This window comes from Leclercia sp. S52, assembly GCF_039727615.1.
Taxonomy (GTDB): Bacteria; Pseudomonadota; Gammaproteobacteria; order Enterobacterales; family Enterobacteriaceae; genus Enterobacter; species Enterobacter adecarboxylatus_B.
The window spans coordinates 2,415,199-2,529,512 of record NZ_CP152474.1 but is presented as its reverse complement, the minus strand read 5'-3'; the positions used below and the strand labels follow the sequence as shown (position 1 = coordinate 2,529,512).

General features: G+C 57.4%; 98 protein-coding genes and 16 pseudogenes (1 of these 114 running past the window's edge). 71 read left to right on the top strand and 43 right to left on the bottom strand.

The annotated features are described in order from the left end of the window. The first annotated feature begins 175 nt into the window (after positions 1–175). Both AAHB66_RS12135 and AAHB66_RS12130 read left to right on the top strand, forming a co-directional pair. Complete coding sequence (locus AAHB66_RS12135) at positions 176–667, top strand: DinB family protein (RefSeq protein ID WP_347113049.1); 492 nt, start codon at positions 176–178, stop codon at positions 665–667. 94 nt (positions 668–761) lie between these two features. Next, on the top strand, positions 762–1,286 hold the full coding sequence (locus tag AAHB66_RS12130; protein WP_347113048.1) for a GNAT family N-acetyltransferase: 525 nt from the start codon (positions 762–764) through the stop codon (positions 1,284–1,286). 33 nt (positions 1,287–1,319) lie between these two features. Here AAHB66_RS12130 and AAHB66_RS12125 read toward each other — a convergent pair whose 3' ends face one another. Beyond that, complete coding sequence (locus tag AAHB66_RS12125) at positions 1,320–1,718, bottom strand: helix-turn-helix domain-containing protein (RefSeq protein WP_347116469.1); 399 nt, start codon at positions 1,716–1,718, stop codon at positions 1,320–1,322. Between the two features lie 80 nt (positions 1,719–1,798). Between AAHB66_RS12125 and AAHB66_RS12120 the strand changes: the two genes are divergently transcribed. Further along, complete coding sequence (locus tag AAHB66_RS12120) at positions 1,799–2,278, top strand: DUF2938 family protein (RefSeq protein WP_347113047.1); 480 nt, start codon at positions 1,799–1,801, stop codon at positions 2,276–2,278. A 223-nt stretch (positions 2,279–2,501) separates the two neighbouring features. On the opposite strand, the gene AAHB66_RS12115 is transcribed toward AAHB66_RS12120, so the two are convergent. The 8 genes and pseudogenes from AAHB66_RS12115 to AAHB66_RS12080 all read right to left on the bottom strand — a co-directional run bounded on the left by AAHB66_RS12115 (position 2,502) and on the right by AAHB66_RS12080 (position 9,071). Continuing rightward, entirely contained in the window at positions 2,502–3,710 is a 1,209-nt protein-coding gene (locus AAHB66_RS12115; protein ID WP_347113046.1) for a sugar efflux transporter, read from the bottom strand. 302 nt (positions 3,711–4,012) lie between these two features. Further along, a complete protein-coding gene (locus AAHB66_RS12110; protein ID WP_225758702.1) occupies positions 4,013–4,486 on the bottom strand; it encodes a hypothetical protein in 474 nt (157 codons plus the stop codon). 221 nt (positions 4,487–4,707) lie between these two features. Beyond that, a complete protein-coding gene (locus tag AAHB66_RS12105) occupies positions 4,708–5,280 on the bottom strand; it encodes a DUF1349 domain-containing protein (RefSeq protein WP_347113045.1) in 573 nt (190 codons plus the stop codon). A gap of 204 nt (positions 5,281–5,484) precedes the next feature. Beyond that, entirely contained in the window at positions 5,485–5,676 is a 192-nt protein-coding gene (locus AAHB66_RS12100) for a DapH/DapD/GlmU-related protein (RefSeq protein WP_347116468.1), read from the bottom strand. A 228-nt stretch (positions 5,677–5,904) separates the two neighbouring features. After that, a pseudogene (locus tag AAHB66_RS12095) lies at positions 5,905–6,928 on the bottom strand (methionine synthase). A gap of 27 nt (positions 6,929–6,955) precedes the next feature. Then, complete coding sequence (locus AAHB66_RS12090) at positions 6,956–7,939, bottom strand: DUF1852 domain-containing protein (RefSeq protein ID WP_347116467.1); 984 nt, start codon at positions 7,937–7,939, stop codon at positions 6,956–6,958. 162 nt (positions 7,940–8,101) lie between these two features. Next, complete coding sequence (locus AAHB66_RS12085; RefSeq protein WP_347113043.1) at positions 8,102–8,872, bottom strand: hypothetical protein; 771 nt, start codon at positions 8,870–8,872, stop codon at positions 8,102–8,104. A 1-nt stretch (position 8,873) separates the two neighbouring features. Then, positions 8,874–9,071: a hypothetical protein gene (locus tag AAHB66_RS12080; protein ID WP_142489601.1), complete on the bottom strand. Its 198-nt coding sequence runs from the start codon at positions 9,069–9,071 to the stop codon at positions 8,874–8,876. A 253-nt stretch (positions 9,072–9,324) separates the two neighbouring features. Here AAHB66_RS12080 and AAHB66_RS12075 point away from each other — a divergent pair, with 253 nt between their 5' ends. From AAHB66_RS12075 to AAHB66_RS12035, 9 genes are all read left to right on the top strand, one after another. Beyond that, positions 9,325–10,290 (top strand): FAD-dependent oxidoreductase, encoded by a 966-nt coding sequence (locus tag AAHB66_RS12075; protein ID WP_347113041.1) that lies wholly within the window; start codon positions 9,325–9,327, stop codon positions 10,288–10,290. Positions 10,291–10,342: 52 nt separating this feature from the next. Then, positions 10,343–10,621: a BBE domain-containing protein gene (locus tag AAHB66_RS12070; protein ID WP_347116466.1), complete on the top strand. Its 279-nt coding sequence runs from the start codon at positions 10,343–10,345 to the stop codon at positions 10,619–10,621. A gap of 265 nt (positions 10,622–10,886) precedes the next feature. After that, entirely contained in the window at positions 10,887–11,126 is a 240-nt protein-coding gene (gene ycgZ, locus AAHB66_RS12065; protein ID WP_347113040.1) for a regulatory protein YcgZ, read from the top strand. 44 nt (positions 11,127–11,170) lie between these two features. After that, positions 11,171–11,470, top strand: a complete 300-nt coding sequence (locus tag AAHB66_RS12060) for a hypothetical protein (protein WP_347113039.1) — start codon at positions 11,171–11,173, stop codon at positions 11,468–11,470. 16 nt (positions 11,471–11,486) lie between these two features. Continuing rightward, complete coding sequence (locus tag AAHB66_RS12055) at positions 11,487–11,765, top strand: biofilm development regulator YmgB/AriR family protein (protein ID WP_347113037.1); 279 nt, start codon at positions 11,487–11,489, stop codon at positions 11,763–11,765. Positions 11,766–11,923: 158 nt separating this feature from the next. After that, positions 11,924–12,199 (top strand): metal/formaldehyde-sensitive transcriptional repressor, encoded by a 276-nt coding sequence (locus tag AAHB66_RS12050; RefSeq protein ID WP_032610935.1) that lies wholly within the window; start codon positions 11,924–11,926, stop codon positions 12,197–12,199. A gap of 29 nt (positions 12,200–12,228) precedes the next feature. Beyond that, a complete protein-coding gene (locus AAHB66_RS12045) occupies positions 12,229–13,347 on the top strand; it encodes an S-(hydroxymethyl)glutathione dehydrogenase/class III alcohol dehydrogenase (protein ID WP_347113036.1) in 1,119 nt (372 codons plus the stop codon). A gap of 175 nt (positions 13,348–13,522) precedes the next feature. After that, positions 13,523–15,217 (top strand): methyl-accepting chemotaxis protein, encoded by a 1,695-nt coding sequence (locus AAHB66_RS12040; RefSeq protein ID WP_347113035.1) that lies wholly within the window; start codon positions 13,523–13,525, stop codon positions 15,215–15,217. Between the two features lie 154 nt (positions 15,218–15,371). Continuing rightward, positions 15,372–15,824: an energy transducer TonB gene (locus AAHB66_RS12035; RefSeq protein ID WP_347113033.1), complete on the top strand. Its 453-nt coding sequence runs from the start codon at positions 15,372–15,374 to the stop codon at positions 15,822–15,824. Between the two features lie 42 nt (positions 15,825–15,866). On the opposite strand, the gene AAHB66_RS12030 is transcribed toward AAHB66_RS12035, so the two are convergent. Together AAHB66_RS12030 and AAHB66_RS12025 are read right to left on the bottom strand one after the other, a co-directional pair. After that, positions 15,867–18,245, bottom strand: coding sequence for a glucose/quinate/shikimate family membrane-bound PQQ-dependent dehydrogenase (locus AAHB66_RS12030; RefSeq protein WP_347113032.1), 2,379 nt, complete (start codon positions 18,243–18,245; stop codon positions 15,867–15,869). Between the two features lie 281 nt (positions 18,246–18,526). After that, positions 18,527–19,450, bottom strand: a complete 924-nt coding sequence (locus AAHB66_RS12025) for a LysR substrate-binding domain-containing protein (protein WP_347113030.1) — start codon at positions 19,448–19,450, stop codon at positions 18,527–18,529. Positions 19,451–19,724: 274 nt separating this feature from the next. On the opposite strand from AAHB66_RS12025, the gene AAHB66_RS12020 reads away from it, so the two are divergent. Together AAHB66_RS12020 and AAHB66_RS12015 are read left to right on the top strand one after the other, a co-directional pair. Then, positions 19,725–21,068: a VOC family protein gene (locus AAHB66_RS12020; protein WP_347113029.1), complete on the top strand. Its 1,344-nt coding sequence runs from the start codon at positions 19,725–19,727 to the stop codon at positions 21,066–21,068. 42 nt (positions 21,069–21,110) lie between these two features. Next, the gene (locus tag AAHB66_RS12015) at positions 21,111–22,619 is read left to right on the top strand and encodes a carboxylesterase/lipase family protein (RefSeq protein ID WP_347113028.1); all 1,509 of its coding nucleotides are present in this window, start codon (positions 21,111–21,113) and stop codon (positions 22,617–22,619) included. Here AAHB66_RS12015 and AAHB66_RS12010 read toward each other — a convergent pair. Beyond that, a complete protein-coding gene (locus tag AAHB66_RS12010) occupies positions 22,606–23,448 on the bottom strand; it encodes a LysR family transcriptional regulator (RefSeq protein ID WP_347113027.1) in 843 nt (280 codons plus the stop codon). The two genes, AAHB66_RS12015 and AAHB66_RS12010, sit on opposite strands and share 14 nt — an antisense overlap. 109 nt (positions 23,449–23,557) lie before the next feature. Here AAHB66_RS12010 and AAHB66_RS12005 point away from each other — a divergent pair, with 109 nt between their 5' ends. The 4 genes and pseudogenes from AAHB66_RS12005 to rimL all read left to right on the top strand — a co-directional run bounded on the left by AAHB66_RS12005 (position 23,558) and on the right by rimL (position 28,128). Further along, complete coding sequence (locus AAHB66_RS12005; RefSeq protein ID WP_347113026.1) at positions 23,558–24,727, top strand: pyridoxal phosphate-dependent aminotransferase; 1,170 nt, start codon at positions 23,558–23,560, stop codon at positions 24,725–24,727. 11 nt (positions 24,728–24,738) lie between these two features. Next, positions 24,739–25,512 carry an ABC transporter substrate-binding protein gene (locus AAHB66_RS12000; protein WP_347113024.1) on the top strand — a complete coding sequence of 258 codons (774 nt, stop codon included), beginning with the start codon at positions 24,739–24,741 and terminating at the stop codon, positions 25,510–25,512. Positions 25,513–25,764: 252 nt separating this feature from the next. Continuing rightward, positions 25,765–27,421 (top strand): annotated as a pseudogene (locus tag AAHB66_RS11995) (glucan biosynthesis protein). A gap of 155 nt (positions 27,422–27,576) precedes the next feature. Then, positions 27,577–28,128, top strand: coding sequence for a 50S ribosomal protein L7/L12-serine acetyltransferase (gene rimL / locus AAHB66_RS11990; protein ID WP_347113023.1), 552 nt, complete (start codon positions 27,577–27,579; stop codon positions 28,126–28,128). Here rimL and ydcK read toward each other — a convergent pair. After that, positions 28,123–29,103, bottom strand: a complete 981-nt coding sequence (gene ydcK / locus AAHB66_RS11985) for a YdcK family protein (protein WP_347116465.1) — start codon at positions 29,101–29,103, stop codon at positions 28,123–28,125. The genes rimL and ydcK overlap by 6 nt on opposite strands. A gap of 122 nt (positions 29,104–29,225) precedes the next feature. On the opposite strand from ydcK, the gene tehA reads away from it, so the two are divergent. The 5 genes and pseudogenes from tehA to AAHB66_RS11960 all read left to right on the top strand — a co-directional run bounded on the left by tehA (position 29,226) and on the right by AAHB66_RS11960 (position 32,212). After that, positions 29,226–30,230, top strand: coding sequence for a dicarboxylate transporter/tellurite-resistance protein TehA (gene tehA / locus AAHB66_RS11980; RefSeq protein WP_347113022.1), 1,005 nt, complete (start codon positions 29,226–29,228; stop codon positions 30,228–30,230). Beyond that, on the top strand, positions 30,227–30,823 hold the full coding sequence (tehB, locus tag AAHB66_RS11975) for a tellurite resistance methyltransferase TehB (RefSeq protein ID WP_347113021.1): 597 nt from the start codon (positions 30,227–30,229) through the stop codon (positions 30,821–30,823). The genes tehA and tehB overlap by 4 nt, the downstream gene beginning before the upstream one ends. Before the next feature lie 356 nt (positions 30,824–31,179). Next, positions 31,180–31,383, top strand: a pseudogene (locus AAHB66_RS11970) (type VI secretion system tube protein Hcp); the annotation flags it as partial. Between the two features lie 41 nt (positions 31,384–31,424). After that, the gene (locus AAHB66_RS11965; protein ID WP_347113020.1) at positions 31,425–31,781 is read left to right on the top strand and encodes a tlde1 domain-containing protein; all 357 of its coding nucleotides are present in this window, start codon (positions 31,425–31,427) and stop codon (positions 31,779–31,781) included. Then, positions 31,778–32,212 (top strand): hypothetical protein, encoded by a 435-nt coding sequence (locus AAHB66_RS11960; RefSeq protein WP_347113019.1) that lies wholly within the window; start codon positions 31,778–31,780, stop codon positions 32,210–32,212. Before AAHB66_RS11965 ends, AAHB66_RS11960 begins: the two co-directional genes overlap by 4 nt. A 40-nt stretch (positions 32,213–32,252) precedes the next feature. Here AAHB66_RS11960 and pepT read toward each other — a convergent pair whose 3' ends face one another. Beyond that, entirely contained in the window at positions 32,253–33,482 is a 1,230-nt protein-coding gene (gene pepT / locus AAHB66_RS11955) for a peptidase T (RefSeq protein WP_347113018.1), read from the bottom strand. A gap of 114 nt (positions 33,483–33,596) precedes the next feature. On the opposite strand from pepT, the gene AAHB66_RS11950 reads away from it, so the two are divergent. Next, positions 33,597–35,189 (top strand): ABC transporter substrate-binding protein, encoded by a 1,593-nt coding sequence (locus AAHB66_RS11950; protein ID WP_347113017.1) that lies wholly within the window; start codon positions 33,597–33,599, stop codon positions 35,187–35,189. A gap of 140 nt (positions 35,190–35,329) precedes the next feature. Then, on the top strand, positions 35,330–36,001 hold the full coding sequence (locus AAHB66_RS11945) for a DUF3313 domain-containing protein (protein ID WP_347113016.1): 672 nt from the start codon (positions 35,330–35,332) through the stop codon (positions 35,999–36,001). Positions 36,002–36,037: 36 nt separating this feature from the next. Here AAHB66_RS11945 and AAHB66_RS11940 read toward each other — a convergent pair whose 3' ends face one another. Further along, the gene (locus AAHB66_RS11940) at positions 36,038–36,934 is read right to left on the bottom strand and encodes a DMT family transporter (RefSeq protein ID WP_347113014.1); all 897 of its coding nucleotides are present in this window, start codon (positions 36,932–36,934) and stop codon (positions 36,038–36,040) included. 186 nt (positions 36,935–37,120) lie between these two features. Between AAHB66_RS11940 and AAHB66_RS11935 the strand changes: the two genes are divergently transcribed. Next, the gene (locus AAHB66_RS11935) at positions 37,121–37,993 is read left to right on the top strand and encodes an AraC family transcriptional regulator (protein ID WP_347113013.1); all 873 of its coding nucleotides are present in this window, start codon (positions 37,121–37,123) and stop codon (positions 37,991–37,993) included. On the opposite strand, the gene AAHB66_RS11930 is transcribed toward AAHB66_RS11935, so the two are convergent. Continuing rightward, entirely contained in the window at positions 37,973–39,139 is a 1,167-nt protein-coding gene (locus AAHB66_RS11930; protein WP_347113012.1) for a benzoate/H(+) symporter BenE family transporter, read from the bottom strand. The two genes, AAHB66_RS11935 and AAHB66_RS11930, sit on opposite strands and share 21 nt — an antisense overlap. Positions 39,140–39,228: 89 nt before the next feature. Between AAHB66_RS11930 and AAHB66_RS11925 the strand changes: the two genes are divergently transcribed. Together AAHB66_RS11925 and AAHB66_RS11920 are read left to right on the top strand one after the other, a co-directional pair. Beyond that, entirely contained in the window at positions 39,229–39,756 is a 528-nt protein-coding gene (locus AAHB66_RS11925) for an XRE family transcriptional regulator (protein ID WP_347113010.1), read from the top strand. Between the two features lie 80 nt (positions 39,757–39,836). After that, on the top strand, positions 39,837–41,801 hold the full coding sequence (locus tag AAHB66_RS11920) for a U32 family peptidase (RefSeq protein ID WP_347113008.1): 1,965 nt from the start codon (positions 39,837–39,839) through the stop codon (positions 41,799–41,801). On the opposite strand, the gene AAHB66_RS11915 is transcribed toward AAHB66_RS11920, so the two are convergent. The 4 genes from AAHB66_RS11915 to AAHB66_RS11900 form a co-directional block, all read right to left on the bottom strand. Further along, the gene (locus AAHB66_RS11915; RefSeq protein ID WP_347113006.1) at positions 41,802–42,032 is read right to left on the bottom strand and encodes a DUF2554 family protein; all 231 of its coding nucleotides are present in this window, start codon (positions 42,030–42,032) and stop codon (positions 41,802–41,804) included. Between the two features lie 504 nt (positions 42,033–42,536). Then, positions 42,537–42,665 (bottom strand): DUF2474 domain-containing protein, encoded by a 129-nt coding sequence (locus AAHB66_RS11910; protein ID WP_032610877.1) that lies wholly within the window; start codon positions 42,663–42,665, stop codon positions 42,537–42,539. Next, entirely contained in the window at positions 42,665–43,675 is a 1,011-nt protein-coding gene (cydB, locus tag AAHB66_RS11905) for a cytochrome d ubiquinol oxidase subunit II (protein ID WP_347113004.1), read from the bottom strand. Before cydB ends, AAHB66_RS11910 begins: the two co-directional genes overlap by 1 nt. Further along, positions 43,675–45,081 (bottom strand): cytochrome ubiquinol oxidase subunit I, encoded by a 1,407-nt coding sequence (locus AAHB66_RS11900; RefSeq protein ID WP_347113002.1) that lies wholly within the window; start codon positions 45,079–45,081, stop codon positions 43,675–43,677. The genes cydB and AAHB66_RS11900 overlap by 1 nt, the downstream gene beginning before the upstream one ends. A gap of 340 nt (positions 45,082–45,421) precedes the next feature. Between AAHB66_RS11900 and AAHB66_RS11895 the strand changes: the two are divergent. From AAHB66_RS11895 to AAHB66_RS11885, 3 genes and pseudogenes are all read left to right on the top strand, one after another. Continuing rightward, positions 45,422–46,439, top strand: a pseudogene (locus AAHB66_RS11895) (iron ABC transporter substrate-binding protein). A 22-nt stretch (positions 46,440–46,461) separates the two neighbouring features. Then, the gene (locus tag AAHB66_RS11890; RefSeq protein WP_347113000.1) at positions 46,462–48,036 is read left to right on the top strand and encodes an iron ABC transporter permease; all 1,575 of its coding nucleotides are present in this window, start codon (positions 46,462–46,464) and stop codon (positions 48,034–48,036) included. A gap of 1 nt (position 48,037) precedes the next feature. Then, positions 48,038–49,076: pseudogene (locus AAHB66_RS11885) on the top strand (ABC transporter ATP-binding protein). Here AAHB66_RS11885 and AAHB66_RS11880 read toward each other — a convergent pair. Both AAHB66_RS11880 and AAHB66_RS11875 read right to left on the bottom strand, forming a co-directional pair. Next, on the bottom strand, positions 49,073–50,188 hold the full coding sequence (locus AAHB66_RS11880) for an MBL fold metallo-hydrolase (protein WP_347112998.1): 1,116 nt from the start codon (positions 50,186–50,188) through the stop codon (positions 49,073–49,075). The pseudogene AAHB66_RS11885 and the gene AAHB66_RS11880 overlap by 4 nt on opposite strands. 232 nt (positions 50,189–50,420) lie before the next feature. After that, positions 50,421–51,449 carry an LLM class flavin-dependent oxidoreductase gene (locus tag AAHB66_RS11875; RefSeq protein ID WP_347112996.1) on the bottom strand — a complete coding sequence of 343 codons (1,029 nt, stop codon included), beginning with the start codon at positions 51,447–51,449 and terminating at the stop codon, positions 50,421–50,423. 378 nt (positions 51,450–51,827) lie between these two features. On the opposite strand from AAHB66_RS11875, the gene AAHB66_RS11870 reads away from it, so the two are divergent. The 8 genes and pseudogenes from AAHB66_RS11870 (at position 51,828) to AAHB66_RS11835 (ending at position 60,863) form a co-directional block, all read left to right on the top strand. Further along, on the top strand, positions 51,828–52,016 hold the full coding sequence (locus AAHB66_RS11870; protein WP_347112995.1) for a cold-shock protein: 189 nt from the start codon (positions 51,828–51,830) through the stop codon (positions 52,014–52,016). Positions 52,017–52,128: 112 nt separating this feature from the next. After that, on the top strand, positions 52,129–53,547 hold the full coding sequence (locus AAHB66_RS11865; protein ID WP_347112993.1) for a PLP-dependent aminotransferase family protein: 1,419 nt from the start codon (positions 52,129–52,131) through the stop codon (positions 53,545–53,547). Between the two features lie 294 nt (positions 53,548–53,841). Further along, the gene (gene ydcS / locus AAHB66_RS11860) at positions 53,842–54,987 is read left to right on the top strand and encodes a putative ABC transporter substrate-binding protein YdcS (RefSeq protein WP_347112992.1); all 1,146 of its coding nucleotides are present in this window, start codon (positions 53,842–53,844) and stop codon (positions 54,985–54,987) included. A 17-nt stretch (positions 54,988–55,004) separates the two neighbouring features. Beyond that, positions 55,005–56,019, top strand: a pseudogene (locus AAHB66_RS11855) (ABC transporter ATP-binding protein). A 1-nt stretch (position 56,020) separates the two neighbouring features. After that, positions 56,021–56,965, top strand: a complete 945-nt coding sequence (locus tag AAHB66_RS11850) for an ABC transporter permease (RefSeq protein WP_347112990.1) — start codon at positions 56,021–56,023, stop codon at positions 56,963–56,965. Next, positions 56,955–57,762, top strand: a pseudogene (locus AAHB66_RS11845) (ABC transporter permease). Before AAHB66_RS11850 ends, AAHB66_RS11845 begins: the two are co-directional and overlap by 11 nt. A 24-nt stretch (positions 57,763–57,786) precedes the next feature. Then, positions 57,787–59,213: pseudogene (gene patD, locus AAHB66_RS11840) on the top strand (aminobutyraldehyde dehydrogenase). Between the two features lie 201 nt (positions 59,214–59,414). Next, complete coding sequence (locus tag AAHB66_RS11835; RefSeq protein WP_347112988.1) at positions 59,415–60,863, top strand: flagellin; 1,449 nt, start codon at positions 59,415–59,417, stop codon at positions 60,861–60,863. Between the two features lie 10 nt (positions 60,864–60,873). Here the strand turns inward: AAHB66_RS11835 and AAHB66_RS11830 are convergent, their stop codons facing one another. Further along, positions 60,874–61,056 (bottom strand): DUF1869 domain-containing protein, encoded by a 183-nt coding sequence (locus AAHB66_RS11830; RefSeq protein WP_347112986.1) that lies wholly within the window; start codon positions 61,054–61,056, stop codon positions 60,874–60,876. A 15-nt stretch (positions 61,057–61,071) separates the two neighbouring features. Then, the gene (locus AAHB66_RS11825) at positions 61,072–61,401 is read right to left on the bottom strand and encodes a DUF1971 domain-containing protein (protein ID WP_347112985.1); all 330 of its coding nucleotides are present in this window, start codon (positions 61,399–61,401) and stop codon (positions 61,072–61,074) included. Between the two features lie 388 nt (positions 61,402–61,789). Here AAHB66_RS11825 and AAHB66_RS11820 point away from each other — a divergent pair, with 388 nt between their 5' ends. The 3 genes from AAHB66_RS11820 (at position 61,790) to AAHB66_RS11810 (ending at position 62,860) form a co-directional block, all read left to right on the top strand. Next, entirely contained in the window at positions 61,790–61,963 is a 174-nt protein-coding gene (locus tag AAHB66_RS11820; RefSeq protein WP_032610845.1) for a GhoT/OrtT family toxin, read from the top strand. A gap of 124 nt (positions 61,964–62,087) precedes the next feature. Continuing rightward, on the top strand, positions 62,088–62,693 hold the full coding sequence (locus AAHB66_RS11815; RefSeq protein WP_347112983.1) for an alpha/beta hydrolase: 606 nt from the start codon (positions 62,088–62,090) through the stop codon (positions 62,691–62,693). A 41-nt stretch (positions 62,694–62,734) separates the two neighbouring features. Beyond that, positions 62,735–62,860, top strand: a complete 126-nt coding sequence (locus AAHB66_RS11810; RefSeq protein WP_347112981.1) for a hypothetical protein — start codon at positions 62,735–62,737, stop codon at positions 62,858–62,860. 89 nt (positions 62,861–62,949) lie between these two features. Here the strand turns inward: AAHB66_RS11810 and AAHB66_RS11805 are convergent. The 3 genes and pseudogenes from AAHB66_RS11805 to AAHB66_RS11795 all read right to left on the bottom strand — a co-directional run bounded on the left by AAHB66_RS11805 (position 62,950) and on the right by AAHB66_RS11795 (position 69,436). Next, a pseudogene (locus AAHB66_RS11805) lies at positions 62,950–65,113 on the bottom strand (virulence factor SrfC family protein). After that, entirely contained in the window at positions 65,110–68,091 is a 2,982-nt protein-coding gene (locus AAHB66_RS11800; protein WP_347116464.1) for a virulence factor SrfB, read from the bottom strand. Before AAHB66_RS11800 ends, AAHB66_RS11805 begins: the two are co-directional and overlap by 4 nt. A gap of 4 nt (positions 68,092–68,095) precedes the next feature. Then, positions 68,096–69,436 (bottom strand): SrfA family protein, encoded by a 1,341-nt coding sequence (locus AAHB66_RS11795; protein ID WP_347116400.1) that lies wholly within the window; start codon positions 69,434–69,436, stop codon positions 68,096–68,098. Positions 69,437–69,717: 281 nt separating this feature from the next. On the opposite strand from AAHB66_RS11795, the gene AAHB66_RS11790 reads away from it, so the two are divergent. Both AAHB66_RS11790 and AAHB66_RS11785 read left to right on the top strand, forming a co-directional pair. Then, complete coding sequence (locus AAHB66_RS11790; RefSeq protein ID WP_347116399.1) at positions 69,718–71,316, top strand: ABC transporter substrate-binding protein; 1,599 nt, start codon at positions 69,718–69,720, stop codon at positions 71,314–71,316. A gap of 108 nt (positions 71,317–71,424) precedes the next feature. Next, positions 71,425–71,658 carry a YdcY family protein gene (locus AAHB66_RS11785; RefSeq protein WP_347116398.1) on the top strand — a complete coding sequence of 78 codons (234 nt, stop codon included), beginning with the start codon at positions 71,425–71,427 and terminating at the stop codon, positions 71,656–71,658. A 2-nt stretch (positions 71,659–71,660) separates the two neighbouring features. Here AAHB66_RS11785 and AAHB66_RS11780 read toward each other — a convergent pair whose 3' ends face one another. Both AAHB66_RS11780 and mddA read right to left on the bottom strand, forming a co-directional pair. After that, the gene (locus AAHB66_RS11780; RefSeq protein ID WP_325929650.1) at positions 71,661–72,110 is read right to left on the bottom strand and encodes a DMT family transporter; all 450 of its coding nucleotides are present in this window, start codon (positions 72,108–72,110) and stop codon (positions 71,661–71,663) included. Continuing rightward, the gene (gene mddA / locus AAHB66_RS11775; protein ID WP_347116397.1) at positions 72,107–72,625 is read right to left on the bottom strand and encodes an L-methionine sulfoximine/L-methionine sulfone acetyltransferase; all 519 of its coding nucleotides are present in this window, start codon (positions 72,623–72,625) and stop codon (positions 72,107–72,109) included. The genes AAHB66_RS11780 and mddA overlap by 4 nt, the downstream gene beginning before the upstream one ends. 152 nt (positions 72,626–72,777) lie before the next feature. On the opposite strand from mddA, the gene AAHB66_RS11770 reads away from it, so the two are divergent. From AAHB66_RS11770 to AAHB66_RS11755, 4 genes and pseudogenes are all read left to right on the top strand, one after another. After that, positions 72,778–73,353 (top strand): helix-turn-helix domain-containing protein, encoded by a 576-nt coding sequence (locus tag AAHB66_RS11770; protein WP_347116396.1) that lies wholly within the window; start codon positions 72,778–72,780, stop codon positions 73,351–73,353. A gap of 65 nt (positions 73,354–73,418) precedes the next feature. Beyond that, entirely contained in the window at positions 73,419–74,459 is a 1,041-nt protein-coding gene (locus AAHB66_RS11765) for an NADP-dependent oxidoreductase (protein ID WP_347116395.1), read from the top strand. A gap of 253 nt (positions 74,460–74,712) precedes the next feature. Continuing rightward, the gene (locus AAHB66_RS11760) at positions 74,713–75,381 is read left to right on the top strand and encodes a GntR family transcriptional regulator (protein ID WP_347116394.1); all 669 of its coding nucleotides are present in this window, start codon (positions 74,713–74,715) and stop codon (positions 75,379–75,381) included. Positions 75,382–75,560: 179 nt separating this feature from the next. Further along, a pseudogene (locus AAHB66_RS11755) lies at positions 75,561–77,100 on the top strand (methyl-accepting chemotaxis protein). A 34-nt stretch (positions 77,101–77,134) separates the two neighbouring features. Here AAHB66_RS11755 and pqqU read toward each other — a convergent pair. Beyond that, positions 77,135–79,249 (bottom strand): TonB-dependent receptor PqqU, encoded by a 2,115-nt coding sequence (gene pqqU / locus AAHB66_RS11750; RefSeq protein ID WP_347116393.1) that lies wholly within the window; start codon positions 79,247–79,249, stop codon positions 77,135–77,137. Positions 79,250–79,512: 263 nt separating this feature from the next. Here pqqU and AAHB66_RS11745 point away from each other — a divergent pair, with 263 nt between their 5' ends. Then, positions 79,513–80,574, top strand: a complete 1,062-nt coding sequence (locus AAHB66_RS11745; protein ID WP_347116392.1) for a YncE family protein — start codon at positions 79,513–79,515, stop codon at positions 80,572–80,574. An 89-nt stretch (positions 80,575–80,663) separates the two neighbouring features. Here the strand turns inward: AAHB66_RS11745 and AAHB66_RS11740 are convergent. Further along, a pseudogene (locus AAHB66_RS11740) lies at positions 80,664–81,261 on the bottom strand (TetR/AcrR family transcriptional regulator). Between the two features lie 115 nt (positions 81,262–81,376). Between AAHB66_RS11740 and AAHB66_RS11735 the strand changes: the two are divergent. After that, positions 81,377–81,769, top strand: a complete 393-nt coding sequence (locus AAHB66_RS11735; protein WP_347116391.1) for a RidA family protein — start codon at positions 81,377–81,379, stop codon at positions 81,767–81,769. A gap of 186 nt (positions 81,770–81,955) precedes the next feature. On the opposite strand, the gene ansP is transcribed toward AAHB66_RS11735, so the two are convergent. The 3 genes from ansP to AAHB66_RS11720 all read right to left on the bottom strand — a co-directional run bounded on the left by ansP (position 81,956) and on the right by AAHB66_RS11720 (position 86,432). Then, positions 81,956–83,452 (bottom strand): L-asparagine permease, encoded by a 1,497-nt coding sequence (ansP, locus tag AAHB66_RS11730; protein WP_347116390.1) that lies wholly within the window; start codon positions 83,450–83,452, stop codon positions 81,956–81,958. Between the two features lie 422 nt (positions 83,453–83,874). After that, on the bottom strand, positions 83,875–85,182 hold the full coding sequence (locus AAHB66_RS11725; protein WP_347116389.1) for an MFS transporter: 1,308 nt from the start codon (positions 85,180–85,182) through the stop codon (positions 83,875–83,877). A gap of 2 nt (positions 85,183–85,184) precedes the next feature. After that, a complete protein-coding gene (locus AAHB66_RS11720) occupies positions 85,185–86,432 on the bottom strand; it encodes an MASE1 domain-containing protein (RefSeq protein WP_347116388.1) in 1,248 nt (415 codons plus the stop codon). Between the two features lie 255 nt (positions 86,433–86,687). On the opposite strand from AAHB66_RS11720, the pseudogene AAHB66_RS11715 reads away from it, so the two are divergent. Next, positions 86,688–86,873 (top strand): annotated as a pseudogene (locus tag AAHB66_RS11715) (cell filamentation protein Fic); the annotation flags it as partial. Here the strand turns inward: AAHB66_RS11715 and AAHB66_RS11710 are convergent. Both AAHB66_RS11710 and AAHB66_RS11705 read right to left on the bottom strand, forming a co-directional pair. After that, positions 86,870–87,016: a hypothetical protein gene (locus AAHB66_RS11710; protein WP_347116567.1), complete on the bottom strand. Its 147-nt coding sequence runs from the start codon at positions 87,014–87,016 to the stop codon at positions 86,870–86,872. The pseudogene AAHB66_RS11715 and the gene AAHB66_RS11710 sit on opposite strands and share 4 nt — an antisense overlap. Before the next feature lie 116 nt (positions 87,017–87,132). Continuing rightward, positions 87,133–88,669, bottom strand: a pseudogene (locus AAHB66_RS11705) (methyl-accepting chemotaxis protein). A gap of 349 nt (positions 88,670–89,018) precedes the next feature. Between AAHB66_RS11705 and AAHB66_RS11700 the strand changes: the two are divergent. From AAHB66_RS11700 to pptA, 10 genes and pseudogenes are all read left to right on the top strand, one after another. Beyond that, entirely contained in the window at positions 89,019–89,558 is a 540-nt protein-coding gene (locus AAHB66_RS11700) for an AAA family ATPase (RefSeq protein ID WP_307762779.1), read from the top strand. A gap of 110 nt (positions 89,559–89,668) precedes the next feature. After that, a complete protein-coding gene (locus AAHB66_RS11695; RefSeq protein WP_347116387.1) occupies positions 89,669–90,664 on the top strand; it encodes an LLM class flavin-dependent oxidoreductase in 996 nt (331 codons plus the stop codon). Next, positions 90,661–91,782 carry a M20 peptidase aminoacylase family protein gene (locus tag AAHB66_RS11690; RefSeq protein WP_347116386.1) on the top strand — a complete coding sequence of 374 codons (1,122 nt, stop codon included), beginning with the start codon at positions 90,661–90,663 and terminating at the stop codon, positions 91,780–91,782. Before AAHB66_RS11695 ends, AAHB66_RS11690 begins: the two co-directional genes overlap by 4 nt. Before the next feature lie 15 nt (positions 91,783–91,797). Continuing rightward, positions 91,798–94,074: pseudogene (locus tag AAHB66_RS11685) on the top strand (NtaA/DmoA family FMN-dependent monooxygenase). A gap of 9 nt (positions 94,075–94,083) precedes the next feature. After that, complete coding sequence (locus tag AAHB66_RS11680) at positions 94,084–94,593, top strand: GNAT family N-acetyltransferase (RefSeq protein ID WP_347116385.1); 510 nt, start codon at positions 94,084–94,086, stop codon at positions 94,591–94,593. 9 nt (positions 94,594–94,602) lie between these two features. After that, positions 94,603–95,526: an amino acid ABC transporter permease gene (locus tag AAHB66_RS11675; protein ID WP_347116384.1), complete on the top strand. Its 924-nt coding sequence runs from the start codon at positions 94,603–94,605 to the stop codon at positions 95,524–95,526. Then, on the top strand, positions 95,510–96,283 hold the full coding sequence (locus AAHB66_RS11670) for an amino acid ABC transporter ATP-binding protein (protein WP_262661036.1): 774 nt from the start codon (positions 95,510–95,512) through the stop codon (positions 96,281–96,283). Before AAHB66_RS11675 ends, AAHB66_RS11670 begins: the two co-directional genes overlap by 17 nt. A 9-nt stretch (positions 96,284–96,292) precedes the next feature. Continuing rightward, positions 96,293–97,180, top strand: a complete 888-nt coding sequence (locus tag AAHB66_RS11665; RefSeq protein WP_347116383.1) for a transporter substrate-binding domain-containing protein — start codon at positions 96,293–96,295, stop codon at positions 97,178–97,180. A 39-nt stretch (positions 97,181–97,219) separates the two neighbouring features. Then, positions 97,220–97,840, top strand: coding sequence for a glutathione S-transferase family protein (locus AAHB66_RS11660; protein WP_347116382.1), 621 nt, complete (start codon positions 97,220–97,222; stop codon positions 97,838–97,840). 32 nt (positions 97,841–97,872) lie between these two features. Beyond that, on the top strand, positions 97,873–98,103 hold the full coding sequence (gene pptA / locus AAHB66_RS11655) for a tautomerase PptA (RefSeq protein WP_142489529.1): 231 nt from the start codon (positions 97,873–97,875) through the stop codon (positions 98,101–98,103). Between the two features lie 46 nt (positions 98,104–98,149). Here the strand turns inward: pptA and AAHB66_RS11650 are convergent, their stop codons facing one another. Then, positions 98,150–99,043: an ABC transporter six-transmembrane domain-containing protein gene (locus AAHB66_RS11650; RefSeq protein ID WP_347116381.1), complete on the bottom strand. Its 894-nt coding sequence runs from the start codon at positions 99,041–99,043 to the stop codon at positions 98,150–98,152. A gap of 92 nt (positions 99,044–99,135) precedes the next feature. Between AAHB66_RS11650 and AAHB66_RS11645 the strand changes: the two genes are divergently transcribed. Further along, positions 99,136–99,717, top strand: coding sequence for a TetR/AcrR family transcriptional regulator (locus AAHB66_RS11645; RefSeq protein WP_347116380.1), 582 nt, complete (start codon positions 99,136–99,138; stop codon positions 99,715–99,717). A gap of 107 nt (positions 99,718–99,824) precedes the next feature. Here the strand turns inward: AAHB66_RS11645 and AAHB66_RS11640 are convergent, their stop codons facing one another. Beyond that, a complete protein-coding gene (locus AAHB66_RS11640; RefSeq protein ID WP_347116379.1) occupies positions 99,825–100,721 on the bottom strand; it encodes a LysR family transcriptional regulator in 897 nt (298 codons plus the stop codon). A gap of 129 nt (positions 100,722–100,850) precedes the next feature. On the opposite strand from AAHB66_RS11640, the gene AAHB66_RS11635 reads away from it, so the two are divergent. Genes AAHB66_RS11635 through AAHB66_RS11625 form a run of 3 tightly spaced genes read left to right on the top strand, consistent with a single transcriptional unit; the run spans position 100,851 to position 104,507 of the window. Continuing rightward, positions 100,851–102,158, top strand: a complete 1,308-nt coding sequence (locus AAHB66_RS11635) for an MFS transporter (protein ID WP_347116378.1) — start codon at positions 100,851–100,853, stop codon at positions 102,156–102,158. A gap of 15 nt (positions 102,159–102,173) precedes the next feature. Beyond that, a complete protein-coding gene (locus AAHB66_RS11630) occupies positions 102,174–103,241 on the top strand; it encodes a tartrate dehydrogenase (protein WP_347116377.1) in 1,068 nt (355 codons plus the stop codon). A 54-nt stretch (positions 103,242–103,295) separates the two neighbouring features. Next, positions 103,296–104,507: a glycerate kinase gene (locus AAHB66_RS11625; RefSeq protein ID WP_347116463.1), complete on the top strand. Its 1,212-nt coding sequence runs from the start codon at positions 103,296–103,298 to the stop codon at positions 104,505–104,507. 95 nt (positions 104,508–104,602) lie between these two features. On the opposite strand, the gene arsC is transcribed toward AAHB66_RS11625, so the two are convergent. From arsC to AAHB66_RS11610, 3 genes are read right to left on the bottom strand one after another with little or no spacing between them, the layout of a single operon-like run. Then, positions 104,603–105,028, bottom strand: coding sequence for a glutaredoxin-dependent arsenate reductase (gene arsC / locus AAHB66_RS11620; RefSeq protein ID WP_347116376.1), 426 nt, complete (start codon positions 105,026–105,028; stop codon positions 104,603–104,605). Between the two features lie 12 nt (positions 105,029–105,040). Next, positions 105,041–106,330, bottom strand: a complete 1,290-nt coding sequence (locus AAHB66_RS11615) for an arsenic transporter (protein WP_347116375.1) — start codon at positions 106,328–106,330, stop codon at positions 105,041–105,043. 43 nt (positions 106,331–106,373) lie between these two features. Beyond that, positions 106,374–106,694 (bottom strand): transcriptional regulator, encoded by a 321-nt coding sequence (locus AAHB66_RS11610; RefSeq protein WP_347116374.1) that lies wholly within the window; start codon positions 106,692–106,694, stop codon positions 106,374–106,376. 343 nt (positions 106,695–107,037) lie between these two features. Here AAHB66_RS11610 and fusA point away from each other — a divergent pair. The 4 genes and pseudogenes from fusA to AAHB66_RS11590 all read left to right on the top strand — a co-directional run bounded on the left by fusA (position 107,038) and on the right by AAHB66_RS11590 (position 111,330). Next, a pseudogene (gene fusA, locus AAHB66_RS11605) lies at positions 107,038–109,141 on the top strand (elongation factor G). Positions 109,142–109,155: 14 nt separating this feature from the next. After that, complete coding sequence (locus AAHB66_RS11600; protein ID WP_347116373.1) at positions 109,156–109,773, top strand: hypothetical protein; 618 nt, start codon at positions 109,156–109,158, stop codon at positions 109,771–109,773. Between the two features lie 278 nt (positions 109,774–110,051). Further along, positions 110,052–110,777, top strand: a complete 726-nt coding sequence (locus AAHB66_RS11595) for a hypothetical protein (protein ID WP_347116372.1) — start codon at positions 110,052–110,054, stop codon at positions 110,775–110,777. Further along, the gene (locus AAHB66_RS11590) at positions 110,752–111,330 is read left to right on the top strand and encodes a colicin-like pore-forming protein (RefSeq protein WP_347116371.1); all 579 of its coding nucleotides are present in this window, start codon (positions 110,752–110,754) and stop codon (positions 111,328–111,330) included. The genes AAHB66_RS11595 and AAHB66_RS11590 overlap by 26 nt, the downstream gene beginning before the upstream one ends. A 17-nt stretch (positions 111,331–111,347) precedes the next feature. Here AAHB66_RS11590 and cui read toward each other — a convergent pair whose 3' ends face one another. Beyond that, entirely contained in the window at positions 111,348–111,881 is a 534-nt protein-coding gene (gene cui, locus AAHB66_RS11585) for a colicin immunity protein Cui (RefSeq protein WP_347116370.1), read from the bottom strand. Between the two features lie 241 nt (positions 111,882–112,122). Further along, complete coding sequence (locus tag AAHB66_RS11580; RefSeq protein ID WP_347116369.1) at positions 112,123–112,695, bottom strand: flavin reductase family protein; 573 nt, start codon at positions 112,693–112,695, stop codon at positions 112,123–112,125. Positions 112,696–112,831: 136 nt separating this feature from the next. On the opposite strand from AAHB66_RS11580, the pseudogene AAHB66_RS11575 reads away from it, so the two are divergent. Both AAHB66_RS11575 and AAHB66_RS11570 read left to right on the top strand, forming a co-directional pair. Continuing rightward, positions 112,832–113,525: pseudogene (locus AAHB66_RS11575) on the top strand (ABC transporter ATP-binding protein). A 39-nt stretch (positions 113,526–113,564) separates the two neighbouring features. Beyond that, positions 113,565–114,314, top strand: partial view of an ABC transporter substrate-binding protein gene (locus AAHB66_RS11570; RefSeq protein ID WP_347116368.1) — the 5' portion only. Its footprint extends 177 nt past the window's final position; the window shows 750 of its 927 coding nt (coding positions 1–750); its start codon is at positions 113,565–113,567; its stop codon lies off the right edge, out of view.

Here is a 114,314-nt window from a genome sequence, read left to right as displayed (position 1 = left end):
AAATACAACTGCAATGGTCAGTATAGTGGATGGGCGGGTTGCGGCAGCAGATTAAGCTATTATCCTGGAGGAAGGGTGGCAGGAAATGATGCAGGTGAAGAGCCGGAAGCAAAAGTGAGTGGAGTACCCTGGTATGTTGCTGATATGATAGAAAAATGTATAGAAGAGGTGGCGTATGAGCACAGACAAGATAGCTACGTTGTTTAGATATAAGCGCTGGATAGACAGTGAAACTTTACAAGCGATTAAAAGAGTTGATGTTTCTGCTAATGCAGAAAAGCGCCATCTGACGCTCAGATTGATGAATCACATCTATGTCGTTGATATGATTTTTCGGGCTAACATTACCGGTCAGAAGCACGACTACACTGCCCTGAATACGCCAGAAACCCCCTCTCCAGATGAACTTTTGACAAAGATGACTGAATGCACAGAGTGGTACATTCAACATGTCGATTCAATGACCCCCGCTGACCTTGTAGAAGCCATAAAATTCCAGTTCGTCGATGGCGGACAGGGAGAAATGAAAGCTGTCGATATGCTCAATCATGTGCTGTTTCATGGAGCATATCATCGGGGCGCGGTGGGCTGGCTGCTTTCAGAAAGTGGCATCACCCCACCTAAGGATGTACTGACCGTTTTTCTCAGAGATCATAACCACGATTAAAGGAGACGTTAAGTATCGCTTTGTCATCGATATGCAGGCTACGTGCGAGTAGCGGACAGGCATAATTTTGTCTTACTGAGTGGGGGAGGAACAGATGGAAAACCCAGGCCCGGACATCACTATCAGCCCTGCGCGGCCGGAACACTTTGCTGCATTACGCGCCATTGAATTAGCGGCTTTTGAGACACTGCGCGAAGCAGGGGCGGTAACGGGGCAGGCTGTCGCAAATAGCCTGAAAGATTTTGCTGATTTCAGCCGCGACGGTTTGCTGCTCGCCGCGTTTACTCCAGATGGTACTCCCGTAGGATTTGTCGCAGGCGTATTCGAGAACAGATGGCTGCATATTGCCGAAATTGATGTGCATCCACACTGGCAGCGCCGTGGGATCGGCAGATTATTAATGCAGGCACTGCTCTCTATCGGGCAACAACGCAGCCTGGCCGGTGCCACATTGACAACAGATAACATAGCCGCCTTTAATGCAAATTTTTACGCCACGCTGGGTTTTGAGATAGTGGAAGGCGAATCGTGTCCGCTTCACCTGAGAAGCCAGAAAGAAGAGGAAGTTGAAATAGGTTTCGATCCGGCGCGGCGCGTAGGGATGCGGTTGGACTTTTAAGATTGCGGGATAACCTTAGGGTATGAAATGGATTTATCCAACCAGCCGTAGCCCTTTCGCAACTACTCTTTTAAATTCTTCGCAATCGGTATGCTCTGGCTGGGTACAGTGCGCAACATGCTTTAGTCCTCGACTTAACAGCTGAAGTTTGCGAATGGTCGCGTCAATCTCCCTCGAACGTTGAGTAAGTCGATCGCGATCCAACGCTATCTTACCTTCCGTCCCGAACATCGACGCAATTTCATCCAGCGTAAATCCCGCCGCCTGTCCCAACGCAATCAGTTGCAGTTTACTGAGCACATTTTCATGGTACTGCCGTCTCAGACCATTACGGCCAACGGGTTTGATTAACCCTTTCTTTTCGTAATACCGCAACGCTGAGGGGCTAACCCCGGACAGATCCGCAATTGCTCCGATATCCAGTTCTTTCATCATTGACTTAAACCGCGCTTTAAGTTGCACACTGGCAAACAGCTTATCATTTCACTAAAAAAAGGGATCAGGTATTGGACATGATGATTGTTTTTAAAACTGTCATAACGGGCATTGGCGCAACGCTGGTGATGGACTTGTGGTCATGGTGTCAAAAACATGTCCTTAAGGTTCCGCCACTGAACTATGCCCTGGTGGGGCGCTGGATATTAAGCTTGCCCGGGGGAACGTTTTACCATCATACGATTGCCTCATCGCCGCGAATGCCGGGGGAGTTATTTGCTGGCTGCGTATTCCACTATCTGACCGGGATACTTTTTGCTTTTATACCGCTTTTGCTGAACGGCCCTGTCTGGCTCAGTGAGCCCTCTTTTTCAGCAGGCCTGCTGGCGGGTCTGTTAACGTTATTTGCACCTTTCATCATCCTGCAGCCGGCGTTTGGTTTTGGCATCGCCGCGTCACGGACACCCCACCCGTGGCGGGCTCGCCTGCTGAGTCTGTTCACGCATATGGCGTATGGATTCGGGCTTTATGTCGCGGCCCTTGCGATCGCGGGCTGACTTTTTGGGGGGGAAAAGCCGGGGGCGCTTCGCTTGCCCGGCCTACGCTCGAACTACACCTTATAGCTCTCTGCAAATCATCGCCGCTCCGGTGCTTAACGCATTGAGCCTGTCGTTAGCAACCTGGCGGGATAACGGCGCCATTCCGCAGTTGGTCGGCGGGCGGCAGTAAATGACGGAAGGCACCGGTTAATCGGGTTTGTACGTATATTGATGAGCAGTGTCAGCCCATTGGTGAACTGTGTTTTATAGCGTGATTTCTCTTTATGCAAAGCATTAGCAAAGCAGCACAAGACACTGATAACAATGGAACAAGCAGCGTCATTTTAAACCCTGCTACTTGCGCCATCAGACCGGCAATACCATTGCCAGTCATCATGCCTGTGCGCATGGCATTGGAGTGAAATGCTGATGCGAAGCCGCTACGTTCAGGCAACGCATCCTGAATAAGAGAAATGCCTAAGCCGACAAAAATACCAAAGAATAATCCGTTAAAAAGTTGCAGCACAATCAGTTCGGTCATGTTAGTGGCCAGCTGAAGCAGGCTGTAATAGACGGCAGCAAAGAGAAATCCGACCATAATCAGTGGCTCTTTCCCTGTTTTCTCTGCCAGATGAGCTGCGGCAAGCATAACGGGAATCTCCATTATCGCGGTGGCACTCAGCAGAAAGCCCGGAAACGAAGCGGGTAAATTAAGCTCGTGTACCAGGTAGAGCGGCATAATGGTCAGGTACATGTTATTGGATAAATTTGCCAGCATCATTACTGCGCCCAGGGCCCAAATCATACCCGTAACAGGAGCTTTACTGGCTTGAGTTGTTTCTGTTCTGCCTGTATTGACAGTTTTTTTATCCTGCGAAAGCAGAAACTGGCTTGCAAGTAAGGTTATGGCCGCAAGCAGGGATGAGGCCAGAAAATTAAAGGTGAAGCCAAATCGGTCGGCGAAGACAAATGCCAGAGCCGGTCCGGCAATCCATACGATTGACACGCCTGAACGCATTTGCGTATTGAGTCGCGTAGCGTTAAGCCCTGCCGTTAGTGAATGCTTTCGGATCATCGACAGGAGTAACGGGATAGACGCATTGCCTGGCCCCATCAAGAAAATGCCGATGGCCAGAGCCTCGACAGGTTCACGACAGAAACTGAAGGCTAAACCCGCCAGAAAAAGCGACGTAACAGAAATCATGAAAAGTTGCCTGACTGAATGTCCCTTATCTGCAAGAGATCCCATCAGCTGGCTGAAAAACAATCCTGACAGGGCAAACCCCAGGCTGTAGAAAGTGATAAAAATCGGGCTAGCATGTAACCCGTTTATTAAAAAAAGACTCATTACAGGCAATATGAAGGCGTATGAAATGGCGGTCATTACGTTTATGAGGAACAGCCGCCCAGTGATTCCGGAAAAAAAAGCCATAAATAACAATATCTCCATGTAAGGTAATCTTCTTTTTAACACGGAAACGTCTCAGGATAGTGCACTATTTCACTTCATATGAGATGTGATGATTTTGGGCTCTTAGAGCTTCGTCAGAAGATTTGTGTCCAGCTCCTGAGATAAGCTGACTGAACGTCCGCTTCTCGCTCACAGCGGACATTCATGGTTTCTCATACGCAAAAATGGCTGTTGTCAGCTTATAAAATCTCAAATTCCAGAACATTCCAACCCTAATTCATTACATAAGGTTATTTCAGACTTTGCGAGGGCCCTTTCAGAAAATCCATGCCAGGAGGCATTTAATTCCGGTCTGAGCGCGTTGCCAGGAAGACCACCGCTGCCCCAAGGGCGACGATAAGCGTGTCTTCAATCAGGCCACTTCGGGTCTGGCCTATCTGTGCCATGGCTTTTTTACGTGCCGCAAGCGTTGCATAGGCCATTGGCACCGCGGCAGAGATGGCGATAGCGGCCCCGATTTTTTCTTCTCCTCTGGGTGCCAGCGCAGCACCCGCAATCCCTGCGCTGGCCACGCGTGCGGACAAACCCAAAAAGACGGTGCGGTCTGGCGCTGACTTCATCTTGTCGCCAAACAGCTCACCTGCACCCATCGCTAATGCGCCAAATTTGAATAGCGGACGGTCCAGCAGCAAGAGCTTGCCCGAGGTGTCGCGCCCACTAAGGCGTGCTGCAGCAATGGCCGCCATCGGCGTCATGGAACGGCAGCTGGCGACAAGGCCAATCAGGGCGGAATAAACAAAATCGGTCATTTTCATCAGTTATCTCCCGGATAAATAAAGTTTTTGTATTCAAACGGCAGTCTGCGCGGGCGCATGATGGCGGGTTATCAGGACCAGGGCAGCTGGCTGGACCGGTTACGCCGTCGAGTCGCGTAAGATATTCGACGAGTTAATACCTGACCTGCTCCCCGTTGATTCATACATCTTTATGAAGCAGACAGGCGACGTACTCTCCTTTTATTGATGGCTTTGTGACATTAGCTCAAATCATGCAGTGCCTTATCCAGCGGCGGCGTTAAAAGGATGTCCTGAAACACGACATCCAGACCAGCCCGCTCCGGACTACAACACATTGTACCGATCTTGACCGGACCCGGCGGAAAATAGCTCAGGCGTATTAAAGGCCACGTCTGTCCCTCTGTTGAATACTGTAGTCTCAGGCTGTCTCCTTTACGCGTGAGCCTCAGCCAGAACGCTCGCGCATCGCCGGGAAAAATGCCTGTAGCCCAGTCGGAATGGCCGAGTGTCAGCACGCTGCCAATCGCGGGCGCGCCGTCGTTATATTCAATCCCCGCTTTTAACCAGTGCTGTTCATCACATATCATCATCAGTCCGGCTTGATCATACAGCGTGGTAAAGTCTGCGCAGATCTTGAGCTGGAAAGTAAAATCTCCCTCAACCTCAGTGGCAAAAACATGACCGGAAAAGCGTTCAAACCCGTACCAGGTTTCGCGCCAGAAATCCGTTTTGTCATCGGTGGTGACCTGTAGAGTGCCTTTCTGGCATTGCCACTTTGCAGGCTCATTTATCCAGGCGAACGATTTAAACATAACGGTTCCAAAAATGGTTATGGCTGACCGCAACGAATGCGGCTCAGAATTAAATCAGTATAGCTGTTAAGCAGTTTAACGGATTCAACAGTTTACCTGACTCCCCATGCCCCGCAGCGCTCTCCGTCCCGGCTTGATAATATCTACCGTAACCGGTTCCCTGAGTGCCAAAATTATTATGGAAGATTAAATATGTTTTAACGCTCAGGCGGGTACCCCACCGGCTATAACCCTGTCAGGAATATCACCGGTCACGACGCTACCTGCGGCAATAACAACATCATTGCCAATCTTTACTCCCGGAAGAATTACCGATTTACCTCCAACCCAGACGCGGTCGCCGAGGGTAACCAGAGGTTGTACGCTTATGCTTGCTGATCGTTTTTCTGATGACATGGTTTCCTCTGAGAGTTCCGTTCTGATGAAGAAAGTCGGACAGACGGCATGAGAATAGAACTTCAAGGGTAGACCTGAGAAGCGCATCGAACAATTGTCTGTTCAGGTAATACAGTCAGTCGTGACGAAATGGAATGTAAGGATGGGATAAGATGGCAGGAGTGACGGCGGCACAGAAAGGAAAAGCCGGGCGCGCTTCGCTTGCCCGGCCTACGCTCGAACTAAACCTTACAGCTCTCTACGAATAATCTCCGCTCCGGCGCTTAAGGCATTGAGCTTGCCGTTGGCAACCTGACGGGATAATGGTGCCATCCCACAGTTGGTCGAAGGGTAGAGCTTGTCGGCATCAACGAACTGCAGCGCTTTGCGTAAGGTATTGGCCACTTCTTCCGGCGTCTCGATGGCGTTGGTTGCCACGTCGATGGCGCCTACCATCACTTTTTTACCGCGGATCAGCTCCAGCAGATCCATCGGCACGCGGGAGTTATGGCACTCCAGCGAGATGATATCGATATTCGAGGTCTGCAGTTTAGGGAACGCCTCTTCATATTGCCGCCACTCCGAGCCCAGCGTTTTTTTCCAGTCGGTATTGGCTTTGATGCCATAGCCGTAGCAGATATGCACCGCCGTTTCGCATTTCAGCCCTTCGATGGCGCGCTCTAAGGCGGCAATGCCCCAGTCATTCACCTCATCGAAGAACACGTTAAAGGCAGGTTCATCAAACTGGATAATATCCACACCCGCCGCCTCTAACTCTCTGGCTTCCTGGTTGAGGATTTTGGCGAACTCCCAGGCCAGCTTTTCGCGGCTCTTATAGTGGTTGTCATAGAGGGTGTCGATCATCGTCATCGGGCCCGGCAGCGCCCATTTGATCGGCTGGGTGGTGAGCTGACGGAGATATTTAGCATCATCTACAAACACCGGCTTCTGGCGGGCAACGGCGCCCACCACGGTCGGCACGCTGGCATCATAGCGATTACGGATTTTAACGACTTCGCGTTTCTCAAAATCGACGCCGCTGAGGTGCTCGATAAAGGTGGTGACGAAATGCTGACGCGTTTGCTCACCATCGCTGACGATATCAATGCCCGCCCGCAGCTGATCGTCGAGGGATAAACGCAGCGCATCCTGCTTACCGGCAAGTAATTCCTCATTTTCCAGCTTCCAGGGGGGACCACAGGGTCTCAGGTTGCGCGAGCCAGGACGGTTTAGGCAAGCTGCCGGCCGTGGAGGTGGGGAGCAATGTTTTCATAACAGGTGACCTTATATTTTTAATTAATCAACGCGCGTACTGAGCAGACCATTGCTCAAGAATATTCTTGTACGGTTTGATGAAGTGTTTCTCAGTAAACTTTCCCTGCTCAATCGCTAACTGGCTACGTTCTTCGCGATCGTAAACAATTTTGGTCAGGGAGTGATCCTGGTTGGTCAGGCTGGGTTGATACTGCTGCCCGGCGACCGAATTCGCGTTGTAAATCTCGGGACGATAAATTTTCTGGAACGTCTCCATCGTACTGATGGTGCCGATCAGCTCAATAAAGCTGTAGTCGCTCAGTAAATCGCCGATGAAAAAGAACGCCAGCGGCGCGGCGCTGTTTGGCGGCATAAAGTAGCGAACCTGCAGCCCCATTTTTTTGAAGTAGGTTTCGGTCAGCGACGAACCCTGCTGCTGGTATTCGATGCCTAATACCGGATGTTCATTCCCGATGCGCTGATAGACATTTTTATTGGAGACGCTGAGGCAGATCACCGGCGGCTTGCTGAAGTTCTGCTGGTACTCTTCAGAGTTCACAAAATGTTTGAAGATATTGCCGTGTAACGCGCCAAAATCCTGCGGAATGCTGAACTCCGCCTGATGTTTATTGTGATCCGGCAGCAATACGCTGAAATCATAATCCCGCACGTAAGAAGAGAAGTTATTCCCGACAATACCTTCAATGCGCTCGTTGGTATGTTTATCAATAATGTTGGTTTTCAATATTTCAATGGCCGGGAAGGTGAAGCGGCTATCTTCCGCATCAATATTCATCTCGACAGAGATAATATCCAGCTGAACGGTATAACGATCGCCTTTGGGGTTATCCCAGTGGGCTAAGGCGTTGAATCGGTTGTCGATCATGACTAACGTATTACGCAGGTTCTGCTGGCGATTATCGCCGCGGGCCAGATTGGCAAAGTTAGTGGTAATACGCGTGTTTTCCGAAGGGTTATAATTCTCATCGAAACGACTGCGTTTGATCGTAAAGGTGAAGTCTTTATTCATCGTCATCTCACTTCCTGAGCTCTGGCATAAAAACTGAAACTCGTTAATTTCAGTTTTTATGTTGCTGATACGTTAATGCATCTTTTATGCCAGAGCCCCTGAGCGAGTGAAAGCGACTAAATTTCACTACAACATGAGCCATCTTCATGATCGGCGAACCGATCAGCCAATTTTCTCCGCACGCTGCTCCAGATCCAGCGCGCTGGCGCTGGCCGGATCGAAGAGTGAAAGACTTTCAATTTGATCCAGCATAATCACTTTTCGAAAGGCCATCGCGCTTCTCGGCTGCGAATCGAGAGTGATGTCATGGTCGGCATACCACTTGCTGTAGTTATGCTCAATGCACAGGTTGAGCGTCGTACCGTCGCGATAGCCGCTGAGCATCGGGATCAGCACGATATTGGCGGTCTTTTCATATTCGAGGGTCGCAGTATGGATCATGCCGACGTAAATACGTCGCGACTTAAGCGTCACCAGCGCCAGCTCGCCTTCCTCCATACACTGATACAGCAGCTGTTCAATACCGCTGGATTGCGACAGGCGCTTATAAAGCTGTTTCCGGCCTTCACCGTCCAGCCGGGCGCTGCCCGCCCAGTTAGAGCGATAGAGGCAAAACAGGATCGCAAAGGCCAGCATCACCACCACCGGTGCCTGGATGCCCAGAAAGCTCCAGTTCATAAAATCCACTTGCCAGTTGGCATTGTCCTGGGCGGTTAAGTGGAACGTATTGGCCGCATAAGAGCACCCGAGCAGCACCAGCCAGAGCAGGCCGGTGGCGATCACGCCCTGCAGTACGAAGATACAGCCGTACAGCGCCACCAGAAAATAGACATCCCAGCCGAAGGAGCGCTTAATTTTAAACCGGGTGGAGAGGTCGCGGCTGGTGTACCAGTATCCGCTCACCATCAGCACCATAAATATCGCCGTTCCCATATCAGGCCCTCTTCAGCGCGTTAACATGGCGCAGAAAGTCCTGTCGCACCTCTTTGCTTTTGTAATTGACCGAAGCGTTACCATCCTGATCGATAATAATGCGGTCCCCGTCCTCGACGGCTTCAATAATTTCTTGCTGGCTCATCACCTGCAGCAACGACTCCGGGCTGGAGAAGATCGACATAACCAGACGTCTCATCGCATGGCATCCTTATAAACAAAAAGGTTAAGTCTGGCCGATCCGCGCAGGTGCTGCCTTAAGGTTATGCTGAAAATGTTTCGCTTAGGGGCACACAGAGGAGGGCGAATTAACCTGCTACGGCGCGCAAAACCCACCATAATTAGTAGGGTTAAACAACGCCAGGTGACAATCATGAAGGTCAATATCGACGAATTTAAAACGCACTTCCAGGGGGGAAGTGCTTCTTCCGGACGATGCCGGATACGACGAGGTGCGCCAAATCTGGAACGCCATGATCGACCGCAAACCCGCGTTAATCGCACGCTGCACGTCCACGGAAGATGTTATTCGCGCCATCCAGTTTGGCCGCACGCAAAATCTCCTTATATCGATCCGCGGGGGCGGGCATAACATCGCCGGCAACGCCGTCTGCGACGACGGTCTGATGATCGACCTCTCCCTGATGAAAGACGTGCAGGTGGATCTGACTACCCGCACGGCCAGCGTCGGGCCCGGCTGTACGCTGGGCGACTTTGATCAGGTGGTGCAGGCTCATGGCCTCGCCACGCCGCTGGGCATCAATTCAACCACCGGGGTGGCGGGCCTGACGCTCGGCGGCGGGTTCGGCTGGCTGAGTCGTAAATACGGCATGACCATCGACAATCTGCTCTCTGCCGAAGTTATTACCGCAGACGGCCAGCAGCTGAACGCCAGTGAATCGGAAAACGCGGACCTCTTCTGGGGGCTGCGGGGCGGCGGCGGCAATTTTGGGGTGGTGACGCGCTTTGACTTCCAGCTCCATCCCGTCGGGCCGAACGTGCTGAGCGGGCTCATCGTCTTCCCGTTTGAGCAGGCCAAATCGGTGATCTCGCAGTTTGCCCGCTTCACCGAGACCATGCCGGAGGAGCTCAACGTCTGGATGGTGACGCGCAAGGCGCCGCCGCTGCCGTTCCTGCCCGCAGAGGTTCACGGCAGAGAGATGATCGCGCTGGCTCTGTGCTATGTGGGCGACCCGGAAGAGGGGGGAAAGGCTTATCGCGCCGCTACGCGAGTTCGGCACGGTGCTGGGCGAGCACGTCGGCGTGCAACCTTATACGGCCTGGCAGCAGGCCTTCGATCCGCTGCTGGCGAAAGGGGCGCGCAACTACTGGAAGTCGCACAACTTTGCGCAAATCAGCGACGGCGTGATCGAAGCCATCATCGAATACGCGGCCAGGCTGCCGTCCCCGCACTGTGAAATATTCATCGGGACGATTGGCGGCCAGACGACCCGCGTCGCGCCCGAGGCCATGGCCTACTCCAGCCGGGATGCGAATTACGTGATGAACGTGCACGGCCGCTGGGAAACCGCCGCCGAGGATGAGCGCTGCATCGCCTGGGCGCGGGAGTTCTTCGCCAGATCACAGCCCTTTGCCAGCAGCGGGGCCTATATCAACTTCCTCACCCAGGAGGAGACCGACCGCATCGCCTTCGCGTATGGGGCGACCTGGAACCGGCTGGTGGAGCTGAAGAGCAAGTACGACCCGACAAATCTGTTCCGGATGAATCAGAATATTAAGCCGGTATAAGGCTCGGGGTTGCGCCTGATAACAGTATGTCGTTACAGACTGCGGCGGCTAAACGTCAGGCGCAATTCGGCAAGAGTTTTCTACTCTGGCATGACCCGAAAATATATTTTCATTTCAAGTCTCTGTTAAAAAACGTTATTTTTAGGAATTACTTAGCCGGGCGTTTAAAAATCCATAAACCTGTACAATCAGAGTGTACAACTATCACATATTAGTATATTTTTTTAGCATCTGTTTAACCCCTTAATATCAACACGGAGCACCCATGCGAGGGAACAGTTCGCGCCAAAGTTCAGCTCAGGCAATTACCGCCTACTTTAATAAAGCTAGTATGCGTAGCCAGCAGGAGACGCTGGGTTTAATTGTGGGTGAGATACTGAGTGAAGGACGTCATCTGAGCCGACTGGCTATCTGTACAAAGTTATTACGGCGGGTGGAACAGACGGAAGATGAAGCAGAAATAGCGCACTATAACGAGCTAATAAGCCTTTTTTTTGAACGATAACAAATCACGCGCTGCTTTAGCTCAACAGCAATGTGAGAAAAGTTATGCATAGAACGAGATGTGAAAAGCTAAAAGACGATCTTATTGGTGAGGCTGTTTTATTAATTTTGAAAGACAACGGTCCAATAAATTTTAAGTCTCTTGCCGTTAAACTGAAAATTATGGCCAGTACAGAACGTGATGTTGAAAGACGAAGCGCGCTGTCGTCGGCGGTCGCAGAGGTTGAGCAAAAGGTTAAATCCAGCGGAGGCATGCATTCAGACGTCAGAAAAAATTGTCATATCAACAGCATGCACCATCTTATGGTGAACACGACGCAGCATAAATACGATAAAAAACATTAATCTTTGAGTGAATGATATGAAACCCAATATCTCTCAGTACACACAGCATTTCAATGCACTCCAGGATCAGGCGCTGGCGACGTACTTCCGTTCTGCAGGAGGTAACTTGAGTGTTGAGTCGGCCATATTAGGCTCAGCAATAAGATGTATTATGCTCAGTGGCGATAATTTAAGTAATAAACAAATTATTCTGCAGTTAATTTATGCGCTTGAACAAACATCGGATCAAGAGGCTGCCGATGTGATAAGAAATACGCTAGAAATTGTTGTTGGTTTTACGCGGGATGATATTTAAGTATTAATGTTCGCGCAAACTGCCCTTAACAAGGGCAGTGACCTGTCCTGAAGTGTCATCAAACCTCCCTCCAGTAACAACCCCATAAACATTGTCGTTTACAGGCCTCTGTAAAATAAAATAGTATACCCCCCCTACAGTATCAAGAGGCCTCTCCCATGCCACATTCACCTGAAGATAAAAAACGTGTCCTGACGCGCGTGCGCCGCATTCGCGGGCAGGTCGATGCCCTGGAGCGGGCGCTCGAATCCGGCGAACCCTGTCTCGCCATCCTGCAGCAGATCGCCGCGGTGCGCGGGGCGGCTAACGGGCTGATGGGCGAGATGGTTGAGATTCACCTCAAAGATGAGCTGGTGACGGGCGAGACCACCGCCGATCAGCGGGCCGTGAGAATGGCAGAAGTCGGTCATTTGCTGCGCTCTTATCTAAAATAAAAACCTGACATCACTAAAAGGAAAGCAAGATGAAATCACGTGCTGCTGTTGCATTTGGCCCAGGCCAGCCGCTGAAAATTGTTGAAATTGATGTGGCACCGCCAAAGAAAGGTGAAGTGCTGGTCAAAATCACCCATACCGGCGTGTGCCACACCGATGCATTCACCCTGTCGGGTGACGATCCGGAAGGCGTTTTCCCGGCGGTGCTCGGCCATGAAGGCGGCGGCGTGGTGGTGGAAGTCGGTGAGGGCGTGACCAGCCTGCAGCCGGGCGATCACGTCATCCCGCTGTACACCGCAGAGTGCCGCGAGTGTAAGTTCTGTAAATCCGGCAAAACCAACCTCTGCCAGGCGGTTCGCGCCACGCAGGGCAAAGGCCTGATGCCGGACGGCACCACCCGTTTTTCCTACAACGGCGAGCCGATCTATCACTACATGGGCACCAGCACCTTCAGCGAATACACCGTTTGCGCCGAAATCTCACTGGCGAAAGTCAACCCACAGGCCCCGCTGGATAAGGTCTGTCTGCTGGGCTGTGGCGTCACCACCGGGATTGGCGCAGTACACAACACCGCCAAAGTGAAAGAGGGCGATACCGTAGCGGTGTTCGGTCTGGGCGGGATCGGTCTGGCGGTGATCCAAGGTGCGGTGCAGGCGAAAGCCGGACGCATTCTGGCGGTGGACACCAACCCGGAAAAATTCAAACTGGCCGGTGAGATGGGCGCGACCGATTTCATCAACCCGAACGACTACGACAAGCCGGTGCAGGACGTGATTGTTGAACTCACCGACGGCGGCGTGGACTTCAGCTTCGAATGTATTGGTAACGTCAACGTGATGCGCGCGGCGCTGGAGTGCTGCCACAAGGGCTGGGGCGAAAGCGTCATCATCGGCGTAGCCGGGGCCGGGCAGGAGATCAAAACCCGTCCGTTCCAGCTGGTCACCGGTCGCGTCTGGCGTGGTTCCGCCTTTGGCGGCGTCAAAGGCCGTACCCAGCTGCCGGGCATGGTAGAAGATGCGATGGCGGGCAAAATTCAGCTCGATCCGTTCATCACTCACCGCCTGCCGCTGGAGCAGATCAATGACGCCTTCGATCTGATGCACGAAGGGAAATCCATCCGCACCGTTATCCATTTCGGCGATAACTAACAGACCCTCTCTCTCCCGCTGCGCCTTTATGGGCAGCGGGACGCCATTTCGTTGAAAATCATTACGAAAGTGTGACCAGTGTTGCGATTTTAGCCGTAATCAAATCCAGTGTAGTGCCGATGACTATTTTACAGGCGTGTTTCCACGCATCTTACCTATGAGAGAGTCAACGGCTATGGACAAAACAACAACAGTTCGGGCGCAACATAAGCTGGGCTTCCTGCATCACATCAGGCTGCTCCCGCTTATCTCCTCGATTTTGGGTGGTATTATTTTGCTGTTTGCCCTGAGCGCCGGGCTGGCAGGCTATTTTCTGTTGCAGGCGGATACAGATCTGCAGGATGTGACCGCTGAAATTCAGGTGCGTACCGGGTTATCAAACAGTTCCAACCACCTGCGCACGGCGCGTATCAACATGATCCACGCGGGTGCCGCCAGCCGTATTGCCGAGATGGACGCGATGAAAAAGAACATCGCGGAAGCCGAACAGCGGATCAAACAGTCGCAGGACAGCTTCGCCATTTATATGAACCGTAACGTTCGTACTCCGGCGGATGAAGCGCTGGATGGCGAGCTGAAATCCAGCTACCAGGCCTACATTGATGGCATGAAGCCGATGCTGAAATATGCCAAAAACGGCATGTTCGAAGCCATCATCAACCACGAAAATGAAAACGCGCGTCCGCTGGATGACGCCTACAACGAAGTATTGCTGAAGGCGATCAAGATCCGTACCGACCGCGCCAATATGCTCACCGAGCAGGCGCATACCCGCACCCAGATGGGGCTGATGTTTATGATCGGTGCCTTTGGTCTGGCGCTGGTCCTGACGGTCATCACCTTTATCGTGCTGCGTCGCACGGTGATTAACCCGCTGCAGCGCGCGGCGAATCGTATCGCCCATATCGCCAAAGGCGACCTGACTCTGGCCGAAGACCTGACCGGGCGCAGCGAAATTGGCCGTCTGACCCACGATCTGCAAACTATGCAGCGTTCGCTGGTGGGTACCGTTGGCACCGTGCGCCAGGGCGTGGAAGAGATCTATCGCGGCACCAGCGAAATCTCCGCCGGTAACACCGACCTCTCATCACGTACCGAACAGCAGGCTGCCGCCATTGAGCAGACGGCTGCCAGCATGGAACAGCTGACCGCCACCGTGAAGCAGAACGCCGATAACGCCCATCACGCCAGCAAACTGGCGGAAGACGCCTCCGGTAAAGCCAGCCGTGGCGGCCAGATGGTCTCCGGCGTAGTGAAAACCATGGGTAATATCTCCAGCAGCTCGAAGAAAATTTCTGAGATCACCGCGGTGATCAACAGCATCGCCTTCCAGACCAACATCCTGGCGCTGAACGCCGCGGTGGAAGCCGCCCGTGCCGGTGAGCAGGGCCGTGGATTTGCCGTGGTCGCCAGCGAAGTCCGTACCCTGGCCAGCCGCAGCGCCAACGCCGCGAAAGAAATCGAAGGGCTGATCAACGAATCTGTGTCGCTCATTGACCAGGGCTCCGGCGAAGTGGTTGCGGCCGGTAATACCATGAGCGAGATCGTGGAAGCGGTGAAACGCGTTACCGACATCATGCTGGAGATCGCCGCCGCCTCCGACGAGCAAAGCCGTGGCATTGTGCAGGTGAGCCAGGCGATCTCGGAGATGGATAAAGTGACCCAGCAGAACGCCTCGCTGGTGGAAGAAGCCTCCGCGGCGGCGGCCTCGCTGGAAGATCAGGCTGCCCGTCTGACCGAAGCGGTCGGCACCTTCCGTCTGCACGGTATGACCCAGACGCGCAGCAGCAGCAACAAAGCTGCCCCGACCGCGCCTGCCGCACCGCTGCGTCCGGCGGTTGTTGATGGTGATAACTGGGAAACCTTCTGATTTCCCTGCCGGGTGGCGCTGCGCTTACCCGGCCTACAAAACCGTAGGCCCGTGCAAGCAAAGCGCCGCCGGGCAATAAGGGTTCATGTTTCGACATGAACCCTTTTTTTATTCCCCGCTATGCTGGTTGTAAGGGCTGAAGAGGAACAGGGTCATGAAACAATTGATGCAGGTGGTATGCGCCGCAGGGTTACTGGCTGGCTGTGCTTCCGGCGGCAGCGTGGGGGTCGGCGGTGTGGGCATAGGCGGGGGCGGTGGCAGCGGCGGCGTGGGGGTCGGCTTGTCGTTTCCGGTCGGCGGCAGCACGTCGACCGCGGAGAGCGGGCAGGCAGACTGCGAAGGCGACGTTTACCGCGTACAGCCGCGTTATCCCGAGCAGGCGGCGGCGCAGAATTACTCCGGCAGGGTGACGGTCTCGTTTAACGTCAAGCTCAACGGGCGGGCGGCGGACTACGAGGCGGCAGGGGATAAACCTTTCTTCGAAGAGACGAAACGAGCGGTAATGCGCAGCTGTTGGCCAGCCGGCGTCAGGCAGAGTTGGGTAATCAATTACCAGGGCGGTAAAACGGCGACCTGGATGCAGAATTCCTTGTCAGGCACGCCATAAAGATAAAAAAAAACCGGCCACACGAGGTGGCCGGCTGGAGCATTACTTCTTATCAGGCAAGGCGTACGCGATGATGTAATCCCCGCGATCCGGTGACTGACGTGCGCCACCCGCATTGATGATGATGTACTGCTTCCCGGTTTTCGGTGACACGTAGGTCATCGGCCCGGACTGGCTGCCCACCGGCAGACGGTCTTTCCAGATCTCTTTCCCGTTGGCGGTATCGAACGCGCGCAGGTAGAAGTCCTGAGTACCGGCGAAGAACAGCAGGCCGGACTGGGTGGAGAGCGACGCGCCCAGGGTCGGCATGCCGATTGGGATTGGCATATGCATGCGGATCCCCAGCGGGCCGGTATCTTCCACGGTGCCCACAGGTACCTGCCACACCAGTTTGCCGGATTTCAGATCCACGGCAGACATGGTGCCGAACGGCGGTTTCTGGCAGGGAATACCCAGCGGCGACAGGAAACGCTCGCGCATCGCGCCGAACGGCGTACCGTCCATCGGCACGATCCCCATCTCAATCCCGCTGGCGTTTTTAGCCACATTGGCGCGCGGCACCATATAGTTCGCCAGTCCCAGACGCATATCGTTAACGAACATCAGGCTGTTGTTCGGGTCAACCGAGACGCTGCCCCAGTTCATCCCACCCAGCGCGCCCGGGAACTGCAGGGAGCGATCCAGACCCGGCGGGGTAAAGACGCCCTGGTGGCGCATCTCTTTAAACTGAATGCGGCACAGCAGCAGGTCAACCGGTGTCGCGCCCCACATGTCCGATTCGGTCAGGGTCTGGTTGCCAATCATCGGCATACCGACCGAGTAAGGCTGGGTAGGAGAGTAACGCTCGCCTTCGACATTCCCGGCAGGCACCGGACGCTCTTCCACTTTCGCGACCGGCTCGCCGGTTTCGCGGTTGAGCATAAAGATCATGCCCTGCTTGCTGGTCTGCACCAGTACCGGAGTGGTACCGCCTTTATCATCCGGCAGATCGTACAGCAGCGGCTGAGAAGGCAGGTCGAAGTCCCACAGATCGTGGTGGGTGGTCTGGTAATGCCAGCGTACCTGACCGGTCGCGGCATCCACCGCCACAATCGAGGAGCTGTATTTATCGTCCAGTTCGGTACGTTCACCGGCCCAGAAGTCCGGGGTGGCGTTACCGGTCGGGAGGTAGATCAGGTTCAGCTTCGCGTCATAGGACATCGCTGACCAGACGTTCGGCGTCCCGCGGGTGTAGGTCTGGCCTTCCGGCGGCAGGCCGGTCAGGTTCGGGTTGCCCGGATCCCAGGCCCAGGCCAGTTTCCCGGTGCGTACGTCATAGGCACGTACCACGCCCGGCGGTTCACCGGTGGAGAAGTTATCTGCCACGCGACCGCCTACCACGACGACGTTACCTGCCACCAGCGGGGTGGAGGTCTGCTGATAGTAGCCAGGTTTCACTTCGCCCATGCCGACGCTCAGGTCAACCACGCCGTGGTCGCCAAAGTCTTCGCACAGCTTGCCGTTATCGGCGTTAAGGGCGATCAGACGAGCGTCAGTGGTCGGCAGGAACAGACGGCGCGCGCAGGCGGCAGGCTGTGTTTCTGTCGGTGACGTTGTCACATTGTTAGTGTCTTCGAAGTAGCCCAGACCGCGGCAGCGCTGCCAGTTTGGCGCAGTGGCTTTCGAATCATAACGCCACTTCTCTTTCCCGGAGTCCACGTCCAGCGCCAGCACCTTGCTGTACGGAGTGCAGACATACAGCGTGTCGCCAATCTGCAGCGGAGTGTTCTGATCTTCCGCGCCGGAGCCGTTGCTCTGCGGAATATCGCCGGTATGGGCAACCCAGGCCACCTTCAGATCGTTCACGTTCTGCTTGTTAATCTGATCGAGAGCGGCAAAACGGTCGCCGTGGGTGGTGTTACCCCAGTGCTCCCAGTTCTTCTGCTGCTGGCCTTCGGCGACCGGTTTAACCGGGACGGATTCGTTAGCGGCAACCAGCGTTTGCGGCTTAAACATCCAGCCGACGCTCACCAGCATCACCACCGCCAGGACGGCGGCAATACCAAACGCCGGGGCTTTGTTAACCGGCTGACCCGCACCGCGCAGGAACGGCCACACGATGGCGGCGAGGAATGCCAGCACCGCAAAGGTGAACAGGCGTGAGAACAGCGGCCAGAAATCCCAGCCCGCATCGCTCACGGCCCAGATCGCCGAGGCGATAAACGCCACCGCGTAGAGGATGATGCCGCTGGTGCGGTGACGCGCAATGAGGAACGCGGAGATGAGCATCACCACGCCCATGATCAGGAAGTACCAGCTTCCCCCTACGGTGGCGAGCTTAAAGCCCAGCCCACCGACGGCCAGCCCGATGAGCGTCATCAGACCAACCAGCAGCCACAGCAGGATCCGGGGGAACCCACGTAGCGAATTACCTATAGCCATTTCTGTCTCCTGAAATAATCTTGTCTTCACTGGACAGGCAGAGTCAGGCCTGAACCAAATGGGTAACAGAAGAAAAGATCCTTGATGAAAAAGTCGGAAATGACGCCGTTATAGCGCCAGAGAATTCACCGCTGCGTTATTCGAATGAACCATTTGGTGAATTCGGCGGGTATGATAAATCTGTTAAATTGTTTAGCGCAATTGTTAATGAATGATTTCGCATTATTTGAGTAACGGAAACAAAAAAGCCCGTCATCAAGACGGGCATAGAGGAAGTGTGATCACACCGGCATGGATTTACGGATCGCGCTGAGCAGTGTCTGGGTGGCGGTGGAGAGCGGGGCTTCAACGCGGGTTAATACCCCAATCGGTTCGCCGGGGCTGGAGGTCGTCACCGGCAGTGCCACCAGCGAGCCCTGACGCAGGTCTTCTTTCACCGCACCGGAGGGGACAAACCAGACATAGTCATAATCCACCGTCAGCTGGCGCGACAGGGAAGCCGACAGGGTTTCGATACAGCCCGACGGCAGTTTGCACCCCTGGGTTTGCAGCAGCGTTTCCGCCGTCTGGCGCGGAACGGTGCCTTTCGGTGAGACCACCACCGGCCACTCCATCACCCGACTGAGGGTCACGGTATCATTCAGGATCGGATGACGCGGGCGCACCACCAGCTTCAGGGATTCGAGGAACAGCAGCTCATAGTTGAGGCCGCTCATCAGCTCCGGGTCCGACATTCTGCCGATCCCAATATCCAGCTCCCCGGACTTCAGCCCCGCCAGCAACATGGTGTTATTCATGGTGGCGACCTGCAGGGTGATGTTGCGCTGCTGCTTGTGGAACTGGCCAATGACCGCAGGCAGAATGCCCAGCGCCGCGGTAGGAAGCGCACCAATGCGGACCACATCGCCCGGCACGTCGTTGCGCCGCGTCAGGGACTGGCCCGCGGTATTAAGCGCATCGAGAACTTTGACCGCGTGGGTCAGGAATTGCTCGCCCACCAGGGTGAGTTGTGCACCCAGTCGTCCACGGTCGAACAGGCGGGTACCGGTCAGCTGCTCCAGCTCGTTTAGCGTTTTTGAGAGCGCAGGCTGGCTCAGATTGAGAGTTTCAGCCGCGCGCCCCAGCGTTCCCTGTTGAGCGACGGCCACAAAAGTGTGCAGATGGCGCAGACGAATGCGCTGACTAAACAAACCATTTTTTTCCATAGGCGATGTTAAAAACAGAGATAGCGAAGTGACAAGTAAAGTTGTTTAATTTTGATAACCTGCTAGCAAATTATTATTAACATTCAATCTAATTGAGTAACAAGCATTTTTTGGATCTGCCCGAAAAGTGTTGTGCAGGTGCCTGAATCGCTTTAATTCGCCGCTAGTCAGGAAATGAGCACCTCTCCACCTGGATCACAATTCGTAAATTCTTCCAGACGGCCTCAATGGCCTTCTCTACACTCCAGGTAATATTCACTGGAGGCATTACATCATGGCGAACAACATCACGGCTGATGATATTCGGGAGCAGTTTTCACAGGCGATGTCGGCAATGTATCAGCAGGAAGTTCCGCAATACGGGACGCTGCTGGAGCTGGTCGCGGATGTGAATCTGGCGGTACTGGAAAATAACCCGAAGCTGCATGAACAACTGGCCAACGCGGATGAACTGGCTCGCCTTAACCTCGAACGCCATGGGGCGATCCGTGTCGGCACGGCCCTGGAACTGGCTACCCTGCGGCGGATGTTCGCCATTATGGGGATGTTCCCGGTCAGCTATTACGACCTCTCCCAGGCCGGGGTGCCGGTCCACTCCACCGCGTTTCGCCCGGTTGACGATGCCGCCCTGTGCCGCAACCCGTTTCGCATCTTCACCTCGCTGCTGCGCCTGGATCTGATTGATAACGTTCCCCTGCGGGAAAAGGCGGCGGCGATCCTTGCCCGGCGTAATATCTTCACCCCCCGCTGTCTGGAGCTGATCGCTCTGCACGAAGCGGAAGGGGCGTTCACCCCGGCGCAGGCCGAGGAGTTTGTCCGGGAGGCGCTGGAGACCTTCCGCTGGCATCGCCATGCCACGGTCGATCATGAGACCTACCAGGCGCTGCACAACGAACACCGGCTGATTGCCGACGTGGTCTGCTTCCCGGGTTGTCACATCAACCACCTGACGCCGCGCACCCTGGATATCGACCGGGTGCAGTCCCTGATGCCGGAGTACGGCATTGAGCCGAAGATGGTGATTGAAGGGCCGCCGCGTCGGGAGATGCCGCTCCTGCTGCGCCAGACCAGCTTCAAAGCGCTGGAAGAGCCGGTTCTGTTTGCGGGCGAGCAGCGCGGCACCCACACCGCACGCTTCGGCGAGATCGAGCAGCGCGGGGTGGCATTAACGCCGAAAGGGCGCGAGCTTTACGATCGCCTGCTTAATGAAGCCGGAACGGGTAAGGACAACCTGACTCACCAGCTGCACCTGCAGGAGGTGTTCCAGGCGTTTCCCGACAGCGACATCTTCCTGCGCCGTCAGGGGCTGGCGTGGTTCCGCTACCGCCTGACCCCGGCCGGGGAGTCACACCGTCACTCCTTTGGCCCTGGCGACGATCCGCAGCCGCTGATTGAGCGCGGCTGGGTGGTGGCCCAGCCCATCACCTATGAAGATTTTCTCCCGGTGAGCGCTGCCGGGATCTTCCAGTCGAACCTCGGCAACGAGACCCAGGCCCGCACCCACGGCAACGCCAGCCGCGATGCCTTTGAAGCGGCGCTGGGCTGTCCGGTGCTGGATGAGTTCACCCTCTACCGGGAGGCGGAAGAGCGCAGCAAGCGGCGTTGCGGTTTGCTCTGAAAACGGTACTCTGCGGGGATGTGATTGCAACTGAAGGTCAGTATGGATAACGACGCATTCCCGATAATAACGACGCGCCAGGGAGCACTGTCCGGCATCACGGATGGCGATGTGCAGGTCTGGCGCGCCATTCCCTACGCCGCGCCGCCGGTGGGCCCGCTGCGCTGGCGTTCACCGCAGCCGGTTGAGCGCTGGCAGGGCGTGCGGCAGGCCAATGCCTTTTCGCCGTCGAGCTGGCAGAGCAGCGAGTACTGCCAGCAGCTGGGTGGGGGCGATCCGGGGCGTTTTTCGGAAGATTGCCTCTACCTCAACGTCTGGTCTCCGGTTCAGCGCCCGACGCCGCTGCCGGTGATGGTCTGGCTGCACGGCGGCGGCTTTACCATCGGCGCAGGCGGGTTGCCGCCCTATGACGGAAAGGCGCTGGCACAGCGCGGGGCGATCCTGGTGACGCTGAACTACCGGCTGGGCCATCTGGGCTTTTTTGCCCATCCGGCGCTGGCAGGAGAAGAAGAGCGGGTCGTGCATAACTTTGCTCTGCTCGATCAGATCGCCGCCCTGGAGTGGGTGCGTGACAATATCGCGCAGGTTGGCGGCGACCCGAACAATATCACCCTGTTTGGTGAATCTGCCGGGGCGCGCAGCGTACTGTCACTGCTGGCCTCGCCGCTGGCAAAGGGGCTGTTTCATAAGGCGATTATCCAGAGCGGGTACACTCTGCCGGATACGCCCCGGGAGCAGGCGCTTAAAAAAGGCGAGGCGCTGGCGGCCCACTTTGGGCTGCAGGACGCCACCGCGGAGCAGCTGCGGGCGATCCCGCCCGAGGCACTCTGGCCGCTGACGGCCCCGCTGAACGTCGCCCCCGCGCCGATCAATGGGGATTGCGTCCTGCCGGAGCCGATGCTGGAGGTCTTTTTCGCCGCCCGCCACCATCCGGTGCCGATCATGGTGGGCTCCAACAGCGACGAAGCCAGCGTGATGGCGGTGTTTGGTATCGATCTCGCGGGGCAGATCCAGAAGCTACGTCGGGAGCGGAGGCTGGGGCTGGGGTTAATCAAGCTGCTCTATCCCGGCATCAAAGACGATGCCGAGTTAGGGCGCCAGGTGTGCCGGGATATGGCCTTCACCACCCTGGGGTTTGTGGTGATGCAGGCCCAGCGGCGGGTAGGGCAGCCGTGCTGGCGCTACTGGTTCGACTACGTGGCCGAAGCCGAGCACGCCACCTACGTTAACGGGGCCTGGCATGGCAACGAGGTGCCGTACGTGTTTGATACGCTCACTCTGGCCGAGCCCGCCCGGCGCTACGTGAATGATAACGACCTGGCCTTCTCCGCCCAGGTTGCCGATTACTGGGTCAACTTCGCCCGCCATGCCAGCCGGCAGTGCGACATCCTTGATGGCCCGACGCGCTGGCCTGCCTGTCACCACGGGCGGGACGTACTGTTACGCATTGGAGTGAATAAACATGCGGGATTTAAGCTTGAAAACCGCTTTATGCGCGCCCGCATGGCGCTGTTTAAACGGGTGATGAAGCATCACGTCAGCCTGGATTGAGCAGACATTCGCGAAAGGCGGCCAGCCCGGCCGCTTTGCCGCGCGACTCCCGCAGCACCAGTCGGTAGCTGGCGCCGGTCCTGACGCTGCTGGCATAAGGCCGCACCAGCCGCCCGGCGCGGATATCTTCCGCCACCAGCGTCTCGTCGGCAATGGCCACCCCGAGCCCCTGAATGGCGGCGGTGATCGCAAGATCCATGGTGTCGAAGTGTTGATTTTTGTGCATGACAGGCGGCTGCGCGGTCTGTTTTTCCAGCCACAGCGACCAGTCGGTCTTATCCCGGGTCGGGTGCAGGAAGGTAAGCGACTCCACCGCAGAACCTTCGCGCAGGGGACTCAGCACCGGGGTTAACGCCTCCTCGAACAGCAGATCCCCGGCGCTGAGCTGGGTGCCAAACACGATAGCGGCGTCATAGGATTCGGTTTTGAAATTGACGCTGTGCTCGTTGGTGGCGGTCAGGGCAATCTGCAGCTCGGGCTGTTCCCGCTCCACCTGCAGCAGCCTCGGCACCAGCCAGCGCATGGCGCAGGTAGGAACTTTAAGGCGCACCACGGTTTGCTGGGCGCGGGCCTGATCTGCCACCGTCAGAAAGTGTTCCCATGAGGCGCGCAGATCCGGCAGCAGGGCGCTGCCCTGGGAGGAGAGCCGGAGCCCGCGGGCGTGGCGTTCAAACAGCGGAAAGCCGAACCAGCTTTCGAGGGCGGCGATCTTGCGGCTCACCGCCCCCTGGGTCAGGCACAGCTCTCTGGCGGCATGGGTCAGGTTCAGATGCCGCGCGGTGACGATAAAGGCCTCAACGGCGGTAAGCGGGAATGAACGACGCGACACGGAACCTCCAGGTATGATTTTTTGTCATGGCTATTATGACAACAATTCGATTGTCGCCACAATAGCGTTCGGGTTGAATAGTTATGCATCTCTACCAGAGGATTTTCCGATGACGCTGCGTACTCCGATACAACCCCGTTCCAAACTGCCGGACGTTGGCACCACCATTTTTACCGTTATCGGCCAGCTCTCCGCTGAACACAATGCCATCAACCTTTCTCAGGGCGCGCCGAACTTCGGCTGCGATCCGGCGCTGATTGCCGGCGTACACCGGGCGATGCAGGCGGGTCACAACCAGTACGCGTCGATGACCGGGCTGGCACCGCTGAAAGAACGTATCGCCGATAAAATCGCCTCGCTGTATGGCACCCAATACGATCCCGCCAGCGAAGTGCTGATCACCGCCAGCGCCAGCGAAGGGCTCTATTCGGCCATCAGCGGGCTGGTGCATCCTGGCGATGAGGTGATCTACTTTGAACCCTCGTTCGACAGCTATGCGCCTATTGTGCGTCTGCAGGGCGCGACGCCGGTGGCCATCAAGCTGACGGTACCGGATTTCGCGGTGAACTGGGATGAAGTTCGCGCTGCCATTAGCTCGCGCACGCGGATGATCATCATCAACACGCCGCATAACCCGAGCGGGCAGGTCTTCTCTGCCGACGATCTGGAGCAGCTGGCGGCCATTACCCGCAACACCGATATCATTATTCTCTCTGACGAAGTGTACGAACACGTGGTGTTTGACGACGTGCCGCATCACGGCATGGCGACCCATCCCGGGCTGGCGGAGCGCAGCGTAATCGTCTCGTCATTTGGCAAAACCTACCACGTCACCGGCTGGCGCGTCGGCTACTGCGTGGCCCCGGCGGAATTGATGGACGAGATCTGCAAGATCCATCAGTTTTTAATGTTTTCTGCCGATACTCCTATGCAGTACGCTTTTGCCGAGCACATGGCCGATCCGCAAACCTGGCTGTCGCTGGCGGCGTTTTACCAGCGCAAACGCGATCTGCTGGTCAACCTGCTGGCAGAGTCGCCGTTCCGCCTGCTGCCGAGTGCAGGCTCGTTCTTCCTGCTGGCCGATTACAGCCACCTCAGCGACGAGCGCGACAGCGAGATGGTGAAACGGCTGATCGTTGACTACGGCGTTGCCACCATCCCGCTTTCGGCGTTTTATACAGACGGGACAGATAACAAATTAATCCGTCTCTCTTTTGCGAAAGATGAGGCAACATTACGGGCAGGTGCGCAGGCCCTGTGTCGGGTAACACCACGCTAAGGAGTTCAGTCATGAAATTAAAAGCCTTCGTTGTCGGCCTGGGATTGCTGTGTTCGTTTTCGTCCTTGGCGGCAACAGAATTACGTTACGGCGTTGAAGCCGAGTACCCGCCATTTGAGAGCCGCAACGCCTCGGGTGAGCTGGAAGGGTTTGATATTGAGCTCGGCAACGCAATTTGCGCCGCCGCCGCGCTGAAATGCAGCTGGGTTGAAACCTCGTTTGACGCGCTGATCCCGGGGCTGGTGGCGAAGAAATTCGACGCCATCAACTCGGCGATGAACATCACCGACCAGCGTCGTCAGAGCATTGACTTTACCCAGCCGATCTACCGTATTCCGTCCCAGCTGGTGGGCAAAACCGGCAGCGCGGTAGACGCCACGCCGGAAGGACTGAAAGGCAAGACCATTGGCGTGTTGCAGGGCTCCATCCAGGAGACCTACGCCAAGGAGCACTGGGAAAAACAGGGCGTCACCGTGGTGTCGTACAAAGATCAGAACATGGCCTGGGGCGATCTGCTGAATGGCCGTATCGACGCCTCGCTGGTAATGTCTGCCGCCGGGCAGGCTGGCTTCCTCAGCAAGCCGCAGGGGAAAGGCTTTGGCTTTATCGGCAAGCCGGTGTCGGATGACACGATCCTCGGCAGCGGGATCGGCTATGGCCTGCGTAAAGGCGATGAGGCCACCAAAAAGCAGCTTGATGCCGCCATTGATAAAGTCCGCGCTGATGGCACTATCGATAAGCTGGCGAAGAAGTACTTCCCGGGTATCGATGTCAGCGTAAAATAACAACAATCTAACCTTTTAGCCCTTGCCGCTGATGTCCGGCAGGGGCTTTTTTATACTTTTCTTTACCTGCCTTTAGGGCAATTCTCCTCGACATAAAAATCTTTCTCCCTTTGCGCATATTCTCGCCTGTCAATAATTGGATTCTTAACCGTTTTTGTTTAGGCTGTGCCCTCTTAATGATGTTCTTTCTTGCCGTTGTTTCGCCCTGAGCGAAACCCTCCTCCCCACGACCATAAGGACGTTTTTCCAGGCATGAATCGCAGACGTTTTTTAAAAGGCTCCCTGGCCGTTGCCGCACTGAGCGGGACTTCCGGACTCGCCGCGCTTTTTTTCCCGGGCGGCCAGTGCGGCTGAATCGGATATTGCGGACGGTACGAGCCGTCGTTTCGACTTTTCTGTGCTGCAGTCCATGGCGCACGACCTGGCGCAAACACCGTGGGGCGGGGCGCCGCGTCCGCTGCCGGATACTCTGGCAACGCTGACGCCGCAGGCCTATAACAGCATCCAGTACGATGCGAAGCAGTCGCTGTGGAACAACATCGAAAACCGCCAGCTCGACGTGCAGTTCTTCCACGTCGGGATGGGCTTTCGCCGCCGGGTGCGCATGTTCTCGCTGGACAGCCAGACCTCCCAGGCGCGTGAAATTCACTTCCGCCCGGAGCTGTTCAACTACCACGACGCGGGCGTTGATACGAAACAGCTGGAAGGGCAGAGCGATTTAGGCTTTGCCGGTTTCCGCGCCTTTAAATCCCCGGAGCTGGCGCGTCGCGATATCGTCTCCTTCCTCGGCGCGAGCTACTTCCGCGCGGTGGATGACACCTACCAGTACGGGCTCTCCGCCCGCGGTCTGGCGCTGAATACCTACGCCGACAGCAAAGAGGAGTTCCCGGACTTTACCTCCTTCTGGTTTGAAACGGTTAAACCGGGCGCGACCACCTTTACGGTCTACACCCTGCTCGATAGCCCGAGCATTACCGGCGCCTATAAGTTCGTGATCCACTGCGAGAAGACCCAGGTGATCATGGACGTCGAAAACCACCTGTATGCCCGCAAGGAGATCCAGCAGCTGGGGATCGCCCCGATGACCAGCATGTTCGCCTGCGGCAACAACGAGCGCCGCATGTGCGACACCATTCACCCGCAGATCCACGACTCCGATCGTCTGGCGATGTGGCGCGGCAACGGCGAGTGGGTCTGCCGTCCGCTGAATAACCCACAGAAGCTGCAGTTCAACGCCTATACCGACAAGAACCCGAAAGGCTTTGGTCTGCTGCAGCTCGATCGCGATTTCTCGCACTATCAGGACATCATGGGCTGGTACAACAAACGTCCAAGCCTGTGGGTCGAGCCGCGTAACCAGTGGGGCAAAGGCACCGTAGGGCTGATGGAGATCCCGACCACCGGCGAAACCCTGGATAATGTGGTCTGCTTCTGGCAGCCGGAAAAACCGGTGAAGGCGGGCGATAAGCTGGACTTCCAGTACCGTCTTTACTGGAGCGCGAAGCCGCCGGTCCGTTCTCCGCTGGCGAACGTGCTGGCCACCCGCACCGGGATGGGCGGTTTCCCGGAAGGCTGGGCTCCAGGCGAGAACTACCCGAACGTGTGGTCGCGCCGTTTCGCGGTTGATTTTGTGGGCGGCGATCTGAAAGCGGCTGCGCCAAAAGGGATCGAGCCGGTGATCACCCTCTCCAGCGGCGAAGCGAAGCAGATTGAGATCCTCTACGTGGAGCCGTTCGACGGGTATCGCATCCTGTTTGACTGGTATCCGACCAGCGACTCCACCGATACGGTAGATATGCGTATGTTCCTGCGCTGCCAGGGCGAGGCGATCAGCGAAACCTGGCTGTATCACTACTTCCCACCGGCACCGGATAAACGCCAGTATGTCGATGACCGCGTAATGCGTTAAGCCTGTGCCGGGTGGCGGCTGCGCCTAACCCGGCCTACGAACTGCACCGAATCGTAGGCCGGGCAAGCGCATGCGCCGCCCGGCATTGCAGACCGCAGAGCCCATGCTCACGCCGGGTGGCGGCTACGCCTTACCCGGCCTACAAAGGCTGACTGATGAACACCATTACCGAAGAAGAAATTATCCCCGTCAATGCGCATCTCGAACTGCGCGCCACCGACGAACGTTACACCACCGAGCTGCACAATCTGGTAGTCAAAAACCGGGCGTATCTGCAGGACTACCTCAACTGGCCGCAGTTTGTTGGCACCGAAGACGATACCCGCCAGAACATCCAGAGCAACCAGATGCTGCATCAGCGCGGTTACGCCAAAATGTTCCTGATTTTCAGTGATAACGTTCTGGTTGGCGTGCTGTCGTTCAATTCTATCGAACCGTTGAATAAAACCGGCTACATCGGCTACTGGCTGGATGAAGCGCATCAGGGGCAGGGGATTTTATCCCGGGCGCTGGAGGCCTTTATCCGCTACTACGCCGGGCGCGGGGAAATCCGCCGCTTCGTGATCAAGTGCCGCGTCGACAACGCCGCCAGTAACCAGGTGGCGCTGCGTAACGGCTTCCTCCTGGAAGGGTGCCTGAAAGAGGCCGAGTTCCTCAATGGGGGCTATGACGACCAGAATATCTACGCCCGGATCTGCACCTCATAATGCCCCGAGCAGCGGCGTGCGGGTAATGTGCTGCGCGCCGTTAATCATCTTCTCGCCGCGCAGGTGAATTACTTCGCCCTCTGACGCCTCAATCACCGCGTCATCGGTAATTTCAATATGATGCTCGATCAGCACTTCACCGCGAATGCGCGCCCGGCCCTGGATCACCACTTTGTCGTCGATCAGGATCGGCCCGCCGCGCAGCCAGGCGTCGCCGCCAATCAGGACGTGATGTTTAATCACGCAGTTACCTTCCACCAGCGCATTTTCCGCCACCTGGGAGCTGTAGCGCAGGGTAGGGATGGCATCCTCTTCCAGCCCGGCGAGCAGGCGGGCGTTGCCGTATACTTTGGCGCAGTCGCACACCCAGACGTTATTCACCTCGTTGCCTTCGAGCAGCGCATTCTCAAACACTTCGGCGCGATGCTCGACAAAAGCGTAGCTGACGATGGCGTTGCCATAGATCTGCGCCTGATGCACCACCCGCGACTGGCTCACCGTGGCCTCGCCAAAAATGCGCAGGATTTGCTCGTGGTCCGGGGTTAAACCTTTGGCGGCGATCACCATGCTGTTGTGCAGAACGCGGGCGTTGTCGAACAGATGGCACTCGCCGCGTACCACCGAGGATTGCACCGTGACGTTATTGCTCAGTCGCGCCCCGTGGCTGATTTGCGCCCCGTCGACCCAGACGTTATCACTCACAGACGCCTGATGGCTGATGACGCAGGGCCGGGTGATCCGCGCATTGCCGCTGACCCGCGCGCCTTCGAACACCACGCTGTTTTCATCGTAGATCCAGCAGTCGTACTCCTGCGACAGCGCCGATTCGTCGTCGATCCAGCCGCCCCGTGTACCGCTCTTCACATCACTGAAATCTCGCGCGGCGATAATCTGGCGCACCTTAACCGCTGTTTTCGTCTCGCCGTCCTGCCAGTGGTGCAGACGGCTCTCATCGCTAAGTCGATATTTTTTCATCATTGTGCCCGCAGTTATCCTCTCCACTAAACGTAGCAAACTTTAGCTTGATCGAAACAGTGGCATCCGCAAATGAAACTCCTTAAACTAGTATTTCAAATATAATTTATAGATTAAAAATTATGTATAAAACGCAACCGACTGAACGCGTTCTTAATTTGCCCGCGGGCTACTACGGCATGGTGCTGGGAACCATTGGTATGGGCTTTGCCTGGCGTTACGCCAGCACCCTCTGGCCGGTAACCCGCTGGCCGGGGGAAATCCTGGTGACGCTGGCGATGGCGATCTGGGGATTACTGACCGTGGCGTTTATCATCCGCGCGGTGCGTTTCCCGCGCAGCGTGCTGGCGGAGATGCGCCATCCGGTGATGAGCAGCTTCGTCAGCCTGTTTCCGGCCACCACGCTGCTGGTGGCGATTGGTTTTGTCCCCTGGTATCGTCCGCTGGCGCTGGTCCTGTTCGCCTTCGGCGTGGTGGTGCAGCTGAGCTATGCGGCATGGCAGTCTGCCGGACTGTGGCGCGGAAAACACCCGGAGGAGGCAACCACCCCCGGCCTCTATCTGCCGACGGTGGCGAATAACTTTATCAGCGCCATGGCCTGCGGTGCGCTCGGGTTTCACGATGCCGGGCTGGTATTTCTCGGCGCGGGCGTTTTCTCCTGGCTGAGCCTGGAGCCGGTGATTTTGCAGCGTCTGCGCAGCGCGGGCGAACTGCCTGCGGCGATGCGCACCTCGCTCGGGATCCAGCTGGCGCCTGCACTGGTGGCCTGTAGCGCCTGGTTCAGCGTCAACGGCGGCGAGGCCGATACCTTCGCCAAAATGCTGTTCGGCTACGGCCTGCTGCAGCTGCTATTCACCCTGCGCCTGATGCCCTGGTATCTGTCGCAGCCGTTTAATGCGTCGTTCTGGAGTTTTTCGTTCGGCGTCTCGGCGCTGGCCACCACCGGTCTGCATCTGGGGCAGAGTAGCCCGTCCGGTTTTTTCCACGCGATCGCCATCCCGCTGTTTATTTTTACCAACGCCATCATTGCGCTATTACTGGTGCGCACGTTTATCCTGCTGATGCAGGGAAAACTGTTGGTCCGTACAGACAAAGCAACGCTTATGCAAGCTGAGGAAAGAGAATGACTGTGTTTGATGAGAACTACTTTACCGAAAAATATGGCATGACCCGCACCCACTCCGAAGTGGTGTACAGCGCAGGGATTGTTAAACCGGGCAAAACCCTGGATCTCGGCTGCGGCAACGGGCGCAACAGCCTCTACCTGGCGGCCAACGGCTTTGATGTCACCGCATGGGATAAGAATGCCAACAGCATCGATAATATTGAGAGCATCAAGGCGAAAGAGGGGATCGCTAACCTGCAGACCGCCATTAAGGATCTCAACACCCTGCGCTTTGACGGTGAATACGATTTTATCCTGTCGACCGTGGTGCTGATGTTCCTGCAGGCGGAGACCATTCCGGGCCTGATCGACAATATGCAGCGCTGCACCAAACCGGGCGGCTATAACCTGATCGTCGCGGCGATGGATACCGAAGACTATCCGTGCAACGTCGGCTTCCCGTTTGCGTTTAAAACCGGGGAGCTGAGCGGCTACTATGCGGGCTGGGAACAGCTGAAATACAACGAGGACGTCGGCGAGTTACACCGCACCGACGCCCAGGGGAATCGCATCAAGCTGCGTTTTGCCACGCTGCTGGCGCGTAAACCGGCTTAACCCTGTTTGCTCCCTCTCCCTTTGGGAGAGGGTTGGGGTGAGGGCATCATACCGCACCGATTCCTCTGCGGTGTGATTGCCCGGCGGCGCTTCGCTTGCACGGGCCTACAAGGTCACTACGTAGGCCGGGTAAGGCGAAGCCGCCACCCGGCATAAATGCGGGCGCAAGGTTTATACAGGTTCGTTATCAGACTCAGGCCGGATATTCCCGGCCTTTTTTATTTACATCAATGAAATTGCAGATTGTTTTTTATCCACGTAGTTAAGACATTGACGGGTTGTTTTTTGGTCTATAGCTTGAGGTTGCACGTAAGTGCTTAACATATCAGGATTTTCTTAAATGGAGTTTAACCAAAATGGCAATCCCCACATATTTATGGCTTAAAGACCATGGTGGTGCGGATATAAAAGGCTCAGTCGATGTCCGTGGGCGCGAGGGCAGCATTGAGATCATCGGCCTTAACCATGGCGTAATGCAACCTACCGACAAGCACAAAGGCAAGGCAACCAGCCTGCGTGTACATTCCCCTTATTCATTCGATAAAGAGATCGATGCCTCCAGACAGCTGGAACGACCGTAAAACGGCATAAGGAGAGCGTTATGGGATGGAAGTATGAGCAGTCGACCGGCAAAATGTATAAAGACGGCAAGCTAATAGAATCCGGCTATTCCGGCGCACTCACTAATAAAAATAACCCGGACCGCCAGCATGTAAAAGGACTGGGTCCTCTACCAAGAGGGACCTATAAAATCGCGGGACATTCGAATTCTAAGGGGCCTGTGACCATTATTCTTGAGCAGACCATCGGCGAAACTTTTGGTCGTTCAGCGTTTCGTATACATGGCGAGCGCATAGAAGGTCCCGCAGGGTTCGCATCTGCAGGCTGTATTATTCTTTCGCTGTCGACCCGTCGGCAGATACTCCGCGATGGCGGCGATCTGGAGGTGGTGCGATGAAGTGCCTGACCGTTTTGCTGCTGTCTGCTGCCTCATTTTCGGCAACGGCTGGAGGAACAGATTGGCCTGCTGCTCTGCGTGGCGTGGCTGCTGGCGAGGCTCAGTGGATTGAACAGACCCCGACGCTGGCTGCTATTGCCGACGTTAGGCAGGCGCAGCAACTGGAAGACGCGATGGCCTCAGCTCTGTCAACCAACACCGTCGCTACTCTCAGAGCGTTACGAGCTATTGACGCAGGAAAATGGCCGCATATGATTGGCAGCGATATTGTCTGTACCCCACCGAGCGAGACATCACCGACCGAGGTCGAGGCGTTCTACCAACGTACTCGCAAAGCGTTGTTAGCGACAATCGATGGTGCTCAGTGTCTGTGGATACTTGAAGCATCCTGGGAAGAACTGAACGCCGATAAATCGCGTCAGGTTAAGTAAGATAAATAACCCGGTCATTCTATGACCGGGTTATTTCCAGTTATCGTGCCGCCAGCAAACAGAGCTGCAGCGCCGTGTTATACGAGGCCTCGAACGATTTCAGCGGTAAAAACTCAAACTTCGAGTGGAAGTTGTGGGCACCGGTGAAGAAGTTCGGGGTCAACAGCCCTTTTGCCGAGAGTGCCGCGCCGTCGGTGCCGCCGCGCATTGGCGTCGGTTTCGGTGTGATGCCTAAGCTTTCCATCGCCTCGAACATCAGGTCGATCGCGCGACGATCTTCTCCCACTGCGTTACTGATGTTGCTGTAGGTATCTTCGATATGCCAGCTCACCTTCGCGGTAGGGTGCTGCGCGGCGATCTTCTCTGCGACGTCGCCAATTTGCGCCTTACGCGCGGCAAAACTGTCGCGATCGAAATCGCGAATATTGGCTTTCAGCACCGCCTCGTTTTGCCCGGCCTGGATGCCGTTAAACCAGATATAGCCTTCGCGGCCTTCGGTGTGCTCAGGGGTTTGCAGACGATCGAAGTGGCTGATGTAATCGGTGGCCATCAGCAGCGGGTTTACCAGTACGCCTTTCGCCGACATCGGATGCGCCGTCACGCCGGTGAAGCGAATTTCCGCCGCCGCCGCGTTGAAGTTCTCATAAACAATCTCTCCCAGTTCGCAGCAGTCGATGGTCCAGGCAAAATCGACGTCAAAGCGGGCCAGATCCAGCGCTTTCGCCCCACACAGGCCAATCTCTTCATCCGGCACGAAGGCCACCACGATATCGCCATGCTGATGATCATCAGTGAGGTTCTCCAGCAGGGTCATTACCACGGTCACCGCCGACTTGTTGTCAGCACCCAGCACGCTGGTGCCATCGCTGAAGATGATCTCTTCATTGGGGTAGGCCAGAATTTCCGGGTGTTCGCTGACCCGCAGCCAGATATCTTTTTCAGCGTTAAGACAGAGATCATCTCCGGTATATGTGAGGATCTGCGGATAAATATCCGGTGACAATCCGACGTCGACGGTATCGATATGGGTGATAAAACCGATCCGCGGCGCGCCGGGGACATTGCCCTTTTTGACGGCGGTGACGGTGGCAAATTCGTCGATCACAATATCGTCCAGACCCAGCGTTTGTAGCTCCATCGCCAGCGCCCGCGCCATCTCGTGCTGGCCGGGAGTGGAGGGCAAGGTTTTTACCTTCGGATCGCTCTGGCTGGTGATGGCCAGGTAGCGGAAGAAGCGTTGGGTTAATTGTCTGGCGAGCGCTGAAGCCATGGTGGATCCTTCTTTATTTGAGTTATCAGGTGTTTGCAAAATCACTTTAGTGTTATTTATGGTTTGGCACGACAAAAATTCATTAGCCGTCAAATTAAAAGACAGGAAAACGCGATGAAAAGCAACCTCACAACGTTGGCTCTGACCGTAGCCGCGCTGACGGTCAGTTCCACCGTTGCCGCTAAAACGCTGGTCTATTGTTCGGAAGGATCGCCGGAGAACTTTAACCCGCAACTTTATACCTCGGGCACCAGCGTGGATGCCAGCGCCGTACCGGTGTATAACCGGCTGGTGGATTTTACCCCGGGCACCACCCATCTGGTGCCGAGCCTGGCCGAAAGCTGGGACGTCAGCGAGGATGGCAAGGTCTATACTTTCCATCTGCGCAAAGGGGTGAAGTTCCAGAGCAACAAGCTGTTCACGCCGACGCGAGACTTTAATGCCGATGATGTGATCTTCTCGTTTATGCGTCAGAAAGACGCTAACCATCCCTATCACAACGTCTCCAACGGCAACTATTCCAACTTCGAGAGCCTGGAGTTCGGCAAGCTGATCACCGCCATCGATAAAGTGGACGACCATACGGTGCGCTTCACCCTCGCTCACCCGGAAGCGCCATTCGTGGCTGACCTCGCCTGGTACTTCGCCTCCATCCTCTCCGCCGAATATGCCGACGCAATGCTGAAAGCCGGCACCCCGGAGAAGGTGGACATGGAGCCGATCGGCACCGGGCCGTTCAAGCTGGCGAAGTACCAGAAGGACTCGCGCATCCTGTTTACCGCGTTCCCGGAGTACTGGCAGGGCAAAGCCAAACTGGATCGCCTGGTGTTCACCATCGTTCCGGATGCCTCGGTGCGCTTCGCCAAGCTGGAGAAAAACGAGTGCCAGGTGATGCCGTTCCCGAACCCCGCCGATCTGCCGCGGATGAAGGCCAACAACGATCTCAACCTGATGAGCAAGGCGGGTCTTAATACCGGTTTCCTGTCGTTCAACACGCAAAAACCGCCGCTGGATAACGTCAAGGTACGCCAGGCGCTGGCGATGGCGATCAACAAACCGGCGATTATTGAGGCGGTCTTCCAGGGTACCGGCACCGCCGCGAAAAACCTGCTGCCACCAGGCGTCTGGAGCGCCGACAGTGAGTTGAAAGACTACGATTACGATCCGGAAAAAGCCAAAGCCCTGCTGAAAGAGGCCGGTTTTGCCAACGGGATGACTATCGACCTGTGGGCCATGCCGGTGCAGCGCCCCTATAACCCTAATGCCAAACGGATGGCCGAGATGATCCAGGCCGACTGGGCGAAAGTCGGCGTGCAGACCAAAGTCGTCACCTACGAGTGGGGGGAATACCTCAAGCGGGTGAAGGGCGGCGAGCATCAGGCGGCGCTGATGGGCTGGACCACGGCAACGGGCGACCCGGATAATTTCTTTGGCCCGCTCTTTACCTGCACCTCGGCCAACGGAGGGTCTAATTCCGCGAAATGGTGTTATCCGCCATTTGATAAAATTATTGCTGAGGCGAAATCAATTACCGATCAGAATAAAAGGATTGCGTTATATAAACAGGCGCAGCAAATGATGCACGATCAAATGCCGGCTGTAATGATTGCGCACTCAACTATTTTTGAGCCCGTACGCAAGGAAGTAACAGGTTACGAAATTGACCCGTTCGGTAAACATTTATTCTGGCAAGTGGATATAAAATAAACGCTTAACGCTGCCCGTCATAATGGCGGGCAGTTTTTTTTCAATTTGTGCTGTCTTCATCATTTTTTGTCACTTTTCTTTCAGCCAACATTTGCTATAACTTCAATTGCATATTTGCACTTAACAGGGACACACCCATTATGCGTACTAATACTTTATTTAAAGTTGCCGCGCTCTCCGGCCTGTTGCTTCTCGCTGGCTGTGCATCAAAAGTGGCTGCGCCTGATCAATATTCAGGCTTTTTAAAAGACTACTCTGGGCTCCAGCAAACCACCTCTGCATCGGGTAAACCGACGCTGCGCTGGGTTGATCCGTCTTATAACGAAGCAAACTACGACAGCATTATCTGGAACAATATCACCTATTATCCGGCACCAAAGCCAACCACCCAGATCGGTCAACGCACGCTGGATGAACTGTTAAACTACACCAACACCAAAATGAAAACCGCTATCGGTCAGCGTAAACCGATTGTGACGACGCCTGGTTCACGCAGCCTGATCTTCCGTGGCGCTATCACCGGTGTGAGCTCGCAGAAAGAAGGCCTGCAGTTCTATGAAGTGGTCCCTGTTGCGCTGGTCGTTGCCGGTACCCAGATGGCAACCGGTCACCGTACTATGGATACCCACCTTTACTTTGAAGGCGAGCTGATTGACTCCAAAACCAATAAGCCGGTCATCAAAGTGGTTCGTAAGGGTGAAGGTAAAGAGCTGAATAACGAAAGTACGCCAATGACCTTCGCGACCCTGAAGCAGGTTGTTGATGACATGGCGACCGATGCCACCATGTTTGATGTGAATAAAACCAAATAACACCATACCGGCCTGCATCACGCAGGCCGGTTTTTTTTACGCCGTTCTCAGCCGTTTAAACCAGTTCTCCGGTCGGGCAAACATCACCAGATTCCCTGTTAAAATCAGCAGCAACCCTGTAATCCCATTGCTGTGCCAGACATACCCCTCGTACACCGTCGAGAATGAGAGCGCCACCAGCGGAAACAGCAGGGTGCTGTACGCCGCTTTGCCCGCGCCAATCCGCCCAACCAGCGTGAAGTAAGCACCAAACGCAATCACCGAGCCAAACAGCGCCAGATAGAGCAGGGCACCCATATAGCTCACCGACCAGACCGGGGTAAAGTCATCCCCGCGGATCAGCGCAATCGCCCCCATCACCAGCGTGCCGTACAGCATCGCCCAGGCGTTGGTGGTCATGGTCTCCAGGCCGTTGCGCTGGTGGCGCAGGCTGATCATATTGCCGAGTGAGAAGCCGTAGGTCCCCAGCGCCGACAGGGCAATGCCGAACAGCAGACCGGCGCTCCAGCCGCTGGCTAACAGGTCGTTCCAGAACAGGGTGATAATGCCGAGCAGCCCCAGCGCCGCCGCCAGCCAGAAGCGTGTCGGCGGGCGCTGGCCAAAGAACAGGAAGCTGTTCAGGGCGTTATACAGCACCGCCATCGAAAAAATCACCGATTCGAGGCCGGTATTGATATACGCCGCTGCCGTGTAAAAGCACCAGAAATTGAAGCAGAAGACGCAGCAGCCCTGCAGGCCGCAAAACAGGTGGTCGCGCAAGGCCAGCGGACGCAGGCGGCGCAGGAGCAGCAGCACCGTCATAATGGTGGCGGTGGCAACGGCAAAGCGCCAGAAAATCGAGACCGGGGCAGGCACAGGCCCCTGTTGTAAGAAGATGGCAATCCAGGTCGTTCCCCAGATAACAACTACCAGCGCGTACAATAATGCATTCATCGTTATTTCTCTTATCAGCAAAGTCTGGTCCCAGTATGGCGGCAGGAAGAAGGGCCTTCTTTCACAGACTTGCGCCGGACTTGCATATTCTTGCGCTTTTTTCCACACGCAGAGTGAAGAGGACTGGCACTGAATGGCAGATCTTTTTAGACTTGTTGATTCTTATTCATCAATGTGTGAGTGGTTATGGCTGAGATGTACGGTGCCTTTGAAAATCTGCGCAGACATAAAGCGGTATTGCACAATGCCGTGGCGCTGAATTCAGGGATCCAGCTGGCGGCCTGGTCAAATAAACGCGACACCATTACACAATATTGCGATCACCACACCCTGAGCCTCTATATTGCCGACGGCTACGAGAGCTATCACAAAACCAGCGCGGGCTGGAAAAACGGCGGCGGCCCGGACCGTTTCTGCCTGATGCCGAAAGAGAGTGAGTCCAGTTGGGATATTCGCGACGATCTGTCGTTTATCCACCTTTACTGTACCGACGATCACCTGCGCAAGGTCGGCGAGCAGATCTGGGACAAAAGCCCCTACAGCCTGACCCTCGACGAAAATCTGTTTGGCGACGACGCCAGCATAACCGCCCTGTATCGCCATTTTATCCTCGGCTGCGACTGGCAGCAGTCGGCCAATCAGCTCACCCTGAGTACCGCCTCCACGCTGCTCCTGACCCATCTGGTGCAGCATTACAGCAACGTGCAGTGGGCGCTGCCGACGGTCACGGGCGGCCTGTCGCCGTTCGTGCTGCGCAACCTGCTGGGCTTTATCGAAGAGAATCTGGCGCAGCCGCTGACCTTAGCGGATCTGGCCGCGCAGGCGAGCTTAAGCGAGTTTCATTTTGCCCGCATGTTCCGTCAGTCGATGCAGATGGCGCCGCACCAGTATGTGATGCAGCGGCGGATGGAGAAGGCCAAAACCCTGGTGCGACATACGCGTCAGCCGCTAACCGAGATCGCCCTGGCCTGCGGGTTCAGCTCCGCCAGCCACTTCAGCAATCGCTTTCGCGCCGCCACCGGGCTGACCCCGTCCCAGCTACGCGCGTCGGGTGCGTAACAGCAGGGCGTAGCAGACGCCGCCCGCCACTAATCCCCAGAACGCCGAGCCGATCCCGGCCAGGGTCGCGCCGCTGGCGGTAAGCAGAAAGGTCACGACAGCAGCATCGCGTTCGGCCTCATTGTGCAGCGCCTGATGCAGACTGCCGCCGATGGTGCCCAGCAGCGCCAGTCCTGCCAGGGTCTGGATCCAGCTTAGCGGCAGGGCCGCCATCAGCCCGCTAATCGAGCCGCCGAAAATCCCCGCCAGCAGATAAAAAACACCCGCTGCCGCGGCGGCCAGCCAGCGCTTATCGGCATCCGGGTGCGCATCCGGGCTCTGGCAAATGGCGGCGGTGATCGCCGCGATGCAGATTGAATACACCCCGAACGGCGACAGCAGCAGCGCCAGCCCGCCGGTAAAGACGATCAGCGGCGAGACGGCCACCGGATAGCCGGAGGCTTTAAGCGTGGCGAATCCCGGCGCATTCTGCGAGGCCATGGTCACCAGGAAGAAGGGCAGACCGATGCTTATCAGCGTGGTCAGATTAAAGGTCGGGGCGATAAATTCCGGCATGACGATCGCGAAGCTTAATTTATCTGTGACAACGTCACCTTTCAGCATCGCCACCGCGCTGCCCACCAGCAGGGTCGCCACGATGGCATAGCGCGGGGCAAAGGCTTTGGTCAGCAGCCAGGCTAGCAGCATACTCCCGCACAGCAGCAGATGCCCCTCCAGGTTGCTGAAGGCCTGCAGGCCAAAGCGCAGCAGGACGCCTGCAAGCATCGCCGCTGCCAACGAATGAGGGATAATTTTCATCAACCGGGCGAACAGGCCGCTAACCCCGCAAATCAGGATCAGGGCATTGGCAAAGATAAAGATGCCGATGGTCTCTGACAGCGTTACCCCCTGCAGGCTGGTCGCCAGCAGGGCGGCACCGGGCGTGGACCAGGCGGTGAGCACCGGGGCTTTATACCACCACGACAGCGCCAGGGTGCTGATCCCCATGCCGATCCCCAGCGACGTCATCCAGCCGGCGATCTGCGGTGCCGTCGCGCCTGCCGCCGCAGCGGCCTGCCAGATGATGGCGGCAGAGCTGGCGTAACCCACCAGCACGGCAACAAAACCCGCTAACAGGGTGGGAAAGGTGAGCGAAGATGGGCGCATGGGAACTCCGTTGTGCGTTATAACAGCCGCAAATGTATCACTGTGCGTTATAGCATACAAGTGCTACACTCGCGGCAACGGGAGGGACCATGGACATCACACAACATCTTGCCATCACACTGAAAACGCTGCGTCAGGCGCGCGGCTGGAGCCTGTCGAAGCTGGCGGAAGAGACCGGGGTGTCGAAAGCGATGCTCGGCCAGGTGGAGCGCAACGAATCCAGCCCGACGGTCTCCACGCTGTGGAAAATTGCTACCGGGCTGAACGTGCCGTTCTCGACCTTTATTACGCCCGAAGCGGAGAACCCGCCGGTGTTCGACCCACAGCAGCAGGCGATGGTGGTCAAACCGCTGTTCCCCTGGGACGAGACGCTGAAGTATGACCACTTCTCCATCACCCTCGCGCCGGGCGCGATCAGCGAATCCACGCCGCACGAAGCCGGGGTGATTGAGCACGTGGTGGTGATCAGCGGGGAACTGGAGATGCAGATCGACGGCGTCTGGCAGACGCTGCTCCCCGATACCGGCCTGCGTTTTGCCGGGGATAAACCGCACGCCTACCGCAACAGCAGCGGCCAGACGGTGCACTTTCACTCGCTGATCCATTATCCCCGCTAAAGGCACGCAAAACTGTTTCACTGGCCCATACTTCTGACTACAATAGCCGCCATTTTGACCATAACGGATAACGACGAAGTATGCGCCTGCCATCCCATCATCTTGAACTCTTAAGCCCGGCTCGTGACGCCGCCATTGCCCGAGAAGCGATCCTTCACGGTGCCGATGCGGTCTATATCGGCGGCCCTGGATTTGGCGCCCGCCATAATGCCAGCAACAGCCTGCGTGATATCGCCGACCTGGTGCCGTTCGCCCACCGTTTCGGGGCGAAGGTGTTCGTGACCCTGAACACTATTCTTCATGATGATGAACTGGAGCCGGCGCAGCGTCTGATCACCGACCTGTACCAGACCGGCGTCGACGCGCTTATTGTCCAGGACATGGGTGTCCTCGAGATGGATATCCCGCCGATTGAGCTGCACGCCAGTACCCAGTGCGACATCCGCAGCGTGGAGAAAGCGAAGTTTCTCTCCGATGCCGGTTTCACCCAGATCGTGCTGGCGCGCGAGCTGAACCTCAATCAGATCCGCGATATCCGCCAGGCGACCGACGCCACCATCGAGTTCTTTATTCACGGCGCCCTGTGCGTGGCCTATTCCGGCCAGTGCAACATCTCTCACGCCCAGACCGGGCGCAGCGCCAACCGCGGCGACTGCTCTCAGGCCTGCCGACTGCCGTATACCCTGAAAGACGATCAGGGCCGCGTGGTGGCCTTTGAAAAACACCTTCTGTCGATGAAAGACAACGACCAGACCGCCAACCTGGGCGCGCTGATCGACGCGGGCGTGCAATCCTTCAAGATTGAAGGGCGCTACAAAGACATGAGCTACGTGAAGAACATCACCGCCCATTATCGTCAGATGCTCGATGCCATCATTGAGGATCGCGGAGGCCTGGCGCGCAGCTCCGCCGGGCGCACCGAGCACTTCTTTATTCCGTCTACCGACAAGACCTTCCACCGCGGCAGCACCGACTACTTCGTGAATGCGCGTAAAGACGACATCGGGGCCTTCGATTCACCGAAATTTATCGGCCTGCCGGTGGGTGAAGTGCTCAAGGTGGCGAAAGAGTATCTTGACGTAGAAGTGACCGAACCGCTGGCGAACGGCGATGGCCTGAACGTGATGATCAAACGTGAAGTTGTGGGTTTCCGCGCCAACACGGTTGAGAAAACCGCTGAAAACCGCTACCGCGTCTGGCCGAACGAGATGCCCGCCGACCTGTATAAGGCACGTCCGCATGCGGCCCTGAACCGCAACCTCGACCACAACTGGCAGCAGGCGCTGCTGAAAACCTCCAGCGAACGTCGCATTGCGGTGGATATCGAGCTTGGCGGCTGGGAAGAGCAGCTGATCCTCACCATGACCTGTGAAGATGGCATCAGCGTGACTCATACCCTCGACGGGATGTTTGAGGTAGCCAATAACGCCGAAAAAGCGCTGAACAGTCTGAAGGACGGCGTGGCAAAACTTGGTCAGACGATCTATTACGCCCGCGATATTCAGGTCAATCTGGCGGATGCGCTGTTCATTCCGAACAGCCTGTTGAATCAGTTCCGTCGTGAAACGGCAGAGATGCTGGACGCGGTCCGTCTGGCGAATTACCCGCGCGGCAGCCGCAAAGCGGTGTCAGTGCCGCCGCCGGTTTACCCGGATACGCATCTGAGCTTCCTGGCGAACGTCTACAACCACAAGGCGCGGGCGTTCTATCAGCGCTACGGCGTTGAGCTGATCGATGCTGCCTATGAAGCGCACGAAGAGAAGGGCGACGTACCGGTGATGATCACCAAGCACTGTCTGCGCTTCGCCTTTAACCTCTGTCCGAAGCAGGCGAAAGGCAGCATCAAGAGCTGGAAGGCAACCCCGATGCAGCTGGTGAACGGCGATGAGGTGTTAACCCTGAAGTTCGACTGCCGTCCGTGTGAGATGCACGTCATCGGTAAGATGAAAAACCACATCTTCAAAATGCCGCAGCCGGGCAGCATTGTGGCCTCCGTCAGCCCCGACGATCTGCTGAAAACGCTGCCGAAGCGTAAAGGCAGTTAATCAAAGAAAGTGAGTATCCGGTTTGCGCGACTTCTGCCAGTGGTGGTGTTCGCGCAAGCCTTCTGCTGACTCCTCCGCTGCGGCGCGAAGCTCATCGCTGTCGGCTTCGTGGCGCAGCTGCTGATCGACATTTTTCACCCAAAAAAACGCATGCCCTTTATGTCCTGCCATCAGCTGACCGGAAAATAACGCACAGGTCAGTAACACTATCGATAACGCTTTCGTAAACATTCTGCCACCACCCGGTTACGTTGAGCGGCCATCATGCCGATAGTTACGTGGAGTTATTATTCGCTTTTTCAAAGGCAGGAAAGGTTTTGTCAGATTGTGTTGATGAGTGGGGCACCGGACTGTTCCCTCTCCTCTATGGGGAGAGGGTTAGGGTGAGGGGAAACATGCGGCTGTAGAGGTGGTTCCGTTCACCTTACGTTCCTTGCTTCTATGAATCACCGGAACCTGTGAACGTGCCAGGGGGGGCTCGCCGCCTCCCCCCCTGGCGACCCCGGCTCCCGGCAAAGAAAATCGCCGCTTCGCGGTGCCTTCGGCTTATTCCCTTCGGCTATCGGGTCGGGCGTGATCCTACATCCCTGTAGGTCACGCCCTCTCGGCGCATCCATGCGCCTCGCCCCGGCCTGCGGTCAACGCCTCAGCGATTTTCAGCCGGACCAGGGAGCCGCTGTAAGTTATTTATTATCCTTGAATTTCTCTATTGCTTTATAGGCAAGTAACTCATGATTAGTGCGACTTAAACCCCGCTGCGGTCATCAGCACCCGGAAGAACATCCCCACCAGCGCCAGCGCCAGTACGCTGCCGCCCCAGATAATCACCATCCACATCAGACGTTTCCAGACAGGTTGATTCATCAGTGATAGCCCTCCCCAGGCTGGACTTTGCCGCGAAACACGTAATAGCTCCAGAAAGTGTAGACAAGGATGATCGGGATAATGAATAACGCTCCCACCAACATAAAGCCCTGACTCTGCGCAGGCGCAGCGGCCTGCCATAAGGTAATCGATGGCGGAATGATATGTGGCCAGATGCTAATCCCCAGCCCGCTAAAGCCGAGGAAGATTAAACCGAGGGTCAACACGAACGGCAGATGGTGGCTGTGCGGGTTATTGAGGCTGCGCCACTGCCACAGGCCCAACACCACCACCAGCACTGGGACCGGCAGCAGGAAGAACAGGTTCGGCAGGCTGAACCAGCGGTCGGCGATGGCGGGCTGGGAGAGCGGCGTCCAGATGCTGATAACCGCAATAATCCCCAGCAGCGCCAGCAGCAGACGCTTTGATACCTGACGCATCCGCCCCTGCAGCGGGTTCTCACTTTTCATCACCAGCCAGGTGGCGCCTAAAAAGGCATAGGCCACCACCAGCCCCAGGCCGCAGAACAGGTTGAACGGGGTGAACCAGTCGAACGGACCACCGGCAAAGGCGCGACCGCTGACCGCAAAGCCGTTGATCACCGCACCCACCACCATGCCCTGGGTAAAGGTGGCCAGCACCGAGCCGCCGATAAAGGCCTTATCCCAGAAGGGACGGTGCGCGGGCGTCGCCTTGAAGCGAAACTCAAACGCCACGCCGCGAAAAATCAGGCCGATCAGCATCAGGGTCAGCGGGATGGTCAGGGCATCGATGATCACCGCGTAGGCCAGCGGAAAGGCACCGAACAGCGCGGCACCGCCCAGCACCAGCCAGGTTTCGTTCCCGTCCCACACCGGGGCGACGCTGTTGACCATCACATCCCGGTCGTCGGGGTCCTGAATGGCGGGAAAAAGAATGCCAATCCCCAGATCAAACCCGTCCATCACGATATACATCAGGGTGGCGAAGACAATAATCACAAACCAGATCAGGGAGAGATCGATACCCATTATGGTGTCTCCTTGGTAGTAAATTCAGTGCCTGCGGCCGAGAGCGGGCGCGCCGGGCGGCCATCGTTTTCAGTCGGGAAGGACTCGGCTTCCTGCGGCCCCTTTTTAATCAGGCGCACCATGTAGCTGTAGCCGACGCCAAACACCGAGGTGTAGACCACAATGAAAGCCAGCAGGCTGACGCTCATATGCAGATCGCCATGGGCCGATACCGCATCTTTGGTACGTTGCAGACCGTAGACGACCCACGGCTGACGGCCCACTTCGGTGGTCACCCATCCGGCGAGAATGGCAATTAATCCCGATGGTCCCATCAGCAGGGCAAACCACAGGAACGGCCGGGAGTGGTAAAGCCGCTGCTTATAGCGCAGCCACAGGGCGACGGTGCCCAGCAACAGCATCAGCATCCCCAGCCCGGCCATAATGCGAAACGACCAGAAGACAATGGTGGAGTTAGGTCGATCCTCTTTCGGAAACTCCTTCAGCGCAGGCACCTGCTTATCCAGACTGTGGGTGAGGATCAGGCTGCCGAGCGCGGGAATTTCGAGACCGTAGCGGGTGCGTTCCTGCTCCATATCGGGCCAGCCAAACAGCAGCAGCGGGGTCGGCTTGCCGGGCGGGTTCTCCCAGTGGCCTTCAATGGCGGCAATTTTGGCCGGTTGATGCTTCAGGGTGTTCAGCCCATGCATATCCCCGACCATCGCCTGAATGGGGGCAACGATCAGGGTCATCCACAAGGCCATAGAAAACATGCGGCGAATGGCGGGAGTATTGTTGCCGCGCAGCAGGTGCCATGCCGCCGAGGCTGCGACAAAAAGCGCGCTGCTGAGAAACGCGGCAATCGACATATGCAGCAGGCGATACGGGAACGAAGGGTTAAACACCACCGCAAACCAGTCTACAGGCACCACCTGGCCGTTGACGATCTCAAAGCCCTGCGGGGTCTGCATCCAGCTGTTGGAGGCGAGGATCCAGAAGGTGGAGATGATGGTGCCCAGCGCCACCATGCAGGTGGCAAAGAAGTGCAGTCCCGGCCCGACTTTGTTCCAGCCGAACAGCATCACGCCGAGAAAACCGGCTTCGAGGAAGAAGGCAGTCAGCACTTCATAGGTCAGCAGCGGGCCGGTAATGCTGCCGGCAAACTGCGAGAAACCGCTCCAGTTAGTGCCAAACTGGTAGGCCATCACCAGCCCGGAGACCACACCCATGCCAAAGTTGACGGCGAAGATCTTCGACCAGAAATGGTACAGCGAGCGCCAGACGGGGTTTTTGCTTTTCAGCCATAGCCCCTCCAGCACCGCCAGATAGCTGGCGAGGCCAATGGTGATCGCCGGGAAAATAATATGGAAGGAGACAGTAAAGGCAAACTGGATCCTCGCCAGATGAAACGCATCTAAGCCAAACATGCATAACCTCAAGATGAATCGGTGTGGCTGTTATGGTAATGAGGTGGGAAGCTGAGTATCAGAGACAGAAAAGGGGGAATTTATCTATAACAGTTCAATGAAATAAGATGAAATCATTATCCTGTTATAGTTCCGAAATCCGCCTTAAGGCTTTCTTAATCTTCCTGTGACCTATGGTTTCGATTCAGGATTTTTATGGAAGTAAAGTCGCAATCGACCACATTTCTTACCATTATTTAAAAACGGTAATCATATTCATTATCATTTCCATGCCGTTGTGATTTAATCCGCCCGCTGTTCACTCTGGTGTTATGTGCTCATTTCTGTGAAGGATTAACGTATGAAATATGGCTTATCGTCTTTTTGCACCCTTGCTGTGATGATTTCCTCTGTTTTGCTCACACCCATCGCCGGTGCGGCGGAGAACAATAACGGGATCGTGGTGTACAACGCTCAGCATGAAAACCTGGTCAAATCATGGGTTGACGGTTTCACTAAAGAGACCGGCATCAAAGTGACGCTGCGTAACGGCGGCGACAGCGAACTGGGCAACGCCCTGGTACAGGAGGGCAGCGCCTCACCGGCCGACGTCTTCCTGACCGAAAACTCCCCGGCCATGGTACTGGTCGATAACGCCAAACTCTTTGCCCCGATGGATAAAGCCACCCTCGACCAGGTTGCTCCGGCATATCGCCCGGAACATGGCCGCTGGATCGGTATTGCCGCGCGCAGCACGGTGTTCGTCTATAACCCGGCGAAACTCAATGAATCCCAGCTGCCGAAATCGCTGATGGATCTGGCGAAACCAGAGTGGAAAGGGCGCTGGGCTGCCTCCCCATCCGGAGCAGATTTCCAGGCGATCGTCAGCGCGGTACTGGCCCTGAAAGGCGAGCAAGCGACGCTGGAATGGCTGAAAGCGATGAAGACCAACTTCGTGGCCTACAAAGGCAACAGCACGGTGATGAAAGCGGTTAACGCCGGGCAGATTGATGGCGGGGTGATCTACCACTACTACCGTTTTGTCGACCAGGCAAAAACCGGTGAAAACAGCAAAAACACCCAGCTGCACTACTTCAAACATCAGGATCCGGGTGCCTTCGTCAGCATCTCCGGTGGCGGCGTGCTGGCTTCCAGCAAACATCAGCAGCAGGCTCAGGCCTTCGTGAAGTGGATCACCGGCAAAGCGGGGCAGGACAGCCTGCGTACTAACGATGCCTTTGAATACGCGGTGGGCGTCAACGCCGAATCCAACCCGAAACTGGTGCCGTTGAAGGATCTGGACGCGCCGAAGGTTGAGCCTTCCACGCTCAACAACAAAAAAAGTCATCGACCTGATGACCCAGGCCGGTCTTCTTTAATTAATGCAGCGGTGAGTGCCTGATGTCAGTGGTCAATATTACCCACACGCCGGAAGTCCGGCGGCGTGGTGTACAACGCCGCCCGGCGTTGATGATGATTTTGCTCGCGATACTGTTTTCACTGTTATCTCTGATCCCGCCGGCCTTCGTGGTGGTCATTGGTTTTGACACCGGCTGGGAAACGGTCAAGGCACTCATCTTTCGCCCGCGCGTGGCTGAGCTGCTCAGCAACACGCTGCTGCTGGTGGTTATCGCGGTTCCGCTCAGCGTGCTGGTGGGAGTGATGCTTGCCTGGCTCACCGAGCGCACGACCCTGGCCGGACGACGTATCTGGTCGATCCTTGCCGTCGCGCCGCTGGCGATCCCCGCCTTTGTGCAAAGCTATGCCTGGGTCAGCGCGGTGCCGTCGATCCACGGCCTGGGCGCCGGGGTGTTTCTCTCGGTGCTGGCCTACTATCCGTTTATCTATCTTCCCGTCGCGGCGGTGTTGCGCCGCCTCGACCCGACGCTGGAAGATGTCGCCGCCTCGTTAGGCACCCCGCCGTGGGCGGTCTTTTTCCGCATTGTGATGCCACAGCTGAAGCTGGCGGTCTGGGGCGGGGCGCTGCTGGTGACCCTGCATCTGCTGGCGGAGTACGGTCTCTACGCGATGATCCGTTTTGATGCCTTTACCACCGCCATTTACGATCAGTTCCAGTCCACCTTCAGCGGTCCGGCGGCCAATATGCTGGCGGGCGTACTGGCGCTGTGCTGTCTGCTGTTCCTCACCCTTGAAGGAACGACGCGCGGCAAAGCGCGGTACGCCCGGGTGGGCTCAGGCGCGCCGCGGGAGCAGCATCGCCTGCAGCTCAATCTGCCCCTGAGTCTGGTCGGCCAGCTGCTCTCCCTGGTGGTCATTGTGCTGGCTCTGGTGGTGCCGCTCGGAGTACTGGGGCGTTGGCTGTGGCTGGGCGGCATCGAGAACTGGAATCAGGCGGATCTCTGGCTGTCGCTGCGCCAGACGGTAGTGCTGGCCTCCGGCGGTGCCTTGCTGATTATGCTGGCCGGCATCCCGGTCACCTGGCTGACGGTGCGCCATCCGCGCCCGCTGTTCCGGATGCTGGAAGCGTGCAACTACTTCACCAGTTCGCTGCCGGGGATCGTTGTCGCCCTGGCGCTGGTGACGGTGACAATCCACTATTTCCGTCCCCTCTATCAGACCGAAATCACCCTGTTCCTGGCCTACCTGCTGATGTTCCTGCCCCGCGGGCTGGTGAATCTACGCGCCGGGATCGCCCAGGCTCCACAGGAGCTGGAGAACGTCGCCCGCAGTTTAGGCAAAACCCAGGCCAGCGCCATCTGGGGGATCACCATGCGGCTTGCCGCCCCGGGCGCGGCAGCGGGTGGGGCACTGGTATTCCTCGGGATCACCAACGAACTCACCGCCACGCTGCTGCTCTCTCCGTTGGGGACGCGCACTCTTTCCACCGGTTTCTGGGCGTTGACCAGTGAGATCGATTATGTCGCCGCAGCGCCTTACGCCCTGCTGATGGTGCTGATCTCGCTGCCGCTGACCGGAATATTGTATGTACAGTCGCAAAAATTAGCGGGCCTGTAAGATGATTGAATTAGCGAACATTTCCAAAAAGTTTGGTCAGACTCCGGTACTGGAAGGGCTGGATCTGACGGTGATGCCGTCGTCACGGACGGTGATCGTCGGCCCCTCCGGCTCGGGCAAAACCACGCTGCTGCGTATTCTTGCCGGGTTTGAATCACCGGACAGCGGCCACATCGTGCTTAACGGTAAAACGCTGTTTGATGAGCACACCTTTATTCCGGCCCATCAGCGTGGGATCGGCTTTGTGCCGCAGGAAGGGGGGGCTTTTCCCGCACATGAAGGTGGGAGATAACATTGCCTACGGCCTGAAGGGATCGCGGCAGGATAACCGCCGCCGGGTAGCGGAGTTGATGGACCTGGTCTCGCTCAGCCATGACCTGGCAGATCACTGGCCGCACGAGATCTCCGGCGGCCAGCAGCAGCGCGTGGCCCTGGCGCGCGCCCTGGCTCAGGAACCTGTGCTGATGCTGCTCGACGAACCCTTCTCGGCGCTGGATACCGGCCTGCGCGCCGCCACCCGCAAAGCCACGGCGGACCTGCTCGATCACGCGGGAGTGGCGTCGATTCTGGTGACCCACGACCAGCAGGAGGCGCTCTCCTTCGCCAGCCAGATCGCGGTGATTCGTGAAGGGCGTTTCGCCCAGGTAGGGTCGCCGGTTGAGGTCTATTCCCATCCGGTAGATGAAGCCACGGCGCTGTTTCTTGGCGATGCGCTGATTTTCAGGGCTCAGGTGAGCGGCGGGGTAGCAAGCTCTCCTCTGGGCAATATCCCGGTGGACAACCCGCTGGCCAGCGGAGAGAAGCGCATCATGCTGCGACCTGAGCAGGTGCAGATTACGCCTCTGGCACCTGGCGTCACTCCCGCGCAGCCGGTGACCATCGCTGGGGTGGATTTTACGGGGTATCTCTCGACCCTGATGCTCTCCTCGCCGGGCTGGCCCGAGGCGCTGCAGGTCAAAACGGTCAGTCGGCAAAACTGGCAGGTGAATATGCCGGTACAGCTGGCGATTAACGGGCAGGCGTGTGTGTTAGCGGGTTAGGGCGACGGCGGTAGCGCGACGTCATCAAGCGGGGCGGGCATCTGCACTCTGGCACTGTTATGGTCCGCTTTCAGTGCCTGAACCACGGCCTGACGCATATTTTCAATATCCTGACCCATGAGTGGAGTGGGTTTGCGGCGCAGATCGTTGCCAAAGAAATTTTCCCAGTGCCCCAGCAGGACGAGTCGGGGCCGGGTGCGCCTCAGCAACTCATCCGGGTAGTTTCTGACGTTCTCCCAGCCGCCCACGCCAAGGATCTCAACATCCATAGCCGTTGGTTCACCGTCAAGCGTGGTGGGTGGAAACCCGCACGGGGGTGTGGCCGGGCTGTCCTGAAAGTGAATACGGTAAACCACCTTTTGTCCCTGCGGGGTTATGTCCAGTAGCTCGATAAGCCAGGCCATTGATTGCCCCTGTTTCCAACCGAAAACGGTGGTAGGTATTTCGTTGAGCTCCGGGCTTTCACCATGCGCCACGGTAAAGCCGAGGACATGACTTGCATGCATGCTCTGAATCGGCATGACCCGAATATGCCCCCCGCTGGAGGGGATCCATTTTCCCTCGGCCTGCTTCGTTGCATCTTCGCAGCCAGGGATGCTTTTCATCTGCGGCGTTGCATCGATAACCCGAACAGGATCGACCCACGGCTCGCCTTGCGCGGTCATTTTTTGTTTATCGCTGAAAGAATGGAGAATATTTTTCACGGTTGTTGAGCCATACAGGACCGCATGGGGTGTTTTAGTGGCCATTACCCAGGGTACATCCAGCAGATGATCGTAGTGACCATGCCCAACCAGCAGCATCGTGACGTCATCGGCTGGCGGCATAAATTTATCAATCTTCTCTTTATTAGCCGCCACCCGCACGGGAGGCCAGCCTTCCAGGTTCATAAGCGCGGGATTACTGAATGAAGGCGCGATTAAAAGGCCTTCACCCTGCCAGTGAAGCAGCCAGCCGCCCACGCCGAGATACTGAATTTTGGGCTCCGGTAAGGAGACCGGCTTGTATTCAGGCTGCGCCAGCAAGTGAAAAGAGAGACAGTTCAGAGCGAAGGCCAGTGTGAATAGGGGACCGAAACGGTTCCACGACATTATCAGGTTTTTTGCCATCATAATGATTTGGCTTCGCTTTCAGAATTTAAGAGGCGTCATTGACAACATGGTCAACAACATTAAACAGGTCGGTAAGCGTTTTGCTCTGCTCTTAATAGTAGTTATGTAACAGCGGGGTACAAATTCTATGAACGAAAGCATGAATTTGTTCAGACGGGTGAAGAGGAAGAAGTCGACAAAGTTGATTCTTAACCGCTACGTAGGGCGCAAACCCTACGTAGCGTATTCAGATTTATTCGTCGCGCCAGCCCATGGCCGGTGCCACGTGCTTCAGAATCGACTCAATCACATGCACGTTATACTCCACGCCCAGCTGGTTGGGCACGGTCAGTAACAAGGTATCCGCTTCGGCGATCGCTTCGTCCTGTTTCAGCTGGGCAATCAGCTTGTCAGGCTCGGCGGCGTAGCTGCGTCCGAAAATGGCGCGAGTTTTCTCATCCAGATACCCCACGCTATCGCTTTCGTTACGGCTGGAGCCGAAGTACATCCGATCGCGATCGTCCATCAGGGCAAAAATGCTGCGGCTGACCGAGACGCGCGGCGTGCGGGTATGGCCCGCTTCGGCCCAGGCTTCGCGGTAGGCGCGGATCTGTTTTGCCTGCTGGATGTGGAACGGCTCGCCGGTTTCGTCGTCCTTCAGGGTTGAGCTTTGCAGGTTCATCCCCAGCTTCGCGGCACAGATGGCGGTGGCGTTCGAGCCCGCGCCCCACCAGATGCGGTCGCGTAACCCTTCGGAGTGCGGCTCAACGCGCAGCAGGCCCGGCGGGTTAGGGAACATCGGCTGCGGATTGGGTTTGGCAAAACCTTCGCCGCGCAGGGCCTCTAACAGCACTTCGGTATGGCGACGGGCCATATCAGACTCGTTTTCACCTTCGCCCGGCACATAACCAAAGTAACGCCAGCCGTCGATCACCTGCTCGGGAGAGCCGCGGCTAATGCCCAGCTGCAAACGTCCACCGGAAATTAAGTCGGCTGAACCTGCGTCTTCCGCCATATAAAGCGGGTTTTCATAGCGCATATCGATAACGCCAGTGCCGATCTCAATCTTGCTGGTTTTGGCACCGATCGCTGCCAGTAGCGGGAAGGGGGAGGCGAGCTGACGGGCAAAATGGTGCACGCGGAAGTAGGCACCATCCGCGCCCAGCTCTTCTGCGGCTACCGCCAGATCGATGGATTGCAGCAGGGCGTCAGCGGCGGTGCGGGTGCCGGACTGCGGGGACGGTGTCCAGTGACCAAATGACAAAAATCCGATCTTTTTCATGTCGGGTTATCCTGGTTTCAAATAATGAGTGTGGTCTTACTTTACGGATTGCCAGATGAATGAAAATGCCCTTTATTTCACAGAAGCCATCAAATAATTTGACCGAGACCAGAGAAAGCCGACTAAGCGACAGAATTTTTATCTATAAAAGCGCTTGCATCCTTCCCTCGGTTGTGCGTAAATGGATTTTCGGTTTGAATGCCAAAAAAATATCTGTCGCAGTCTCTTAAAGCATCTCTCAACACGTTGTGCCTCTCCGCAGCCTCTCTTGGGTTTTTTCTTTACGCTCTGAACGCTCTGATTAGTTTTGTCTCAGACCACGATCGCCTTTTAAAGGCCCAATTTAGTATTTGACGTTTTTACGTTCAGGAGATTTACATGAGTTCTAATATCCATTTTCGTTGCCCTTGCTGTCATGGTTCGCAGTTCCGTACTTCCGCATTTGACGTGTCTGAAAAAAATCCACACGGTGCGAAGTGCATTTTCTGCAAATCATCAATGATCACCTTTGACCATTTAGCCGTGCTGAGTCATGCACAGCGGGTCCCGTTTGAGTTCCGTAAGTAAGCCAGTCGGGCGCCGTCACGCCTGCTGAAACAGCACTACTACCTATAACAGTTTATTAATCCTGCCTTTTTTCTCCTGCTGATATACACTGTGATGCAGCAAGGAGAACCCGATGAAAAAATACCAGCGCCTGGCACAGCAAATCATTTCGCAGATCGAACTCGGCGTCTGGCAGCCCGGCGATAAGCTGCCCTCCCTGCGCGAGCAGGTCACCAGCAGCGGAATGAGCTTTATGACCGTGGGTCACGCGTATCAGATGCTGGAGAGCCAGGGGCGCATTGTGGCGCGTCCCCAGTCGGGCTACTACGTCGCGGCCCGTCCCACCGGGCAGCAGCCGATGCCGCCCGCGCAGGTGATGCGCGATGAAGCGGTGGATATCAATACCTATATCTTCGATGTGTTACAGGCCAGCCGCGATCCCTCGGTGGTGCCTTTTGCCTCGGCTTTTCCCGATCCGCGTCTCTTTCCCTTACAACAGCTGAACCGCTCCCTGGCGAACGTCAGTAAAACCGCCACCGCCATGAGCGTGATCGAGAACCTGCCGCCGGGCAACGTCGATCTGCGCCACGCCATCGCCCGTCGCTACGCCCAGCAGGGGATGAATATCTCCCCGGATGAAATTGTCATTACCGCCGGGGCCCTCGAAGCGCTGAACCTCAGCCTGCAGGCGGTCACCGAACCGGGCGACTGGGTGATCGTCGAAAACCCCTGTTTCTACGGGGCGCTACAGGCGCTGGAGAGGCTGAAACTCAAGGCGCTGTCGGTGGCCACCGACGTGCACGAGGGGATCGATCTTAACGCCCTGGCGCAGGCACTGAACGACTATCCGGTTAAAGCCTGCTGGCTGATGACCAACGGCCAGAATCCGCTGGGCTTTACCCTCAGCGCCGACAAAAAGGCGCAGCTTATCGATTTGCTCACTGAACATAGCGTCACGCTGATTGAGGACGACGTCTACAGCGAACTCTATTACGGACGTGAAAAGCCGCTCCCGGCAAAAGCCTGGGACCGCAGCGATATGACGTTGCACTGCTCCTCTTTCTCTAAATGCCTGGTGGCCGGGTTCCGTATCGGCTGGGTGGCGGCAGGGAAACATGCCCGCCGCATTCAGCAGTTGCAGCTGATGAGCACCTTATCCACCAGCTCCCCGATGCAGCTGGCACTGGTGGATTATCTCGCCACCAAACGCTACGACGCCCACCTCAGACGCCTGCGCCGCACCCTGGCGGAGCGCAAGCAGCAGGCGTGGCAGGCGCTGCTGCGCCATCTGCCCGCCGAAGTGAAAATCCACCACAGCGACAGCGGCTACTTCTTATGGCTGGAGCTGCCCGCGCCGCTGGATGCCGGGGAGCTCAGCGCCCAGGCGCTGGTGCATCACATCAGCATTGCGCCGGGCAAGATGTTCTCGACGTCCGACACCTGGACGCCGTTTTTCCGCTTTAACACTTCCTGGGCCTGGGGAGAGCGGGAGGAGCAGGCGGTGATCCAGTTAGCGCGGATAATTAGCAGAATGTTAAAAACGCAAAAATAGGTATTTCGCGTGATTGATCTGCGTGTCTGAATAATTATTTCTTATCCCGTTAATAACGCCGCAATTAATTTGCGGCGTTTTTTTATTGTCGCTCATAGGAAATATGCATAACCCCTGCGCCCGCTAACCCCTTGTCTATAATCCAGTTACCGGGGAATGCGCCCCCCGGTCACAACCTGGTGAAATTTCTGCAGCCCGCCGGGTGCGCGGCAATAGCGCGGTCTACGTTTAATTCAGGAGATATTCTTATCGGCACGGCTGCCTTCTGATTTCATTACGACAGGAGTACCAGGTATGAGCAAAAAATTTGCCCGTAGCAGTCTGTGCGCGCTCGGCATGACGGTATTGGCTGCGCAGGCGGCAGAGCCGCCAAAAGAGATCGGTCAGGGCGAAGGGCGGCTGGATATCATTGCCTGGCCGGGCTACATCGAACGCGGCGAGACCGACAAAGCCTACGATTGGGTCACCGCCTTTGAGAAAGAGACCGGCTGTAAAGTAAATGTCAAAACCGCCGCCACCTCCGACGAGATGGTCAGCCTGATGGCGAAGGGCGGTTACGACCTGGTGACCGCCTCCGGCGATGCCTCCCTGCGCCTGATTATGGGCAAACGCGTTCAGCCGATTAATCCCGATTTAATCCCCAACTGGAAAACCCTCGACCCGCGGATCGTTAAAGGGGAGTGGTTTAACGTCGACGGTAAAGCCTACGGCACGCCCTATCAGTGGGGACCAAACCTGCTGATGTACAACACCAAAACTTTCCCGACGCCGCCTGATACCTGGGGCGTCATCTTTAAAGAACAAAACCTGCCGGACGGCAAAACCAACAAAGGGCGGGTTCAGGCCTACGATGGCCCGATCTATATTGCCGATGCGGCGCTGTACGTCAAAGCCACTCAGCCGGAGCTGGGCATCACCGACCCCTATCAGCTGACCGAAGCGCAGTACGCGGCTGTCGTGAAAGTGCTGAAAGATCAGCACCCGCTGATCCACCGCTACTGGCACGACACTACCGTGCAGATGAGTGATTTCAAAAACGAAGGGGTGGTTGCTTCCAGCGCCTGGCCGTATCAGGCCAATGCCCTCAAGGGCGAGAATCAGCCGATTGGCACCGTCTTCCCGAAAGAGGGGGTAACGGGCTGGGCGGACACCACCATGCTGCACGCCGACGCCAAACACCCGATGTGCGCCTACAAGTGGATGAACTGGTCGCTGACGCCGAAAGTGCAGGGCGATCTGGCGGCTTGGTTCGGTTCATTGCCGGTGGTAGCGGAAGGTTGTAAAGCCAGCACCCTGCTGGGCGACAAAGGCTGTGAAACCAACGGCTACAACTATTTCGACAAAATCATGTTCTGGAAAACGCCTGTCGCCAACGGCGGCAAATTTGTGCCTTACAGCCGCTGGGTGCAGGACTACATCGCCATTATGGGTGGTCGTTAAGCGCCAGGGAGCGGATTATGACGTACGCAGTAGAGTTTAATGATGTCTCACGCCTGTATGGCGACGTGCGTGCGGTGGACGGGGTAACGATCCGCATTCGTGACGGCGAGTTTTTCTCCATGCTGGGGCCTTCGGGCTCCGGCAAAACCACCTGCCTGCGCCTGATTGCCGGTTTCGAGCAGTTGAGCGGTGGCTCTATCTCCATTTTTGGCAAAGACGCCAGCGAACTTCCACCCTGGGAGCGTGACGTTAACACCGTCTTTCAGGACTATGCGCTGTTTCCCCACATGTCGATCCTCGAGAACGTGGCCTACGGGCTGATGGTCAAAGGGATCAACAAACCTACCCGTCAGGCTCAGGCGCGAGAAGCGCTGGAGAAGGTCGGCCTCAGCTTCGCGGAAACCCGCAAACCTTCGCAGCTCTCCGGCGGCCAGCGTCAGCGGGTGGCGATTGCCCGCGCGCTGGTCAATCAGCCCCGGGTGCTGCTGCTGGATGAACCCCTCGGGGCGTTGGATCTGAAACTGCGCGAGCAGATGCAGTTTGAACTGAAAAAACTGCAGCAGGAGCTGGGCATCACCTTTATTTTCGTCACCCACGATCAGGGCGAAGCGCTGTCGATGTCGGACCGGGTGGCGGTATTCAATAACGGGCGGATCGAGCAGGTAGATACCCCGCGCGAGCTCTATCTGCGCCCGCGTACGCCGTTTGTTGCCAGCTTCGTCGGCACCTCGAACGTCTTCACCGATGCCCTGGCGCAGCGCGTCTGTGGCCTGACGGGGAGCTATTCCCTGCGCCCGGAACATATCCGCCTCGACGGGGAGGGCGAAATTCAGGTTCAGGGCCGGGTGCTGGCCGTACAGTTTCAGGGGGGCGGCCACCCGTTTCGAGCTCCGTCTTGCCGAGGGGGAAAAGCTGCTGGTGAGCCAGGCGAACCTGACCGGTGCTGCGCTGGCTGCGGGCGTGGAGCCGGGGCAGATGGTGACCGCCTCGTGGGCGCGCGACGCCATGGTGCCGCTGCATGAGGAGAGGTGACATGGACATGAGCGTTGCACCCACACCGGCGCCGCACGGCCTGGCCAGCCGCCTGTCGGCGCTGTTCTGGCGCAGACCGGCGCTGGGGCTGTTTTTACTCCTGCTCGGCCCGCTGATGTGGTTTGGTATTGTCTATCTGGGGTCGCTGTTTGCCCTGCTGTGGCAGGGGTTCTACACCTTCGATGACTTCACCATGTCGGTGACGCCGGACCTGACCTTCGCCAACATCCGCGCGCTGTTTAACCCTGCCAACTACGACATCATCCTGCGTACCCTGACGATGGCGATTGCCGTCACCATCGGTAGCGCGATCCTCGCCTTCCCGATGGCCTGGTATATGGCGCGCTACACCCGCGGCAAGTGGAAAGCCTTTTTCTACATTGCGGTGATGCTGCCGATGTGGGCCAGCTATATCGTTAAGGCCTACGCCTGGACGCTGCTGCTGGCGAAAGACGGCGTGGCGCAGTGGTTCCTCAGCCATATGGGGCTCGAGCCGGTGCTGGCCTCGCTGTTGACGGTGCCCGGCATCGGCGGCAGCACGCTCTCCACCTCCGGGCTGGGGCGTTTCCTGGTGTTCGTCTATATCTGGCTGCCGTTTATGATCCTGCCGGTGCAGGCGGCGCTTGAGCGTCTGCCGCCGTCACTGCTGCAGGCCTCTGCCGATCTGGGTGCCCGTCCGCGGCAGACCTTCCGCTACGTGGTGCTGCCTCTGGCCATCCCGGGCATTGCCGCGGGGTCGATCTTCACCTTCTCCCTGACGCTGGGCGACTTTATCGTGCCGCAGCTGGTGGGCCCGCCGGGCTACTTTATCGGGCAGATGGTCTATTCCCAGCAGGGGGCAATTGGCAATATGCCGATGGCGGCGGCCTTTACGCTGGTGCCTATTGTTCTTATCACTGTCTATCTGGCGTTCGTGAAGCGCCTGGGAGCCTTTGATGCACTCTGAACGCGCACCGCTGTTTCTGAAAATTGCCACCTGGGGCGGGGTGATCTTCCTGCACTTCCCGCTGCTGATTATTGCCATCTATGCGTTTAATACTGAGGATGCGGCGTTCAGTTTTCCGCCGCAGGGGCTGACGCTGAAGTGGTTTAGCGCGGCGGCGGGGCGCAGCGACATCATCGAATCGGTGACGTTGTCACTAAAAATCGCTGCTCTCTCAACGGCGATCGCTCTGGTGCTCGGCACTCTGGCGGCCGCGGCGTTATGGCGGCGGGAGTTCTTCGGTAAGAACGCAGTGTCGCTGATGCTGATCCTGCCGATTGCCCTGCCGGGGATCATCACCGGGCTGGCGCTGCTGACGGCGTTCAAAACCATCAATCTGGAGCCCGGTTTCTTCACCATCATTCTCGGTCACGCCACATTCTGCGTGGTAGTGGTGTTCAATAATGTGATTGCCCGTTTCCGACGCACCTCGTGGAGCCTGATCGAGGCTTCGATGGATCTCGGTGCCAACGGCTGGCAAACCTTCCGCTACGTGGTTCTGCCCAATCTGGGCTCGGCGCTGCTGGCGGGGGGGGATGCTGGCCTTCGCCCTGTCGTTCGACGAGATCATCGTCACGACCTTTACCGCCGGACATGAGCGCACCCTGCCGCTGTGGCTGTTGAATCAGCTCGGTCGCCCGCGCGATGTTCCGGTGACCAACGTGGTGGCCCTGCTGGTAATGCTGGTGACCGCCATTCCAATTCTGGGGGCCTGGTGGCTAACCCGCGACGGCGAAAGCGTTGCCGGCAGCGGGAAATAACGTGGATTTCAACAGGACAATACTATGCAAACTCAACTGCTGATTAATGGTGAACTGGTCAACGGCGAAGGGGAAAAGCAGCCGGTCTACAACCCTGCGACCGGCGAGGTACTGCTGGAGATCGCGGAAGCCTCTGCCGCCCAGGTCGATGCGGCAGTACAGGCCGCCGATCGGGCCTTCGCCAGCTGGGGGCGCACCACGCCGAAAAGTCGCGCCGAGTGCCTGCTCAAACTGGCCGATACTATCGAAGCCAATGCTGACACCCTTGCCCGGCTGGAGTCGCAAAACTGCGGCAAACCGCTGCACTGCGTGCTGGGAGATGAAATTCCGGCGATCGCCGACGTGTTTCGCTTCTTTGCCGGGGCGGCGCGCACCCTGCACGGCTCGGCGGCGGGGGAATATCTGGAGGGACATACCTCGCTGATCCGCCGCGACCCGGTGGGCGTCGTCGCCTCGATTGCCCCCCTGGAACTACCCGCTGATGATGGCGGCGTGGAAGCTGGCGCCGGCGCTGGCGGCCGGGAACTGCGTGGTGCTGAAACCCTCTGAGATCACGCCGCTCACCGCTCTCAAGCTGGCGGAGCTGGCACAAGGGATCTTCCCGGCCGGGGTGCTCAACGTGCTTTTCGGGCGGGGTAAAACCGTCGGCGACCCGCTCACCGGACATGAAAAGGTGCGGATGGTGTCCCTCACCGGCTCTATCGCCACGGGGGAACACATCATCGGCCATACCGCCTCGTCCATTAAGCGCACCCACATGGAGCTGGGCGGCAAAGCGCCGGTAATTGTCTTTGATGATGCAGATCTTGACGCGGTGGTGGAGGGGGGTACGGACCTTCGGCTTCTACAACGCCGGGCAGGACTGCACCGCTGCCTGTCGCATCTACGCACAAAAAGGCATTTATCCGGCGCTGGTGGAAAAACTGGGTGCCGCGGTCGCCAGCCTGAAGATCGGCGATCCGAATGACGAGAGCACCGAACTGGGCCCGCTAAGCTCGCAGGCGCATCTCGATCGGGTATCTAAAGCCGTGGATGAGGCTAAAGCGCTGGGCCATGTCCAGGTGATCGCCGGCGGCAGCAAGCACGACGGCAAAGGCTATTACTTCCAGCCGACCCTGCTGGCAGGGGCGAAGCAGGAGGACGCCATCGTGCAGCGGGAGGTGTTTGGCCCGGTGGTGAGCGTGACCGAATTTGACGACGAAGATCAGGTCCTGGGTTGGGCCAATGATACCCAGTACGGACTGGCCTCGTCGGTCTGGACCAAAGACGTGGGTCGCGCGCACCGCCTCAGCGCCCACCTGCAGTACGGCTGCACCTGGGTGAACACCCACTTTATGCTGGTGAGTGAAATGCCGCACGGCGGGATGAAAATGTCGGGCTACGGTAAGGATATGTCGGTGTATGGCCTGGAAGATTACACCGTTATTCGTCACGTGATGATTAAACACTAACTTCCTGCTCCCGCCGGTTACCTGAACTGTAACCGGCGGATTTTTAATATCTTTTATTCTTCAATATATCACATAATATATATCCATCCCGACTCAGTTCACAGCGTGAGAATATATTGTTTGGTTTTATTAAATATTTCCTAAATAAAATTTTGAGCGGGCCGATAGAGTAGTCAGACCAGATAAACGGCCCTGTTCATCATGCTTGCAATTAATCATAACGAGATTGCCGGGCTCTCGCTTAAGTCCCGGAAAGCTAACAGTACTTTGTTATCTCAGACCATTGAGCGGCTCTCATCCGGCTTGCGTATTAACAGCGCGAAGGATGATGCCGCCGGGCAGGCGATTGCCAATCGTATGTTCGCCAACATTAATGCGGACAAGGCGATCTCGCGTGGACTGGATGACGCCATCAGCCTGGCGCAGACGGCAGAAGGGAGTCTGAGCGACATCGGCACCATGCTGATCAAAGCCAAAAGTCTCGCTATTCAGGCGGCGAACGGCACCTTATCGCAGTCCGACCGGGACAGTATTAACCAGGAGTATCAGCAGATCCTGGGGACTATTACCCAGATCTCGGAGCAAACGGAGATATTTGGTCAATATCCGCTGGCGACCGATAAGCCAGTATTACCGCCACAATTAATTGGTGACGTGGCGCCATTAAATACGAAATTCCCGGTGGCCGGAACCGATTACTCTTTCAGTTCCGGTATTATTCCGCTGGCCTATATTCCGGCCGGAGCAGCGAATATCACTATTACGATTGATTCATTGGGTCTGGATGACGATCTGCAGATATTTACCCGGGATGGTAAACATCTCGCGGGCACGCCGTTATCCGGCCCGGATGCAGATTATACCTGGGTCAGCCGCGGCATCACCGACGGCACTAAAGCGACCGCATCGGTGCTGACGGCCAAAAATGGGTTCAGCAGCGGGGCGGTTTATGACGACTCTCAGCTGATAGACGGCGGCGCCAGCTGGAGCTACAGCGGTGAAACGCTCAACTATAACGGGATGACCATCAGTTACAGCGGGGATGGCGATCGTTATGAAGATAAAGCCTCCGGGGCCTGGAACGACGGCGCTAACGGTTCGAACCGTATCGAGCGCGTCACGCTGGATACCGTGACGGAAGATTTGCTGGTGATGGTGGTGGGCAGCGGCTCCTTTACCAGCAACATTACCTGGGGAAACTTGCCGGCTCCGACGATTACGCCCGCGGTTCCACCGAAGCAGAGTCGCCCCTTCGAAGTGGTGACCAGCGCCAATTTCGGTGAAGATATGCAGTCGGTGACCATTGAGCCGACGCCGACGGATCTGAAGACGCTGCAGCTGGACAATACCGACATGATCACCGAGGCGGGAGCCCGGAAGTGCATGGGGTTACTGGATGCCGCGCTGGAGAAGGTGAGCGGCTATCGCACGCAGTATGGCGCGACGATCAACCGCTTCGAATCCAGCAAAGCGGTGCTGTCCCAGCAGAGCATCTCCCTGCAAACGGCCCGCAGCCGGATTCAGGATGCCGACTACGCCGCCGAGGCCAGCCAGCTTGCCCGGGCGCAGATCCTGGAGCAGAGCCAGACTGCGGCACTGAAAATGGCGAATCAGGTGCCGCAGACGGTGTTAGAACTACTCAAGATGTAACGGGTCGCGGCTACCAGCCGCACACCTCATGCTCATTCTCGGTGTCGTACGCGCGTACGGTATTCACCAGGTCTTTCACCACCTGAGCGGCCACGTCCGGGATCATCAGCTCCATCGGGGCCTCCGTCTCGTAATCCACCGATACGCCGTTGCTGTTATTGGTGACGGTGACGGTATAAGTTGCTTTGCCCATGATGTTACTCCTTCTCTATTTACGTCTTCTTAACACGTCGGGTTCAACGAAAAAGTCGATATTGAAATACGTATCGTCGGTCATCACTTCGATGTGGTGCCAGCGCTCAGGTGGAAACACGCCAAAATGCCCGGCTTCAATGATGAGTTCGCTGTCGGGCTCGGGCGAGGTTTCGTCGGCATAGCCAAGATAACGCACCGCACCCTGCATCACGCTCAGGCGCGGATAGACGCCGGGCTGAGTGCCGGTATCCAGATGGCGTTTGAAAATCCCCGGCGGAGCGGTGTCTTTGGTCCAGAACGGAGTGGAGCGGGTGTGAATACAACTTTGTGGAATACGCAGCATAACGTCCTCCTTGTAAAAAGTGAGGATATTACAGCACGAATGGCTAACCTGGGTTTGCCAAAAAATGCATTTAAAATACGACTTTAAAGTGGTACTCCTGAGGTAGGCTATACTTACTTATTCCGAAGGTCACAAAGGAGCGTCTTATGCCAGAAGTCGATAAAGACAAATCCCGTAAAGTGCCCGACTCGGGTAATAAAAAGCCTCAGCCGGTGAAGAAGTAGTCCCGGAAACCAGGGCCGCATGATGCGGCCCTAATTGTTACAAAACTACTCAGTTGTTATTAACCTTAAGATATATGTGGTTAATATGTAACAAAAAACTTGATCTGCCTCAACATTTGCCGCATATTGCGCGCGGTTATTGAACAGCAGATTGGGTAAATGAGATGACGTTGTACCAGAAGATGTTAATGTTTTACGCCGTCATGGCAGCTATCAGTGCGCTTATCACCTGGTTTCTCTCTAAAGATCGCAAACGCATCCGCTTCCTGAGCGCTTTTCTGGTGGGTTCCACCTGGCCGATGAGTTTTCCGGTCGCGCTGCTGATTTCTCTCTTCTAAAAGCCGCCCCTGCGCGGCTTTTTGCCGGATGCGGTGCCAGCACCTTATCCGGCCTACAAAATCTGGCGATGGCATTCCTGGTTGATGGGCTGTATAAATACACAGTCATCTGAAAGGAGTGCTAATGAACAGCTTTTATTCGCAACAGGCCCGTTGCACGGTGCGCTGGCAGGAGCTGCCCGGACAGGGCGAACCGCTGGTATTTATCCACGGTCTCGGCTGTGCCTCTTCTTACGAATATCCCCGTATCGTTTGCGACCCGATGTTCGGTTCCCGCCGGGCCATTCTTATCGATCTGCCGGGCAGTGGTTATAGCGATAAACCTGAAACCTTTAGCTATCAAACCTCGGCGCAGGCGCAGGTGGTTATCGAGCTGCTCAATCATTTAGCCATAACGTCATTCTGGCTGTACGGGCACAGCATGGGCGGCAGCATTGCGATCGAAGCGGCAGAGCTGGCCGGTAGCCGTCTGCTGGGCCTGATGGTGTCAGAACCAAATTTCCATGCCGGAGGTGGCGCGTTTAGTCGGGGAATTGCCGCCCGGACGGAAGACGATTTTGTGCGTAGCGGTTATCAGGCCATGCTGGAGGCTGAAACTTCCCCCCTGGAAAGGATGCCTGCAAAGCAGTGCCCCCCTGGGCGGTATGGCGTGGTGCAGCGAGTCTGGTTAAAGGCGTACAGCCCAGCTGGAGCGCGCGTTATCTGCAATTATCTTGCCCGGTATGGCTGATTTTTGGCGAGCTTTCGCTGCCCGATCCTGACCTGGACGAAATGCGTCAGCAGGGTGTTGAGGTGAAAATCATCCCCGATGCCGGGCATTCGATGTCGTGGGAGAACCCGTCGGCGCTGGCGAAGGCGTTGGTTGAGTGTATCCAGCAGGGGCAGGCGGGCTGGTGAGATTGCCGGATGCGGTGCAAGCACCTTATCCGGCCTACAAACTGCTCTGACCGTAGGCCTGATAAGCGTAGCGCCATCAGGCGTCAGTGTCAGGCGAGCAAGCCCTGCAACGCCTGGCGATCGTCCATGGTCATATCATGCGGATGCTGATACCCGATGTTGTCAATCGCCTGGGTGTACAACGCCACCAGCCAGTCATACACATAAGCTGTCGCCGCATGCACCGGCTGCTCGCCCAGACGGGTTAAGCGAGGGGCGCTGCTGTTGACCGTTGGCGTGACAAACACCGGCTGGCCTTTGCGGATCCGGCTGGCAGGACGGTCCGCGGCAGGCGTCTGCGCATACCCGACCCAACCCACGAAGTTCCCCAGTGCGGCATGCAGCTGCGCGGCGCTGCTTTTATCGGTATCGACAATCTTCTTCAGCTGGGCGAGCAGATTCAGACGGTAGCTGGCGATCACCAGCACATCGCCGATCTGCTGCAGCACCGCGCTGTCCAGACCCAGACGGCTGGCAACGGCTTCGTCGCGACTCCACTGGCGCAGGTGATTCACCCAGACCTGATGGGCGAGGCGAGCTTTATCCGTTGGCTGCCAGATCTCATCGGCATCCTGAGCGTTGTCGGCAAACAGGTCAATGGCGTCAGTAAACAGGCCGTTGACCTGCTCTTCGCGCGGCTGCTGCACGGCGAGCAGCGTTTCAAAGGCGCGCAGCGGCGGGAGCAACCCTTCCAGCAGCTCGCCGTGACGGGCGGCGCTTCCCTGCAGGGCGCGCACCATCGCTTCGGCGGCGCTGCGCTGAGCGGCAGGATCCTGGGTCAATGGCGTCAGATACCCCTGCATCAGCTGATGCAGGTCGCGCTGATGGCGCTGGCGTAAGGCCAGCAGGCGCGTCTGGCGCTGGGATGGCAGGGTCGCCTGCGACAGCCACTCGATTACCCGCTGCATGCTGCTGCTGTCCAGCGCCTGCAGGGTACCCCAGTACTGGCCGGGTTTGCCGAGCAGCTGCTGTACCGCTTCGTCGAGGTTGGTCCGGCGGGTAAAGCGCGCATCCTGGGGGGGTGATCGCCCACACCAGTCCCGGGAGGGCAGCGTCGTCGCCCGGCTGGGTCTCTTTTACCCAGTTGAGCAGCGTTCTGGCGGTCCTGGCCGTCTGGCCGTGATGCGCGGTGGCGTTGCAGATCACCAGCACGTCCGGCTGGAGATGCTGGCGATAGTGCTCCAGCAGCCACTGCTGTTTGGCCTGGGCCAGGGGCAGATCCGGCTGGGCCAACGGGGCCGGAATATCAATGATATCCACCCCGGCCAGGGCGCTGTTTTCTACCGGCAGGATCAGCTCGCGGGTCAGCAGGGCCAGCACGTCCAGCGGAATGCTGATGGCGTTCAGCAGCTCGCCGTTGTGCAGCGGGTGCAGCACCGCCTGCTGCACGTCCGGCAGAGCGATATCGCCCCGGGTGAGGAAACCCTCGGTCGGCAGGCCAAAATTATCCACCAGCAGGCTCAGCGGCGCGGCCAGTTCTTGCGCGTGGCTGGTCTGGTGCAGAATATGCGCCAGCTTCAGCCACTGCTGCGTCAACTCCTGCTGCTCGCCCCACAGCAGCGACCAGACGCTGGCGCGGGTGCTCAGGTCCAGCGACGGCAGCAACAGGGCAAACTGGTGCCACAGGGCATCGTCCATCTGCTGGGCCGCAGCGGGCACCGTATCGCGCCAGTAGTGGGCGATGGTGCCCACGTCCGCAGCGGTGATCCCCGGTACGCTCTGAGGCTGGCGCAGGGCGCGCCACTTCTCCAGCCGGGCTTCAATCACGGTTTTGTCCACCGCCGGCAGCGTGGCGCGGGCGAGGAAGACCTGCACCAGCTCGGCCTCGGTGAGCAGGCTCAGGCGTAGCGGAAAGGCGTCGTCAGCGACTTCATTCGCGTTCGGGCTGAAGCGCAGCGCCATGTTGGTCAGGGCGTGGCCAGGATTGATATGCGAGAAATAGTCAAAGGTCCGCTGGCCGACAATCACGTTCATCCGCTGATTGTCACTGCCGCACAGGGTGGCGAGCAGGTGGGCTTTTGCCGCCTGGGAGTGACCATACAATCCGATGGTGCTCCCCGCAGTCAGCGCCCGCGCAATGGCGTGCTCGCGTGCATCGGCCACCGCCAGTCTGGCCAGCAGGGCGTCGGCGTCGTTGTCGAAGATCGGGGCATGCTGGCGCGTTGTGTTGATCCACCCGATTAACGCCTGAGTTGTGGTCGTCGTGGCTGTCATTTCAGGTATACGCTCCCGCTGTCGATCCAATAGTGGCTGCCGCTATGTCGGCGGTCGGCCAGGGTATTCAGTTTAAAGGTCAGGGCATCGGGCGGCACCGGCGTACCGTCCTGCAGCCAGGCATCGCTCAGCTCAAAGGCTTCCGGGCCATCCTGTTTATTGCCGCCGCACAGCTTCAGGCGCACGTTCAGCACCCCGTCCCCGGCGATGGATTTCGCCAGCTCCGCCGAGTTAATGCTCAGCGTATAGAGCGGGGTGGCGGGCCAGCGGGCGTTCGCCAGCTGACGGAAACCGAGGGTCACGTTGCCGCGCAGCGGGAAGTGCAGGCGCGTATCCAGCTTCGCGCCCGGCTTGTCGAGGTCGATGTCCTGATACCAGACGTTTTCATCGCGCAGGGTATTAACCGTGTTATCCAGCACGCCCAGGTAGCGCACGGTAGAGTACGCCCCGATATCCGCCGCCTTAAAGTTAAAGCGCGGCAGACGCAGATCCAGCGCCAGGCTGCAAAGCATCGCCCCGACCGCCGCGGTGGATTTCGGGTTGCCAATGCGCCCCTGCTGGCTGAACGGATACCACTCATGCACCCGGTACTTATCCAGCCATACCATCCGGCTGACCGGCACCGGCTGCAGATGGCGGATCAACGCCTGGACGCCCGGCAGACAGCCCGGACGGCCGGTGATCAGCAGAATATCGCAGGCGTAGTGGGAGATCGCCTCCGCCACCGCGTGCAGCGGCGCGGCCAGGGTAAAGTGCCCGGCCAGCATCGCATCCTGCATCTCGCGGAAGTTGACGTGCAGCGGCACGGCGAACAGGTCGAACGGTTCTGACCCGGCAGGCAGGGCGTGTTCGATGGCCTGCTGCAGATAGTTCATCACGTTGCGCGTCGGCTTGCGGGTCAGCAGATCGCCGAAGGTGGCGTGCAGCCCGTCGAGCGGATTGTCGATATCGCTGGCTTCCCAGGCGGCGAGGATCGCATGGCCAATCGGCATAAACAGCTGCAGCGCCGTTTGCTGGCGCAGCACCGCCTGGGTGTCGATGCGCCCGGAGTCGCCGAACAGCGAGGCCATCAGCAGCGTAGCATCGGCAATGCCGGACTTCTGCAGCTGCGTCTGCAGGGCAGGCAGGACGTAACGCTGGATCACATCCAGCAGGGTGTCATCGCCCGCCACCTTAAAGCCTTCACGGAACAGCAGCTGCGGGGTGATTTTAACGTTGCTGCCCGAGCCATCGTCGAGCTGATAATGGGTGATCGCCATATCGGTGGTGCCGCCGCCGATATCAATCGAGGCCACGCGAAGGGCGCGACCCGGGGCACAGCCTGGCTCCGGCTCGCGATCCGGGCGCGCCACGGCGGCGAAGAAGGCTTCGGTCTGGCCGTTGTAATGGGAGATGGCTTCGTTATAGAGCCACACCAGCTGGCCGCAGCTGGCTTCGTCCCACTCCATCTGGATCTCCGGCACCGGCACCACGCTCTTCTCCTGCTGCTTGCGGCTGGAGAAGTCGTCATCCTGCGGATGCCAGCCCATCGCTTTCCAGACGATGGCGATGGCTTCGAACATGCGGCGGCGGAAGATCTCGCGCTCCTGCTTCGGCATTGCCGACGGCAGGGTGAGGATCAGGGTGCGCAGCTGACGCGGCGAGGCCGGGAAGCCCAGACGGAGTCGGGTGGCGACGCTGTTGATCTGCCCCAGCGCCTGCGCCAGCAGCTCGCAGAGCATATGGGTCATCAGGGTGCTGCGACTGTACTGCGGCGAGAAGACCGGCAGACGCTCATCCTGCGGCAGGGTGAACAGCGGCTGGCCGTCATCGTTCATCAGGTTCATCAGCGGGAAGGCGGTCGCCAGCGGCTCGCGCTGGGTTTTGCTGTTCATCTGGCTGAAACGCCAGTCCTGCACCACCGGGGTTTCATCCCACAGATAGCGGCGCGGGCTGGAGATACCGCTGTTGCCTTCGGTGCCCAGACGCTGGGTCGCCAGCTTCCGCGCCTCGTCGCCGACGCGCACGATGGACGGCCAGACGAAGGCATCTTCGCGGCCGCTCTCCACCGAGAAGTGCTGCTTGCCGAAGCGGGCTTCGGAAAACTCCAGACGGCTGGTAAACAGCGGCTCGTTGAGGAACTGCGGTTCACTCAGGGAGCGCACCTGCAGTTCGGCGGTCTGGCGCAGGCCGTCGTTGGCGTCGCCGTGGTCTTCAATGATCACGCCGCAGGTGTGGGTGTTGCCGACATCGAGGATCAGATCTACCGGGATCGCCGGGGTGCTGAGGGTGTGGGTGACAAATTTCACTTCCGGCACCGTCAGCTGTTCGCCCAGCATCGCCATAATATTCAGCCAGTGCGCCTGGTACTCAAAGTTACGCATCGCCAGCTGGAGATCGCGCTCGGCGCGGTTCTCCACGCCCGCGGCGTACTGAGAGAAGGCTTCGCGCAACCAGCCGTCAATCCAGGTCTGGTCGAGGAAGTTCGCCACTTCGTCGTCGCGCCAGGCCAGCGCGAAGCGGGTGCCGTTGAGAATATCGTTCTCCACCGGCGACAGCGGGCTGGTGGCGTGGGCCGCAATCTGACTGTCCAGCGCCAGGGTCACGCGGTGGCTGTTCCCGGCGTTGTCCGGGGTCTCCAGCTTGCGCACCTGCACCCGCGCCCAGTTATCCGGGCCTTCGACGAAGGTGCGCGGCGGGTTAAAGCGTAAGAACGGGACCGGCAGCCAGACGCCGTCCAGCACCGCCAGCGACTGCTGGAGCAAAATGGTGCTTTCGGGTTTAACCACTTCCGGCTGTCCACCACCTGCGGCGGGCAGGGTATAGCGGCCATTCACCAGATCGAAATCCAGGCGCAGCAGGGGGCCATTCGCGGTTTTACGCACGAAACGTCCGCTCTGGGCGGAGTCCTGCGGCGTCAGGCCAAAATCAAGAAACTGAACGCCGCTGTTCGCAATCAGCGTGACGCTCTGTTTGTAGTCGCAAAGGTTTACCAGCATAGGATCACGCACCTGCCTTCCTGAATGTCAATGGAACCACGGTTTTCGCGTCGTAGCGCGCGCTGCATTCTGCCACGTCGTTGGTACCGGCTTTACAGGTAATTTCCGGCATCGGGTAGCGCGAGCCGTCGGCGCAGCGGGCATTGCCGCGGGTTTTAATCAGCAGCTCACCGTTGCTGTGCAGCCCGGAGAAGACCTCCGCGCGGCAGACCACGTTGTCACCGTGAACGACGCGGGCCGACCCTTTATTGTTCTGGATCTGATAGCGCACTGACGGCGGCTTACCGGTGATCGGATCGGTCACCTCCAGCATCGCGCGCCAGCTGCCGTTAAGAAAACGGGTCGAGCCGGATTTCACCTGACCGGCTTCCATCACCATTGCATCTTTCGGGATCGCAGTAATCACTACCGGTTCCGGCGCAACCGGCGCAGGCGCTTTAACGGCGGCCACTTCCGCCTGATGCAGCGGTAAATTCAGCGGCAGAGGTTCGACGGCGGCCACCGGTTTTGGTGCAATTGCCACCGGCGCAGCAACGGCGACTTTTGCCGGTTCAACGGTTGCAGGCTGCTTTGGCCACAGCAGCGGGGCGGCCGCGGCGGCAACCACCACGGCAGCAACAGGCAGCGCCCACAGCGGAACGCGGCGTTTTTTTGCTGCGACGATCGCCGGGGCGGGTTCTGGCTCGGGTTCGCTGGCGGTCATCACCGGAGCAGGATGCGCCTCGTACAGATCGTCGGCGGTGATATGCACCGTTGCCGGGGCGGCAACCAGCGGTTCATCAGCTTTTTCAAAGACGATAGCCGGTTCTGGTTCCGGCTCGGGTTCTGGCTCAACAACCGGGGCAGGCATCGGGACCGGCAGCAGGGAGGCGCGCAGGCAGTCGAGAATATCTTCGCGCGCATTTTCATTGAGGTTCACAAAACCCCAGAAGGTGATCACCGGCTTACCGTCCACCAGGAACAGGAAGTTTTCCCCCGGGAACTGGAACGCTTTAGAGAGCAGGGAACCAAACAGCTGTTGGGCGGTTTTTGGCGACTGGAGCGATTTCTTGCTCAGGGATTCCACGCTGGACAGGGTGCTTTCCAGCAGGCGCAGCGCCCGAAAGCGCGCGTCTTCGTCGGCGGCTTTCCAGCTGGTCACCGCGCCTTCGGTCGGCGAGTACCAGTCTACCCGGTCGCCTTCATCGTTGACCTGTGGGATCGCCAGACAATCGACGATTGACTGCTGTTTGCGCAGGCGCAGGGCCTCACGGATTTGCAATGCTGATTCAAATACGGCCTGTCCGCCGCCGCCAACGGCCTGGAAATCATCAAGATTGCCGCTGCGTAAAAGGGTTTTTGCCACGATTTGGTCCCATAGACTTTTTCACGCGTCTACTTTACGAAATCTGCGGGCAAGCAAACGGCAGAAGAGACGGCAAAAGGGGTGATTTCTTACTGCATTGAGGGCGCGGAAAGTGCTTGACGTTGAATGTACCTTAAGGCAAATCACTGTTCCGCTGGTGGTGAGAAAATCAGCGGAAATAACTGCTTTAGAATAACCTGATAGTGTTTCGTTATTTGCCAGGGGAAGGGTGGTGTGCTGTTATTACTATTCTAAATAATAAATCCAAACAGGTAATAAACATGTCTACAGGGAAAACTCTCCTCGCGCTGGCATTAAGCGCGCTGTTGCCGGCGGGTGCCGCATGGGCGGCTAATAACGATACGATTATTTACTGCTCAGAAGCCTCGCCAGAGTCGTTTAACCCGCAGATCGCCAGCTCCGGCCCGACCTTCGTCGCCAGTTCGCAGGTGCTCTATAACCGCCTGATCAACTTCGATCCGGTGAAAAACACCCCGGTGCCGTCGCTGGCGGAATCCTGGACCATCTCCCCGGATGGCAAAACCTATACCTTTACCCTGCGCAAAGGGGTGAAGTTCAACAGCAATAAATTCTTTAAACCGACCCGCGACTTTAACGCCGATGACGTTATTTTCTCGGTGATGCGTCAGAAAGACCCTAAGCATCCGTATCACAACGTGTCCCAGGGTAACTACGAATACTTCAACGACGTTGGCCTGGATAAACTGATCCAGGAGGTGAAGAAGGTGGATGATACCCACGTCCAGTTTGTGCTGAGCGAACCGAATGCCGCGTTCCTCGCCGACTGGGGGATGGACTTCGCCTCGATCCTCTCCGCAGAATATGCCGACGCGATGCTGAAAAAAGGCACCCCGGAGAACGTCGATACCTGGCCGATCGGCACTGGCCCTTACGTGCTGCAGCAGTATAAAACCGACTCGCAGATCCGCTATCTGGCGAACCCGAACTACTGGGATGGCGCGGTACCGACCAAACATCTGATCTTCTCCATCACCCCGAACGTCGAAACCCGCCTGGCGAAGCTGCAGACTAACGAGTGCCAGATCATTCCTGCGCCATCCCCGGTGCAGTTTGACGTGATCAAGAAAAACAAAGATCTGACCTTGCACTCGGTAGATGCGCTGAACGTCGGCTATCTGGCGTTCAACACCGAGAAAAAACCGTTTGATAACGTGCTGGTGCGTCAGGCGCTGAACTACGCCACCGATAAAAACGCCATTATTAACGCGGTGTTTATGGGCTCCGGCACGGTGGCAAAATCGCCGATCCCGCCGAACATGATGGGCTTTAATAAAGACCTCAAGGACTACGGCTACGATCCGGAAAAAGCGAAAGCGCTGCTGAAACAGGCCGGGCTGGAGCAGGGTGCGGAAGTGACCCTGTGGTCGATGCCGGTGCAGCGTCCGTATAACCCGAACTCGCGCCGCATTGCCGAGATGATCCAGAACGACTGGGCGAAGGTGGGCATCAAAGCGAAAATCGTCTCTTACGAGTGGGGCGAGTATCTCTCCGGAATGCGTAAAGGCGAGCACGATAGCGCGCTGTTTGGCTGGATGTCGGATAACGGCGACCCGGATAACTTTGCCGACGTGCTGCTGGGCTGTGACAGCATTAAAACCGGCTCCAATGCTGCACGCTGGTGCGACAAGGGCTATGATGACCTGGTCCAGAAGGCGAAGTTGACCAGCGATCCGGCTGCCCGCGCGAAGCTTTACAGCCAGGCGCAGGAGATCTTCTACCAGCAGGCCCCGTGGATTGCGCTGGCGAACGGCAAAACCTTCTACGCCACCCGCAGCAACGTCAGCGGGTACAGCGTAAGCCTGATGGGGAGCGATTTCTCGAAGGCGAAACTGAACTAAGTCTGGTGCGGCCTGAGCCCCTCACCCTGACCCTCTCCCCAAAGGGGAGAGGGAACAAACCGTAGGCCCGGCAAGCGTAGCGCCGCCGGGCAAACACAAGGAGTGACAATGTCACATTTAGAGGAAGTTATCGCCCGCGTTGACGCCGCGGTAGAGGAAAGCGTGATCGTTCATATGAACGAGTTGCTGATCGAACTCAGCGAAGACACCGGGTTAAGCCGGGAAGATCGCTATACCCAGCAGCAGCGTCTTCGCACGACTATTGCTCATCACGGCAAACACTACAAAGAGGAGCAGGAAGCCCGCGAAGAGAGCCTGACCAAAGGCGGCGTGATCCTCTGAGTTCAGAACTGGCGTCGGGCGACCAGCCAGGCGCCAATCACCAGCAGCACCGCGCCGCACACCGGGCCGATCAGCGCCTTCAGCGGCACCCCCTGGCTGCGCACCACGTCCATCACCAGACCGCCAATTAGCTGGCTGGCGACCAGCACCGCAATGGTCGTTGCCGCGCCGACATACTGATAGCCGCTGATGCTGGCAAAAACAAAAAACGACCCCAGCAGGCCGGGGATCAGGGTCCACCAGCGCACCGTATGCACCAGCTCGCTGAACCCGGCGACGCCGTTTTTAATCAGCAGGATCGACACAAACAGCACAATCCCCACCAGCGAGTTGAGCAGCATGGCGATCAGAATGGTGCTCGAGGTCTGAGTGATGCGTACCATCAGGGTGTTCTGCACCACCAGGCCAATGCCTGCCGCCACCAGAAACACCAGCGTCAGCGACTGATTCATCCGATCGCATCCGGGTCGGTGCGCTCGTCAAGCTGCAGCTGCATAAAGGTCAGATCCAGCCAGCGGCCAAACTTGGTGCCCACCTGCGGCATCTGACCGGTAGTGACAAAGCCCAGGGTCTCATGGAGATGAATAGAGGCGCTGTTCTGCGCTTCTATCCCCGCCACCATCACGTGTTTGCCGATGCGGCGGGCTTCTGCGATCAGGGCCTTCATCAGCTCGCGGCCAATGCCTTTGCCCTGATGATCCGGATGAACATACACCGAGTGCTCCACGGTATGACGAAAACCGTCAAAGGCGCGCCAGTCTCCGAACGAAGCGTAACCGGTCACCACGCCATCCTCTTCGCTGACCAGCACCGGATAGCCCATCAGCTGGCGCGCTTCGAACCAGGCGATACGGTTATCGGTATCGACCGTGGCATCATTCCAGATCGCGGCGGTGTGCAGCACCGCGTGGTTGTAGATTTCACCGATGGCGGCGCAGTCCTCTTTTAAGGCGTGACGAATAATCATGGGGATCCTCTGGCTGTGTCTGTTCACTATAGTGATACGTTTCGTCACAATATTACACAGGGTGACCGGTTTAACGCTACGGCATAAGCCATATCTTTTTGTTATGAAAAAAAGCGCGTTGTAATCCATTACTTTCACTATAGTATGACGTGATGAATACTATGCCAGACAATATCAATCAGCGGATCAGCGCCCGCATCCGGCTGGAGCGTGAATCCCGCGGCTGGTCGCTGAGCGAGCTGGCGGAACGCGCCGGCGTCTCACGGGCGATGATCCACAAAATTGAACGCGCGGAGAGCAGCCCGACGGCGACGCTGCTGGCCCGACTCTCCGGCGCATTTGGCATCAGCATGTCCACGCTTATCGCGCGCGCTGAACTGCAGGAAGGCAAGCTGTTGCGCTTTGCCAACCAGCCGGTGTGGCGCGATCCGCAGACGCACTATCTGCGTCGTCACGTCTCGCCGCGCTCCGATCTGCCTATCGACATGGTGCAGGTTGAACTTCCCGGCGGCAGCGACGTGCCAATGCCAGCCTCTTCTTATGCTCTTGCACGCCAGCTGATCTGGCTCCAGTCGGGCGAACTGGTGTTTCTGGAAGGGGACACCCGCCATGAAATGCGCGCCGGAGACTGTCTGGAACTTGGCCCGCCTAACGACTGCCGGTTTATCAACGAAAGCAGCGAGCCCTGCGTGTATCTCGTCGTCAGGCTGAACCAGTCCGGCTCGTAATGTTAAGGCGGACAGGAGAAGATGCGGCTAGTCTCTAAGGACGTTTGTCTAAACAGGAGTGAGGTATGAGTCAATCTTCAACGCAGAATCGTCAATGGGTTCTGGCTTCTCGTCCCCATGGTGCACCCACCGCTGATAACTTTCGCTTAGAAAACACATCCATTCCGGAACCTGCAGACGGCCAGCTTCTGCTGCGTACTATCTGGCTCTCGCTTGATCCCTATATGCGCGGCCGCATGAGCGATGCGCCGTCCTACTCGCCGCCGGTGGACATCGGTGCGGTGATGGTGGGAGGCACCGTCAGCCGCGTGGAGAGGTCGAACCATCCAGACTATCAACCCGGTGAATGGGTGCTGGGCTACAGCGGCTGGCAGGACTATGACGTCTCGGATGGCACGGGCCTGGTCAAACTGGGTGCGGATCCCGAACACCCCTCCTGGTCGTTAGGCATACTGGGGATGCCCGGCTTTACCGCCTACATGGGCCTGCTCGATATCGGCCAGCCCAAAGCGGGTGAGACGGTGGTGGTGGCTGCGGCTACCGGTCCGGTGGGGGCAACCGTCGGCCAGATTGGCAAGCTGAAAGGTTGCCGGGTGGTGGGCGTTGCCGGCGGCGCGGAAAAATGCCGCCATGCGACTGAGGTGCTGGGCTTTGACCAGTGTGTGGATCACCACGCCGCGGATTTTGCCGAACAGCTTAAGCAGGCGTGCCCGCAGGGCATTGATGTTTACTATGAGAACGTGGGCGGGAAGGTGTTTGATGCCGTGCTGCCGCTGCTGAATACTGCGGCGCGCGTGCCGGTGTGCGGGCTGGTCAGCGGATACAATGCCACCGACCTGCCGCCAGGGCCGGATCGCCTTGGGCTGCTGATGGGCACCATCCTGAAAAAACGCATTCGTATGCAGGGCTTTATCATCAACCAGGACTATGGTCATCGCATCGCAGAATTTCAGCAGGAGATGGGCGGTTGGGTTCGTGAGGGCAAAATCCACTACCGTGAGCAGGTCACGGACGGGCTGGAAAACGCCCCTCAGGCGCTGATCGGCCTGCTGGAGGGTAAAAACTTCGGAAAAGTCGTGATACGTGTCGCGAACAATAACTTATAGTACCGGTTATGGCGGATTATTCCGCCATAATTACCTGGGCAAAATTCGAAATAACGTCTTTAATTATACCAACATAGATTAGTCCGAACGTCTTATACGAAATGAGGAACATTACTTAACCAATTAATTTTGGTTTTGATGGAATGCTTTTTTTAAAGTTAATCAAGCATGAAGATACAGGATATATCCAACCCGCGACGGTTCGTTTATCTACTGTGGATTATAAGTTAAGTGTTGGTAACAGGAATTGAACATGCTGGATTTGGACAATTTAGAAAAGGCTCAACGAATGAGCCTGACGATGCAGGTTGAGGTGAGTCTGAAAGGTGCCCTGATTGCAGGGGCCCTGAAGCCAGGCGCACGGCTCGTCACTAAAGAGATTGCGGATAAGTTAGGTACCAGTATTACTCCTGTACGTGAAGCGCTGCTGCGGTTGGTCTCCGCTGGCGCGCTGCACGCCACCCCGGCACAAGCGTTTCTGGTGCCGGAAGTCTCGCTTGAGCGTTACAACGAAGTCAATGCCATCCGTAAGGAGCTGGAGTGCATGGCCGTTGCTGCCGCCTGCGAGCAGATGTCTGATGAGCGCATCGCTACGTTGCGTACGCTCTCCGACAATTTTCATGATGCGATGAGCAGCGGCGAGGTTGAGCGTGCGCTTCACGCTAACCGGGCTTTTCGCTTCACGCTCTATCACTATGCGGATATGCCAACCCTGATGGCGCTTATCGAGCAGCTGTGGGTGCGCATCGGGCCCTGTTTTAACTGCCTGTACGATCCGAACATTGTGCTGCCGTCTCGCTCCTATCGTTATGAGGAGTTACTCGCTGCTTTGGAACAGGGCGATACAGAGGCCAGCCGCGCGGCGATTGATAAAGTGATCGACGAGGCAAATGGCATATTGATTAAACAGTTTTTACCTTAATTTACGTAAACAAGCGAAGCGGTAATATCACCGAATACATCCTCGCATTATTTCCGGCGGTCTTTGTGCTGCCGGAAATGCTATTTCGTTTGAAACTGATAAGACCAGCTTGACTATGAATTAACCAGCCTTCCTGCCGATAACCTTAAAAGGCACAGTTGCCTTCTAAGGAGTCAGGAATGAGTGTCAGTCAACGATTACGTAATATAAAAATGAGCAGAAAGCTCGCCGCGGGATTTGGTCTGGTGCTGCTGCTGGTGGCGGTATCGACGCTGCTGAGCGTGCAGCGCTTTAAAGAGATTCGCGACGTCTACCAGCAAACCAATCTGATCTACAACATCAATATCGAGGTCTTTCAGGCCAAGATAAACCGCCTCAAATTTCTCTATAACGGTGACGAAAAGTCCGGTCAGCTGATGGCAAACTACGTCAAACACGCCGCCGACCTCACCGCTGAAGCCCAGCAGCTGGAGTGGACAGCCAAAGAGAAACCTATCATTGACAGCATTGCCGGCCATCTGGCCCGTTTTGGCAGCAGCGTCAGTGAAATGCAGGCCGCGATGGTGACCTGGAGCGCCGACAAAAACGATCCGGCGGCCACGGCAGCCCTGAAAGCGGCGGAAGACAAGGTCAAAACCGCTGGCGACGACAGCAGCGCCGCGATCCGCGACATCATCGCGCTGGTCAAAGTCCATAACGACTCGCTGGCCTACAGCTCCAGCACCATCACCGCCATTATTGGCGTGGTGGCTATCCTCTTCGGGATCCTCGTCTCCTGGTGGGTCACCCGCCAGATCACCCATCCGGTCAGACACAATCTACAGCTGGCCGAGCGCATTGCCAGCGGCGATCTCAGCTCTGATATTGACCCTCAGGGGGAAGACGAACTGGGCAAACTGACCGGGGCGATGGGCAGGATGAACGATAAACTGCGCTTAATGATTGGTGAGGTGCGTAGCAGCGTGGCGCAGGTGTCGCTGGCGGCCAGCGAAATCGCCGAAGGCAATACCGATCTTTCATCACGTACCGAGCAGCAGGCTGCCGCCGTGGTGCAAACCGCAGCCAGCATGGAAGAGCTGACCGCCACGGTGAAAAACAACGCCGACAACGCCCGTCACGCCAGCCAGCTGGCGGCAGAAGCCTCACAAACCGCCACCCAGGGCGGACGGGTGATGCGCGATGTGGTCAGCACCATGAGCGACATTAACACCAGCTCGCAAAAAATTGCCGATATCACGGCGGTGATCAACAGCATTGCTTTCCAGACCAATATCCTGGCGCTGAATGCCGCGGTAGAGGCCGCGCGAGCGGGGGAGCAGGGGCGTGGCTTTGCGGTAGTAGCCAGCGAGGTGCGCAGCCTCTCCCAGCGCAGCTCTCAGGCGGCAAAAGATATCGAGCTGCTGATCAGCGAATCGGTCTCGCGTATCTCCACCGGGAGCGATCTGGTGGCGAAAGCCGGGCAGACCATGGAGCAGGTGGTAGACTCGGTGACCCGCGTGAACGATATCATGGGGGGAAATCTCCTCGGCCTCGGAAGAGCAGAGCCGGGGCATCGAACAGATCTCCCGTGCGGTGATGGAGCTGGACACCACAACCCAGCAAAACGCTTCGCTGGTGGGGGCATCCTCTACGGCGGCAGGGGCGCTGGAAGATCAGGCCCGTCTGCTGGAGTCGCTGGTGGCGGCGTTCCGTCTGGATCAGCGCGCGCAGATGGCATAAAAAAGAACCGGCAGCCACGGCTGCCGGTTTGTTATCACTCGAAGCGATACGAGACGGAGAGGCCCACCCCGTAATTACGCCCCGGTGCCGGTTCGTAGTAACGCCCGTTTGATTCATTGACGATCACCGAGCCGACATACTCTTTGTCGAACAGGTTATCCACGCGACCAAAGACGTCCATACCCCAGTTGCCGACGTTCAGCTTATAGCCGGTATTCAGACCCACAACGGTATAAGAGGGGGCTTTGGCGTTGTTTTCGTCATCGGCCTCGATGTCGCTCATGTAACGCACATCGGAACCCGCATACCAGCCCTCTTCAGGCTGCCAGCCAAACGAGGCATAGCCCATGTTGCGCGCAATGCCCGGCATCCGGTTACCTTTACAGTCCGCGTCGCCACAGACGTTGGTGCGGTAGGTGGCATCCAGATACGTCCACGCCATCTTCAGCTTCCAGTTCTCGGCAAACTGCTGATCGAGTGAAAGCTCCACGCCCTGACGGCGGGTTTTACCGGCGTTCTTGTAGCTGGTGCGTCCGCCTGAGCTGGCGTCGACCACGATCTCATCGTCGGTATCGGTGCGGAACAGCGCCGCGGTGAACAGGCCGTTGCCGACCCGTGTTTTGCTCCCAACCTCATAGGTATTGTTGGTCGACGGCTTGAGGCCGAAGTTCAGACCGCTCTGGTTATCGGAACGATACGAGAGTTCGTTGATGGTCGGAGTCTCAAAACCACGGCCTGCGGCGGCATAGACGTTCCAGGCATCGGTCACACGGTACTTCAGCGCGCCGGCCGGGAGCCATTTGTGGTAGCTGGCGTCGCCGCTGTCATCGCCGTTCGCACCCTGTACATAATGGTCGTTTGAGTCGAACCATACGGAGCTGTAGCGCACGCCCGCGTCGAGGGAGAGCTTATCTGTCAGCTGCCAGTTGGTTTGCAGGTAAGGGTCGACGTTCCACATCAGGTTGCGCTCATCGCGGCGTTTCGCCCCTTTGACGCCATAATCCGGCACGCCGTTGTTCATCACGTAGTTTTCATACCCGCGACGATCTTCGCTCAGGTTTTCGTAGTTCAGACCGGTAGTGAAGGTCATCGGCACCAGTAGCTCCCCACGGTGGGTCCAGCGGGTGTCGATCCCCTGGTAGTGGCGCTGCATGTCGATCACGCCGCCCGCGTGAGTCGGGCGCAGCTGCGGCTGGTACGGGATTGACTGGTACTGGGTCATCTCACGCTCACCGGCGTAGGCCATCACGCTGAGATCGTCCTGCGCGCTCAGCTGACGCTCATAGCGCAGGCCAGCCTGGGTCTGCTTAATGGTTTTACGGGTATTGTACTGATCCCCACGCGGAGACTGACGCGGGTTGTCCCGCCACTCCTGATAGTCCAGACCGCCGGGATCGTTGGCTTTCATATCGACGCTGTTAAAAATCAGGGTCAATTTGCTGGCATCGTCGACGCGCACGCCCAGTTTGGCGTTGGCGAGGTTTTTACGCGCGCCGCTGTGATCGCGATAGCCATGGGTGGTGAAGCGGGTGGTGGAGACGGTGTAATCCACATCCCCTGGCTGAGTGCCGTCGCCCATCGCGCCGGTGGCCTTCATGCCGTAGCGCCAGCTGCCGTAGCTGCCGTAATAGCTGCTGGCCTCAACGGTGGTAGGCTGACGTCCGGTTTCGGTGGTCATGTTAACCACGCCGCCCGAAGCGTTGCCGTACAGGGCGGAGAAGGGCCCGCGCAACACTTCGACGCTCTCGAGGCTGTTGATATCAATATTCGAGGTTTGCCCCTGGCCGTCCGGCATGGTGGCCGGGATACCGTCGACATACAGACGAATGCCGCGCACCCCGAAGGTGGAGCGGGCACCGAAACCGCGGGTCGACAGCTGGAGATCCTGGGCGTAGTTCTGCCGGTTCTGGATCTGCAGTCCCGGCACGCTGCCGAGGGATTCGGAGAGGTTAATGCGCGGCGTGGCCTGGCGCATATCGTCGCCGTTGACCACGCTGACCGCCGCAGGCGTATCCAGCTCAGAGAGCGTTTGTGGCGACGCGCTGACGATCATGGTTTGCTCTTCGGCCGCCATCGTGGCGACAGGTGAAAAAATAACAGGAACCAACAGCAGGGGAAGCGTTGCCTTACGGGCAGAAAAGATTTTCATGAATAAAAGCCGGTTAAGGGAAAGACGAACCAAATGGAACATGTGCTTATATGGTAAATCTTTTGTAAATATTTTGAAAACCATAAAAGCACATAGCGTTAACCTAAGTGTAGGTTAATTCGGCGGATCGTCTTGATGCGATCAAGAATTACTCCACATTGCGATAAATAATGATTACTATTCTCATCAAAATCAGGCGAAGCGATGACTTTGCCGACCGGAAGCGATGTCAGCGATACCATTTACGTTAAAAGGGAGTTGTTATGAATTTACGTCACCTGTGCTCGCCGCGTCTGCGTGGCTCACTGCTGTTAGGGTCTCTGCTGGTCGCCGGGACCTTTAATGTTCATGCCGCAGAAGAGATGCTGCGTAAAGCGGTTGGTAAAGGCGCGTATGAGATGGCCGTCAGCCAGCAGGAGAACGCGCTGTGGGTTGCCACCACGCAGAGCCGCAAAACCGATAAGGGTGGGGTGGTTTACCGTCTCGATCCGCTGACCCTGGAAGTGACGCAGGCTATTCATAGCGATCTGAAACCTTTTGGCGCCACCATCAACAACGCCACCCAGACGCTGTGGTTTGGTAACACCACCAACAGCGCGGTGACCGCCATTGACGCCAAAACCGGCGATGTGAAGGGCCGTCTGGTACTGGACGACCGTCAGCGCAGCGAAACCGTCAAACCGCTGCAGCCGCGCGAGCTGGTGGCGGACGACACCACCAACACCGTCTATATCACCGGCATCGGTAAAGAGAGCGTGATTTGGGTGGTGGATGGCGAAACGCTGAAGCTGAAAGAGACCATCAGCGGCACCGGTAAGTTCAGCACCGGCCTGGCGCTGGATGCGCAGGCGAAGCGTCTGTACACCACCAACGGCGACGGCGAGCTGCTGACCATCGACACCGCGACCCACAAAATCATCGAGCGCAAAAAACTGCAGGACGACGGGAAAGAGCACTTCTACCTGAACCTGAGCCTCGACGTGAAAGGCCAGCGCGCGTTTATCACCGACTCGAAACAGCCGGAAGTGCTGGTTGTCTCCCTGAAAGACGGCAGCGTGCTGAGCAAAGTAGCGGCGCCGGAATCACTGGCGGTGCTGTTTAACCCGGCACGTAACGAAGCCTATGTGACCCACCGTGAAGCGGGCAAGGTGAGCGTGATTGATGCGAAAACCTATAAAGTGACGAAAACCCTCGACACCCCGACCTTCCCGAACAGCCTGGCGCTCTCCGCCGACGGTAAAACCCTGTTCGTGACGGTGAAGCAGAAGTCTTCCCGCCAGCAGGAGGCAACCCAGCCGGATGATGTGATTCGTATCGCGCTGTAAGGTTTGTGCCGTGCCGTGCCGGGTGGCGGCTGCGCCTTACCCGGCCTACAACACCACGTAAACCCCAGGCCCGTGCAAGCGCAGCGCCGCTATTCTGGACGCTGACACAGGCCGCTTGCCAGCTGCCTGAACACCGCAATGATGTCAGGCAGCGCCTTCTGCGGATCCTGGCTGGCCGCTATCCATAGCGCGGCACTCATCGCGGCGCTGTTTAACATGTAGGCCGCGGCAGCTGCGTCCACCGGCTTGATCACGCCGTGTTCGAGCATGTTGATGATGCTCTGACGGGTTGATTCCAGGCAGCTCAGCTGACCAGGCCACTGGGCGGGATCGCCAAGAAAAGCAGGGCCATCCAGCAGAACGATGCGTTGCACCTCCGGATCCAGCGCCATTTTGATATAGGCGACCCCTTCGGCTAACAGTCTGTCCCAGTCATCAACCACCTCAGCGGCCTCAGCCTTAGCCCGTTGCGCCATTTCGCCATCGATCTGGTCGACAACGGCGGCGAGAAGTCCCTTTTTTATCGCCAAAGTTGTGGTACAGCGCCCCGCGGGTCAGGCCGACGCTGGCCGTGAGTTCATCCATTGATGCCGCGACAAAGCCCTTTTCAGCAAAGGCTTTTCTTGCTGCCGCGATCATTTTTGCCCGGTTCTCTTCCATCGTTTCGCTGCGGCGTTTGGCCACCATAGGTTCTCCATCTTCATTTGACATACGCGGCGTATGTGTGATTAATTTGACATACGCAGCGTATATTAAATCATCCCTACGCGTTTTTCACCCTCGATACAGTACAGGACACACTATGATCCAGCGCGAACCGGTTTTCCCAGCCAACCGACATGCTCTCTATGAGAAGCACGGTTATTCTGCCGCCATCCGTTCCGGCGATTTGCTGTTTGTTTCTGGTCAGGTGGGGAGCCGCGCCGATGGCACGCCGGAGCCGGATTTTGCCGCACAGGTGCAGCTTGCCTTTGATAACCTGAAAGCGACCCTTGCCGCGGCGGGGTGTACATTTGACGATCTGATTGATGTCACGACCTTTCATACCGATCCGCAGAATCAGTTTGCAACGATCATGGAGGTCAAACAGGCTATTTTCCCGCAGCCGCCGTATCCGAACTGGACCGCCGTTGGTGTGACCTGGCTGGCAGGATTTGATTTCGAAATTAAGGTGATTGCCCGCATTCCGCACTAACCGTAGGCCCGTGCAGGCGCAGCGCCGCCGGGCAAAAGGGTGGGTGCGGTCTGTTTGCCGGGTGGCGGCTTCGCCTTACCCGGCCTACAAAAGGATTTGCGCGCGGATTTTGTAGGCCCGTGCAAGCGCAGCGCCGCCGGGCAAAAAAAAGGGAAGGCATCTGCCTTCCCTTTTTTATTCATGCTTTTACCTTGAGGTCTCTTCCACCAGCGGACCATCCTGCTTTTCATCGTCCGGGTGTTTTGGCGCGGTACTGTGGATCTCATGCACGCGCTTACGCACACCAAACCAGCCGGCCACCAGCAGAACCGCCAGCAGCGGGATAGTGGCGATAGTGTACGTTCCATTCGGGTAGTCGAACGCCATCAGCACCAGCACGCTGAACAGGAACAGCAGGGTCAGCCAGGAGGTGACCGGTGCGCCCGGCATCTTGAAGCTCACATCGGCCGCGGTACCTTCTTTGATCGCTTTGCGCAGACGCATCTGGCACACCACGATAAAGGCCCAGGAGGCGATAATGCCCAGCGCCGCGACGTTCAGCACGATCTCAAATACCTGCGACGGCACCAGATAGTTCAGGAACACGCCAAAGATATAGACCACCAGCGTCGCCAGAATGCCCGCGTACGGCACCTGCTGCTTGCTCATCTTCGACATAAACTTCGGCGCAGAACCGCCCATCGACATGGAGCGCAGGATACGGCCCGTTGAGTACAGACCAGAGTTCAGGCTGGAGAGCGCCGCGGTCAGCACCACGATGTTCATGATGCTGCCCACGTACGGCACGCCGAGCTTCGAGAAGAAGGTCACGAACGGACTTTGACCCGCCTGATAGGCGTTCCACGGCAGGAGCAGAACCAGCAGCACTACGGAGCCCACATAGAACAGGCCGATACGCCAGATCACGCTGTTGATCGCCTTCGGCACCATGTTCTCGGGATCTTTACATTCGCCCGCCGCCGTACCCACCAGCTCAATGGAGGCAAAAGCGAACACCACGCCCTGGACCAGTACCAGCGCAGGCATCAGACCGTGCGGGAAGAAACCACCGTTATCCGTGATCAGGTGGAAGCCAGTCATGTTGCCGTCCAGCGGTTTACCGCTGCCGAGGAACACCGTACCCACCACCAGGAAGATCACAATCGCCAGCACCTTAACCAGCGCAAACCAGAACTCCATCTCGGCGAACCACTTCACGCCGATCATGTTCATGGTGCCGACAATCGCCAGCGCGCCAAGGGCAAACACCCACTGCGGGACATCGCCAAACGCGCCCCAGTAGTGCATGTACAGCGCTACTGCGGTGATATCGACAATCCCGGTCATCGCCCAGTTGACGAAGTACATCCAGCCCGCAACATAGGCGGCTTTTTCACCAAGGAACTCACGGGCGTAGGAGACGAAGCTGCCGCTGGACGGCCGGTGTAGTACCAGTTCGCCAAGAGCGCGGAGAATAAAGAAGGAGAAGATACCGCACACCAGATAGACCAGTGCGAGGGCCGGGCCAGCCATCTGCAGGCGGGCGCCTGCACCTAAAAACAGCCCTGTACCGATAGCGCCGCCGATGGCGATCATCTGCACCTGACGGTTGCCCATCGCCTTGTGATAGCCCTCTTCGTGGGCGTTCAGCCAGCGACGTTTGGCAGCGTGATGATCGGCTGCGCTTTTATTGCTTGTTTTCATTGAGTTACCTGTTTACCTGTCTGAATCATGTTTCATGATGTCCTCTCCGGCAGGTCACAATACAAACGATTGCTTTTGCGCGGAAATATGCTGCCTTTCCAGTCATTCTGCGTATGGATAAGGCAAAACATGGCGAAGCATCCTACCTGCAAATAGTAAGGGACGCAAAATATAACGGGCCGAAAGTGAGGTGGCTCTAAATAATTGGTCGGGTCAGTGCTGTCGGGGGCTACAGGCGGCTGAAGCCTGTGAATTTTTGAAACGGCTTTTCGCGTTTTTGCCGCATTTTCTATCAGTTTTGCTTAATTGTTGCGCAGCGATAATACGTCAAAACCGACCTGACCCCGGGCAGGAAAACCGCTATGACTCACCTCGCCATGGCGCAAGCGGTACACGGCAGCCCGGTGGCTGACGGGAGAAAATCACTCACGACCCGTATTCGCCGTCGTAAACCACCTCTTTTTAATCAGACAGGTCAGCGACACGTCGGTGGGATGAACCACCGCATGCAGCGCCCGGGTATAGTCCAGCACCAGCCCGGGTGTCCAGGCCATGTTGGTGGCGCGCTTGCGCAGCTGCGCGGCAATCCACAGCTCCGGAATAAACAACAGCCGTACAAAGCCGCCCCGGGAGCAGCGCTCTTTCAACGCCCCGTCCAGCGCCGCTTCGAGGGCCCAGGCCACGCTGCTGGAACAGTTGCGCCAGGTCAGGTTGTAGGTTTCGGTTTGCCGGTAATGGCTCCAGAAACGGGTGAGCGAGGCCGCATTGAAGGTGGAGAAGTGGATTTTGCGGTCGGACTCGCACCACATATTGGCTTCAAAACGGTAATCCGGTTGATACTTGCCCGCCACGGTATTTGCCTCCACCGCCTTCAGCAGGTTAAAAAACTCCGACGGGGAACGATCAATCTCCGCCGCCGGGTAGAGGCTGATATAGAGCGTCGGCGGGAGTTCGAGCGCCGCATGGCCGGTCGAGATCACCCCGTCGGCATCGACGGCGGCAATATAGCGGTTAATTACCGGGCGCGGGCGCGTCTGTTGTTTAGCCGAACCTTCCGGGGTCCAGATGTGAACGATCAGCTGATTGCCCGACGTGTTATCACTCTCCTGGGGCAGCGCCTCGCGTTTGCCAATCCTCAGCGTCTGCGGGGCGAGAATATCGAACACCGAGCGGCCGTGGCGGACCTGACGCATCCGCAGAGAGAGGATCACCGACTGTACCCCGCCGGTGAGCATCACCATGCCGATAAACTGCGAGACGGTGCCGTCATGTTGTGTTGGAAAGGGCAGGAACAGGAAAATGGCAAACAGGATCTGTAACACCCCGGAGAGCAGGGCGCGACGCCAGTGGGAAAAGCGCACCACTACCGCAGAGGCGATAGTAAACAGGCCGGTAATGAAGTACGCGATACCAAAGACGATCGCCAGCGCCAGAGTGCCGTCGTGGCGACCCGATAAGATCAGGATGGCGATTAACAGGAATACGCCGCCCTTAAAGTAAAAAATCCCGCGCTGAGTCCCTTTAGCCGCCGAGCCCAGCGCCAGCGACACCAGGCTGTCGAGCAGCAGAAACAGGCCAAACACATGCAGCGGGAAGTGCAGCCCACCCTGCAGGCCATCAATAAAAATGGCCAGCCCCAGCCCGCCCCAGAGCACGCCAGCCACCATAAAAAAGGGGGCCGCTTTGCGGACAAACGCCGCCCCGGCCAGCAAAAAGGCGATCTGCAGCATGGTTAACCTTCCTCCTGCGGCGCGGGCTGAAACAGGCTTCCTTTATCTTCAGACCAGAACGCGACAATGACCGGGCGATCCCTGTCGCTCATCAGCAGCATATTTCGCTCTGTTAACGGGATGGGTACCTTGCCCGGCAGCGCCAGGGTAAAACGAAATACGTCTGCCACGGGCTGGCTGTTGGCTACCGCCTGCCAGCGGGCAACCATCTGCGCCTGCTGCTGCGGATCGGGCACCCGGGCCAGCAGCGCTTCCCGGCTGGTGACAGAGGCTAACGCGGCGGCAAGAGACGGGTCCGCGTGAGGATCCCAGACCAGGTGGCCCGTTTCGGGATCGAGGGAGTAGGCCATCGCCCGGGGACGACGGTCGGCTGCGGTTTGTGATTTCTGGGCGCGAATAAACACCAGCAGCAGGGCGGCGGCGGAGAGGTAAGATTGCGCCAGCAAAACCGACTCTTCCGGCGCCAGGCGGGCGAAATAAAAGGGACCGGTTTCGCGCCAGGAGGCATAGATCACCACCGCGCTAAAAAGGATAAACGCCAGCGAGGCCAGGCGATTACCGCAGATAACGGTAGTGGCGGTCAGCAAAACCAGCGGCAGGCAGGCGAGGGAGTAAATCAGGGCAATGTTATCGCTGCGATCGGGCACGCCGTTGAAGATATAGAGCGTTGCCAGCAACACGGCGAACACCAGAAACACGCCCGCTAACGACTCCTGCCGCGCCCCTTTATCGGCCGGGGCCAGCAGGCCCATCAGCGGCGGGGTGACAAACAGCGTGCCGGTGACGTTGGCGCTCCAGACGATCCACAGCCACTGCATCTGCATGCTGCCGGCCAGCAGGGAGACCCATCCGACCCCCATCAGCGCCGCCAGCGCGCTAATGACAATCGTCGAAATGACCCAGTTAACGATTTTGTGCAGCCGGTCGTAGCCCCGGGAAAAGTAGCGTACGCACCAGGCAATGCCCAGATGGCTGGTCAGCGAAAACAGGGCCAGTACCAGCGAGACGTGAAGCGTATGCTGAAAGGTCAGCCCCAGTAATAGACGGGCCAGGAACAGGGTGATCCACAGCGCGAGCCACTGCTTTCGCGCGGTGATCAAAAAGGCGGTGACGGCCACGCCCGACGGCAGCCAGATAAAGGCCACCCGGCTCTGCGGGCCGTCGAGAAATAACGAGATCCAGCCCAGCAGATAATAGAGCGCGCCCCAGGCGAGTAACGAGACCGCTATCGTCAGTTTATCTGCTTTCATCCAGGGCTCCCGGCAGCGACCGTCGCTTTAAAAAAGATATGACCTTTTCGCCGGGTTAGCCATTTTTGCCGTAGCGATGAATCAAGGTAGATAAGATGAACCCGAATCGCTACGATCGTTTGAATAGACGGCAGTAAAGCGCAGGGTGCAACGTTGCGAACTTAGCGGACGGAGGTAACGGCTTGTCAAAATATGAACTTCATTCAGCGGAACAGCGTTATCAGCCTGGCTCTGAGGACTTGGTTCTGGCGAACAAGAGAGGGTAATGGGCGTCTGTCGCGGCTACTCTTCGATGTGCTGTCAGTTCTGGCGGGAAAAGGGGTGCTGGATTATAGCCTTTGGGACGAGCATAAGATTTTTTACTTCAAGGCAGTTCAGGCCGGTGTGTCAGGGAACTATAGCCCCATGATGCAATTGGTAAGCGATATCTTGCCCGATTAACGGGCGAGACCAACGGCTTTTGCCTGCACCTTATTTTGTTTGAGTTGCTGCTCAATTTTTTGCACGGAAACGCCCGTTTCGATCGCGGTTGAGCTGGCAACGGAACGATAAATTTGAGCTTTTGTGATGGTTTTTTTTCTCACGCGATTTATCTCCTGAACGACTCTGGACATTCCAGGGAGGAACAGCGCCCTTAGTATGGTGATTCGTAGAGTAACCTATTCATCGGGGCGAAAACAAATTTTCGCCCCGATATTGTTCAGCCGCCGAACACCGCAATCGCCTGTTGCAGGCGGGTGGTGCGCTGGGTGAGGTGGTTGGCTGCCTGGGTGACGTGCTCCACCATTCCGGTGTTGTTATGGGTCATCATCCCGATGCGCGAAATGGACTCATTAATCAGGGTCAGGGCCTGGGTCTGCTCCTGGGTGGCGTGGCCGATCTCCTTGATCAGGGCCGACATATTCAGCACGTTGCCGATCATGGTGGTCAGCTGGGTTTCGGTCTGTTCCACCATGTCCACGCCGGCATTAACGCTGGCGACGTTTTTCTCGATAAGCGCGGCGATCTCCTTTGCCGCAGACGCGGAGTGCTGGGCCAGATTACGCACTTCGGCGGCGACCACCGCAAAGCCGCGTCCTGCTTCCCCGGCGCGGGCGGCTTCCACCGCAGCATTCAGTGCCAGGATATTGGTCTGGAAGGCGATACGGTCGATCACCGCGATGATATCGACAATCTGGCCGTTATCCCGGGATCCCGACTGCATCACGCCGATGGTCTGCTTCATCACCGCTTCGCCGCTGTACGCGCTGGCGCTGGTCTGGTCGGCCATGCGGATCGCCTCTTCCGCCGTCTGGGCGGTCTGTTTTACCGCGCTGGCAATCTCTTCCACCGCCGCTGCCGTCTGCTGCAGATCCCCCGAAGTCTCCTCCGATCGTGCCTGCAGGGCATCACCTTCTTTCGCCACCTGCTGGCTGATGGCGCGGATCCCGCTGATTTGCGTGCCGACATCATCCACCAGCGAATTCAGGTTTAATCCGGACTGGTTAACCAGCCGCATCATTAAGCCAATCTCATCAACGCGATCGAAGTGGTAATAGTCTGTCTTGCGACCGGACACCACGCGCTGCATCTGTTTGACAATGGTTTTTACCGGGCGGCAGATCTGGGTATTAAGAAATAACGCCAGTAAAATAAACAGCAGCGCGAGGCCGCAGGTTTGCAATAATGCACCAGGGGATAATAAAGGAAGGGCCAGTGCGAGCAGGGCGGTAATACCAAGGGAGTAATTAACCCGCTTCGCAGTACTGAGACGTTTGAATATCGAAAGAAAAGAGAATATTCCCCGACGCACCAGCACCCCTTTATAAAAACGGTGGCCTTTTATGTCGTTATTTCGTACCCGCTGATAAAGCGCCTCGCTTGCGTCGATCTCATGACGTTCAGGAATATTTCGCACCGAGATATAGCCGGTGAGGGTGTCATTCTGGTAAACCGGCGTGACGTTAGCCCGCACCCAGTAGTGATCCCCGTTGTGGCGGCGGTTCTTCACCAGCCCGGTCCAGCTCTCGCCCTGCTGCAGGGTAAACCACATATCACCAAAGGCCTCCGGGGGGCATATCCGGATGGCGGATCACATTATGCGGTTCGCCAATAAGGTGTTCTTCTTTATAACCACTGGCATCAATAAAGGCCGAGTTCGCGTAAGTAATATGACTCTGGATATCGGTCGTCGACATTAAGGTCGACCCTTCGTTAAGCAAATACTCGTTTTGTGTAACTTGATTGTTACGCCTCATGAATAACTCCATGGTGATGTCTGTGTAAAGAGAAGCCGCCCGAGAAAAAGTTTCAGGCAAGGTTATTTATTTATTCTTTGATATTACGGCTGGCGTATTCTCCACAAAAACTAATGAATTAGAAAGCGCCTGAATTAACTATTTTTTTGTCGTAACCGCTGCTTATGTAATAAAAGTGCAATCAACTGGACGTGAATATCAACAGGGGCGGAAAATAAACCGACTTAAGGTAAATATAACGGAAATAATGACTCCGTGGCGAAAACCACACTGCCGAAATCGTGTTTCATTAACATTCATAAAACATTATGATTGTTAGCCCGGTTTTCCCTACGCATCAGGAAATGTGATGAAAATCAATATCGTTGGCACCAGCGGCAGCGGCAAGAGCACGCTGGCCCGCAGGATCGCTACTGAACTGGCGCTGCCCTGTATCGAAATGGACACTCTGTACTGGCGTTCCGACTGGCAGGGCTCCCCGGACGAGGTCATGTTCGCGAAGCTGGAGGCGGCGCTCAGCGCCACGCCAGGCTGGGTGCTGGACGGCAACTACAACCGCACCCGCCCGATAAAATGGCGCAACGTCGATCTGGTGGTATGGGTCGATTACGGCCTGGCCCGCACCCTGCGTCAGGCCGTTACCCGGGCGGTAAAACGCGCCTGGACGCAGCAGGAACTGTGGCCAGGCACCGGCAACCGGGAAAGTTTTCGCCGCACCTTCCTGAGTCGGGAATCGATCCTGCTCTGGACCATCAAGACCTGGCGCAGCAACCGGGCGCGCTATGAATCCGACATGCAGAACCCGGCTTTTGCCCATATCCGCTTCGTGCGCATCACCTCCCGCCAGCAGGCCGACGCCCTGATCGCTGAGCTGCATTCGTCCCTGTAATCCCACGCGGTATTTCTGAAATCCGGCAAACCAAATGTAAATTAATTGTTTCTCAGCGGTGAAATCGCCCCTTAATAATGGCGACATGTTTAGTCAAACGAGATTGCAACATGTCCTGGCGAATCAGCATTCTGGATAAAAGTCCTGTCGCAGAGAACGAAACGGCCGCCGATGCGCTGTCGCGCACCTTAAGCCTGGCGCAGCAGGCCGAAACCCTGGGTTATCACCGCTTCTGGATTGCCGAACACCATAACACCCCGCAGCTGGCGAGTCCGTCGCCTGAGCTGCTGATTGCCTGGATCCTCGGGCAGACCCGGCGCATTCGCGTCGGCTCCGGTGGGGTAATGCTGCAAAACTACAGCCCGTACAAAGTGGCAGAGAACTTCAACCTGCTGGCCGCCATCGCCCCCGGTCGTGTGGATCTGGGCGTCGGCAAAGCGCCGGGCGGCCTGCCGCTCTCGACCCGGGCGTTACAGCTCGGCCTCAGCCAGCAGGAGAAGGGCGATTTCGCCGCCCAGCTGGCGCAGCTGAATGGCTGGATCAACCCGACGTCACCGGAAGAGGCGGTTCGCGCCACCCCGTTACCGCAGGTTCCGGCGGCCGGTTTCCTGCTGGGGGCCAGCGCGGAGAGCGCGCGCCTTGCCGCCAGCCTCGACTGGGACTTTGTTTTTGCCGCCCATCTGAATGGCGACCCCGATCTGCTGCGCGAGGTGATTAACACCTGGCGCACCCACAGCGCCCGGGAGGTGATTGTCGCGGTGCAGGCCATCGTCGCTCCAACCCAGGCGCAGGCCGAATCGTTGGCAAGCGCAGTAGAAGTGTGGGGCGTTGAGTTGGTCAATGGCCAGCGGGTCACCGTCGCCAGCGAAGAGCAGGCGTACGCCTTTGCCCGTCAGGCGGGCAGCGAGCCGCTGCGTATCGCCCGACGCGCCCAGTCCCTGCTGGCAGGTACCGCGGAGTCGGTGCTCGACCAGCTGGAGGCCCTGCATCAGCAGTGGGGCATCGACGAATTCATCATTGATACCCCGGTTGCCGACGGCACCGCCCGGGTGCAGTCCCTGCGCCTGCTGGCCCAGGCCCGACAGCAGAAGGAGGTGGCGGTATGAGCCTCGAACAACAGCTGATCGCCTGGCGCCGCGAGCTGCACCAGAACCCGGAGCTTTCCGGCGAGGAAGTCCAGACCACCGCCCGCCTGCGTCAATGGTTAGGCGACGCAGGAATTAAGGTTCTGCCTTACGATCTGGCGACCGGCGTGGTCGCCGAAGTGGGGAAGGGTGATAAACAGATTGCCCTGCGGGCCGACATCGACGCCCTGCCTATTGAGGAGCGCAGCGGCGTAGCCTTTACCTCCCAACGCCCGGGCGTCATGCACGCCTGCGGCCACGACATCCACACCAGCGTGATCCTCGGCGCGGCCCTGAAGCTGAAAGAACGGGAAGCCTCGCTGAACGGCCGGGTGCGGATCCTGTTCCAGCCGGCGGAGGAGAACTTCGGCGGCGCCAAAAGCCTGGTGCGTGCCGGGGCCCTGCGCGACGTCAGTGCCATCTTCGGCATGCATAACGAACCCGGTCTGCCGGTAGGCAGTTTCGCCACCCGCGGCGGCCCGTTCTACGCCAACGTCGACCGCTTCGTATTTCGCATCACCGGCAAGGGGGCGCACGCCGCCCGTCCGCATGAAGGCAACGACGCCATCCTGCTGGCCAGCCAGTTAGTGACCGCTCTGCAAAGCGTCGCCAGCCGCAACGTGAATACCCTTGATTCGGTGGTGCTGAGCGTGACGCGCATTACCGGGGGCAACACCTGGAACGTGCTGCCCGAGAGCGTCGAGCTCGAAGGCACCCTGCGCACCCATCGCACCGAAGTGCAGCAGAACGTGAAGGCCCGGGTGTCTGAAATCGCCGCCGGGTTCGCCAGCGCCTTTAACGCGCAGATCGACATCACCTGGTATGCCGGCCCCACCGCGCTGGTCAACGACGCCAACTGGGCCGAATTTGCCACCTCGGTGGCGCGGGAAACCGGGTATGAGACCCGGCAGGCCGAGCTGCACATGGGCGGAGAGGATTTCGCCGTCTACCTGCAGCAGATCCCCGGTGCCTTCGTCAGCATCGGCAGCGCCAGCCAGTACGGATTACACCATCCGGCCTTTAACCCGGATGAAGCCTTAATTGAACCCGCCGCGCGGTATTTCGCCCAGCTTGCGGAAAAAGCACTGAATCAACTTTAAGGGTAAGGAGGGATTATGTCCGCAACACGACAGCTGCGCCTGGGCACGATTTTGCACGGCGCCTCGGGGAACATGTCGGCCTGGCGCCATCCGGCGGCACCGGCCGATGCCAGCATCAACTTTAACTTTGTCAAAGAGACGGCCCTGAAGGCCGAAGCGGGCAAGCTCGACTTTATCTTTGTCGCGGATGGCCTCTACATCAACGAGAAGTCGATCCCGCATTTCCTCAACCGCTTTGAGCCCCTGACCGTGCTGTCGGCGCTGGCGACCGTCACATCACGGTTGGGGCTGGTGGGGACGCTATCCACCTCCTACAGCGAGCCGTTCACCGTGGCGCGCCAGTTTGCCAGCCTCGATCACCTGAGCAACGGCCGGGCGGGCTGGAACGTGGTCACCTCGCCGCTGGAAGGTTCAGCGAAGAACTTCTCCCGCGACAAGCACCCGGAGCACGCTCTGCGTTACCGCATCGCCGACGAGTATCTCGACGTGGTGAAAGGGCTGTGGGACTCCTGGGAGGGCGACGCTTTTGTGCGTAACAAAGAGACCGGGCAGTTCTTCGATCCGCAAAAGCTGCACACTCTCGATCACCACGGTGATTTCTTTAAAGTGGCCGGGCCGCTGAACATTGGCCGCACGCCGCAGGGCAGGCCGATCGTCTTCCAGGCCGGGGCCTCGGACGACGGCAAAAAGCTGGCGGCGAAACATGCCGATGCCATCTTTACCCACCATGACACCTACGAAGAAGCCCAGGCGTTCTGGCACGACGTGAAGAGCCAGCTGAAGCAGCATGGCCGTCGCGCTGACGAACTGCACATCTTCCAGGGGGGTGAGCGTGATCGTCGGAAAAGACGCCGACGACGTGGAGGAGCAGTATCAGACCACTGCCGCGCTGGTCTCCATCAACGATGCCCTGAACTATCTGGGCCGCTATTTTGAGCACCACGACTTCAGCCAGTATCCGCTGGATGAAGCCTTCCCGGATATTGGCGACCTGGGGAAAAACAGCTTCCGCAGCACCACCGATGAGATCAAGCGTAACGCCCGGGAGCGCAACTTAACCCTGCGTCAGGTGGCGCTGGAGGCCGCCTCGCCGCGCCCACGTTTTTCCGGCACCCCGGAACAGGTGGCCGACGGCCTGCAGCAGTGGTTTGAAGGCTATGCCGCGGACGGCTTCATTATCCAGGGCGGCACCCCGGATACCTTCCCGCGCTTTGTGGATCAGGTGGTGCCGCTGTTGCAGGCCCGCGGCCTGTTCCGCACCGAATACCCCGGCACCACCCTGCGTGAGAGCCTGGGATTAGAACAGCCCGTTAATCAGTTCACACAACAATAACGCACACAACAATAAGAGAACCTGCCATGAAAAAATCATCGCTTATTCTGGCGCTCGCGCTGGCCTTTACCCCTGCCGTCTGGGCAGAGAACGTCAACATTAACGGCACCGTGGTCAGCCTCGAAGCCAACAAAACGCCGATCAACACCGCGAAAAACCCGCAGGCTATCGCCCAGCTGCCCGCCAGCTTTAAGCCGGTGGTGCCGGGCAAATTTACCGTGGCGATTGCCGGCCTGAGCCAGCCGCCGCTGACGGTGTTTGCCGATGACAACAAAACCCTGATTGGCAGCGAGGCCGACATCGCCCGTCTGGTGGCCGACAGCCTCGGGCTGGAGCTGAATGTGGTGCCCACCTCCTGGGAAGACTGGCCGCTGGGCGTCACCTCCGGGAAATACGACGCGGCGATCAGCAATATCACCGTCACCAAAGAGCGTAAAGAGAAGTTCGACTTCGCCACCTACCGTAAGGATTCGCTGGGCTTCTACGTGAAATCCACCAGCCCAATCAAGAAACTTGAGAAGGCGGAAGACATCGCCGGGCTGCGGATTATTGTTGGCTCCGGCACCAACCAGGAGGCGATCCTGCTGGCGTGGGATGCGGAAAACCAGAAGAAGGGGCTGAAGCCGTTCACCCCGATCTACACCAAAGATGATGCCGCCCAGACCCTGGCGCTACAGTCCGGTCGCGCGGACGCCTACTTTGGCCCGAACGTAATTGGGGCGTGGAAAGCGGCCCTCAATGGCAAAACCAAACTGGTAGGCAGCGTGGACGGTGGCTGGCCGAAAGCGGCGCATATCGCCGTGACCCTGAAGAAAGGCAGTGGCCTGGCAGAGCCGGTGCAGACCGCCCTCAACGGGGTGATTAAGAATGGCGATTACGACAAAGTGCTGAACCGCTGGGGGGAAGGCGTGGAGCGCATCCCGAATTCCGAAGTTAACCCGGCCGGCCTTGGCGACTAAGGAGAACCTATGAGCGAGCTTTTTCGTGACGTTTCGCCGGAGGACGCCGATCTTCAGCCCATCATCGAGGGCCTGTTCGGCGAGTACGCGGCGCGCTACGGCGACTATTTTTCCAAAGATGCCGAGATCGAGCTGACCGAGTGGTATCTGGCGCCGCAGGGGCTGTTTATTGTGCTGGAGCGCGACGGGAAAATCATCGCCACCGGGGCCTACAAACCCTTCGATGCGCAGACCGCGGAGATCAAACGCATCTGGACCGACAAATCCCTGCGCCAGCAGGGGCTTGCCGCCCGGGTAGTGCAGGAGCTGGAGCGCCGGGCGGTACTGGCCGGCTACAGCCAGATCTACCTCACCACCGGTTTCCGTCAGCCGGAAGCGGTGCGGCTCTACCTGAGCCAGGGCTACGCGGCGCAGTTCGACCTGACCCGTGACCCGGAAGAGTACAGCCAGCCGCCGTTCGACGGGCGGCTGCGCTTCACCAAAACGCTGGTACGCGAAGCGTTCAGTAAATCGGCATGAGGAACGACGATGAACAACGTTGAAACCATCAAAGTGGTCCCGGCGCGCTACCCGCTGCGCACGGTGGGGGCGATTGTTGCGCTGTTTGTGCTGGCGGTTGTCATTCAGTCGGTGGCCTTTAACCCACGCTGGGAGTGGAGCGTGTTCGCACGCTGGTTCTTCGACCCGGTGATCCTTGAAGGGGTGGGGCAGACCTTGCTCCTGACCCTGATCGGCACCGCGCTCAGCGTGGTGATCGGCGGCCTGTTAGCCCTGGCGCGACTGTCGTCCTCGTGGCTGCTGAGCAGCCTCGCCTGGGGCTACATCTGGCTGTTCCGCTCCCTGCCGCTGATTGTGGTGCTGATCATCCTCTACAACTTCTCCTATCTGTACGACACGCTGTCGCTTGGCGTGCCATTCACCGGCATCACCTGGGGCAGCTTTGAGACCATCAACGTGCTGGGGCAATTCTCCACCGCGGTGGTCGGGCTGACGCTGGTGCAGAGCGCCTATACTGCGGAAATTATTCGCGGCGGCTTCCTCGGGGTCGATCACGGCCAGTATGAAGCCGCCGCCGCGCTGGGTTTACCGGCCTCGCGCCGCACCCTGCGCATCATCCTGCCCCAGGCGCTGCGCACCATTCTGCCGTCCGGGTTCAACGAAATCATCAGCCTCGCCAAGGGCACGGCAATGGTTTACGTCCTGGCGATGCCGGAGCTGTTCTACACCATCCAGATGATCTACAACCGCACCCAGGAGGTGATCCCGCTGCTGATGGTCGGTGCCGTCTGGTATCTGGTGATCACCACCGTGCTCTCCGCGATCCAGCATCTGGTGGAACGTGCCCTGGCCCGCAGCGAGCGCCGCTCGGCGGTGAACACTACCCGCGCGACCCGCACCCGTTCCGTTACCACCCAAACCACACAGGAGCCTGTCCATGCAAGCCTCTCCTGAAGGACATATTTCGATTACCGGCGTGAGCAAGTTCTTTGGCCGCCACAAGGCGCTGGATAACGTCTCGCTGGAGATCCCGCCGGGCTCGGTGACGGTGATCCTCGGGCCCTCCGGCTCCGGTAAATCCACACTGCTGCGCACCATAAACCACCTGGAACGCGTCGATGAAGGCTTTATCCAGATTGACGGGGACTACATCGGCTATCGCCGGGAGGGCAACACCCTGTACGAGCTGAAAGAGAAAGCGATCCTCAAACAGCGGGTTAACGTCGGCTACGTGTTCCAGAACTTCAACCTGTTCCCGCACCTGACGGTGCTGGAAAACCTGATCGAGGCACCCATCGCCCACAAACAGCTGAGCCGTAAAGCCGCCGTCGAACGGGCTTACGATCTGCTCGACGTGGTAGGGCTGCGCGATAAGGCCGATGCCTGGTCGCGCCATCTTTCGGGCGGGCAGCAGCAGCGCATCGCCATTGCCCGCGCTCTGGCCCTGCGCCCGCGGGTGATGCTGTTTGATGAGCCGACCTCGGCGCTGGATCCCGAGCTGGTGGGCGAAGTGCTGGACGTGATCAAAAAGCTGGCCCGCTCCGGCACTACCCTGGTGGTGGTGACCCATGAGATTGGCTTCGCCCGGGAAGTGGCGGATCAGGTGGTGTTTATGGTCGACGGCAAAATCGTTGAACAGGGCAGCAGCGACGAGGTGCTCAACCGCCCGTCCCACGCCCGAACGCGGCAGTTCCTGTCGAAAGTACTGTAAGGAGAGACGATGAAAAAAGGATTACTGGCGTTGTTAGTGGTGGCATCCACCAGCCACGCCGCGATTGATTTACAGGCCAACGAGCAGCCGCTGCCGGTGACGGTGGATAAGCAGGCGGTGGCGAAGATCCCCGCGAACTACAAATTTGTCGAACCGGGTACGCTGACCGTCGCCATTTCGGCCCTTAACTCGCCGCCGCTGGCGCTGCTGGCCAGCGATAACCGCACCCGCATCGGCAGCGACCCGGATATCGCCCGGCTGCTGGCGGGCAGCCTCGGGTTAAAACTCAAGCTGGTGCCGACAGCGTGGGAGGACTGGCCGCTGGGCATCACCTCCGGGCGCTACGACGTGGCGCTGGTCAACATTGCGGTGACCGAGCAGCGTAAACAGAAGTTCGATTTCGCCACCTATCGCGTCGATAACCTGGCTTTCTCGGTGAAATCCACCAGCGAAGTTCAGTCGATCAAGAACGCCGCCGATCTGTCAGGTAAAAAAGTGATTGTCGGCTCCGGCACCAATCAGGAACGCATTCTGTTGGGCTGGAATGAAGAGAACAAAAACGCCAGGCGCGAGCCTGCGCTGCCGGTCTACCTGACCGACGACGCCTCCGGCAATCTCTATATCCAGTCCGGCAGGGCGGACGTGTTCTTCGGTCCACAGTCGGTATCGGCCTATAAAGAGGCCCTCACCGGCAAAACGCGGGTGGTGGGCTTAGGGCCGAAGAAGGCGTATGTCGCCACCACCACCAAAAAAGGTAACGAGCTGGTGTATGCCCTGCAGGCTGCGCTCGACGGGGCCATCCAGCGGGGTGACTACCAGAAAGTGCTGGCCCGTTGGGGCGAGCAGGGCGAAGCGGTGGCGCAGTCGGAGGTCAATCCGCCCGGGATAACCTACTGAGGCTGCTCTACACTTAAGGCTTTGACCGAGGTATAGCCGATGATCAAAGTCTATGGCGTTCCCGGCTGGGGCTCAGCCATCAGCGAAGTGATGCTGACCCTCGCCGATATTCCGTATCAGTTTATCAACGTGGATGGGTTCGATAAGCCGGGTGCCACGCGCGAACTGCTCGAAAAACTCAACCCGCTGTGTCAGGTGCCGACGCTCGAACTGGAGAACGGCGAGATCATGACGGAAACGGCAGCGATTGCGCTGCTGGTGCTGGATCGCTGTCCCGATCTGGCACCTCCCGTCGGGCGCGCGGAGCGCCAGCAGTTTCAGCGCCTGCTGATCTGGCTGGTGGCGAATGTCTATCCCACTTTTACCTACGCCGACTACCCGGAGCGCTGGGCACCGGATGCCCCGGAACAGCTACAGCAGAACTGCCGCGAATACCGTAAATCGCTCTACCTGTGGCTGGATAACCACCTCAAAGCTGCGCCCTGGGCCTTTGGCGAGCAGATCACCCTTATCGACTGTTATTTGTGCGTGATGCGGACCTGGGGGCCACGCCCGGACTGGTTTGCCGCCAACACGCCGAATATCACCGCCATTGCCGATAACCTGTGCAAGCTCCCGAAACTGCACAAGGTGCTAAAAGACAACGACATACTCTGCTAGTCTGGAACTCTTACTCAAAAGGAGCCCTGCACATGCCACACGTCAATATCAAATGCTTCCCTCGCGACCTGAACGACGAGCAAAAAACCGCCCTGGCCGCGGATATCGCCGAGGTGATCACCCGCCATCTGAACAGTAAAGATCGCTCTATTTCCGTGGCCCTGAACGAAGTTCAGGAAGCCGACTGGAAAGCGCAGGTCTGGGATACGGAGATTGGCCCGAAGCTGGATGAGTTGATTAAGAAGCCGGGTTATTCGATGTAAAAGCACAGTTATCCCCTCATCGTTGCGGTGAGGGGATAAACCCTGATTAAAGGCTACTGGTATTAACCCGCTTACCAATATCCTTAAGCTGGGAATATTTTTCCAGCAGCTGCGGCCCGTCATCCAGACTCATCGCAAACATCCACATGTAGGTCATGACCGAATAGATATGACCGGCATCCAGCCCCCCTTCGAACGACATAGTCAGGATGGTGCTGGCGAATAAAATCGCGGTCACCGTGCCGATAGCTAAATAGCCAAAGGCTTCCCGATCCGACAGTTTTATTCTGAGCCGCGCCAGCACATCGTAGTGCCTGGAAAGCGACATCCGTGAAGCGCTGTTCACAAAGGCGACCTCTTTTTCCAGCCGATCGTTCAGTCTCAGGAACAACGTTTCGTTCCTGCGGGTGAATCCCGGTAAAAACAGGGCAAAGAACACCAGGATGAACAGACAGGCGACGCCGGTCCAGAACTGCAGCAGGAGCAACATCACTGCGGCACCAATGATGGACGCGACAGAGGTCACCAGCACCGGCAAGTGTTTCTCGAAAAAATCGACAAATTCACGCGACAGCGCCACGCGGGCGGCAATGGTTGAAGCACTGTGCTGTTCTTCGCGTTGCGCAATAATGACCGGAACGGCCAGTTCGGCGTAAATGCGCGCAAAGGTGCGGGTATCGACGCTGCGTCTTGCCGCGCCAATCGCCCACATCGTAAACACCATCACCGCATAGAGCACGGCATGTAACGCCTGACCGTTAACAATGGCATTGATCGCAAACCCCGCCAGCAGGGGATAAAGCAGCATGGTGATGTTTTCAGCTGCCACCAGTAAGAAGGTAAGGACGAGTTTTCGGCTATGTCGTTGGCCCAGCAATTTGAGCGTCTTGACCGCGCTGTTCGGGACTGCGGCTGGTGCCGCATTTTTTAAGGTAAGCATACAATTTTCTGTTAAGATGGTTTTGAGCGGTTGCTCAAATCTGTGGGGTGAGTCTATTTGAGCACTTGCTCAAAGTCAACGTGGGCGTGTAGATGAAAGAAACAAAAGAGGCGTTAAAAGCCAGGATCCTGGACGGGGCTATCGCACTATTTCTGGAGAAGGGGATCGCTAACGTCACCACGCGTGAGTTGACCGAGTCGTTAGGGATCTCTCGTAGCCATATTTACCATTATTTCAGCAACTGGCAGGCCCTGTGTATCGCCGCGCTGGATCGTTTTATGCGCGATGAACTGGAGACATTTACCCGTGAGGTGGCGGCATTACCCTCCACGCAAAAAATGGAACGCCTGGTCATCGATTTTTTACCCTTTGAGCCGGATGCCGCCTGGCAGCTGTATGGCTCAACGTGGCAGTTAGCGCTGCATAATGACGTTTACGCTGAATTTGTGGAATCCATCACGCAAGCGTGGAACGAAATCGTCCGCGGCATTGTTGAGGAGGGCGTAGCGAATGGGAGCTTTCGCGAGTGTGACGTCAGCCGCACCACGCGACAGCTGATTTCACTGTTGAATGGTTATGATGAGTTTCTGGGCGTGCGGCCTTCGGCGGAAAAATGCGCCATGGTCGAAGCCGATATTGCCGATTTTATTCAACGATTTATTTACAAGGCGTAAGGCAGGCCAGGTGTTGTAGGCCGGGTAAGGCGCAGCCGCCACCCGGCATTGCAGTGCGGTCTGAAGCCCTCACCCCAACCCTCTCCCACAGGGAGAGGGAGAAAAGACTAAACATACAGCTCCGGATGCTCCTTCAGCATCTCCAGCATATTATCCCGAATCTCATCCTGCGCCCCGGCCATCCACACCGCCTCCAGCGGCATCCCCATCTGCTCCGCGCCGTTGAGCTGCACAAACTTCACCCCAGGCATCAGATAACGGCTGCTCCAGGCCGGGACAATCGCCAGCCCAATTCCCGCCGCCACAAGGTTGATGATGGTCTGTTTCTCGTCCGCCATCTGTGACACCGTCACTTCAATGCCCGCATTATGGAACAGATTCATGGTCAGATCGTGACTGTGGGGGCGCGAGCGCCGCTCCGGCAGGATCATCGGCATTCCTTCCAGTTCGGCAATATCGACCCTTTCACGATCGGCAAACGGATGGCTGGCAGGCAGGGCCAGAATGCCGGGCTCGTTGCATAAAAATGCCCGGCCAAACTGTCCATCCAGCTGGGCGGGAGGGCGGATAAACACCAGATCCAGCCTGCCGCTTTTCAGCTTTGGCAGCAGATGGACGGTCTTATCTTCGAAGAGCTGGATCTCCACCGTCGGGTAGTGCTGGCGGAACAGTTGCAGCAATCCCGGCAGCAACCCGATGGCCGCGCTGTCGATAGTCCCGACGCGCAAAAGCGGCTGCGCCCGGCGTGGATTTTGACGAAATTGCAACATAATCGCGTCGGCGTGGGCGAGCAGTTTTCGCGCCTCTTCCCGCAGCAACACGCCGTTCTCCGTCAGTGCCACCCGGCGGGTCGAGCGGGTAAACAGACGCGTGCCAAGTGCCTCTTCTAAAAGACGAATATTCCTTCCCAGGGCGGAGGGCAGCATATCCAGGCGCTGGGCCGCCTGGCCGAAATGCAGGGTCTCTGCCACCGCCAGGAAACAGCGCAGGTGTTGTAGTTCCATTTTGGCTCGCTCGCGATTATTGCATTTTTTTGTATAAACCGATGCGCATGATCATGCAAGAAATATCAGCATACTCATCAAGGCAGCCCGACTGCGTACCCTACAAAATAATTATGAGGAACACCTCACATGACCTGCACAATCGAACAACGGGTTATGCGCAAGATCACCTTGCGCATCGTCCCCTTCATCATGCTGTTGTACTTCATCGCCTTCCTTGACCGCGTCAACATTGGTTTCGCGGCGCTGACCATGAACGCCGATCTCGGCTTCTCACCGGCGGTCTTCGGCTTTGGTGCCGGGATCTTCTTCCTCGGCTACTTCCTGTTTGAAGTGCCGTCAAACCTGATCCTGCATAAAGTCGGGGCGCGCATCTGGATTGCCCGGGTGATCATCACCTGGGGGCTGGTCTCCGGCGGCATGGCCTTCGTGCAAAGCACCACCAGCTTCTACAGCCTGCGCTTCCTGCTCGGCGTAGCGGAAGCGGGCTTCTTTCCGGGGATCATCCTCTACTTAAGCTACTGGTTCCCGGCGCAGAAACGCGCCCAGGTGACGGCAATCTTTATGGCGGCGGCCCCGATCTCCACCGCGCTCGGCTCGCCGATCTCTGCGGCGCTACTGGAAATGCACGGCATGATGGGCTTTGCCGGCTGGCAGTGGATGTTTGTCCTCGAAGCGGTGCCAGCGGTGATCCTCGGCGTGGTGGTGCTGTTCTGGCTCACCGATCGCCCGGAGAAGGCAAAATGGCTCAGCGAAGAGGAGCGCGGCTGGCTGATTGCTACCCTGCAGCGTGAGCAGGCGGCGAAACAGGCCACGGCGCAGCACAGCGTCTGGAAAGGGCTGCTCGATAAGCGCGTTCTGGCCCTGTCGCTGGTTTACTTCGGCACCTCCGCCGGGCTCTACACCCTGGGCATCTGGTCGCCGCAAATCATCAAAACCCTCGGCGTCTCCTCCATGACCGTCGGCCTGCTGAATGCCATTCCGGCGGTGATGGCCGTGGTGGCGATGGTGCTCTGGGCGCGTCATTCCGACAAAACCAGCGAACGCTCGTGGCATGTAATTGCTGCCTGCATCGTGGCGGCGGCCGGGCTGTTTATGGCCGGCAGCACGGCGAGCATCGTCGGGGTTATCCTCGCCCTGACCATCGTCAACTGCGGCATCAGCGCCTCCAAACCCCCGCTGTGGAGCATGCCAACCCTGTTCCTTTCCGGTTCGGCGGCGGCGGCGGGTATCGCCACCATCAACTCACTCGGCAACCTGGGCGGCTTTGTCGGTCCGTTCATGATTGGCCTGATTAAGCAGCAGACCGGCAGTTACACCTGGGGGCTGTGGTTTGTCGCCGGGCTACTGATGCTCTCCTCACTTGTAGTGCTGTGGCTCTCGGCATCCAGCCGCAAGGCGCAGGCGCACGATTCATTAATTCAGTCAAAACATTAATTTAAGGAAACAGAGATGAAAGATTACGCCATTGCAACTATCCCCGCAGACGGTATCGGCCCGGAAGTGATCACCGCGGGCGTTGAGGTGTTACACGCGCTGGCCCAGCGTCAGGGCGATATGCGTTTCTCGGTACATACCTTCGAGTGGGGTTCGGACTACTACAAAGCCCACGGAGTAATGATGCCGGAAGACGGGCTGGAGCAGCTCAAAGCCTTCGACGCCATCTACTTTGGTGCGGTGGGTGCGCCGGACGTGCCGGATCACATCACCCTGTGGGGGCTGCGCCTGCCGATCTGCCAGGGCTTCGATCAGTACGCCAACGTCCGTCCAACTAAAATCCTGCCGGGCATTCAGTCCCCGCTGCGCAAGGCGGTGCCGGGTACGCTCGACTGGGTGATTGTACGTGAGAACTCGGAAGGGGAATATTCCGGCCACGGCGGTCGCGCGCACCGCGGCCTGCCGGAGGAGGTGGGCACCGAGGTGGCGATTTTCACCCGCACCGGGGTGACGCGCATCATGCGCTACGCCTTCCGTCTGGCGCAGACCCGTCCGCGTAAGCTGTTGACCGTGGTCACCAAGTCTAACGCCCAGCGTCACGGAATGGTGATGTGGGACGAGATCGCCGCCGAGGTGGCGCGCGAGTTCCCGGACGTCACCTGGGACAAAATGCTGGTGGATGCCATGACCGTGCGCATGACCCTGCACCCGGCGTCGCTGGACACTATCGTGGCGACCAACCTGCACGCCGATATCCTCTCCGACCTCGCCGGCGCGCTGGCGGGCAGCCTGGGGGTGGCACCGACCGCCAATATCGATCCGGACCGTCGTTTCCCGTCGATGTTCGAACCGATCCACGGCTCGGCCTTTGATATCACCGGCAAGGGCATCGCCAACCCGGTCGCCAGCTTCTGGACCGCGGCGCAAATGCTGGAACATCTGGGCGAGGGCGAAGCCGCCACACGCCTGATGGCTGCCGTCGAGGCCGTTTGCGCGAAGGGCATCATGACCCCGGACGTGGGCGGTACGGCCAATACCCGCGAAGTCACCCAGGCGGTGATCCGCGCCATCGCAGAAGGCTGATCTATGGCACAACACGACGACAGCGCCCTGCGAGGGGCGCTTACTGAGATCTTCATGGCGGCGGTGAAAAGTGCCGACCCCCATGAGGCGCTGATTAGTGCGCTGCCGGAGAAACCGCGCGGGCGCTGCATTGTGGTCGGGGCAGGGAAAGCCAGCTCCGCCATGGCCGCTGCGCTGGAGGCCGCCTGGCCGGATGTCGATCTGCAGGGCGTGGTGGTGACGCGCTACGGTCACGCGGCGCCGACGCAAAAAATTCGCATCGTCGAGGCGGCGCACCCGGTCTCGGATGCGATGAGTGAAGTGGCCTCAATGCTGATGATGGAGCAGGTCAAACACCTCACCGCCGACGACTGCGTGATTGCGCTGATCTCCGGCGGGGGATCGTCGCTGCTGGCGCTGCCGCGTAAGGGGATCACCCTTGCGGATAAGCAGGCGGTCAACCAGGCGCTGCTGAAGAGCGGGGCGACCATCCATGAGATGAATACCGTGCGCAAGCAGCTGTCGGATATCAAGGGCGGACGCCTGGCGCTGGCGGCAAAACCGGCGCGGGTGATCACCCTGATCATCAGCGATGTGCCCGGCGACGATCCCCAGAGCATCGCCTCCGGCCCGACGGTGGCGGACAGCTCCACGGCGGAAGAGGCGCTGGAGATTATCGCCCGCTATCGCCTGGCGCTGCCGGAGCCGGTGATGCGGGTCCTGCACACGCCGCGCGCGCCGGTGACAGCAAAGGAGATCGACGAGGACATCCGCCTGATCGCCACGCCTTCCGGCGCGCTGGCCGCGGCTGCCGCCGTGGCGCAGCGGATGGGTTACACCCCGCTGATTCTGGGCGATGCGCTGGAGGGCGAAAGCGCCCAGCTGGGGATTATGATGGCCGGGATCGCCAAATCGGTGAAGCAGCACGGCCTGCCGGTGAAAGGCCCGGCGGTGCTGCTCAGCGGCGGGGAAACCACGGTTACGATTGGGAACGCAGCTGCTGGACGCGGCGGTCGCAACACCGAGTTCTTGCTGGCGCTGGCCTGTGCGCTGAAAGGCGAGGAGGGGATTTACGCCATCGCCGGGGACAGCGACGGGATTGACGGCACCGAGGATGCGGCGGGAGCGATAGTCACGCCGGATACGCTGGTCCGCACCTCGCTGGATGCGAAGGCGATGCTGCGCGGGCATGACAGCTACAGCTACTTTGCCGAAGCGGGCGATCTGGTGGTGACCGGCCCGACGCTAACCAATGTGAATGATATTCGGGTGATAGTGATCACCTGACGTGGGTTATGCCGGGCGGCAGCTGCGCTTTGCCCGGCCTACCACACCGATCCCGTAGGCCGGGTAAGGCGTAGCCGCCACCCGGCGTTTTAGCTTTAGCCCAAGCGCTTCCCGGTGCTATCAACGACTTTTTCACCGTCCTCTTTTATGAATTCACCTTCCTGTGGGTCAGGAAGAATATCCAGCACCACTTCCGAAGGGCGGCACAACCGGGTGCCCAGCGGGGTCACGACGATGGGGCGGTTAATCAGAATCGGGTGTTGCAGCATAAACTGAATCAGCTGTTCGTCTGTGAATCTGTCGTCATCCAAACCAAGCTTCTCATAAGGCTCAACATTTTTACGCAGCAGGTCACGTACAGCGATCCCCATATCGCTGATGAGTTTCACCAGCTCATCCCGTGACGGCGGGGTTTCAAGATAATGAATAATGGTCGGTTCGTTGCCGCTATTGCGGATCATCTCCAGCGTGTTACGTGACGTACCGCAGGCCGGGTTGTGATAGATGGTTATGTTGCTCATATCAGGATCTCATTACAAAGTGACAGAGAGCCGCAACGCCAGCGCGGCCAGAGTGATAAACAGCACAGGCAAGGTCATGATAATGCCGGTACGGAAGTAATATCCCCAGGTGATGGACATATTCTTCTGAGAAAGCACATGCAGCCACAGCAGCGTCGCCAGGCTGCCGATGGGAGTGATTTTGGGCCCTAAATCGCAGCCGATGACGTTGGCATAGATCATCGCCTCTTTGATTACGCCGGAAGCCGTACTTCCGTCAATCGACAATGCGCCAATCAGCACCGTCGGCATGTTGTTCATTACCGATGAGAGAAATGCCGTCAGGAAGCCGGTGCCCAGCGTTGCCGCCCATAAGCCTTGTTCTGCCAACATGTTCAGTACGCCGGAGAGATAATCTGTCAGCCCGGCATTGCGCAGGCCATAGACCACCAGATACATCCCCAACGAGAAAATGACGATCTGCCACGGAGCACCGCGCAGCACTTTACCTGTATTAATGGCATGGCCTCTTTTCGCCACCGCAAACAGGATTATCGCGCCAGCGGCAGCAATCGCGCTGACCGGGATCCCCAGCGGCTCAAGGACAAAGAATCCGGCAAGTAACAGCAGCAGGACAATCCAGCCAGCCCGGAACGTCGACGGATCTTTAATCGCACTGGCAGGGATTTTCAGCAGCGAAACGTCATAGTTCGCCGGGATATCTTTACGGAAGAAGAGGTGCAGCATCGTCAGCGTGGCGGCGATGGCAGCCAAATCAACCGGGATCATCACCGACGCGTAGTCGGTAAAGCCCAGCCCGAAGAAGTCAGCAGAGACGATATTCACCAGGTTGGAAACAATAAGCGGCAGACTGGCGGTGTCGGCGATAAAGCCCGCCGCCATGACAAAGGCCAGGGTCGTGCCCGGACTGAACCCCAGCGCGAGGAGCATGGCAATGACGATCGGTGTCAGGATTAGCGCCGCACCGTCGTTAGCAAACAACGCCGCGACCACTGCGCCTAGCAGCACAATCCAGGTAAACAGCAGGCGACCGCGTCCGTTACCCCAGCGAGCGACATGCAGCGCAGCCCATTCAAAGAAGCCGGACTCATCGAGCAGCAGGCTGATGATGATCACCGCGATAAAGGTCGCCGTCGCGTTCCAGACGATATTCCAGACCACCGAAATATCATCAACATGAATAACGCCGAGCGCCAGCGCCAGCACCGCGCCAATGCTCGCGCTCCAGCCAATGCTGAGCCCTTTGGGCTGCCAGATGACCAGTATCAGCGTCAGTAGAAAAATTATCCCTGCCAGTAACATCCCGAACTCCATTACATATGGTTATGTATATGTGATTTACGTATTAACAGGATGAGCTGGCTGATTGTGCCAGCCATCCGCGAACCTCATCCCGCATGCAATACCAGGCAGTGGTGATAGTCTCTGCTGCCCATGCCGGCATGTGCGGTGATAAACGATAGTGGATCCATTTTCCTTCCCGGCGATCGAGAACCAGTTCTGCCTCGCGTAAAATCGCCATGTGCCGCGATATTTTTGGCTGTGATTCAGCGGTCGCCCCACAGATATCGCAGACGCACATTTCCCCGGACTCCCTGAGTAACATGACGATCGCCAGCCGGGTTTCATCCGACAGTATTTTGTAAAGCTGGACAGGCTGTAGCATTTCCCACTCCGATGCGCTTGGAATACATATATGCTAAACCATATATATTAAGTTTGAAATAATCTGTTCTCTCTGGAGGAGAAAAATGGAACAATTTCCCGCCCTCAATGCCCGGATTTACAGGAACCACCACGCATTTTGATCCTGTACGGCTCGGTAAGATAGCGCTCCTGTAGTAGTTGTAGGCCGGGCAAAGCGAAGCTGCCGCCCGGCGTTGTTGCGCGGTCTGATTCCCTCACCGTAAATCACCCGTCCCTCCCTTCACAGGGCACTACACTGATCAACATACCTGCACGCGCTCACCCAGCGCGTGATTGTCATGTCCATTACATAAGGATGCATCATGATCCGGCCCATTCCTCTCGAGCGTTATCGCAATATCGGTATCTCCGCACATATTGATGCCGGTAAAACCACCACCACCGAGCGCATCCTGTTTTATACCGGGGTGAGCCATAAGATGGGGGAGGTTCACGATGGCGCGGCGATCACCGACTGGATGGCGCAGGAGCAGGAGCGGGGCATCACCATTACCTCGGCGGCGGTGAGCTGCTTCTGGTCCGGGATGGATCGCGGCTTTGAGCCGCACCGGATCAACATCATCGACACCCCCGGGCACGTCGATTTCACTATCGAGGTGGAGCGCTCCATGCGGGTGCTGGACGGGGCGGTGATGGTCTATGACTCGGTGGGCGGGGTGCAGCCGCAGTCGGAAACCGTCTGGCGACAGGCCAATAAGTACCGGGTGCCGCGCATCGCTTTCGTCAACAAGATGGACCGCCCGGGGGGCCGATTTCTTTCACGTGGTGCAGATGATGATCGACCGGCTGAAAGCCCACCCGGTACCGATTGTGATCCCTATCGGCGCGGAGGACCACTTCACCGGGGTGGTCGATCTGATCCACATGCGGGCCATACTCTGGGATGACACCACCCAGGGGATGACCTTTAACTATGCCCCGGTACCGGACGAACTGCAGGCCACCGCCCGGACCTGGCGGGATAAAATGGTCTCGGCGGCGGCGGAAGCCAGCGATGACCTGATGGACAAATACCTCGAAACCAACGATCTCGACGAGGCAGAAATTATCCGCGGCCTGCGCAAACGCACGGTGGCCGGGGAGATCCAGCCGATGCTCTGCGGCAGCGCCTTTAAAAACAAAGGGGTGCAGCGGATGCTGGATGCGGTGATTGAGCTGATGCCGTCACCCCTCGACGTTCCCGCCATCGACGGGGTGGATGAGAAAGGGCAGCACGCCGAGCGTCATCCCAATGATGACGAACCCTTCTCGGCGCTGGCGTTTAAGCTGATGTCCGACCCCTACGTCGGGCAGCTGACCTTTATCCGCGTCTACTCCGGGGTGCTGAAAAAAGGCGACGCGGTGTTTAACCCGGTGAAGGGCAAGAAAGAGCGCATCGGGCGTATCGTGCTGATGCATGCCAACGACCGTCACGACGTCGAGGAGCTGCGCACCGGGGATATCGCCGCCTGCGTCGGGCTGAAGGATGTCACTACCGGCGACACCCTGACCGATCCCAACGCGGTGATTACCCTCGAGCGCATGGAGTTCCCGGACCCGGTGATCTCGCTCTCCATCGAGCCGAAAACCAAAGCCGACCAGGAGAAAATGGGTATCGCGCTGCACCGTCTGGCGGCGGAAGATCCCTCCTTCCATCTGCATACCGATGAAGAGTCCGGCCAGACCATTATCTCCGGGATGGGCGAACTGCATCTGGAGATTATCGTCGACCGCATGCGGCGCGAGTTTGGCGTCGAGGCCAATATCGGCCGTCCGCAGGTCACCTACCGGGAAACCATCCGCAAAGCGGTAAACGACATCGAGGGCAAGTTTGTCCGCCAGTCCGGCGGGAAAGGACAGTACGGCCACGTGGTGCTGAGCCTCGAGCCGCAGGAGCCGGGCAGCGGCTTTGCCTTTGTCGATGCCACCAAAGGCGGTGTTGTGCCGCGGGAGTACATTCCGTCGGTGGAGAAAGGACTGCGCGAAGCGATGAACAGCGGCGTGCTGGCGGGCTACCCGGTGGTCGATATCAAAGCGACCCTGACCTTTGGCTCCTACCACGACGTCGACTCCTCGGAGATGGCCTTCCGCATGGCGGCGATCTTCGGCTTTAAGGACGCGGCGCGCAAAGCCGACCCGGTGATCCTTGAGCCGATGATGCACGTGGAGGTCGGAACCCCGGAAGAGTACGCCGGGAATATTATGGGCGATCTCTCCTCCCGGCGCGGTCTGGTACAGGGGATGGAGGAGCAGTTCGGCAGCCAGATTATCCGCGCCGACGTGCCGCTGGCGGAGATGTTTGGCTATGCCACCACGCTACGCTCCATGTCCCAGGGGCGGGCGACCTATAGCATGGAGTTCCATCATTACGCCGAGGCCCCGCGTATCGTGGCCGATGAGATCATTGCCGGGCGGTCGAAAAAGTAGGTCCGGGGGGAGCCATGAAGCGTCTGCATTTTGCTCTCGCCGCACTCATGGCACCCCTTACGCTGTTGGGGTGTGTGGTGATGTCCGGCACCAGCCGGACTGACTTTAGCGCGACAAAGCAGGCAGATATGGTCTTTATCGGCCTGCCTGCGCCGTTGAACTGGCTTGCGGCGGGGATGCAGGGCACCACCTTTCCGGTCTCAAGCCAACTCTCCCTTACTGCCGCCCATGTCGCCGTGCCGTTGCTCAAGCCTGTGAGGGCTCAACATCCCATTTGCGATGTGGCGGTGATTGGCGATAACAACCGCGGCAAGATCGTGCATCAGCTGGCTTACGCCAGGGTCGGGCGCAACGTCACCCTTTTCGGCTATAGCGCCATCAACAGCCTGCCGAAATCCAGCATGGGTAAGATCGATGGCTTCGTGAAGCGTGACGGCTGCTACTACGGCATCATTACCGGGGCGGGGGCGGTTTCCGGCATGTCCGGCGGGCCGGTCATCGACAGCCTGACCGGGGAGACGGTGGGGATCATCACCAACGTCATCCCTGGTAAAGGGGCAGTGGTGTTCGTGGCAGTGCAGGATTTTACTAACGTGCTGGACCGGATGCGGATCCCTTATAAAACCTATTAGAAGATATATGGCAAACAAAAAATCTGTACCAAAGGGGAGGATAATAGCATGGAGGATTATTGGTTAATTATATCCTCAGAAATATTATTGACATGAAAGTAATGTCGTGGTTAATTTAAAAAAATTAACCTTCAACGCCTTCATTTATACAAAAATTCAATATTTAAACGCTTGTCATAATTATCTGTGGCTGTTGTGTGCTATTAGGTAACAACTCGACGGTTCAAGTTCCTTACAGGGATAAGTTATATAACAGAAGTTAATCATGGAGAAATGATATGTCTGCTTCTAAATTTGGTGATGGTACAAGCTGGAGTTCTGAGAGAGGGAAAGAACCTTATGGCCCTGGTGGTACAGGTGGATCAAATAACGGCGGTAATAATAACGCCTGGTCGGGTGTATCTGCAGCGGTACAAAAACAAGTTTCGGCTATTCGTTCCGATCCCTCAATTACTGAAAAACTCAAAAACTTACTTATTGCAGTCCATATCCTTAACCCTTCTGCAAAAGTGAAAATTGAGGACATATCTGCTGCAGGCACACTGAGCATCTCCGTTTCTGGAATTAATTCAGAACAGGCCAGCACAATAGGTTTAAGTGGATTAATTTTAAACTTCAAGCATAAGAGCGGGAACGTTGTAGTCGGTAATATTGAAACGGGCCATAAACGAACTAAGACAGATACGGCAACGGGTTCAGACAATGCGCAGATTATGAATGGAGTTGTGTCTAACGCAGCCGAAGCAAGTAAACCCCCATCAACACCCACCATCCAGCAGCGAGCAGAAAAACTCTACGGTGCCGATAGGGTATCCTGCAAAGCTCTTGTTAACATGTACAAAGAATCTGTGGCAAAAGGCAGTATTCCTGCAAAAGTTAAAGGCGATCTCCGCAAAAAAGTTCAAATGATGTTGGACGAAGACAAAGCAATTGCCGCCGCTGTAGCCGCAAAAAAAGGTCGACGAAGCCGCATTATTATTGAAAGCAAGCGATTATATTGTTGATGTCGGAAATAAAATCAGTGGGCAACTTAGTGATAGATACCGGGTTATAGCAAAAGAACTCGCCGTAAAAGTTAAGAACTATCAAGGCAAGAACATCCGAAGCTATAACGATGCGATGAAGACCTTCAATCGGCTGAATTCAAACCCGTCAATGAGAATCAGCCCGGCTGATAAGGCTGTTCTCATCAATGCCTGGCGACAGGTTAACGCACAAAACATGTCGATAAAACTCGCGAGCTTAAGTAAGGTTTTCTCTGCTGCTGGCTGGTTACTACGTGTTGAAAAAGTACGTGAAAAAAGTATCGTTGGTTACGAAACCGGAAATTGGGGACCTTTGATTCTTGAAGTTGAATCATGGGTGTTAAGCGGGATAGCTGCGAGTGTTGCAATGGCTACCGTAAGTATCATTCTGTCAATGATCTTTACTGCTGGTACTCTTCCGACAACTTTACTGATGATTATTGGAACACAGGTTATTTCTTTGATCGCCATTTTAATAGATGACTCCTTCGCTGAGAAAATCAATAACGAATTAATCAAGCCAGCACATTAATAATCCTGGGGAGAGGATTACCTCCTCTTCTTTACTAATTTGCATACCCCTATCGTAAACCAGAATAACAAAACGGTAAATGCAAATACTCCAGCATAGAAAGTGGAAAAGCAAAATGTCAGTAAAATGTCATTTTCTGACATGAGACGCAAATGTCTTCCTGATGTTGTTAATTCTTGATTGCAAAACAGGATTGGATAGAAAAGACAGATATAAAGAAGATAGTATGCAAATAAAGCACCGATTATTTTAGTATTAGGGTGCTCTTTTTTGATGGTCATTATTTTTGACGATGTCAAAGCGAAGATGATGGCGACTAATACTGCTGTTTTTGTATAAATATCCATTACTTTACTCATAAGCGGATTCTTTGCGGAAATGACAGCAGGCAGTTCGCTACCCCATGTCGCCACAGCCCTTAGCAAAGTAGAGTCTGGGTCTTCAACATACATTAACAAGATCACGATAAAAGGAGATATTGCAGGAATTAATGTCAATATCATTCTTTTCCCTAATCGATCTTCTTTTTCCGATTGCGATTGTTTAATCATATGTTCCTTCATATTTATTTTCTGGTCTACAATGCTTCTCAGATGACAATAGTATCTATTATGACGACTCGCATTTTTGTGGTCAATTAAGATTTGGTGGGTGGTTAATGACATGCATAAATCAATCATGTATATATTTCAAAGTTATGTCATATTGCCCTCCAATAAAATTAAGATATATTTAATTCAGGAATGGCCCGTCTGGGCCATTCTGTATTTAATAAATATCATTCTGGTTATTTCACTCAGGCGCTTTCACCTGCTTCCCGCTGGTCACAAAAGTCCCCGCACCGAGGTGGTGCAGCGTATTAAGTTTATCGTCGTCAAACTGCCATCTCCCGTTCACGAATGCTTGTTCATCCGCCGCAGCCGAGACCACCTCGCCAAACAGGGTGTCATATTTTTCTGCCGCCGAGGTGGCGGGCAGCAGGCGGCACTCCATCCACGCCAGGCATTTCTCTTCGATCACCGGCAGGCCCAGCACCGGGCCGTCGATGGCCGGTATGCCGTAGCAGTTGAATTTATCCTCATCGCGGCCGCTGACGCTGCCCACAGCATAGGTCCAGTTGGTGGCCGCCACGCCGGGAATGACGATCCCGAACCGGCCGCTGCGCTCAATCAGCTCCCGCGACCAGGCGCTTTTATCCACCACGATGGCGATCCGCGGCGGCTCGAACTCTACCGGCATCGACCAGGCGGCGGCCATCACGTTGCGGCGGTCGATTGTCTCGTCGCGGCTGGTGATCAGGACGGTCGGGCCGTGATTTAACAGGCGGCTGGCGTGCATTAACTCAACGGGGCGGAAGTGGCTCATAGAAATTCCTCATAAATAGCTTCAGAGCATTAAACGGCTGAAAGCCATTGGAAATCAAGCTGCAACAAATGCGTAATTTATTCGTCACACAAGCTGCCTACAGTGGCGAGCATCAAATCCCAAAGAGGATAACAATATGCTCACTTCCATCACGCTCAAAGGCGTCTCGTACGCTTTTGGCGCGAATACCGTTTTGAATCAAATCGATCTGCATATCGAGCCGGGTAGCGTGGTTGCGCTGCTGGGGCCGTCGGGCTGCGGGAAAAGCACCCTGTTGCGTCTGCTGGCAGGATTAACCCAGCCTGCATAGGGGGGAACTCCATTTTGGCGATCGGCTGGTGGCGAAAACCGGATGGGCCTTACCGCCGGAAGCCCGGGACATCGGCATGGTGTTCCAGGATTACGCCCTCTGGCCGCACATGACCGTGGCACAGAATGTCATGTTCCCGCTGAAGATGCGCCAAATTCCACGTCAGGAAGGCGACAGCCGCGTCGCCCAGGCATTGACCCGCGTCGGCTTAAGCGATTTTGCCGATCGCAAACCGGCAGGGCTCTCCGGCGGGCAGCAACAGCGCGTGGCGCTGGCCCGGGCGATTGTCGCCGAGCCGCGGGTGCTGCTGTTTGACGAGCCGCTCTCCAACCTCGACAGCGAACTGCGTGGAACCTTGTGTCACGAGATGGCCACGCTGCTGCGCCAGCTAGGCACCACCGCCGTCTATGTTACCCACGACCGCCGGGAGGCTGAAATCCTGGCCGACCGCATCGTGCATTTGTCTGCTGGCAGGGTTGCTGCCGATCGTTTGATTACATCCTCAGGGGAGTTCGCATGAAAGCTGCAATGTCCGTCAAAAAAAGGAGTCCTGTTAGCCATGGCGTTATCGTCCGTTATGATGTCCAGCGCCCACGCGCTGACCCTCTACACCGCAGGCCCGGGGTCGCTGGCCAAAAGCCTCGCCAGCGGCTTTGAAAAGAAAACCGGCGTGAAGGTGGATATCTTCCAGGCGACCACCGGCAAGGTGATGGCCCGCCTTGAGGCGGAACAGGCCAATCCGCAGGCGGATATTCTGATCTCCGCCTCCTGGGATACCGCGGAAGATCTGCATAACCGCGGCTGGCTGCTGCCGTACCAGAGCGCCAATGCGGCGAAGGTGCCCGCCGATCTGAAATCCGACGACTATGTGGCGCAGGGCGTGTCGGCGCTGGGCATCGTCTGGAACACCAAAAGCGGCACCCCGGAGCCGAAAGAGTGGGGCGATCTGACCACCGGGGCCTTCAAAGATAAGGTCACTACTCCGGATCCTGCGCTGTCCGGCGCGTCGCTGGATCTGCTGATCGGGCTGCAAAATGGCATGGGTGACAAGGCCTGGACCCTGTTTGATGAGCTGAAAAAGAACGGCATGGTAGTCAGCGGCCCGAATGCTCAGGCGGTAACGCCGGTGATGCAGGGGGCAAAAGCGGCGGTGTTTGGCGCGGTGGACTACGTTTCGTACGGCAACATCAGCCAGGGCGAATCCCTGAAGGTGATCTTCCCGGCCAGCGGCACGGTGATTGTCCCGCGCCCGATGATGATCCTCAAATCTACTCAGCATGCGGAAGATGCCAAAGCCTTCGTCGATTAC

Coding starts and splice junctions, on each gene's coding strand:
- AAHB66_RS12135 (WP_347113049.1), top strand. CDS start 176: ATGAGCACAGACAAGATAGCTACGTTGTTTAGATATAAGCGCTGGATA.
- AAHB66_RS12130 (WP_347113048.1), top strand. CDS start 762: ATGGAAAACCCAGGCCCGGACATCACTATCAGCCCTGCGCGGCCGGAA.
- AAHB66_RS12125 (WP_347116469.1), bottom strand. CDS start 1,718: ATGAAAGAACTGGATATCGGAGCAATTGCGGATCTGTCCGGGGTTAGC.
- AAHB66_RS12120 (WP_347113047.1), top strand. CDS start 1,799: ATGATGATTGTTTTTAAAACTGTCATAACGGGCATTGGCGCAACGCTG.
- AAHB66_RS12115 (WP_347113046.1), bottom strand. CDS start 3,710: ATGGAGATATTGTTATTTATGGCTTTTTTTTCCGGAATCACTGGGCGG.
- AAHB66_RS12110 (WP_225758702.1), bottom strand. CDS start 4,486: ATGAAAATGACCGATTTTGTTTATTCCGCCCTGATTGGCCTTGTCGCC.
- AAHB66_RS12105 (WP_347113045.1), bottom strand. CDS start 5,280: ATGTTTAAATCGTTCGCCTGGATAAATGAGCCTGCAAAGTGGCAATGC.
- AAHB66_RS12100 (WP_347116468.1), bottom strand. CDS start 5,676: ATGTCATCAGAAAAACGATCAGCAAGCATAAGCGTACAACCTCTGGTT.
- AAHB66_RS12090 (WP_347116467.1), bottom strand. CDS start 7,939: ATGAATAAAGACTTCACCTTTACGATCAAACGCAGTCGTTTCGATGAG.
- AAHB66_RS12085 (WP_347113043.1), bottom strand. CDS start 8,872: ATGGGAACGGCGATATTTATGGTGCTGATGGTGAGCGGATACTGGTAC.
- AAHB66_RS12080 (WP_142489601.1), bottom strand. CDS start 9,071: ATGAGACGTCTGGTTATGTCGATCTTCTCCAGCCCGGAGTCGTTGCTG.
- AAHB66_RS12070 (WP_347116466.1), top strand. CDS start 10,343: ATGGCCTACTCCAGCCGGGATGCGAATTACGTGATGAACGTGCACGGC.
- ycgZ (WP_347113040.1), top strand. CDS start 10,887: ATGCGAGGGAACAGTTCGCGCCAAAGTTCAGCTCAGGCAATTACCGCC.
- AAHB66_RS12060 (WP_347113039.1), top strand. CDS start 11,171: ATGCATAGAACGAGATGTGAAAAGCTAAAAGACGATCTTATTGGTGAG.
- AAHB66_RS12055 (WP_347113037.1), top strand. CDS start 11,487: ATGAAACCCAATATCTCTCAGTACACACAGCATTTCAATGCACTCCAG.
- AAHB66_RS12050 (WP_032610935.1), top strand. CDS start 11,924: ATGCCACATTCACCTGAAGATAAAAAACGTGTCCTGACGCGCGTGCGC.
- AAHB66_RS12045 (WP_347113036.1), top strand. CDS start 12,229: ATGAAATCACGTGCTGCTGTTGCATTTGGCCCAGGCCAGCCGCTGAAA.
- AAHB66_RS12040 (WP_347113035.1), top strand. CDS start 13,523: ATGGACAAAACAACAACAGTTCGGGCGCAACATAAGCTGGGCTTCCTG.
- AAHB66_RS12035 (WP_347113033.1), top strand. CDS start 15,372: ATGAAACAATTGATGCAGGTGGTATGCGCCGCAGGGTTACTGGCTGGC.
- AAHB66_RS12030 (WP_347113032.1), bottom strand. CDS start 18,245: ATGGCTATAGGTAATTCGCTACGTGGGTTCCCCCGGATCCTGCTGTGG.
- AAHB66_RS12025 (WP_347113030.1), bottom strand. CDS start 19,450: ATGGAAAAAAATGGTTTGTTTAGTCAGCGCATTCGTCTGCGCCATCTG.
- AAHB66_RS12020 (WP_347113029.1), top strand. CDS start 19,725: ATGGCGAACAACATCACGGCTGATGATATTCGGGAGCAGTTTTCACAG.
- AAHB66_RS12015 (WP_347113028.1), top strand. CDS start 21,111: ATGGATAACGACGCATTCCCGATAATAACGACGCGCCAGGGAGCACTG.
- AAHB66_RS12005 (WP_347113026.1), top strand. CDS start 23,558: ATGACGCTGCGTACTCCGATACAACCCCGTTCCAAACTGCCGGACGTT.
- AAHB66_RS12000 (WP_347113024.1), top strand. CDS start 24,739: ATGAAATTAAAAGCCTTCGTTGTCGGCCTGGGATTGCTGTGTTCGTTT.
- rimL (WP_347113023.1), top strand. CDS start 27,577: ATGAACACCATTACCGAAGAAGAAATTATCCCCGTCAATGCGCATCTC.
- ydcK (WP_347116465.1), bottom strand. CDS start 29,103: ATGAAAAAATATCGACTTAGCGATGAGAGCCGTCTGCACCACTGGCAG.
- tehA (WP_347113022.1), top strand. CDS start 29,226: ATGTATAAAACGCAACCGACTGAACGCGTTCTTAATTTGCCCGCGGGC.
- tehB (WP_347113021.1), top strand. CDS start 30,227: ATGACTGTGTTTGATGAGAACTACTTTACCGAAAAATATGGCATGACC.
- AAHB66_RS11965 (WP_347113020.1), top strand. CDS start 31,425: ATGGGATGGAAGTATGAGCAGTCGACCGGCAAAATGTATAAAGACGGC.
- AAHB66_RS11960 (WP_347113019.1), top strand. CDS start 31,778: ATGAAGTGCCTGACCGTTTTGCTGCTGTCTGCTGCCTCATTTTCGGCA.
- pepT (WP_347113018.1), bottom strand. CDS start 33,482: ATGGCTTCAGCGCTCGCCAGACAATTAACCCAACGCTTCTTCCGCTAC.
- AAHB66_RS11950 (WP_347113017.1), top strand. CDS start 33,597: ATGAAAAGCAACCTCACAACGTTGGCTCTGACCGTAGCCGCGCTGACG.
- AAHB66_RS11945 (WP_347113016.1), top strand. CDS start 35,330: ATGCGTACTAATACTTTATTTAAAGTTGCCGCGCTCTCCGGCCTGTTG.
- AAHB66_RS11940 (WP_347113014.1), bottom strand. CDS start 36,934: ATGAATGCATTATTGTACGCGCTGGTAGTTGTTATCTGGGGAACGACC.
- AAHB66_RS11935 (WP_347113013.1), top strand. CDS start 37,121: ATGGCTGAGATGTACGGTGCCTTTGAAAATCTGCGCAGACATAAAGCG.
- AAHB66_RS11930 (WP_347113012.1), bottom strand. CDS start 39,139: ATGCGCCCATCTTCGCTCACCTTTCCCACCCTGTTAGCGGGTTTTGTT.
- AAHB66_RS11925 (WP_347113010.1), top strand. CDS start 39,229: ATGGACATCACACAACATCTTGCCATCACACTGAAAACGCTGCGTCAG.
- AAHB66_RS11920 (WP_347113008.1), top strand. CDS start 39,837: ATGCGCCTGCCATCCCATCATCTTGAACTCTTAAGCCCGGCTCGTGAC.
- AAHB66_RS11915 (WP_347113006.1), bottom strand. CDS start 42,032: ATGTTTACGAAAGCGTTATCGATAGTGTTACTGACCTGTGCGTTATTT.
- AAHB66_RS11910 (WP_032610877.1), bottom strand. CDS start 42,665: ATGAATCAACCTGTCTGGAAACGTCTGATGTGGATGGTGATTATCTGG.
- cydB (WP_347113004.1), bottom strand. CDS start 43,675: ATGGGTATCGATCTCTCCCTGATCTGGTTTGTGATTATTGTCTTCGCC.
- AAHB66_RS11900 (WP_347113002.1), bottom strand. CDS start 45,081: ATGTTTGGCTTAGATGCGTTTCATCTGGCGAGGATCCAGTTTGCCTTT.
- AAHB66_RS11890 (WP_347113000.1), top strand. CDS start 46,462: ATGTCAGTGGTCAATATTACCCACACGCCGGAAGTCCGGCGGCGTGGT.
- AAHB66_RS11880 (WP_347112998.1), bottom strand. CDS start 50,188: ATGATGGCAAAAAACCTGATAATGTCGTGGAACCGTTTCGGTCCCCTA.
- AAHB66_RS11875 (WP_347112996.1), bottom strand. CDS start 51,449: ATGAAAAAGATCGGATTTTTGTCATTTGGTCACTGGACACCGTCCCCG.
- AAHB66_RS11870 (WP_347112995.1), top strand. CDS start 51,828: ATGAGTTCTAATATCCATTTTCGTTGCCCTTGCTGTCATGGTTCGCAG.
- AAHB66_RS11865 (WP_347112993.1), top strand. CDS start 52,129: ATGAAAAAATACCAGCGCCTGGCACAGCAAATCATTTCGCAGATCGAA.
- ydcS (WP_347112992.1), top strand. CDS start 53,842: ATGAGCAAAAAATTTGCCCGTAGCAGTCTGTGCGCGCTCGGCATGACG.
- AAHB66_RS11850 (WP_347112990.1), top strand. CDS start 56,021: ATGGACATGAGCGTTGCACCCACACCGGCGCCGCACGGCCTGGCCAGC.
- AAHB66_RS11835 (WP_347112988.1), top strand. CDS start 59,415: ATGCTTGCAATTAATCATAACGAGATTGCCGGGCTCTCGCTTAAGTCC.
- AAHB66_RS11830 (WP_347112986.1), bottom strand. CDS start 61,056: ATGGGCAAAGCAACTTATACCGTCACCGTCACCAATAACAGCAACGGC.
- AAHB66_RS11825 (WP_347112985.1), bottom strand. CDS start 61,401: ATGCTGCGTATTCCACAAAGTTGTATTCACACCCGCTCCACTCCGTTC.
- AAHB66_RS11820 (WP_032610845.1), top strand. CDS start 61,790: ATGACGTTGTACCAGAAGATGTTAATGTTTTACGCCGTCATGGCAGCT.
- AAHB66_RS11815 (WP_347112983.1), top strand. CDS start 62,088: ATGAACAGCTTTTATTCGCAACAGGCCCGTTGCACGGTGCGCTGGCAG.
- AAHB66_RS11810 (WP_347112981.1), top strand. CDS start 62,735: ATGCGTCAGCAGGGTGTTGAGGTGAAAATCATCCCCGATGCCGGGCAT.
- AAHB66_RS11800 (WP_347116464.1), bottom strand. CDS start 68,091: ATGCTGGTAAACCTTTGCGACTACAAACAGAGCGTCACGCTGATTGCG.
- AAHB66_RS11790 (WP_347116399.1), top strand. CDS start 69,718: ATGTCTACAGGGAAAACTCTCCTCGCGCTGGCATTAAGCGCGCTGTTG.
- AAHB66_RS11785 (WP_347116398.1), top strand. CDS start 71,425: ATGTCACATTTAGAGGAAGTTATCGCCCGCGTTGACGCCGCGGTAGAG.
- AAHB66_RS11780 (WP_325929650.1), bottom strand. CDS start 72,110: ATGAATCAGTCGCTGACGCTGGTGTTTCTGGTGGCGGCAGGCATTGGC.
- mddA (WP_347116397.1), bottom strand. CDS start 72,625: ATGATTATTCGTCACGCCTTAAAAGAGGACTGCGCCGCCATCGGTGAA.
- AAHB66_RS11770 (WP_347116396.1), top strand. CDS start 72,778: ATGAATACTATGCCAGACAATATCAATCAGCGGATCAGCGCCCGCATC.
- AAHB66_RS11765 (WP_347116395.1), top strand. CDS start 73,419: ATGAGTCAATCTTCAACGCAGAATCGTCAATGGGTTCTGGCTTCTCGT.
- AAHB66_RS11760 (WP_347116394.1), top strand. CDS start 74,713: ATGCTGGATTTGGACAATTTAGAAAAGGCTCAACGAATGAGCCTGACG.
- pqqU (WP_347116393.1), bottom strand. CDS start 79,249: ATGAAAATCTTTTCTGCCCGTAAGGCAACGCTTCCCCTGCTGTTGGTT.
- AAHB66_RS11745 (WP_347116392.1), top strand. CDS start 79,513: ATGAATTTACGTCACCTGTGCTCGCCGCGTCTGCGTGGCTCACTGCTG.
- AAHB66_RS11735 (WP_347116391.1), top strand. CDS start 81,377: ATGATCCAGCGCGAACCGGTTTTCCCAGCCAACCGACATGCTCTCTAT.
- ansP (WP_347116390.1), bottom strand. CDS start 83,452: ATGAAAACAAGCAATAAAAGCGCAGCCGATCATCACGCTGCCAAACGT.
- AAHB66_RS11725 (WP_347116389.1), bottom strand. CDS start 85,182: ATGCTGCAGATCGCCTTTTTGCTGGCCGGGGCGGCGTTTGTCCGCAAA.
- AAHB66_RS11720 (WP_347116388.1), bottom strand. CDS start 86,432: ATGAAAGCAGATAAACTGACGATAGCGGTCTCGTTACTCGCCTGGGGC.
- AAHB66_RS11700 (WP_307762779.1), top strand. CDS start 89,019: ATGAAAATCAATATCGTTGGCACCAGCGGCAGCGGCAAGAGCACGCTG.
- AAHB66_RS11695 (WP_347116387.1), top strand. CDS start 89,669: ATGTCCTGGCGAATCAGCATTCTGGATAAAAGTCCTGTCGCAGAGAAC.
- AAHB66_RS11690 (WP_347116386.1), top strand. CDS start 90,661: ATGAGCCTCGAACAACAGCTGATCGCCTGGCGCCGCGAGCTGCACCAG.
- AAHB66_RS11680 (WP_347116385.1), top strand. CDS start 94,084: ATGAGCGAGCTTTTTCGTGACGTTTCGCCGGAGGACGCCGATCTTCAG.
- AAHB66_RS11675 (WP_347116384.1), top strand. CDS start 94,603: ATGAACAACGTTGAAACCATCAAAGTGGTCCCGGCGCGCTACCCGCTG.
- AAHB66_RS11670 (WP_262661036.1), top strand. CDS start 95,510: ATGCAAGCCTCTCCTGAAGGACATATTTCGATTACCGGCGTGAGCAAG.
- AAHB66_RS11665 (WP_347116383.1), top strand. CDS start 96,293: ATGAAAAAAGGATTACTGGCGTTGTTAGTGGTGGCATCCACCAGCCAC.
- AAHB66_RS11660 (WP_347116382.1), top strand. CDS start 97,220: ATGATCAAAGTCTATGGCGTTCCCGGCTGGGGCTCAGCCATCAGCGAA.
- pptA (WP_142489529.1), top strand. CDS start 97,873: ATGCCACACGTCAATATCAAATGCTTCCCTCGCGACCTGAACGACGAG.
- AAHB66_RS11650 (WP_347116381.1), bottom strand. CDS start 99,043: ATGCTTACCTTAAAAAATGCGGCACCAGCCGCAGTCCCGAACAGCGCG.
- AAHB66_RS11645 (WP_347116380.1), top strand. CDS start 99,136: ATGAAAGAAACAAAAGAGGCGTTAAAAGCCAGGATCCTGGACGGGGCT.
- AAHB66_RS11640 (WP_347116379.1), bottom strand. CDS start 100,721: ATGGAACTACAACACCTGCGCTGTTTCCTGGCGGTGGCAGAGACCCTG.
- AAHB66_RS11635 (WP_347116378.1), top strand. CDS start 100,851: ATGACCTGCACAATCGAACAACGGGTTATGCGCAAGATCACCTTGCGC.
- AAHB66_RS11630 (WP_347116377.1), top strand. CDS start 102,174: ATGAAAGATTACGCCATTGCAACTATCCCCGCAGACGGTATCGGCCCG.
- AAHB66_RS11625 (WP_347116463.1), top strand. CDS start 103,296: ATGGCGGCGGTGAAAAGTGCCGACCCCCATGAGGCGCTGATTAGTGCG.
- arsC (WP_347116376.1), bottom strand. CDS start 105,028: ATGAGCAACATAACCATCTATCACAACCCGGCCTGCGGTACGTCACGT.
- AAHB66_RS11615 (WP_347116375.1), bottom strand. CDS start 106,330: ATGTTACTGGCAGGGATAATTTTTCTACTGACGCTGATACTGGTCATC.
- AAHB66_RS11610 (WP_347116374.1), bottom strand. CDS start 106,694: ATGCTACAGCCTGTCCAGCTTTACAAAATACTGTCGGATGAAACCCGG.
- AAHB66_RS11600 (WP_347116373.1), top strand. CDS start 109,156: ATGAAGCGTCTGCATTTTGCTCTCGCCGCACTCATGGCACCCCTTACG.
- AAHB66_RS11595 (WP_347116372.1), top strand. CDS start 110,052: ATGTCTGCTTCTAAATTTGGTGATGGTACAAGCTGGAGTTCTGAGAGA.
- cui (WP_347116370.1), bottom strand. CDS start 111,881: ATGATTAAACAATCGCAATCGGAAAAAGAAGATCGATTAGGGAAAAGA.
- AAHB66_RS11580 (WP_347116369.1), bottom strand. CDS start 112,695: ATGAGCCACTTCCGCCCCGTTGAGTTAATGCACGCCAGCCGCCTGTTA.